This window comes from Pontibacter brevis (genome assembly GCF_054779655.1).
In genome coordinates this window covers 1-115343 of the sequence record NZ_BAAGXV010000031.1, presented here as the reverse complement: position 1 = coordinate 115343, position 115343 = coordinate 1, and the positions used below count along the sequence as shown (strand labels likewise).

General features: G+C 50.1%; 82 protein-coding genes and 1 pseudogene (1 of these 83 running past the window's edge). 52 read left to right on the top strand and 31 right to left on the bottom strand.

The features are described from left to right. Positions 1-878, bottom strand: partial view of a leucine-rich repeat domain-containing protein gene (locus ACYVB1_RS10460; protein WP_460923519.1) — the 5' portion only. The gene continues 55 nt to the left of window position 1, outside the view; only the first 878 of its 933 coding nucleotides appear in the window; it begins with the start codon at positions 876-878; the stop codon falls past the left edge of the window. Positions 879-1046: 168 nt separating this feature from the next. Continuing rightward, on the bottom strand, positions 1047-3782 hold the full coding sequence (locus tag ACYVB1_RS10455; protein ID WP_460923518.1) for an alkaline phosphatase PhoX: 2736 nt from the start codon (positions 3780-3782) through the stop codon (positions 1047-1049). 229 nt (positions 3783-4011) lie between these two features. Between ACYVB1_RS10455 and ACYVB1_RS10450 the strand changes: the two genes are divergently transcribed. The 15 genes and pseudogenes from ACYVB1_RS10450 (at position 4012) to ACYVB1_RS10380 (ending at position 22768) form a co-directional block, all read left to right on the top strand. Beyond that, the gene (locus ACYVB1_RS10450; protein ID WP_460923517.1) at positions 4012-6009 is read left to right on the top strand and encodes a cytochrome-c peroxidase; all 1998 of its coding nucleotides are present in this window, start codon (positions 4012-4014) and stop codon (positions 6007-6009) included. 300 nt (positions 6010-6309) lie between these two features. Beyond that, on the top strand, positions 6310-7383 hold the full coding sequence (paaE, locus tag ACYVB1_RS10445) for a 1,2-phenylacetyl-CoA epoxidase subunit PaaE (RefSeq protein WP_460923516.1): 1074 nt from the start codon (positions 6310-6312) through the stop codon (positions 7381-7383). Between the two features lie 47 nt (positions 7384-7430). Next, positions 7431-8393 carry a 1,2-phenylacetyl-CoA epoxidase subunit PaaA gene (gene paaA / locus ACYVB1_RS10440; protein WP_460923515.1) on the top strand — a complete coding sequence of 321 codons (963 nt, stop codon included), beginning with the start codon at positions 7431-7433 and terminating at the stop codon, positions 8391-8393. Positions 8394-8560: 167 nt separating this feature from the next. Continuing rightward, the gene (paaB, locus tag ACYVB1_RS10435; RefSeq protein WP_460923514.1) at positions 8561-8848 is read left to right on the top strand and encodes a 1,2-phenylacetyl-CoA epoxidase subunit PaaB; all 288 of its coding nucleotides are present in this window, start codon (positions 8561-8563) and stop codon (positions 8846-8848) included. 5 nt (positions 8849-8853) lie between these two features. Then, positions 8854-9684 (top strand): 1,2-phenylacetyl-CoA epoxidase subunit PaaC, encoded by an 831-nt coding sequence (gene paaC / locus ACYVB1_RS10430; protein ID WP_460923513.1) that lies wholly within the window; start codon positions 8854-8856, stop codon positions 9682-9684. A gap of 111 nt (positions 9685-9795) precedes the next feature. Continuing rightward, a complete protein-coding gene (gene paaD / locus ACYVB1_RS10425) occupies positions 9796-10284 on the top strand; it encodes a 1,2-phenylacetyl-CoA epoxidase subunit PaaD (protein ID WP_460923512.1) in 489 nt (162 codons plus the stop codon). Between the two features lie 3 nt (positions 10285-10287). Further along, entirely contained in the window at positions 10288-11073 is a 786-nt protein-coding gene (locus ACYVB1_RS10420) for an enoyl-CoA hydratase-related protein (RefSeq protein WP_460923511.1), read from the top strand. Between the two features lie 3 nt (positions 11074-11076). Next, positions 11077-11502: pseudogene (gene paaI / locus ACYVB1_RS10415) on the top strand (hydroxyphenylacetyl-CoA thioesterase PaaI). Between the two features lie 72 nt (positions 11503-11574). Then, positions 11575-12780: a 3-oxoadipyl-CoA thiolase gene (pcaF, locus tag ACYVB1_RS10410; RefSeq protein ID WP_460923510.1), complete on the top strand. Its 1206-nt coding sequence runs from the start codon at positions 11575-11577 to the stop codon at positions 12778-12780. A gap of 3 nt (positions 12781-12783) precedes the next feature. After that, complete coding sequence (locus ACYVB1_RS10405; protein WP_460923509.1) at positions 12784-13377, top strand: acyltransferase; 594 nt, start codon at positions 12784-12786, stop codon at positions 13375-13377. Between the two features lie 382 nt (positions 13378-13759). Then, positions 13760-15811, top strand: a complete 2052-nt coding sequence (paaZ, locus tag ACYVB1_RS10400) for a phenylacetic acid degradation bifunctional protein PaaZ (RefSeq protein WP_460923508.1) — start codon at positions 13760-13762, stop codon at positions 15809-15811. 141 nt (positions 15812-15952) lie between these two features. Next, the gene (locus ACYVB1_RS10395) at positions 15953-16732 is read left to right on the top strand and encodes an enoyl-CoA hydratase/isomerase family protein (protein WP_460923507.1); all 780 of its coding nucleotides are present in this window, start codon (positions 15953-15955) and stop codon (positions 16730-16732) included. Between the two features lie 929 nt (positions 16733-17661). Continuing rightward, positions 17662-19797 (top strand): glycoside hydrolase family 97 protein, encoded by a 2136-nt coding sequence (locus ACYVB1_RS10390; protein ID WP_460923546.1) that lies wholly within the window; start codon positions 17662-17664, stop codon positions 19795-19797. A gap of 149 nt (positions 19798-19946) precedes the next feature. Beyond that, a complete protein-coding gene (dacB, locus tag ACYVB1_RS10385; protein WP_460923506.1) occupies positions 19947-21329 on the top strand; it encodes a D-alanyl-D-alanine carboxypeptidase/D-alanyl-D-alanine endopeptidase in 1383 nt (460 codons plus the stop codon). Positions 21330-21943: 614 nt separating this feature from the next. Continuing rightward, entirely contained in the window at positions 21944-22768 is an 825-nt protein-coding gene (locus ACYVB1_RS10380) for a hypothetical protein (protein ID WP_460923505.1), read from the top strand. Positions 22769-22869: 101 nt separating this feature from the next. Here ACYVB1_RS10380 and ACYVB1_RS10375 read toward each other — a convergent pair whose 3' ends face one another. Continuing rightward, complete coding sequence (locus ACYVB1_RS10375; protein WP_460923504.1) at positions 22870-23631, bottom strand: NUDIX hydrolase; 762 nt, start codon at positions 23629-23631, stop codon at positions 22870-22872. Between the two features lie 121 nt (positions 23632-23752). On the opposite strand from ACYVB1_RS10375, the gene ACYVB1_RS10370 reads away from it, so the two are divergent. From ACYVB1_RS10370 to ACYVB1_RS10345, 6 genes are all read left to right on the top strand, one after another. Further along, entirely contained in the window at positions 23753-25402 is a 1650-nt protein-coding gene (locus ACYVB1_RS10370) for a carboxylesterase/lipase family protein (protein ID WP_460923503.1), read from the top strand. A gap of 24 nt (positions 25403-25426) precedes the next feature. Beyond that, the gene (locus ACYVB1_RS10365; protein WP_460923502.1) at positions 25427-26317 is read left to right on the top strand and encodes an alpha/beta hydrolase; all 891 of its coding nucleotides are present in this window, start codon (positions 25427-25429) and stop codon (positions 26315-26317) included. Between the two features lie 380 nt (positions 26318-26697). Continuing rightward, positions 26698-26994, top strand: a complete 297-nt coding sequence (locus tag ACYVB1_RS10360) for an antibiotic biosynthesis monooxygenase family protein (RefSeq protein WP_460923501.1) — start codon at positions 26698-26700, stop codon at positions 26992-26994. A 99-nt stretch (positions 26995-27093) separates the two neighbouring features. Continuing rightward, positions 27094-27471: a hypothetical protein gene (locus ACYVB1_RS10355; RefSeq protein ID WP_460923500.1), complete on the top strand. Its 378-nt coding sequence runs from the start codon at positions 27094-27096 to the stop codon at positions 27469-27471. Then, positions 27461-28657, top strand: a complete 1197-nt coding sequence (locus ACYVB1_RS10350) for a GAF domain-containing protein (RefSeq protein WP_460923499.1) — start codon at positions 27461-27463, stop codon at positions 28655-28657. The genes ACYVB1_RS10355 and ACYVB1_RS10350 overlap by 11 nt, the downstream gene beginning before the upstream one ends. A gap of 35 nt (positions 28658-28692) precedes the next feature. Next, positions 28693-32796 carry a chemotaxis protein CheB gene (locus ACYVB1_RS10345; RefSeq protein ID WP_460923498.1) on the top strand — a complete coding sequence of 1368 codons (4104 nt, stop codon included), beginning with the start codon at positions 28693-28695 and terminating at the stop codon, positions 32794-32796. Between the two features lie 106 nt (positions 32797-32902). Here ACYVB1_RS10345 and ACYVB1_RS10340 read toward each other — a convergent pair whose 3' ends face one another. Next, a complete protein-coding gene (locus tag ACYVB1_RS10340; protein ID WP_460923497.1) occupies positions 32903-34489 on the bottom strand; it encodes a hypothetical protein in 1587 nt (528 codons plus the stop codon). Positions 34490-34871: 382 nt separating this feature from the next. Here ACYVB1_RS10340 and ACYVB1_RS10335 point away from each other — a divergent pair, with 382 nt between their 5' ends. Beyond that, positions 34872-36164 carry a serine hydrolase gene (locus ACYVB1_RS10335; RefSeq protein ID WP_460923496.1) on the top strand — a complete coding sequence of 431 codons (1293 nt, stop codon included), beginning with the start codon at positions 34872-34874 and terminating at the stop codon, positions 36162-36164. A gap of 64 nt (positions 36165-36228) precedes the next feature. Here ACYVB1_RS10335 and ACYVB1_RS10330 read toward each other — a convergent pair whose 3' ends face one another. The 4 genes from ACYVB1_RS10330 to ACYVB1_RS10315 all read right to left on the bottom strand — a co-directional run bounded on the left by ACYVB1_RS10330 (position 36229) and on the right by ACYVB1_RS10315 (position 43738). Beyond that, positions 36229-37176, bottom strand: a complete 948-nt coding sequence (locus ACYVB1_RS10330; protein ID WP_460923495.1) for an alpha-E domain-containing protein — start codon at positions 37174-37176, stop codon at positions 36229-36231. Between the two features lie 31 nt (positions 37177-37207). Further along, entirely contained in the window at positions 37208-38710 is a 1503-nt protein-coding gene (locus ACYVB1_RS10325; RefSeq protein WP_460923494.1) for a circularly permuted type 2 ATP-grasp protein, read from the bottom strand. 484 nt (positions 38711-39194) lie between these two features. Next, the gene (locus ACYVB1_RS10320; protein WP_460923493.1) at positions 39195-40613 is read right to left on the bottom strand and encodes a SusD/RagB family nutrient-binding outer membrane lipoprotein; all 1419 of its coding nucleotides are present in this window, start codon (positions 40611-40613) and stop codon (positions 39195-39197) included. A gap of 11 nt (positions 40614-40624) precedes the next feature. After that, positions 40625-43738, bottom strand: coding sequence for a SusC/RagA family TonB-linked outer membrane protein (locus tag ACYVB1_RS10315; protein WP_460923492.1), 3114 nt, complete (start codon positions 43736-43738; stop codon positions 40625-40627). A gap of 603 nt (positions 43739-44341) precedes the next feature. Between ACYVB1_RS10315 and ACYVB1_RS10310 the strand changes: the two genes are divergently transcribed. The 6 genes from ACYVB1_RS10310 (at position 44342) to ACYVB1_RS10285 (ending at position 51507) form a co-directional block, all read left to right on the top strand. Continuing rightward, entirely contained in the window at positions 44342-45295 is a 954-nt protein-coding gene (locus tag ACYVB1_RS10310) for an N-acetylmuramoyl-L-alanine amidase (RefSeq protein ID WP_460923491.1), read from the top strand. Positions 45296-45315: 20 nt separating this feature from the next. After that, entirely contained in the window at positions 45316-46671 is a 1356-nt protein-coding gene (locus ACYVB1_RS10305) for a D-alanyl-D-alanine carboxypeptidase (RefSeq protein ID WP_460923490.1), read from the top strand. 146 nt (positions 46672-46817) lie between these two features. Further along, positions 46818-47831, top strand: coding sequence for a dipeptide epimerase (locus ACYVB1_RS10300; protein WP_460923545.1), 1014 nt, complete (start codon positions 46818-46820; stop codon positions 47829-47831). Further along, positions 47831-48910: an aminotransferase class I/II-fold pyridoxal phosphate-dependent enzyme gene (locus ACYVB1_RS10295; RefSeq protein WP_460923489.1), complete on the top strand. Its 1080-nt coding sequence runs from the start codon at positions 47831-47833 to the stop codon at positions 48908-48910. The genes ACYVB1_RS10300 and ACYVB1_RS10295 overlap by 1 nt, the downstream gene beginning before the upstream one ends. A gap of 89 nt (positions 48911-48999) precedes the next feature. Further along, entirely contained in the window at positions 49000-50259 is a 1260-nt protein-coding gene (locus ACYVB1_RS10290; protein ID WP_460923488.1) for a DUF819 family protein, read from the top strand. A gap of 63 nt (positions 50260-50322) precedes the next feature. After that, positions 50323-51507, top strand: coding sequence for a C40 family peptidase (locus ACYVB1_RS10285; protein WP_460923487.1), 1185 nt, complete (start codon positions 50323-50325; stop codon positions 51505-51507). 555 nt (positions 51508-52062) lie between these two features. On the opposite strand, the gene ACYVB1_RS10280 is transcribed toward ACYVB1_RS10285, so the two are convergent. The 3 genes from ACYVB1_RS10280 to ACYVB1_RS10270 all read right to left on the bottom strand — a co-directional run bounded on the left by ACYVB1_RS10280 (position 52063) and on the right by ACYVB1_RS10270 (position 55433). Continuing rightward, positions 52063-53295: a nucleoside recognition domain-containing protein gene (locus ACYVB1_RS10280; RefSeq protein WP_460923486.1), complete on the bottom strand. Its 1233-nt coding sequence runs from the start codon at positions 53293-53295 to the stop codon at positions 52063-52065. 159 nt (positions 53296-53454) lie between these two features. Then, on the bottom strand, positions 53455-54870 hold the full coding sequence (locus tag ACYVB1_RS10275; protein WP_460923485.1) for a M14 family metallopeptidase: 1416 nt from the start codon (positions 54868-54870) through the stop codon (positions 53455-53457). 311 nt (positions 54871-55181) lie between these two features. Beyond that, the gene (locus tag ACYVB1_RS10270) at positions 55182-55433 is read right to left on the bottom strand and encodes a hypothetical protein (protein WP_460923484.1); all 252 of its coding nucleotides are present in this window, start codon (positions 55431-55433) and stop codon (positions 55182-55184) included. 453 nt (positions 55434-55886) lie between these two features. Between ACYVB1_RS10270 and ACYVB1_RS10265 the strand changes: the two genes are divergently transcribed. Beyond that, on the top strand, positions 55887-56738 hold the full coding sequence (locus tag ACYVB1_RS10265; RefSeq protein WP_460923483.1) for a metallophosphoesterase: 852 nt from the start codon (positions 55887-55889) through the stop codon (positions 56736-56738). Positions 56739-56866: 128 nt separating this feature from the next. Continuing rightward, positions 56867-57703, top strand: coding sequence for an MBL fold metallo-hydrolase (locus ACYVB1_RS10260; protein ID WP_460923482.1), 837 nt, complete (start codon positions 56867-56869; stop codon positions 57701-57703). Between the two features lie 56 nt (positions 57704-57759). On the opposite strand, the gene ACYVB1_RS10255 is transcribed toward ACYVB1_RS10260, so the two are convergent. Then, the gene (locus tag ACYVB1_RS10255) at positions 57760-58554 is read right to left on the bottom strand and encodes a hypothetical protein (RefSeq protein WP_460923481.1); all 795 of its coding nucleotides are present in this window, start codon (positions 58552-58554) and stop codon (positions 57760-57762) included. A gap of 299 nt (positions 58555-58853) precedes the next feature. On the opposite strand from ACYVB1_RS10255, the gene ACYVB1_RS10250 reads away from it, so the two are divergent. Continuing rightward, entirely contained in the window at positions 58854-59528 is a 675-nt protein-coding gene (locus tag ACYVB1_RS10250) for an HAD family hydrolase (RefSeq protein WP_460923480.1), read from the top strand. 94 nt (positions 59529-59622) lie between these two features. Here the strand turns inward: ACYVB1_RS10250 and araA are convergent, their stop codons facing one another. The 5 genes from araA to ACYVB1_RS10225 form a co-directional block, all read right to left on the bottom strand. Next, on the bottom strand, positions 59623-61125 hold the full coding sequence (gene araA / locus ACYVB1_RS10245; RefSeq protein WP_460923479.1) for an L-arabinose isomerase: 1503 nt from the start codon (positions 61123-61125) through the stop codon (positions 59623-59625). A gap of 89 nt (positions 61126-61214) precedes the next feature. After that, a complete protein-coding gene (locus ACYVB1_RS10240) occupies positions 61215-63089 on the bottom strand; it encodes a sodium/sugar symporter (RefSeq protein ID WP_460923478.1) in 1875 nt (624 codons plus the stop codon). A gap of 87 nt (positions 63090-63176) precedes the next feature. Further along, positions 63177-63875 (bottom strand): L-ribulose-5-phosphate 4-epimerase, encoded by a 699-nt coding sequence (locus ACYVB1_RS10235; protein WP_460923477.1) that lies wholly within the window; start codon positions 63873-63875, stop codon positions 63177-63179. A 3-nt stretch (positions 63876-63878) separates the two neighbouring features. Next, positions 63879-65612: a ribulokinase gene (locus tag ACYVB1_RS10230; protein WP_460923476.1), complete on the bottom strand. Its 1734-nt coding sequence runs from the start codon at positions 65610-65612 to the stop codon at positions 63879-63881. A gap of 90 nt (positions 65613-65702) precedes the next feature. After that, the gene (locus ACYVB1_RS10225) at positions 65703-66413 is read right to left on the bottom strand and encodes an NUDIX hydrolase (protein ID WP_460923475.1); all 711 of its coding nucleotides are present in this window, start codon (positions 66411-66413) and stop codon (positions 65703-65705) included. A 480-nt stretch (positions 66414-66893) separates the two neighbouring features. On the opposite strand from ACYVB1_RS10225, the gene ACYVB1_RS10220 reads away from it, so the two are divergent. Both ACYVB1_RS10220 and ACYVB1_RS10215 read left to right on the top strand, forming a co-directional pair. Continuing rightward, positions 66894-67844, top strand: coding sequence for a UTP--glucose-1-phosphate uridylyltransferase (locus ACYVB1_RS10220; protein WP_460923474.1), 951 nt, complete (start codon positions 66894-66896; stop codon positions 67842-67844). A 209-nt stretch (positions 67845-68053) separates the two neighbouring features. Beyond that, entirely contained in the window at positions 68054-71392 is a 3339-nt protein-coding gene (locus ACYVB1_RS10215) for a UTP--glucose-1-phosphate uridylyltransferase (protein ID WP_460923473.1), read from the top strand. Positions 71393-72208: 816 nt separating this feature from the next. Here the strand turns inward: ACYVB1_RS10215 and ACYVB1_RS10210 are convergent. Genes ACYVB1_RS10210 through ACYVB1_RS10200 form a run of 3 tightly spaced genes read right to left on the bottom strand, consistent with a single transcriptional unit; the run spans position 72209 to position 75037 of the window. Continuing rightward, positions 72209-73612 (bottom strand): NAD(P)(+) transhydrogenase (Re/Si-specific) subunit beta, encoded by a 1404-nt coding sequence (locus ACYVB1_RS10210; protein WP_460923472.1) that lies wholly within the window; start codon positions 73610-73612, stop codon positions 72209-72211. Positions 73613-73616: 4 nt separating this feature from the next. Further along, complete coding sequence (locus ACYVB1_RS10205; RefSeq protein WP_460923470.1) at positions 73617-73907, bottom strand: NAD(P) transhydrogenase subunit alpha part 2; 291 nt, start codon at positions 73905-73907, stop codon at positions 73617-73619. After that, positions 73904-75037: a Re/Si-specific NAD(P)(+) transhydrogenase subunit alpha gene (locus ACYVB1_RS10200; protein WP_460923468.1), complete on the bottom strand. Its 1134-nt coding sequence runs from the start codon at positions 75035-75037 to the stop codon at positions 73904-73906. The genes ACYVB1_RS10205 and ACYVB1_RS10200 overlap by 4 nt, the downstream gene beginning before the upstream one ends. Positions 75038-75895: 858 nt before the next feature. Here ACYVB1_RS10200 and ACYVB1_RS10195 point away from each other — a divergent pair. Further along, complete coding sequence (locus ACYVB1_RS10195; protein WP_460923466.1) at positions 75896-76429, top strand: TetR/AcrR family transcriptional regulator; 534 nt, start codon at positions 75896-75898, stop codon at positions 76427-76429. Between the two features lie 231 nt (positions 76430-76660). Here ACYVB1_RS10195 and ACYVB1_RS10190 read toward each other — a convergent pair whose 3' ends face one another. From ACYVB1_RS10190 to kduI, 10 genes are all read right to left on the bottom strand, one after another. Then, positions 76661-77959, bottom strand: a complete 1299-nt coding sequence (locus ACYVB1_RS10190) for a TRAP transporter large permease (protein WP_460923464.1) — start codon at positions 77957-77959, stop codon at positions 76661-76663. A gap of 76 nt (positions 77960-78035) precedes the next feature. After that, positions 78036-78530 carry a TRAP transporter small permease gene (locus ACYVB1_RS10185; protein WP_460923462.1) on the bottom strand — a complete coding sequence of 165 codons (495 nt, stop codon included), beginning with the start codon at positions 78528-78530 and terminating at the stop codon, positions 78036-78038. Between the two features lie 18 nt (positions 78531-78548). After that, positions 78549-79583, bottom strand: coding sequence for a TRAP transporter substrate-binding protein (locus tag ACYVB1_RS10180; RefSeq protein ID WP_460923461.1), 1035 nt, complete (start codon positions 79581-79583; stop codon positions 78549-78551). Continuing rightward, complete coding sequence (locus ACYVB1_RS10175; protein ID WP_460923460.1) at positions 79583-80257, bottom strand: bifunctional 4-hydroxy-2-oxoglutarate aldolase/2-dehydro-3-deoxy-phosphogluconate aldolase; 675 nt, start codon at positions 80255-80257, stop codon at positions 79583-79585. The genes ACYVB1_RS10180 and ACYVB1_RS10175 overlap by 1 nt, the downstream gene beginning before the upstream one ends. A gap of 38 nt (positions 80258-80295) precedes the next feature. After that, positions 80296-81309: a PfkB family carbohydrate kinase gene (locus tag ACYVB1_RS10170; protein ID WP_460923459.1), complete on the bottom strand. Its 1014-nt coding sequence runs from the start codon at positions 81307-81309 to the stop codon at positions 80296-80298. Between the two features lies 1 nt (position 81310). Then, positions 81311-82711 carry a glucuronate isomerase gene (uxaC, locus tag ACYVB1_RS10165; RefSeq protein ID WP_460923544.1) on the bottom strand — a complete coding sequence of 467 codons (1401 nt, stop codon included), beginning with the start codon at positions 82709-82711 and terminating at the stop codon, positions 81311-81313. 48 nt (positions 82712-82759) lie between these two features. Continuing rightward, positions 82760-84193: a tagaturonate reductase gene (locus tag ACYVB1_RS10160; protein WP_460923458.1), complete on the bottom strand. Its 1434-nt coding sequence runs from the start codon at positions 84191-84193 to the stop codon at positions 82760-82762. A 130-nt stretch (positions 84194-84323) separates the two neighbouring features. Continuing rightward, positions 84324-85355 (bottom strand): LacI family DNA-binding transcriptional regulator, encoded by a 1032-nt coding sequence (locus ACYVB1_RS10155; RefSeq protein ID WP_460923457.1) that lies wholly within the window; start codon positions 85353-85355, stop codon positions 84324-84326. A gap of 44 nt (positions 85356-85399) precedes the next feature. Further along, on the bottom strand, positions 85400-86188 hold the full coding sequence (locus tag ACYVB1_RS10150) for a gluconate 5-dehydrogenase (RefSeq protein ID WP_460923456.1): 789 nt from the start codon (positions 86186-86188) through the stop codon (positions 85400-85402). Beyond that, entirely contained in the window at positions 86188-87027 is an 840-nt protein-coding gene (kduI, locus tag ACYVB1_RS10145; RefSeq protein ID WP_460923455.1) for a 5-dehydro-4-deoxy-D-glucuronate isomerase, read from the bottom strand. The genes ACYVB1_RS10150 and kduI overlap by 1 nt, the downstream gene beginning before the upstream one ends. A 530-nt stretch (positions 87028-87557) precedes the next feature. Between kduI and ACYVB1_RS10140 the strand changes: the two genes are divergently transcribed. The 18 genes from ACYVB1_RS10140 to ACYVB1_RS10055 all read left to right on the top strand — a co-directional run bounded on the left by ACYVB1_RS10140 (position 87558) and on the right by ACYVB1_RS10055 (position 114659). Further along, complete coding sequence (locus ACYVB1_RS10140) at positions 87558-90782, top strand: SusC/RagA family TonB-linked outer membrane protein (protein WP_460923454.1); 3225 nt, start codon at positions 87558-87560, stop codon at positions 90780-90782. Positions 90783-90800: 18 nt separating this feature from the next. Further along, positions 90801-92609: a RagB/SusD family nutrient uptake outer membrane protein gene (locus ACYVB1_RS10135; protein ID WP_460923453.1), complete on the top strand. Its 1809-nt coding sequence runs from the start codon at positions 90801-90803 to the stop codon at positions 92607-92609. A gap of 36 nt (positions 92610-92645) precedes the next feature. After that, positions 92646-94253 (top strand): DUF5123 domain-containing protein, encoded by a 1608-nt coding sequence (locus tag ACYVB1_RS10130; RefSeq protein ID WP_460923451.1) that lies wholly within the window; start codon positions 92646-92648, stop codon positions 94251-94253. A gap of 61 nt (positions 94254-94314) precedes the next feature. Next, positions 94315-95814 (top strand): pectate lyase, encoded by a 1500-nt coding sequence (locus ACYVB1_RS10125; RefSeq protein WP_460923449.1) that lies wholly within the window; start codon positions 94315-94317, stop codon positions 95812-95814. Positions 95815-95931: 117 nt separating this feature from the next. Continuing rightward, positions 95932-97215, top strand: a complete 1284-nt coding sequence (locus ACYVB1_RS10120; RefSeq protein WP_460923447.1) for a DUF4861 domain-containing protein — start codon at positions 95932-95934, stop codon at positions 97213-97215. 40 nt (positions 97216-97255) lie between these two features. After that, complete coding sequence (locus ACYVB1_RS10115; RefSeq protein WP_460923445.1) at positions 97256-98674, top strand: pectate lyase family protein; 1419 nt, start codon at positions 97256-97258, stop codon at positions 98672-98674. Then, positions 98671-99615 carry a pectinesterase family protein gene (locus ACYVB1_RS10110; protein WP_460923443.1) on the top strand — a complete coding sequence of 315 codons (945 nt, stop codon included), beginning with the start codon at positions 98671-98673 and terminating at the stop codon, positions 99613-99615. Before ACYVB1_RS10115 ends, ACYVB1_RS10110 begins: the two co-directional genes overlap by 4 nt. A gap of 77 nt (positions 99616-99692) precedes the next feature. Beyond that, complete coding sequence (locus tag ACYVB1_RS10105) at positions 99693-100934, top strand: glycoside hydrolase family 88/105 protein (protein ID WP_460923441.1); 1242 nt, start codon at positions 99693-99695, stop codon at positions 100932-100934. Between the two features lie 227 nt (positions 100935-101161). Continuing rightward, complete coding sequence (locus tag ACYVB1_RS10100) at positions 101162-102148, top strand: pectinesterase family protein (protein WP_460923439.1); 987 nt, start codon at positions 101162-101164, stop codon at positions 102146-102148. A gap of 39 nt (positions 102149-102187) precedes the next feature. After that, positions 102188-103930, top strand: coding sequence for a glycoside hydrolase family 43 protein (locus tag ACYVB1_RS10095; protein ID WP_460923437.1), 1743 nt, complete (start codon positions 102188-102190; stop codon positions 103928-103930). Positions 103931-103942: 12 nt separating this feature from the next. After that, positions 103943-105721: a glycoside hydrolase family 28 protein gene (locus ACYVB1_RS10090; protein WP_460923435.1), complete on the top strand. Its 1779-nt coding sequence runs from the start codon at positions 103943-103945 to the stop codon at positions 105719-105721. 181 nt (positions 105722-105902) lie between these two features. After that, entirely contained in the window at positions 105903-107069 is a 1167-nt protein-coding gene (gene pelA / locus ACYVB1_RS10085; protein WP_460923543.1) for a pectate lyase, read from the top strand. Positions 107070-107185: 116 nt separating this feature from the next. Further along, positions 107186-107959 (top strand): rhamnogalacturonan acetylesterase, encoded by a 774-nt coding sequence (locus tag ACYVB1_RS10080; RefSeq protein ID WP_460923433.1) that lies wholly within the window; start codon positions 107186-107188, stop codon positions 107957-107959. Positions 107960-107981: 22 nt separating this feature from the next. Next, on the top strand, positions 107982-108797 hold the full coding sequence (locus tag ACYVB1_RS10075) for a rhamnogalacturonan acetylesterase (protein WP_460923431.1): 816 nt from the start codon (positions 107982-107984) through the stop codon (positions 108795-108797). 138 nt (positions 108798-108935) lie between these two features. Then, positions 108936-111329, top strand: coding sequence for a glycoside hydrolase family 95 protein (locus ACYVB1_RS10070; RefSeq protein ID WP_460923429.1), 2394 nt, complete (start codon positions 108936-108938; stop codon positions 111327-111329). Between the two features lie 23 nt (positions 111330-111352). Then, complete coding sequence (locus ACYVB1_RS10065; RefSeq protein ID WP_460923427.1) at positions 111353-112570, top strand: dienelactone hydrolase family protein; 1218 nt, start codon at positions 111353-111355, stop codon at positions 112568-112570. A 209-nt stretch (positions 112571-112779) separates the two neighbouring features. Continuing rightward, complete coding sequence (locus ACYVB1_RS10060) at positions 112780-113181, top strand: VOC family protein (RefSeq protein WP_460923425.1); 402 nt, start codon at positions 112780-112782, stop codon at positions 113179-113181. 68 nt (positions 113182-113249) lie between these two features. After that, a complete protein-coding gene (locus ACYVB1_RS10055) occupies positions 113250-114659 on the top strand; it encodes a glycoside hydrolase family 28 protein (RefSeq protein ID WP_460923423.1) in 1410 nt (469 codons plus the stop codon). 191 nt (positions 114660-114850) lie between these two features. On the opposite strand, the gene ACYVB1_RS10050 is transcribed toward ACYVB1_RS10055, so the two are convergent. Beyond that, on the bottom strand, positions 114851-115231 hold the full coding sequence (locus ACYVB1_RS10050) for a helix-turn-helix domain-containing protein (protein WP_460923421.1): 381 nt from the start codon (positions 115229-115231) through the stop codon (positions 114851-114853). Positions 115232-115343: the final 112 nt, after the last annotated feature.

Sequence of the window (115343 nt, the reverse complement as noted above, 5' to 3'; positions counted from 1 at the left end):
TCTGAAAAAGAATTGCCCATGAGCAGCAGGGTGCTTAGCTTCTCCAGGTGCTGCAGGCCAGCGGGCATTGCCGTTAATTGGTTGTAGCTCAGGTCCAGCAGTTCCAGGTTTTCAAGTCCTGTCAGTTCTTCAGGTACCCTTTTTAACTGGTTGTATCCCAGCAGCAGCACCTTCAATGTTTTTAGCTTCCCCAGTTGCCCGGGAATTGAAGTAATCTGGTTGTGGTCCAGAGCCAGGCTTTCAAGCTTTTTTAATTTGGAGAGCGCTTCCGGTACGGTGTGCAACTGGTTCTGTGACAGCGACAGGTCTTTGAGCTGGCGCAGCTCCCCTAAAGGCGCCGGAACGGTTTCCAGTTGGTTATAAGAAAGGTTGAGCGTTTTCAGGGAGCGCATCGTTTTTACCTGCGACGAAATGGACCGGAGCCTGTTTTCGCTCAGTTGCAGCGTTTCAAGCTGCCGCAGCGCACCAAAACCCGCACTCAACTCAGCGAGTTGGTTGTGGTTCAGATTAAGGGCTTTCAGGTTGGATAGTTCAAAAAAGGAATCCGGTAAACCTTTGATGTTGTTTTCCTGGAAATTCGCATCCTGCAGCTGCTTCAGGGAGCCTACTTCCGGGGCGATGTCGGCTATCTTGTTTTTCATGGCGTTGAGGTACTGCAGGTTTTCCAGCTGGCATATGTCTGGTGTAAAGCTGTAGTAGTTCTGCTCCCTGATGTTCAGGTGAAATACCTTTTCTTTTTGCTGCAGCGCCTCCGCTACATGGTAGTAGACCGGGCTGCTCTCCAGTTCCTGTGCCGTCAGCAAATTGGCCTGCCCGTAAACTTCCTGGTGAAAGAACAGGAAGGTGGTTAACAGGCCGATTAGGTAAAGGTTCTTCATGTTCATGTACTCCTGGACATTTATAAAATCTGCTAAAGCTGCTTTTACAGGACTCCCGCCTTTGCTTGTGGGGGAGTCCTGTCAGAACAAAAGTGTCGACAAGCTTTTTGATTGATGAATAGTGGGAGCGGGAAAAGCCAGGGGCAGTTCCCGCTCCGCCAGATGAGATTAGTTACCTGTGTGCATTACTTTCTGGGTAGTTACCTGCTTGTTGCTGCTGATGCGCAGGATGTACATACCGTAGGCCAGTCCCTTGGCGTCTATGCGGAAGCTGTGGTTGCCGGCATCTAAGGTGCCGTTAACCAGCGTTTGCACCTTTTTGCCAGCCATCGAAAGCAGTTCCAGGGTTACCGGTGCTTTCTCAGGCATCGTCACGCTAACCTGTGTGCCTGCCTGGAAAGGGTTAGGGTATACCTGCACCTGTATGTTGTTTCCAGACAACTCCGGCATTGCCTGCGCAGCACCGGTTGAAGTGCTGCCTGCCAGCGTAGTTGCTGCCTGGCCAAGGTATTCCTTTCTGGCAAACACAATGGTGGTAGAGGCGTTGAACACCACCTGCTCGCCGGAGGCATCTGGCTGTGACTGCGTGTTTGTGGTGCTTGGGTTCTGAATGGAAAGAAAGCCATAACGGAAGTCAGGTGTAAACGTCAGGCCGGTTGCTTCTGAACCAATCGGAACTGAGGCAAAAATCTCTACTTTCGGACTGGCAGGCGTATGATCCTTACGGATCACCCATATATTATTGCGGCCACCATCCTGAATAGCCCACAAGTTGCCCTCTCCGTCAAATACAAGGTTGTCGATGCCTGTTCCGAAGTTTACAAGCTGTGTACCTCCTTCATGCGTGATAGGGTAATCCTGGTTCGTTACCCAGGCCTCAATGCCTGAAACCGTTGATCCGTTATCAGTAAAGCGCCAGACAGTGCCCGTCACTTTAGAGGAGAAGTACGTTCTGCCGTCAGGACCAAACTCAACGTCTTCTACATTGCTCCAGTTGGTGCCGCCCAGTGCGGATGCAAGGGTGCTGGTATTGTTCCGGTCTGATTGCGTGGTGTTCGGCACCTGAACCCAGTCGCCAAGCGAAGGGTTGCTGGCATTCCGCTTCAGCACATACAGGGTGCCGGCAGAGAGATCGCCTGCTTTATTTGCCACAAATTTATAGACGCAGCTGGTGCCGCCGTCTTCTCCCTGGTATACTGTAACGCCGTCTTTGCCTACTGCCACGTTTTCGTGCTTCATTCTGCCCATAGCCCAGAGTTTATCAGGTTTGCCGTCGCCGTCGTAGTCGCGCAATTTGTTAGTGGCCGGGTCGAACTCCACATTCCAGCCAATGTCCTGGTAGCCGTCAGCGTTCACATCGCCCGTCACATAGGTTTCCTCAGAGGTGATAACAGTGCCCCAGGGGGTAATGCCGCCCGAGCAGTTGCGTTCTGTTTTGACTACAGGAGAGAAGTCCATTTTATGAACTCCGTTCACGGTCCACAGCATGGTTTGCTCGTCTAAACCCACGTTCAACAGTGAAACTCCCCCAGGGCTGTTTTCATGGTTAACAGAGAGGAAGCCCGCCTTGCTGCTCCCGCTCTGTGCCACATAGGCCGTAAAGTCGTTGCCGTTCGGCATGGTACTGGTGCTGCCCGAAGTATAGCGCGTTGTTCCTGATTTAGCTATTTTCTGAAAAATGTGGGAGCTCGGGTAAATAAAAGTTTCTCCCTGGGCCATAGGTGTAATGGACGTGAAGTTTCCGATGTTGCCTGCTGTTTCGGGAGCAGGAGCAGACACTGTCTTCAATACGCCTGTTACCTCCATGTCAAACAAAAGATCGGAGCTGGTTGCGTTTGCCTGGTGCAGCGACACGGCCAGCACATTGTTCCCGCTCTTCAGCTGGGCTGCAGGCACTTTAAAGGTGTAATAGGTGGTTTCGGCGCTCCAGCCAATGGCCGTCACGGCAGCGGAATTGTAGGTAATGGTGCCCGTTGGCATATTGGTCCTGAACTGCTCTACGCCGTTCAGGTAAACTACTGCACCATCGTCGCGACGAATATTGAACACGAGCGTGTCGTAAACGGCTGCATCTTCCACGTTAAAGGTGTGGCGCAGGTAGTAAGCAGGGTATTTGTTGGTGCTGTCGCCAAAGCTTAAGGAGGTGTTCACCGGGTCACCGTAGCCTAACACCGCTGCACCGGAAGCCCAGGCCGCGTCATCGTAGCCGGTGCCTGTCCATGACGTGCCCAGGTCCACGCCTTTGTCATGGTACTTCCACACCGAGTTCTTTTTAACAGGAAAAGCGCCTGCCGTAGCAACCGGAGCTTCAACCGGCACAGTGTATTCTACAACAAGCTTTGGTGCACCAGTTGCCGAGCCTTCAAAGGCAGCGGCTGTTCTTTTTCCGCTACCCGTTATCAGAAGCGCCATGGCATTGCCGCTTTTCCAACCTGGGCGGCTTACAATCTCCTGCACCACAGCTTTCAGGTCTGGGGTAGCTTGGGCGGCAGCGGCTTCATTTACTGTATTCCAATTAGAAGGTGTCCAGTTTATTTTTGTACTTGTCCGGGAACGTGAGGAGACGTCGAAAGCAGTTTGGGAGAAAGGAAGGGCATGATCTGTTGCCTGTCCCTCAATGCGGAGGGTGCACGTTTTTTTAGTTACCTCATCTGTCGTGAACTGGACATAGGCTTTGGAGATAACAGCATTAGTCGGAATAGTAATATTTGTGAAGCGAATTCCAATAGTTTGATTTTTGGTCTTGTTATTATCATATACTAACTCCAGGTCAGTGCTATTGGTGTACACACTGCCAGACGCTGCTTCTTCCACATCGTCGGCACCTGAGGAGACGCTCCTAGTGAAAATATAAGGTTGTGATTGTGCAAAACTGCTGCCAGCCAGGAAAGGGTGTAGGGGCATGGTTGCTGCTAAGAGCAATGCTTTGTAGAGTGTATGCATGTAAGTGAAAATTTAATCTGATTTCAACTGATGCGAAATATATAAATAAAATTCAATATAAAAGCTGATTGTAATTTTCTGATTTATATAAAAATTCTAATTAAATTTGAATGCAATAATTATAGAGGCTGGTTAAGGCGTTTTGGGTACACGACCGCTCTGAACAAAATTTATTTTTCCTGTTTAGCTGATGGTTTTTAAAAGTCACTCCCTGAAAGGAAAGCTCCGTTCTGTGCTTTTCGTTTTATGTACTTTTCTTTTCCTGAGTGCTACGCTCAGTTCTTTTAAAACTGACCCGGCAGGTGTTGCAGCCACGCAGCGCATCAGGCAAAATTTTTTGCTGGATGTGGAGGGTTTAAAGAACGAGGCAGGTGCGTTTACCAGCACCCTTCGCTTGTTTGAGCAGCGGCAGGCCACTTTGCAGCAGGCGCAGGAAGCTTTTTGCCAGTTGAAGTATGCTTATAAGAAAACGGAATACCTGCTGGAGTACCTGGACCCGGAGCTTGCTAAGAGCCTGAATGGAGCGCCTTTGCCAAAAGTAGTTGTGGAGCAGCAGCCTTACCTCGCCCTCCACTTTAAAACCCCAACTTATGTCACTTTTCCTCCGGAGGGACTGCAGGTGCTGGAAGAAATGCTTTTTGCAGAAGAGATGAGTCCAGCGGCCGCGCAGGAAGCCCTGCCGCTGGCATTCCGGCTGGAGGAAAAGCTAAACCTGTTCGGTAACAACGTCCGCAATCAATCCTTTACAAATAAACAGCTGTTAGAGAGCCTGCGGGAGCAGCTCGTTCGGGCCATGACTTTGGGCGTTACTGGTTTTGATGCGCCTGCCGCCGGGCATAGCCTGGAATATACGGTAGCTTCCCTGAAGCCTGTGCTGGCTGCCCTGATGCTTTACCGCGAAGGAACATCCGGGACCGTGCAGCAGCAGTGTTCTGAGAGTATAGCACTTGTTCAGGGTGCTCTTGCCTATCTCGGGCAGCATAAGGATTTTGACAGCTTCAATCGCCTGTACTTCATCCGGGAGCTGGCCGATCCGGCTTATGGTGCGCTTACCCGGCTGCAGCATTTACTTTTGCAGCAGCGGCTATCAACAACTGATTTCTCAAAACCCGTAAACGACCTTGCCAGTAGCTTATTCGATGAACGCTTTCTGCAGCCAGCTTTTTACGCCAAGCAGGACCAGGCCAACGCTAACCCGGAGCTGGTTCAGTTAGGAAAGCTGCTCTTTTTTGACCCCGTGCTTTCTTCTAATAACCAGCGCTCCTGCGCCAGTTGCCATGCCCCTGCCAAAGCCTTTACAGACGGACAGGTGCGAAGCCTTGCTTTTGACGCGAAAGGAAAGACGCTTCGGAATTCTCCTACGCTGCTCAATGCAAGTCTGGGCGCAGCTTATTTCTGGGACAGTCGCGCGCAATATCTGCAGGACCAGATACCGGATGTAATCAATAAGGCAGATGAACTGCATGGGAACTATGAACAAGTAGTAGAAAAACTACAACAAAGCACCGAGTACAGGAAGTTGTTCAAAAAGGCATTCAAAGGGCAACCTGAAACAGAGGTAAGTTCCAACACAGTCAACAGGGCCATCGCCGCTTATGTGCAGAACCTGGTGGCGCTCGATTCTCCTTTCGACCGCTACATGCGCCGGCAAACAAGCGATTATAGCGAGGCCGCCATTCGGGGAGCAAACTTATTTATGGGAAAAGCAGGTTGCGGCACCTGCCATTTTGCACCGGCATTTAACGGCACCGTGCCGCCCCGCTTCCTCGAAAGCGAAACAGAAGTATTGGGTGTGCCCGCAACGGCTGATTTAACCAGAGCCACACTGGATGCAGACTCGGGCCGTGCCGGAGTAATTGGAGCTGCAGCTTTCTTACATTCTTTTAAAACGCCGACGGTGCGAAATACAGCCCTTACAGCGCCCTACATGCACAACGGGGTTTTCAGCACGCTCGAAGAGGTAGTTGCCTTCTATGATGCAGGGGGAGGTGCCGGCTTAGGCCTGGTTGTTCCCAGCCAGACGCTGCCTTCCAGCCCTCTCAACCTCACAACCGAAGAAAAGCAGGACCTGGTGGCGTTTATGCACTCCTTAACAGACACCACAGCGACCACCTCTGTGCCTAAACAATTACCGTCTTTTCCAAAAGGATCTGCGCTGAACAAACGCATCGTAGGCGGGCAGTATTAACCTGGAGAAGCGGTTAGGCGAGGAGAAGGGCACAGGAAGTAGAAGCTTCCTGTGCCCTTCTCTTTTTTATGTGTTGCCATGGTGGTGCAGGCAGCACGGATGGCATCAGGATCCGCTTTCTGATTTCTTTGCCAATTGCCCTATACTATTTAAAGTAGTGCGGCATCTAATTTGCCTACCTAACGTTTGTTAGTTGAATGAAAATCCGTATATTTGATTAGAACAGCATTGGCTATACTTTCTGAAACGGGAGCCAGTAAAAATGAGGCTGTCTGATGCAGGACCAAGAACTGAACATACATGAGCAAATTCCATAAGGTAAAAATTAAACGCATCAACCGGGAGACCCACGACTGTGTGACCGTGTCGCTGGATGTGCCGGAGGAACTGAAAGATACCTTCCGCTATACCCAGGGGCAGTACCTTACCTTCAGGCGGCAGTTTAACAACGAAGAGCTGCGGCGCTCCTATTCCATCTGCTCCAGCCCTCTGGAGAACGAGTGGAAAGTGGCCATTAAGAAAGTGCCGGAAGGTGTCTTTTCCAGTTATGCCAACGAGGCCCTGCACGAAGGGGAGGAGCTGGAGGTGATGCCGCCGATGGGGCGATTCTATACCGAACTGAATCCGGAGAACGAGAAGCTTTACGTGATGTTCGCAGCTGGCAGCGGTATTACGCCTGTGCTTTCCATCATGAAGACCATCCTGATGACAGAGCCAAAGAGCCAGGTATATCTGATTTATGGAAACAGGGGCCGCAACTCCATCATCTTTAAAGAAGAAATAGAAGGACTGAAGAACAAGTACATAGACCGGCTGAGCGTGTACCACATCCTGAGCAGGGAGCACGGCGACACGGAACTGTTCTTTGGCCGTATAGATAAAGAGAAGACCAAAGTTTTCCTGGACCATATCATTGAGCCTGATCAGATTGACGAGTGCTTTATCTGCGGACCGGAGGAGATGATCTTTGGTGTGAAGGATGCGCTGCAGGAAGCAGGCGTAGATAGCAAAAAGATTCATTTCGAGCTTTTCACCACAGGCGACAGTGGGAAGAAGGAAAGCCGGAAAGACCGACCTGCCGGTGAAGCAGATAAGCAGAGCAAGGTAACTATAAAAACGGATGGCGTGGTGATGAACCTCGACATGTCGTACTACGGCAACACCATTCTGGACGCTGCCATTGAAATGGGCGCCGACTTGCCTTATTCCTGCAAAGGCGGCGTTTGCAGCACCTGCCGCGCCATGGTGATAGAAGGGCAAGTGGAGATGGACGTAAACTACTCACTTGAACCCGAAGAGGTGCAGGCGGGCTATATATTAACATGCCAGGCTCGTCCGCTGACAGAGAAGGTAATTGTTGATTTTGACCAGTAATGATTTGAAAATAGAGCCTGATAAAGGTTTTTAAAGATATAGAAGCTATGCAAGAGGTAGAAGTAAACCTGGAAGAACAATTTGAAGCAAAGGTAGCCAAGGACATCCGGATAGAGCCGAAGGACTGGATGCCGGATGCCTATCGGAAAACGCTTATCCGGCAGATATCGCAGCACGCCCATTCCGAGATTGTAGGCATGCTGCCGGAAGGCAACTGGATTACGCGCGCGCCTTCGCTGAAGCGCAAAGCCATCCTCCTCGCCAAGGTACAGGATGAGGCAGGCCACGGCTTGTACCTCTACAGTGCCGCAGAAACGCTTGGTGCATCCCGCGACCAGATGATTGCCGACCTGCACTCCGGCAAAGCCAAGTACTCCAGCATCTTCAACTACCCAACCCTCTCCTGGGCAGATATTGGGGCCATTGGCTGGCTCGTGGATGGTGCTGCCATCATGAACCAGGTGCCGCTCTGCCGTACGTCCTACGGCCCTTATGCACGGGCTATGGTGCGGGTGTGTAAAGAAGAAAGCTTCCACCAGCGCCAGGGCTTCGAGATTATGATGACGCTGTGCAACGGCGCGCCGGAGCAGAAGAAGATGGCGCAGGAAGCCTTTAACCGCTGGTGGTGGCCTACGCTGATGATGTTCGGGCCAAAAGACGATGAGTCGCCGAACACGGCACAGTCGATGCGCTGGAGAATCAAGCGTTTCACCAACGACGAGCTGCGGCAGCGCTTTGTAGACATGATGGTGCCGCAGGCAGAGTTCCTTGGCCTGACCGTGCCAGACAAAGACCTGAAGTGGAACGAGGCCAAAAACGGCTACGACTATGGCGAAATCGACTGGGATGAGTTCTGGAACGTGGTGAAAGGTAACGGTCCCTGCAACAAACAGCGCATCCAGACCCGCGTGAAAGCTTACGAAGAAGGTGCCTGGGTACGTGAAGCCGCTCTCGCCCACGCCGAAAAAAGAGCACAGCGGGAGCGCCAAAAAGCAGAGCGGGCAGCATAGAGTGTTGCTGGTAAGGGAAATAATGTAAAGTTTGTCATTTCGAACGCAGTGAGAAATCTGGGTTGTTTCATGACCCCGCAATATGGCAGATTTCTCAATGCTTTCGAAATGACAAACTTTAGGGGAAAAGCTTCAGATTATTACGACATCACAAGAAGATAAAACATATGAACACAAAAGAATGGCCGCTTTGGGAAGTCTTCATCAGAAGCAAACAAGGCCTTGACCATAAACACGTAGGCAGCCTGCATGCTGCGGATGCCGAAATGGCCATCCAGAATGCCCGCGATGTATACACCCGCCGCATGGAAGGCATCAGCATATGGGTGGTGGAGTCGAAGCACATACATGCCTCCAACCCTGACGATGCCGCTGCTTTCTATGAGCCGGCCAACGATAAAGTGTACCGCCACCCGACCTTTTATGAGGTGCCTGCGGAAATTAAAAACATGTAATCGCTATGATGCACAACCACGAAAACGCCCCGCACCTGCACGAGCAGCACTTTAATACCCCGGTACAGGACTATGCTCCGGAGGTAAAGCAGTTGGTGCTGGATTATACTCTGCAACTGGCAGATACCACCTTTATCCTGGGGCACCGCCTTTCTGAGTGGTGCGGGCACGGGCCGGTGCTGGAGCAGGATATGGCTTTGTCGAACATCGCCTTGGATTTGATTGGCGAAACCCGCAGCCTGTACCAGTATGCGGCTGAACTGGAAGGCAAAGGCCGTACAGAAGATGACCTGGCTTACCTGCGCGATGCTGTGGAGTATAAGAACCCCCTGCTGGTAGAGCAGCCAAACGGCGACTTCGGCGATACCATCATGCGCCAGTTTATTTTCGATTCCTTCCATTACTTCTTCCTGAAAGAACTTCAAAACAGCACCGACCACCGCCTGGCCGCTATTGCTGAGAAGTCTTTAAAAGAATCCAGCTACCATATCAAGTGGAGTTCAGAATGGGTCATCCGGTTAGGCGACGGTACCGAAGAAAGCAGGCTGCGTATCGAAAAAGCTATCGAAAACCTCTGGCCTTTTTCCGGGGAGCTTTTCATGATGACAGCCACTGAGAAAGCCCTGCTGGAACTCGGTGTCATTCCGAACTACAACCTGATAAAGCAAAGTTCGGATGCGCATATAGCCAAAGTTTTTGAAGAGGCAACACTAGAAGTGCCACAGAGCGTGTGGATGCAGTCAGGAGGCAAGGAAGGAAGACATACAGAACACATAGGCTTTATCCTGACAGAGTTGCAATACCTGCAAAGAGCTTATCCGGGTTTGGAGTGGTAAAGATTAAGCACGCTCTTGTCATCTCGAACGTTAGTGAGAGATCTGCCTTCAATTAAACAGAACTCTTACTAATGTTCGATATGACAGTTATGAAAAACGTAATACCAAGATTTGAATACAGAAGAAAAAGTCTGGCAATACTTAGAAGATGTTTCCGATCCTGAGGTTCCGGTGCTGAGCGTCGTGGATTTGGGGGTGGTGCGCGACGTGCAGGTGCAGGACGAAGAGGTGCAGGTGACGATCACGCCTACCTATTCCGGCTGCCCCGCCATGAACACCATTGCCACGGACATCAGGCTGAAGCTGTTGGCAGAAGGGTTCCAATCTGTTCGTATCAACATACAACTGAGCCCCGCCTGGACCACCGACTGGCTGTCTGAAGAAGGGAAGGTAAAGCTGGAGGAATATGGGATTGCCCCTCCTGTAGAAGATGGCGGAGACATACACGCCCTGTTTGGCAGAGACACCACCGTGCGCTGCCCGCTCTGCAAATCAGAGAATACAAAACTTGTCAGCCAGTTCGGCTCCACAGCCTGCAAGGCGCTTTACCAGTGCAACGAGTGCCTGGAGCCTTTCGACTATTTTAAATGCCTGAAATAAAACATGAAAGAAAACAATTACATCAAATACACTTTTGAGGCTGGCGTTGCCACCATTACCCTGAACAGGCCAGACGTATTCAACAGCTTTAACCGCGCAATGGCTTTAGCACTACAGGAGCGACTGCGCGAGATTCAGCAAAATGAGGAAGTGCGGGCCGTGCTGCTAACGGGTGAGGGCAAAGCCTTCTGCGCCGGTCAGGATTTGGCGGAGGCCACTTCGGAAGATGCGATGGAAATATCAGAGATTGTAGATCAGCATTATAACCCGATTGTGCTGCTGCTCCGGCAACTGGAAAAGCCTGTGGTGGCTGCGGTGAATGGTGTGGCGGCGGGAGCCGGTGCCAACCTGGCCCTGGCCTGTGACATTGTGGTAGCCAAAGAGTCAGCCAGCTTCATTCAGGCATTCAGCAAAATCGGGCTTATACCGGATAGTGGCGGCACTTTTTTCCTGCCCCGCCTGGTAGGGCTGCAAAGAGCCTCTGCCCTAATGATGACAGGCGACAAAGTGCCTGCGAAAGAGGCGCAGGAAATGGGCATGATTTATAAGGCTTTCCCGGATGATGCTTTCGAAAGCGAAGTAAACAGCCTGGTGCAGCGATTGGCCCAGATGCCAACCAAAGGCCTTGCCTATACCAAAGCCCTGCTGAACTGCACTTTCGACCTGAGCCTGGACGGACAACTGCGCCACGAATCAACTTACCAGCACCGTGCAGGCGCTACCGCAGATTTTAAAGAAGGCGTGCAGGCCTTTATCGAAAAGAGAAAGCCGAACTTCAAAGGCCAATAGCGTATGCCAGACAAACGTGCGACAAGCCAAGCCGAAGAAGTCATGCAGCGCATGATGGAGAAAGATGCTTTCAGTAAAATGCTCGGGCTGCAGGTGGATGAGATGGGAGAGGGTTATTGCCGCCTGCACTTTCAGGTGCGGGAAGACATGCTGAACGGCTTTGGTATCCTGCACGGTGGCGTCACCTATTCTGCCGCCGACAGTGCTTTTGCTTTTGCCTGCAACAGCCACGGCCGCCTGAGTGTCGCGCTTAGCACCAACATGGATTAGCTCGAGGCAGGTAAATTAGGTGATGTCCTGACGGTAGAAGCCAAAGAAGAAAGCTTGAAAAACAAAGTAGGGGTGTACCAGATTCGGATTACGAATCAGGAGAATGTGTTGGTGGCGCTGTTCAAGGGTACTTCTTACCGCACCAGCAAAGACATATAAATTACTGTATTTCCCTCCTCGGAGGGGCAGGTTTAATAAATATTACCGACCTCCATCAAACAAAGTAAAACAATGAAACAAGCATACCTCATAGACGGCATCCGCACCCCGATTGGCAATTTCGGCGGTACCTTGGCAACCGTAAGGCCCGATGACATGGCTGCCCTTGTGATAAAGGAACTGATGAAGCGCAATCCTTCTGTAGACGGAGGGGAGATTGCCGATGTCATTCTGGGCTGCGCCAATCAGGCGGGGGAAGACAACCGCAATGTGGCGCGTATGTCCTTGCTACTGGCGGGGCTGCCTTTCTCTGTGCCCGGGGAAACAATAAACCGTTTGTGTGCCTCCGGCTTATCAGCAGCCATTGCGGCCAGCAGAGCCATACAGTGCGGCGACGGCGATTTCTTTATTGCCGGTGGCGTAGAGAACATGACGCGTGGTCCCTGGGTCATCTCAAAAGCCAGTACCCCTTTCGGCAGGGATTCGGAAATGCACGACTCCAGCTTTGGCTGGCGCTTTGTGAATCCAAAGATGAAGGAGCTATTCGGTACAGATGGCATGGGCGAAACGGCTGAGAATCTGGCGGAGCGCGAGAGCATCAACCGCGAAGACCAGGACCAGTTCGCCCTCCGGTCCCAGCAAAAGGCGGCGGAGGCGCAGAAGAAAGGACGCTTTGATGAAGAAATAGTGCCGGTAGAGATTCCGCAGCGCAAAGGCGATTCTAAAATATTCGACAAGGACGAGTTCATCAAGCCAAACACAACGCTGGAGGTACTGGGGAAACTGCGTCCTGCCTTCCGGAAAAACGGTACCGTAACCGCAGGCAATGCTTCCGGCCTGAATGATGGCGCTGCAGCACTTTTGCTCGCGTCAGAAGAAGGTATTAAGAAGCACAACCTCACGCCAAAGGCACGCATTGTGTCGATGGGGGTAGCGGGGGTGGAGCCGCGTGTGATGGGGATTGGCCCGGTACCAGCCAGCCAGATTGCAATGAAAAAAGCTGGTCTTACGCTGGATGACATTGACCTGATAGAACTGAACGAGGCGTTTGCCGCGCAAAGCCTGGCCTGTATCAGGGGCTTTGGTTTGGAAGATAACGACCCGCGCATCAATCCCAATGGTGGTGCTATTGCCTTAGGCCACCCGCTGGGCATGAGCGGTGCCAGAATTCTGAATTCCGCTGCCATCGAGCTGCACAGGCAAAACAAGCGCTATGCCTTAGTAACGATGTGTGTGGGCGTAGGACAGGGATATGCGGCTATCATAGAAAAAGTATAAGAGATGATTTACGAGTTCAACGGATACAAACCAGTCGTACACGAAAGCGCTTTTGTGCACCCACAGGCAGCTGTGACAGGCAATGTCATCATTGGCAAAAATGTCTACATTGGCCCGGGTGCTGCTATCCGCGGCGATTGGGGACAGATCGTGATAGAGGATAACTGCAACGTGAAGGAGAACTGTACCATCCACGTGTTTCCGGGGGTAACGGTGCTGCTGAAAGAGATGGCGCACATTGGCCATGGCGCAATTATCCACGGCGCCACCGTTGGTCGGAATGTACTTGTTGGAATGAATGCCGTGGTGATGGACCGGGTGGAATTAGGTGATGAAAGCATCGTAGGTGCTTTGAGTTTCATCAAAGCAGATGAGAAGATTCCGCCGCGCAGCTTAGTGGTAGGCAACCCGCACAAAATCATAAAGCAGGTAAGCGATGAAATGATTAGCTGGAAGACAAAAGGCACGCACGTCTACATGCAGCTTCCCGCCGATTGCCACGCCACCCTAAAGCCTTGCGAGCCCCTAAGAGAAGTACCCACCGACCGGAAAATGCAGGATAGTAGTTACAAGACCTGGAACGAGAGTAAAAGGTGACTTTTAGCTCATTATTGAACCTGAGTAAGGAGTGATTTTATACTTGGCTATTTAGTTGTTCCAGAGGAAGAACGTCTGCAATCGAAATGTTTCCAGTCCTCAGGTTGAGCGCCTTGTAAATGTTGCGGTGCCGAACGGAGTGAGGCAGCCGGAGCAGAGCGGAGGCAGCTTCAGTTACGCAGCGCGATGACTGAGGACGAGGCCTCGCGGCCGTGAGCGCACCAAAGCAAGAGCTGAAACAAAGGGTTTACAAGACTGAGGAATACAGGTACTATAGGATAAAAAGCTTGTCTGATTGACTAGAAGCTTTAGCTACAGGCTTGAAGCAGATTTCTCTCTATCGTTCGAAATGACAATTTTGAATCAAAAACTAAAAGAAACTATGAGCGCAACATTGCAAAACTACGCCATGGGAGAGTGGACTCCCGGATCAGGGCAGGAAAGCCAGCTACTGGATGCCGTGACCGGCGAGCATATTTATACCGCCTACAGCGGCGGACTTGATTTTGAAGGAATGATGCAGTATGCCCGCAGCAAAGGAAACAAGGCGCTTCGGAAAATGACGTTCCAGGAGCGCGGCCTGATGCTGAAAGCGCTGGCGCTGCACCTTATAGAGAGAAAGGAGGCCTTCTATAAACTCAGCTACCGTACAGGCGCCACCCGTGCCGACAGCTGGGTAGACATTGAAGGCGGTATCGGGAATCTGTTTGCCTACGCCTCCCTGCGCCGTAAATTCCCAGACAAACCGCACTATGTAGAAGATGAACCCATTGGTTTGTCGAAGGGCGGAACGTTTATGGGACACCATATCCTGGTGCCGAAAGAAGGGGTCGCCATTCACATTAATGCGTATAATTTCCCGGTGTGGGGCATGCTGGAGAAGATAGCCGTGAACCTGCTGGCAGGTATGCCTGCCATCGTGAAACCGGCACCCATCACGGCTTTCCTCACAGAAGCGGTTGTAAGAGAAATCATCAACTCTAAAATTTTACCAGAGGGTGCTTTGCAATTAGTAACAGGTACCGGAGAAGGCATCCTGGACCATGTCACATACCAGGACGTGGTGACCTTCACGGGTTCGGCCAGTACAGGCCGTAAACTGAAAGCACACCCACGGCTTATAGAGGAAGCGGTGCCTTTCACCATGGAAGCGGACTCTCTGAACAGTGCCGTACTGGGAGAGGATGCAGTTCCCGGAACGGCAGAATTTGACTTGTTCATCAAAGAAATACGCAAGGAAATCACATCTAAAGCAGGTCAGAAATGTACGGCCATTCGACGGGCCATTGTACCGGAGAAGCTGGTGGAAGATGTGCAGATAGCCCTGGGCAAGGAACTTTCTAAAACCGGCATCGGCGACCCGCAGGCAGAAGGCGTACGCATGGGTGCTATTGTGGGAAGAGAGCAGCTGGAGCGACTGCGAAACAATGTAAAGGAACTGGCCAAGCAGACGCCTATCGTGTATGGCGACTTGGAGAAGGTAGATGTGATTGGGGCAGATCCTGAAAAAGGCGCGTTCATCTCACCCATCGTGATGCTGAATGAGCAGCCGTTCCGCTATACTGACACCCATGAAGTAGAAGCCTTCGGACCGGTAGCGACCATCATGCCTTATAGAACTTTAGACGAGGCCATCGAAATATCGAAGATGGGTAAAGGCTCTCTGGTGTCTTCTATTGCCACTGCCGACCCTGCCATTGCGCAGGAATATGCTATTGGTGCCGCCACACATCACGGCCGTATTCTGGTCCTCAACCAGGAGTGTGCAAAAGAAAGCACCGGTCACGGTTCTCCGATGCCGATGCTGATTCATGGCGGGCCGGGCAGAGCCGGAGGCGGCGAAGAAATGGGCGGTATACGGGGTGTGAAGCACTTCATGCAGCGCGTCGCTATTCAAGGTTCTCCCACTATGGTAACGGCCATCACCGGTGTGTATCAGAAAGGAGCAAAGCAGGTTGAATACGACAAGCATCCTTTCCAGCGGTACTTTGAAGAGCTGGAAATAGGGGAAACCTACGTCACCCACAACCATACCGTGACGGAGGCGGACATTGCCAACTTTGCCAACGTGTCAGGCGACCATTTCTATGCACACGTAGATGCTACTTCCCTGGAAGGGACGCTGTTTGAAGGCAAGGTGGCGCACGGATACTATATCCTGTCGAAGGCGGCGGGTATGTTTGTGCATCCGAAGAAAGGGCCTGTACTGTTGAACTACGGATTGGAAGAGTGCCGCTTCACGAAACCAGTGTATCCAGGCATGACCATCGGCGTAAAGCTTACCTGCAAAGAAAAGGTGGGCCAGGAGAAGCGCAGCGAAGACGACGTGGCAAAAGGCATTGTGAAGTGGCTGGTGGATGTAACGGATGAAACGGGCGAGACCGTGGCCATTGCCACTATCCTCACAATGGTAAAAAAGTTAAATCAAGCATAAAAAGACATAAGACGCTAGTATCAGGACACAAGACTTTTAACTTAATCACTCTACAGCATTCAATCCTCTTTTAGAAGAAGTATTGTGTAAAGAAAAGTCTAACGTCTTGTGTCTTGATACTTGTATCTAATAAACAAAACGATGAGCAAAACAGATACAGCAGTAGGTACAGTAGAAGTAACAACAGATGAGCAGGGTGTTTCCACTATTACGTTTTTCCACCCCTCACATAATTCCTTGCCGGGCGCGCTACTGGATGAACTGGCGGATACAATTACCATAACAAGCCAGGAAGAGCAGACAAAGGTGATTGTGCTGAAGAGCGGGGGGGAGCGGACATTCTGCGCCGGAGCCAGCTTTGACGAGTTGATCGCCATAGAGAACAAAGAGCAGGGCCTGGCATTTTTCTCCGGCTTCGCGAAAGTCATTAACGCTTGCCGCACCTCCGGCAAAATCATCATCGGCCGGGTGCAGGGCAAAGCGATTGGCGGAGGCGTGGGCGTAGCAGCCTCCACAGACTATTGCTTTGCCACCCAACATGCGGCTGTTAAACTGAGTGAGCTGGCACTAGGCATCGGCCCTTTTGTAGTGGGACCTGCCGTAGAACGGAAGATTGGTCTAGCCGCTTTTTCCCAGCTTTCACTGGATGCCTCAGAGTTTCGTTCAGCAGAGTGGGCCAAAGAAAAAGGCTTGTATGCGGATGTGTATGAAACAACGGAAGAAATGGATGCCGCTGTACAGGCCTTTGCGGCTAAACTGGCAAGCTACAGCCCCGATGCACTGAAGGCCATGAAGCAAGTGTTCTGGCAGGGAACTGAGCACTGGGATAAGTTGCTGGTAGAACGGGCAGGCATCAGCGGGACCCTTGTTCTATCTGACTTTACCCGCAATTTCATCCGTTCCTTTAAAGAGAAAAAATAGAAAGCATGTTGTAGGTGGTTGCTTCTTCTGAGGTAAAGACAGCTAATTCAGCCACATCATTTTTAGAAACGCTATGGCCTGTTATGGGGTCATAGCGTTTCTGTTTTTCTGATTGAATACACCTGTTCAGCCTCTTTTCGTCACTCTTATAATACACCTGCTAAAGGTTCCTCCATAGTTGCCTTTGCTTTTTCTGTTGTACCGGGTCTAACCACCCCTACCCCTCCTGGGGGTGCAGGGGCCCCTTTAGAGTCTAAGGAGGGGAGTCTGCTTATCAGGTCACCGAAGGCTTTTTCCATTGCTGAGGCTTCACACATAAAAATCCAGCACGAAGTGAAAGTGTTTCCAGTCTTTGGGTTGAGCGCCTGGGGGAAGGGGCCCTCTATTGTAAATTTCCGGTGCCACGCCAGTGGCAGCCGTCTTAAAAAGGGCCCCTACCCCTGGCAGGAAATATACACAGCGCGATGCCCGAAGACGAGGCCACTCTTATATAGGGCCCCTACCCCAGCCTAGAGAGCACAGGAAGACAAGATGGAAAAGGCTGCTAATGAGTCACTGGATGAACAGTCACTACGGCAGCTTAGACAAGGTAGTTATCTCCGAAAAAATGAAATGTTGTATAAGAGAAGCGGTAGTAGTAACTGAAAATCAGCTACATTTCAGCTACTCATTTCAGGCTTCTTGTTTTATTTAAGTGTTTGATTAATAGATGTTTGATGTTTGTATAAAGCTATTTTTTTCTACATTATGTATAGGTGAATTGCTGTTAGCTGTAAAGTCCTGCTTCTTTGTAAGTGAGTACTTCTATAGCTCATTCTGTCACGAAGGGTTCTAGAGATAGAAATCCAGAGAAGTAAAACCAAACAAACCACAAGTAAGACATGAGTATAAAAACAGCAGCAAAACGTGTTAGCCTATCCCGCAGATTGATGCGCGGTTTGTGCACCTTACTCCTTATCTGTACATGCTTCATTCCGTTGCATGCACAGGTTATCACCTCTCCAGATAAAAACCTGACGCTAACTTTTGAGTTGGCTCAGAACGGAGCACCAACCTATCAGCTAAGCTATAAAAAGAAGCCGGTCATAAAGCCGAGTAGGTTAGGCTTGGAAACAAACGATGCTGGTTCGTTTATGGAAGGCTTTACCGTAACCAATACAGAACAAGCCTCAGTAAATGATACCTGGCAACCTGTTTGGGGCGAGCAGAGCACCATCCGCAATAACTACAATGAGCTGCTGGTTACCCTTACACAGCAAGAGCAGCAGAATCGTACCATTCGCATCCGCTTTCGCTTGTTCAACGACGGCCTGGGCTTCCGCTATGAATTCCCGAGGCAGCAGAACCTGAACTACTTTGTTATCAGGGAGGAAAACACAGAGTTTAACCTGACTGGTGACCACAAAACTTTCTGGATTCCGGGAGACTATGACACGAATGAGTATGCGATTACAACTTCTAAATTGTCAGAGGTACCGCAATTGATGGAGAAAGCTACCATTGAGGTGCACGCACAGCATCCTATTGATACCCTGGCGGTACAGACGCCTTTGATGATGAAGTCTGCTGATGGCCTGTACATCAACATCCACGAGGCGGCACTGGTAAATTACCCGGCCATGCACCTTAACCTGGATCCCAAGGGCTTCAGATTAAGCTCCCACCTCACACCTGACGCGGTGGGCAACAAGGGCTATATGCAGACGGACACCAAAACGCCCTGGCGCACGATTGTCGTGAGCGACAAGGCCACTGAGATTCTTGCCTCTAAACTTATCCTGAACCTGAACGAGCCTACGGCTTATGAAGACGTGTCGTGGATAAAGCCGGTTAAATACATTGGCGTATGGTGGGAGTATTTTGTGGCAGGTAAAAGCACCTGGGCCTATGGTACCGAAACCAACGTAAAACTGGGCGACGACTTCAGCAAACTGACGCCGAGCGGGCGCCATGGTGCCACCAACGAAAATGTAAAAAAGCACATCGACTTTGCCGCAGCGCATGGCTTTGATGCGGTGCTGGTAGAAGGCTGGAATGTTGGCTGGGAAGACTGGTTCGGCAACTGGAAAGAAGATGTCTTCGATTTCATCACGCCTTATCCTGACTTTGATGTAAGAGAGCTTTACAAGTACGCTTTGTCAAAAGGAGTACGGATTATGATGCACCATGAAACCTCCGGGGCTGCTACCAATTATGAGCGTCGCCTGCACCAGGCTTTTCAGTTTATGAAGGACAATGGGTATAACTCTGTGAAGACAGGGTATGTAGGCAAAATCATACCGCGTGGTGAGCACCACGACGGGCAGTGGATGGTGAATCACTACATTTATGTGGCGAAAACGGCAGCAGATTATAAAATCATGGTCAATAGCCATGAAGCGGTTCGTCCTACCGGTTTGCACCGTACGTTCCCGAACTGGCTGGCGCAGGAATCTGCCCGCGGTACCGAGTTCGAGGCCATGGGCGGCCTGGCACCCGAGCATGCCACCATTCTTCCTTTCACCCGCCTGATGGGTGGCCCAATGGACTATACGCCAGGCGTGCTGCAGACAGACCTTTCTTACTACGGAACGGGCAACCAGCGTGTGAACACGACCCTGGTAAAGCAGCTGGCCTATTATGTGACCATGTACAGCCCCCTGCAAATGGCTGCTGATTTGCCGGAGAACTACCTGCGCTTTCCGGATGCCTTCCAATTTATCAAAGATGTGGCGCTGGATTGGGATGATACTTATGTGCAGGAAGCGGAGCCAGGCGACTATGTAACCATCGCCCGCAAAGCCAAAGGCAAAAACGAATGGTATGTGGGCGGCATTACAGACGAGAACCCGCGCACCGCTGTTATTCCTTTCAACTATCTTCCGCAGGGCAAAACGTATGTGGCTACCATTTATGCAGATGGTAAAGATGCGAGCTGGAATAAAAATGCGCAGAGCTATACTGTTCGCAAAGTGCTTATTACTTCTAAAAGCAGGCTGAGACAAGCATTAGCTGCAGGAGGTGGTGTAGCCATCAGCATCAAAGAGGCAAGCAGCGAAGACAGGAGAAACCTGAAGAAGCTATAACAGCTTGAAGTATAACAACAGGAGAGGGTGAAGGACTGAGGTCTTTCACCCTCTTTTCGTTTAGAACTGAATCAGGAGTTTCTGTATACAGTCACCACTCTCATGCTACTAAGCGCGTTTTTTCTTAATTTAAGGGGATGTTACGAACCATGTTAAAAATCACCCTGCTCATATTATGCACCTTTGTGCATACGCTGGCACTGTCCCAATCTGTATCCGGAAAACTTGCTGCTGCCTTTAAAACTTTCCAGGAGGACCCGCAGCTACGCAATGGTATCGCCTCTCTTTATGTGCTGGATGCTAAAACCGGCAAAGTAGTTTATGAGCAAAACGGGTTGCTCGGTATGGCACCGGCCTCCACTCTGAAAGTGGTAACCAGTGCAAGTGCCTATGAACTGCTGGGCGATGGCTTCCAGTATAAAACAAGTTTTGCCCTTCACAAAACAGGGGAGGAGGCTTCTCTTTTGATTGCACCTTCCGGAGACCCGACTTTCGGAAGCTGGCGCTGGCGGACCACCCAAGAAGATGTTGTGCTGAAGGGAATAACACAAGCTATTCAGAAGCAGGGTATCAAATCCATCAGTTCAGTAATAGTAGACAACGAGGCGTGGGATGAAGAAACCATCCCGGATGGCTGGATGTGGCAGGACATCGGGAATTACTACGGGGCGGGACCTGCCAAATTAAACTGGCGCGAAAACCAGTATGATGTGCTCCTGAAGTCCGGAAGCAAAATAGGCGACCCAGTGACGATTGTGGCCATGGTACCCGAAATAAAAGGCTATACCCTGCGCTCGGAACTTACTTCTGCGGCGGCAGGAACCGGCGACAATGCCTACATCTATTTCCCGCTGAATGCCTCCGCCGGCGTTATCAGAGGAACGATACCCGTTAACGAAAACAGGTTTAAAATATCGGGGGCAATACCTGCTGCTTCCGAACATTTTGTGAGCATGTTGCAGCAAACCTTAGCCGGAACAGGAGTTAAAAGCCCAGGCAGGAGCCTGGCGAATAGCAGCATCGTGCCACAGGCAAAATATGCTACGTTTTACACTGTCACATCACCTCCCCTGGACAGCATCATCTACTGGTTTAACAGGAAGAGCGTGAACCTATATGGTGAGGCCCTGGTGAAAACGATTGCAGCTAAAAGTGGTGGCGCTGGTTCTACCGACAGAGGGGTTGACCTTATCCAGAGGTACTGGAAGCAACAGGGGATTCCCGATACGGAGCTGAACATTGTGGATGGCTCCGGGCTTTCGCCGCAAAACCGCGTGACCACGCATGCACAGGTGAGCATTCTGCAGCATGCCAGAAAGCAGCCTTGGTTCGATGGGTTCTATGCTTCGCTGCCACTATACAATGGCATGAAAATGAAAAGCGGTACCATACGGGGGGTAAAAGGATACTGTGGTTACCACAAAGCGAAAGACGGAAATGAATATGTCTTTGCCTTTCTTGTTAATAATTACAACGGCTCCTCAGGCGCGCTTGTAAAAAAGATGTACCAGGTGCTGGATGTGCTGAAATAAAACGATACTAGGATACTTCTTTGGTTTGATCTTTTAAAAGATAATATAATTATTTATAGATTAAAATAATATATTCAAATTATTTTTTTGCTCATATTATGTCATAAGTGAGGAGTTACACAATAGAACGACCTTATAAATTTCTTCTATGTAGTAATAAGAAATATTGATTTGGTGTACTGGTGAGATAGTCGTATGTTTGTACATTAAGTTTGTTTTCATAGCTTGGAAAGGCACTCTACTTTGTAGGGTGCTTTTTTATTTTCAGCCCTTCTGTATAGCAAAGCGGCCGGGACAATTTTTAAAGCACCGGCGCCAGTTTTAACCACAGCCACTCGTTAACCCCTTGTATTGTAACTGGCATTCCACTCTGAAGAGAGAAAGCAGGTGCCGCCTACCTCTGTGTCCATTTCAAAAATATTACAATAGTTTCTGCTGCTCTCTTTTTAACGCAGGCCTGCTTTACAGGATGCACTAAAACAGCCAGGGTTATAGCCAGGGGCATGGCAGGCGGTAAAGATTGTTGTATTAGGACAGAAAGGGTTATCTTCGCTCAACTGATGGGAAGGAATAAACGAAGAGAGAAACGTTTACTTAAACAGGGAAGGGATGCAATGTCAACGAAGTTTGGAGTACTGACAATTCACGGAATGGGCAATCAGCGGCCGGATTATGCAAATGCCCTGCAAAAGAATCTCTACAAACAGCTCAGGGAGGAAACCATCGCAGATATCAGCTTTAAGTCTATCTGGTACCATAGTGATTTCCAGGTGCACCAGGACAAGGTTTGGGAGCACATGGTGCAGAGCGGAAACCCGCTGGATCAGCAAAGGCTGCGGAAATTCTTTCTCAACTTCCTGAGCGATGCCGCCACCTCTGAGTTCAGGCCGGGGGAAGAAGACAGCTCCTATAAGAGGATACAGCGCATCATCCTGCGGCAGATAAACGCGCTGCGTGTAGAGCTTGAAGACCAGGATTGCCCGATCATCATCATCGCTCACTCCTTAGGTTGCCAGATCATCTCCAATTATATATGGGATGCCCAGCAAAGGAAGGGCATTTGGGAAAAAAATGAGCCGACAGAATTTCAGAAGCTGGGAACAACCAGGCTGCTGCTCACCTCGGGGTGTAACATTCCGCTTTTTGTCTCTGGTCTGGAGAAAATTGTTGCCATCGATAAACCAAACGACTTGTTTGAATGGCATAATTTCTATGACCGGGACGATATCTTAGGCTGGCCTTTGAAGCCACTGAGTAAAGGCTTCCCCAATGCCTATGACAGCATCGTGACGCAGGACCGGGAGATAAACACAGGCTGGACTCCCTTCAGCCATTCAGACTACTGGGAGGACAAGGATTTCATAAACCCGGTGGCACAACTTATACATGCCGTACATGATAGCCTGCGAAGTGGTACAAATACAGGAGGTTCTGTGTAACGTGTCAAGTAATAAGTCAAAGGTAAAACTGTATCATCAGGAGTAATAAGCAACATCTTACCTTCCGGTACTTCACCTTGCAGCATATCAAAAAAACAGCCTTAGCTAAACGATAAGTTACCTTCTGTGAGCAGCGCCTCATACTGGGCCCTGTTAAATTTGTAGAGGTATGGGGCTTTATGCGCACCACCCTTTCGCCGGGCTTCCAGGCGCTCTACTATTCCCAGTCCCATGATTTTCCTGTGGAAGTTACGCGGGTCCAGCGTCCTGCCCAATATTGTTTCATAAAGTCGCTGTAACTCAGGCATGGTAAATTGCTCTGGCAGCAGGTTATAGCCAATAGGCTGCCAGCTTAGCTGCATGCGTAGCGCCCGCAGGGCGGTATTGATTATATGGTTGTGGTCGAACAGCAGCTGGGGAATCTCCTTTATGTCCCACCACTGGCATTCTTCTGTAAAAATATCCGGTGTAGGATTTACTTTAGAATAATCTACCAACGCATAATAACCTACCGACACTGCCCGATCATACCATTTCTCAGGGTCCACCACGTGCTTCAGCTTATTTTTTATTTCTTCCCGGTCATAGCGAACCACCTCGCCAAAGACATGAAACTGCTGCAGGAACAATTGTTCTAAACCAGTCCTTTCCTTCAGGATACGATAAGCAGCCGCATCCACAGATTCGTTTTTTCGGACTGGTCCGCCAGGCAAGCTCCATTCTTGGGTGCCTTTCCAGCGTAGCAGGAGCACCCGCAACTGGTCTTCATGAAAACCCAGAATGATGCAGTCCAGCGTAAGCTGTGGTAGCAAGGGCGATTGGTTTCCATCTGTTTGCGTAACAGGAGTTTCTTTGTCAGGCATAAGGTAAAATGTTATATATGTTATTTTGACATAATGAAAACATTTTATATCATTATGTCAAAATAACATAAAGCTGAGTCATTTCACAAACTAATATATATTTATGATGCGTCCCCTCAGAATGCTTTTAATATGGATGTTGCTAGGTGTTCAGCTAGCTCCGGTGGCTTATGCCCAGGCAAAGAAGACAGCTGCAAGCCAGGGTAAGCAGTCTGCTCCCCAGGTAAGAACAGTGAATGGTATTGTGGAAGGAACCACAGAGCAGAGCGGAATACGTGTTTTCAAAGGCGTGCCTTTTGCTGCGCCGCCTGTAGGCGAACTGCGATGGCGGGAACCACAGCCGGTGCAGAACTGGAAGGGCGTGCGTCAGGCCAAGCAGTTCGGGCCACGGGCTATGCAACAGGCCGTATTCGGCGACATGGGCTTTCGTTCTAACGGCATGAGCGAGGATGCCCTTTACCTGAACGTCTGGACACCCGCCAAATCAGGGAAAGAGCGGCTGCCGGTGCTGGTGTACTTCTACGGCGGCGGCTTTGTGGCCGGTGATGGCTCAGAGGCCCGTTACGACGGCGAGAGCATGGCGAAGAAAGGCATTGTGGCTGTTACTGTGAATTACAGACTTGGCGTATTTGGCTTCTTCGCTCATCCGGAACTAACAAAAGAGTCGCAGCACAACTCATCCGGCAACTACGGTTATATGGACCAGAACGCAGCCCTGCGTTGGGTGCAGCAGAATATTGCTGCTTTCGGTGGCGACCCATCCAAAGTAACCATCGCGGGTGAGTCGGCGGGCTCCATCTCTGTGAGTGCACAGATGGCCTCTCCTTTATCGAAAGGGTTGATAGCAAGAGCAATTGGCGAGAGCGGTGCATTAGTCAACTCAAGCCTTGATCCTGTTCCGCTTGCTAAGGCAGAGGAAAACGGGATGAAGTTTGCCAGCAGCATTGGGGCAAACTCTTTGGCAGAACTTCGTGCCATGCCGGCAGAGCAGCTTTTGGAGGCTGCAGGTAAACTGGGAATGGGATACTTTGTCTCAACCATCGATGGGTATTTCTTCCCGAAATCACCTGCCGCCATTTATGCGGCCGGAGAGCAGGCGAAGGTACCACTGCTGGCTGGCTGGAACTCAGAAGAGATGAACTATATGTTCCTACTGGGGCAGGAACAGCCTACTGTCGCCAACTTTGAACAGGCCGCGCGCAGGCTTTATGGCGAAAAAGCTGACGAGGTGTTGCAAGCGTACAAAGCAACCACAGACGAAGAAGCCTTACAGGCTGCCACTGACCTGGCGGGCGACCGCTTTATTGCCTACAGCACCTGGAAGTGGATGGACCTGCACAGCCAGACATCCGGAAAGCCAGTGTACCGGTACCTGTTTTCCCGCCCTCGCCCACCTATGACAGCTGAAATGGGCAACGCTTCCTCTGGACTCGCCGGGGGAGTAGTGAAAGAGGAAGATCCAAACGCCTTTAAAATGCCTCCTGCCCGCGGCGCTGTGCATGCCGCAGAAATAGAGTATGCCATGGGTAACCTGGATTACAATAAAGTGTATGCCTGGACGCCGGAAGATTATCAGGTGTCGGAGGTGATGCAGAACTACTTTGCCAACTTTATTAAAACCGGAAATCCGAATGGGAAAGGCCTGCCAACCTGGCCAACTGCCAACAACCCTGAAAAGGTGCAGGTAATGCACATAGATGTGAAAACCGCAGCCAGACCGGAGCAGAACCGGAGCCGTTATATTATATTGGACAAGCTTCAGGCAAAATAGGTAAGCTTCTTAAAGACTGTTAATATGATCATTAACTCTTTTCGTTTCTGTCTGCTCGTTTGCCTTTCGTGCCTGAGCTTTGTGTCCTTCGGAGCCAAAGTAGATTCTCTGGATATACCGAGCGCTGCCATGCAAAAGACCTATCGGGCGGCGGTGGTATTGCCGGATAGTTATGCCAGGAGCAAAGCCGCTTACCCGGTGTTGTACCTGTTGCACGGCGGTGGCGGGCAGTTCAGCGACTGGCTTAAACAGACACCCGACAAGCAACTGCTGCACAAACTAGCCGACCAGTACAACCTGATTATTGTGACGCCGGAGGGGGAGCGACTCGGTGGCTACCTCGATAGCAAAGTGCAGAAAGACAACCTGTTTGAAACCTATATCACCAAAGAGGTAGTGGAGAAGATTGATAACTCCTACCGGACCATTCGCGACCGGAAAGGGCGCGTTATCACAGGTTTAAGCATGGGAGGGCATGGCGCTTTTTACCTGGCAACACGCCACCCGGAACTTTATTGTGCCGCCGGTAGTATGAGCGGGGCCTTGGATCTGAACATCGGCACCTGGCGTATACCTCCTGAGTTTGCAAAACAGATAACGCCGGGCTTTGAGCGCATCCTGGGCCCTGCCGGTGCCTCTCCTGACCCGTATGCCGCCAATTCGGTGGTGAACATGACGGACCAGATGAAGGCAAACGATGTGAAGTTGATTTTCGATTGTGGCGTAGACGACTTCCTCATAGAACCCAACCGGGAACTGCACCGGCGTTTGGTTTATAAAGGGGTACCGCATGATTACACTGAGCGCCCCGGTGGCCACACCTGGGACTACTGGGAAAACTCATTGGGCTACCACATGCTGTTCTTCGATAAAATTTTAAAGGCAAATGGTGCTGTTGCCATGAGCAGGAAATAAACATTTTTGCCGTTCCATATATAAAAAAGGCTGCCAAAATTGGCAGCCTTTTTTATATATGGCTGGTTTCGCACACGTTGCTATTCCGGCATAGTAGTGGCCTGACTGGCGAAGGAAATACAACTCAGAGTGTGTGGGTGCAAACGGCTAAGCTGTTCTACTGCCTTGGGTGTAGGCCTGGAGGTGGAACGCGGTTTGTGATAAAATGCTGGTAATAAGCGAGCAGAAGAAATCTGCCTTCATTCCTACTTGAAAAGTAAGGCAAATCTGGTGGCATTTTTTGTCCTACTCCGGAAGTACTGTTAAATTTACCTTGGGTATTGCCTTGCCGGAATAGCTGCTCGGAAGTACGTCCTTTCATCTGATTATAGTAGAACAGCATGTTTATAGCGTTAAGTGTATTTGAGGTTGCCAATGATATGGCTGAGGAGGTGAAGCAGGCTTTTGTAAAAAGGCCCCACCTGGTAGACAATGCAGCCGGCTTCTTGGAAATGAAAGTACTGTCGCCGCAGGACAATGGCAGCGAAATCTGGGTGATGACCTGCTGGGAGGATGACAGCAGCTACAAGGTTTGGTACAAGGAACACATGAAGGAGGCACACCAGGACATCCCCAAGGGGCTAAAACTCGTGCCCGGAAGCACCAAAGTACGGTTCTTCGACCAGGTAACGAAATAACAGCCTGTATCTGCGGCAGAACCAAACAAAAAGCCAGTTAGGCATATTACTCTCTAGCAAACGGCTTTGAAAGCCTGGCAGGAACCACCAAAATAAAACATGGAAAAAAAAGCGGCACCCATCAATGTTACCATCGACAAGAACTACGACTCAGAGTTCTGCGGAAGTATTCCCCTGCACCTGGTCAACCTGATACAGCCGCACGGCCTGCTGCTGGTCGTAGATAAACCGGATTTGCGTATTGTGCAGGCTAGCGCCAATGCTGCGTCTTTTCTGGGAATACCGGTTGATGAATTGCTGGAGCAGCCTATTTCTGCCTATCTGCCGGCCGGGCAGTATGCCGATATCCAGGCGAAAATTGCCAACCACGACAGCCAGACCAAGATTCCCTTAACGCTTATCCTTACGGTGCAGGACACTCCCCGGCCATTCATTCACTGCACTGGTGCACCCGCGGGAAGAATATGTGCTCATTGAGTTGGAAGAGAATATATCAGCATCAGGTGAGCAGTCTTTCCTGGGGCTTTACCAGCAGATTAAGTACATTACTTCTTTACTCAAACAGGCTGGCGACACTGCGGAAGTAGCACAGCTGGCGGCTGATGAAATAAAGAAGTTTACGCGCTTTGACCGTGTGCTGGTGTACCAGTTCGACGAACAGTGGAACGGCATTGTGATTGGACAGGCCAGAGAAGCAGACATGGCTGATTACATGGATCTCCGCTTTCCTGCTTCTGATGTTCCCAAGCAGGCCAGGGATTTATACTTTAGCAACCCTTACCGGCTTATTCCTACCCGTGATTATGTGCCGGTGCGCCTCATTCCGGTAATCAACCCGCTGACACAACGTTTTACCGATCTGAGCGACAGTAACCTGCGCAGCGTAGCAGGCGTGCACTTGGAGTACCTGGCAAACCTGAACATCATGGCCTCCATGTCGCTGCCCCTTATCATTGATAACAAGCTGTGGGGACTTGTCTCCTGCCACCACAAGTCACCGAAAAATCCCAGCTACGAACTCCGATCGGCCATGGAACTGCTTTCCGGTATTGTGTCTGCGCAGATTGCCTCAAAGGAAAGGGAGAAAACCATTATGCTGCAGGCGCAGCTACGGGGCGTACATGCTCGGCTGCTGGAGCAGCTGTATACCGTCCCTGACTTTGCGGATGGCCTGCTGACGGGTGCCACTAACCTGCAGGAGCTGCTAAACCTCACAGGTGTGGCGGTTCTGTTTGAAGGTAGCATCCGGACGAGCGGAAGCACCCCCGGCAACCAGGAGCTAAAAGAGCTGGCAGCCTGGCTCCGCCGGAATAAGAAAGACGGCGTGTTCGCTACAGACACCCTGCCTAAGCAATACGTGCAAAGTAAAAACTACAAGGACCAGGCCAGTGGACTGATCGCGCTGCCCATCAATGCCGAACAGGGCGAGTATATTTTAGGGTTCCGGCCAGAAGTGATACAAACTGTAAACTGGGGCGGAAACCCCAACAATGCTATCCAACTGGAGCCGGATGGCAAAACTTATCACCCCCGAAATTCTTTTGCCACGTATCAGGAAACGGTGAAGTATACCTCGCTGCCCTGGCTGGCTGAGGAAACTGACGCCGCGGAGGCACTGAGAAGCGCTGTGCTGGAAAAAATTATTAAAGAGAGATCAAATTAACATGCCCAGTTCTGGCTTTCCACAGCCAGTGTTTTATGATTGACATGAATACACAAGCGCCTGCCCGAGTTGAACCAGCCCGCCCCGCAGATCATTATCTGGTGGGTATTGGTGCTTCCGCGGGTGGTTTACAGGCCATTCATCAGCTGTTTGACCATTTCCCGAGCAACTCGAGTTTTTCTTTTGTTATTATTCAGCACCTGTCGCCGGACCACAAGAGCCTGATGGCAGAGCTGCTCTCGAAGCATACGCAGATGCAGGTGCAGGAGGCGGAGGATGGGATGCTCACCAGGCCGAACTGTGTTTATGTGTTGCCCAGTGGCAAGCAACTGACGCTGGAAAAAGGCCGTCTTCGGCTAACAGATAAAATGCGGGACCGGGAGCCAAACTTTGCCATTGATGTTTTCTTTGAGTCTATGGCGAAAGACTTGGGCCGCTATGCCATTGGGGTGGTTTTGTCGGGCACAGGATCTGATGGAACAAAAGGCGGCAAAGCCATCAAAGACGCAGGAGGCATGGTGGTGGTACAGGACCCCAAATCCGCCAAGTTTGATGGCATGCCCCGAAGCGCCATCGATGCCGGTTTTGCAGACTATGTACTGTCGCCGGAGCGTATGCCGGAAGAGATAATTGGTTATACCCGCAAAGTGCCACTAGCGCAGGCGCTTGCGAAGAGCCAGGAAGGGGGAGACGATAATGCGGTATTACAGGAAATACTGGACCTGATCTGTACCCACACACAAACTGATTTCTCTAATTATAAACAGCCGACAATCAGGCGGAGGCTCCAGAAGCGTATGGACGCACTGCAGGTGAAAAACCTGCGCGGTTACCTCAATTACCTGCATGAGAATCCCGCAGAGATCACCCATATCTGCCAGGACTTTTTTATCGGTGTTACCCGTTTTTTTCGCGACCCTGAGGCTTTCGAGATGCTGAAGCAGGACGTCATCCCGAAAATAATTGAAAGTAAGCCGGAGGGTGAGGTTGTTAAAGTATGGGTAACGGCCTGCAGCACAGGGGAGGAGGTGTATTCCATGGCCATACTCTTTAAAGAATGCTTTGAGGAGATAGGAAGAGAGCCCCTTGTAAAGTTCTTTGCCACAGACATCGACAAGCGCGCCATTACGCAGGCTTCCAAGGGCTCTTACCCGGCCTCTATAGAGAAAGATGTTTCTGCAGAGAGGCTGCAGCGCTTTTTCCACCAGCGTGGCGAGCGGTTTGTTGTAAATGAGGAGATTCGGAAACTGGTGGTGTTTGCCCAGCATGACCTGCAGAAAGACCCGCCTTTTGGCCGGATAGATCTGATTAGTTGCCGGAACATGCTCATTTACCTTAATCCGGACCTGCAGAAGAAAGTACTTTCCCTGTTCCCCTATGCCCTGAACCAGCATGGCTACCTGCTGTTGGGGCCCAGCGAGCACATTGGGGAGCTGAAGTCCTTTTTTTCAGAGGAAAACCGAAAGTGGAAACTCTACCAGAAGATAAAGGAAAGCCGGAGCATACAGCAAAACTACGGTATCACAGATTACGCTCCTGCCTTGTCCACTGAAAGCCAGTCCACGTTTAGGGTTGCTCAGCTAAACCGCTATAGCGACTCTTTTATGGATGCCGTAGCCGAGGACTTTAAAGTAACAGGGCTTTATGTGGATGAAAACTACCAGCTGCTGCACGGCATTGGGGACATCAGTCGCTTCCTGAAATTCCCTAACAAGCGGTTGCATTTCAACCTCCTGAAAATGGTGCCCGAAGAGCTGGCAGTAACCTTCAGTGTGGGAATACGGAAGGCCCTGAAGCAGAACAGGAAAGTACACGCACGGCAGGTGGCCGTAAAAAACGGCAAGAAAGAGTGGTTTGTGAATGTCTCGATCAAACTCATTGATGCCGATAAAAACCAACCCAGGGTCATTCTGATTCTGCTGCAGGAAATAGGGCAGGCCAGCCAGTTGCAGAAGACCACTGATTTGTCCATGGTATCGGACTCTGACTATTACCAGCAGCTCGCTGCTCTGGAGATGGAACTGAAGGAAGCACGGGAAGGGCTGCATTTAACAGTGCAGGATCTAAGTACCTCCAACGAAGAGCTGCAGTCCAGCAACGAGGAGCTGATGTCCTCTAACGAAGAACTGCAAAGCTCCAACGAGGAGATGCAGTCGCTGAACGAGGAGCTGCATACAGTCAACACAGAGCACCAGCTAAAGATAAAAGAGCTGCAGGAGCTGAACGAAGACTTGGATAACTATATCCGGAGCTCTAACATCGGGCAGCTCTTTCTCGATAATCACCTCGTGATCCGCAAGTTTACACCCTCTATAAAAGAGCTGATCAACATCATTGACAGTGACCTGGGGCGGCCTATCCATCACCTGTCGCATAACCTGAAGTCTGCCGGTTTACTTGAGAGCATACAGCAGGTGAATAACACCTCCACAGAGGTAGAGCAGGAGGTAGAAACCAACCAGGGCAAATGCTACCTCATGCGCATCATTCCGTACCTGAAGCACAATGGCAATAGAGATGGCGTAGTTCTCAGCTTTGTGGACGTAACGACACTGAAGGAACTCAGCAATGTGGTGCAGGGGGTACTTAACAGTTCCCTGAACAACATCATGGCTTTCCGGGCTGTGCGCAACGAGCAGCAAGTAATAACAGACTTTACCTGGAGCCTGCTGAACAGAAAGGCAGAAGAACTGGTAGGCAAGACCAATGTCCAGCTAGTAAACAGCAGTGTATCAACTGTGCTGCCGTTTCTGAAAAAGAGCGGCCTGTTTAAAAAGTATGTGAGCGTGGTGGAAACCGGCCAGCCGCTGCACATTGAACAGCAATTGGAGGTGAACCACAATCATAAAGCATGGTACGAGATAGCCGCTGTGAAAATGGGGGATGGGTTAACCATTACAATGGCCGACATCACGGAGAAGAAAACTATTGAAGAAAAGGTTTTACTTGCTTACGAAGAAATCAAAAAGGCAGAGGAAGACCTGATCAGGCTGAATAATGAGCTGGAGAAAAGGGTGGCGGAGCGCACGCAGGCCCTGGCGGATAGCGAGGAGCGCTTCCGGCTGGTATCGATGGCCACAAATGACGTGGTGTGGGACTGGAACCTGGTGACAAATGAGATTTGGTGGAGCGAGAACCTGCACACTATACTGGGGTATGCAACAACAGAGATGGACCCGGGTGTGCAGGGGTGGTTCGACCTGGTGCACCCCGAGGACAGGGCGCAGATGGTAAAGGGAATAAACCAGGCCGTAAATAACGGCAAGGACCAGTGGTCGGGGGAGTATCGTATTGCCAGAAAAGACGGCACTTATGCCTATGTAGCGAACCGGGCCTACATTCTGCAAAACGAGTACCAGATACCGTACCGTGTGCTGGGCTCCTTTATTGATTTATCGGACCTGAAGGCGACACAGGAAAGCCTGCAAAACACCAACGAGCACTTGCTCAAGGTAAATGCTGACCTGGATACCTTTGTGTATACGGCTTCACACGACCTGAAAGCACCGGTAGCCAACATAGAGGGGCTGCTGCTGCTGCTGGAGGAACAGATAGAGTCGTCGGACCCGCTGCCGGGCGAGCCAACCAAGCCCCTGTTCGATATGACCAAGGACTCCATCCGCAGGTTTAAGGATGTTATAAAAGACCTGACGGATATTGCCAAAGTGCAGCGCGATGTTGATGCCGAAGCAGAACTGGTGGAGCTGCAGGAGGTGTATAAAAATGTTGAAGCCAACATCCAGGAATTAGTTACACAGGCGCAGGGCCAGCTGGAGACCGATTTTGAAAAGGCAACTCATGTGAGCTTCTCCAGGAAGAACCTTTACAGTATTCTGTACAACCTCGTGACCAATGCCATCAAGTACAGTTCTCCGGACCGGCAACCCCGGGTGAGCATCAAATCAGAGCAGGGAGAGGGGCATGTAATGGTTACTGTGGCGGATAACGGTTTAGGTGTAAGCGAGGAGAATTTGGGGAAGATGTTTACGCTCTTTAAGCGCTTCCACTCGCATGTAGACGGTACGGGCATGGGGCTTTACATTGTAAAGCGCATGATGGATAACGCCGGCGGTAAAATAGAAGTGGAAAGTGAAGAAGGAAAGGGAACAACCTTCAGGCTGTATTTTAAGAATGAGTAAATATAAAAACCCCCTGTTTCCTGGCAGCATGCTGTAAGAAACAGGGGGCAGAATTCTGAATCAGGAAAAGGAGAATAGTCTATGGCTTGCTTAATCCTCCTGGCTTTTAATTCTCACCGCTGAAGTCCTTAAACGTTTTGGCTACGTTTTCATTTGTCGGTTTAGACTTGTTCTGCCAGCCAGCGTCCAGTTCCAGGGCCACCATTCCCTTCAGGCTCATAACGGTCACAAAATTATCCACATCCTTCATAAAGTCCGGGCTGCGGCGCGAAGATTTAAGGGCATATTTCCGGGCAAATATGTCGCCTTTCGTCTGCAGCTCATTTCGCTTTTCTATGATGTAGTTCAGGCGTTCTATCAGGTCTTTGGTAGAGCGGCCGATTACTTCCGTTGCTTCCAGTGTTCCGATCGTCATCACCATGGTGCCTCCTACGGCTGTTATTTTTTTGGAGGTAGTAGGCTCCTCCACTACCACAGGCGAAATACCTGTTACAGCTCCTAAAGAGGCGTTGGTAAGTGACCTGCCTTTTTTCCCTCTTTTAGCCCGGTTGTACTTCTTCTTAAGGTCCTTTTCAGCCTCCTTCAGCTGCTCCATCAGGTCCCACGCTTTTACCAGCGACGCCCGGTATTCACTGTACAGCTTTTGGTCCATTTCCTCCTCATTCACCGTGTTCCGGATAGAGAAAGTCACTGTTCGGGTATCCCGCTGGTTTGCTCTGTCCAATACAAAAAAGGTGACGTTGAACGTAAGGGAATCCTGCGGGTCCTTCACAAAGTCATAGCCCGGCTTCCAGATAAACTCATACTGGGAGGGGGTGTTCTTTACAAGCGCCGAAGCAGGGACATTGGTGTTGTCAGAAATGAAACTGAAGGAAGCGATATCGCTCTCCCCGTTCTCGTCGGTCAGCTGAAACATGATGTTGATGGTGGCATTCTCATCATACACAAACCTTTTCTGGGACGGAATCATCTGGATGCTGGGCGGCAGGTCCTGCTGGGTGGCGGCGATCTTGAAAGAACCTTTGGTGCGCGCTTTTCCCGGCTGGTCTTCTACGTAAAACTCCAGCATAAGCGGTTCCTTCTGTAGCTGCCTGAACTGGCTGGTGGAGGGCTTCCAGGTAAACTCTCCCTGTGCTGAAAGCTTGGCCCCCTGCGGCATGGCGTTGGTAACAGGCACAAACACGATAGGGTCATTGTCTTCGTCCTTTACTGCCGACGATTCGATGGTATAGGTGTTTTGGGTACTGTACCGGACATAGAACGGCTTCAGTTCGCCCACAACTGGCGGCCTGTTTACATGCTCCACTTTCAGTTCTACTACCTGGCTTACGCTTTCTCCTTTCTTGTTTTTTGCCTCAAAAAGAAGCTGCGTCGTGCGCTCATTACTCAGCCGGTCTACAAAATCGTAGCTGGGGGTCCAGGAGAAGCGGCCAAGTGAATCAAATACCATCCCTTCCTCGCGTCCCTGGTTAAGGGTGTAGGTAAAACTGCTGTCGGTACCACCTGAGGCTTTTGCTGTAAATTCAAGTTTTTGCCCTTCTTTCAGGATGTTCCAGTTCGGTTTTTCCGGAAAGTTAAGTTTCAGGGGAGAGGCTATAACGGTAGGAGCCGGTACTTCTGCCGGTTCATCCTGGGCAGATACTTTTGTGACGAAAGATAAAAATGCAGAAAAAAATAGAATGCTTTTTTTCATAAAGGAAAATAGACGTAAAATTCAGGCTTGGCGAAGACTTTAAAGTTAGTAAAGGATGATGTACTGCAAAAGAGCGCTGCCACTAATATATTCTGAACCAGCAGTAAATAAATAGCAACAGGCCAAATCAGGCTCTTCCTGAAGGAAACAGTGCCCTTACAACGAATATATTCTTTTAATATTTTTTCTTTTTGCCTTGGTTAAGGCAATGGTACAGGCAAAAACAAGCTTGAGGTGGAGAACCGGGTATTATGCCCTGGCCTCCAGCGTATGACCATTGTTGCACAGCTCGTGTGGCAGGGGAAAAGAGTGGGTTGACTTTCAGCAGCGTATATGGAAGATTCATAAAAGTCTGTATATTAAGCCTGGAACACCCGAGGCCATGATACATAAAATCTACCTGCGCAGCAGTTTTTGCCTGCTCATTCTGTCTGCCACTTTGTTTCTGTTTCAAATACCTGCCGCTGCACAGAAGATGTTGTCAAGAAAGCTGATCCAGAAAATACTGAAGCAACAACCGGACAAGTTTCAGGAGATACTGAATAATTCTGGAAAGTACCGGGTGCAGATCCTGTACACGCAGATAGACCGGGATGCTCAAAACCAGCCCCGGTTTACTTCCTACAACTATCGGCTCAACCCGCAGGAGTATTTTTACCCGGCTAGTACCGTAAAGCTGCCGGCGGCGCTGGTAGCACTGGAGAAGCTAAATGAGATGAATATACCAGGCCTGAACAAGCATACAGCTTTACAGATAGACAGTGCGTATTCCGGGCAGAGTGCCGTGAAAGCTGATAGCAGCTCAGAAAACGGGCTTCCGAGTATAGCGCATTATATCAAAAAGGTAATGCTGGTTAGTGACAATGATGCCTATAACCGCTTGTATGAGTTTATAGGGCAGCAGCAACTAAACCAGGCGTTGCACCAGAAAGGCTTTCACGATGTGCGGCTGGTGCACCGGCTGTCCATTTTCCTGCGTCCTGATGAAAATGCCCACACCAACCCTTTTACCTTTTATGCCGGAGACAAAGTACTGTACCGGCAGCCACTCCGGGAGAACCCTGAACCTGTGCCCGCCCGGTTAAAAACCGCACTGCTGGGGAAAGGCCACTACAAGGACGACAGGTTTATAAATGAGCCGATGGATTTTTCGGGCAAGAATTACATCTCCGTAGAAAATTTGCACGAAATTCTTAAAACAACACTGTTCCCGGAATCAGTGCCGGCGCAGCAGCGGTTTAATCTTACGCCTGATGACTACGCTTTTCTGTACAAGTACATGTCGATGCTGCCGCGCGAAAGCGATTATCCTGCCTACGACCCTCAGGAGTACCCTGACAGCTATGTTAAATTCCTGATGTTTGGGAATTCGAAGGAACGGATACCCGATAACATCCGGATATTTAATAAGATAGGCAATGCCTACGGTTTCATGATAGATAATGCCTACGTGGTGGACTTCGAAAATAAGGTGGAATTCCTCCTCACAGCGGTTATACTGGTAAATGAGAATGAAATCTTTAACGACGATAAGTCTGAGTACGAAGAAGTAGGTTTTCCTTTCATGAAAGACTTAGGGCAGGCTATTTACCAGCATGAGTTAAAGCGAAAAAAGAAGCACCTTCCCAACCTGGAGAAGTTCAGGATCCATGACGAGGAGGGCAAGAGCAGATAGCGTGCACCATCTCGCTGCGAGTGCTGCATGATGGCCAGTAGTTCAGCTATCCGGTACCCGTAAATCAGAACTTCAGGTAAGTCTGTTCTAGCTGCTGGGCAAACTCCTTCAGGTTATCTGCCGTCTTTTCCAGAAAATCTGCTATTTTCCCAGCCTCATCCCCAGGGGTAAACGCCTCACATTGCGTCTGTATTTTTTGTAAGGTAGCCTCAAGCTGTTGTTTTTCTTCATGCTGTAGGTCAAATAGGTTGTTTAGTTTCGCGTGTATGGAGGAAAGGTTAAATGCAATTGACTTTGGGAATGTTGTATTCAACACCAGGAAGTCAAGCGCAAGCGCTCGGGTAGCGTTCTTCTGGTACACCTGTTTAAACATGCCGTAGGCTCCCATGCTTTCCAGCAGGAGTACATACTGAAAGTTATTTTCGGGGTCGTCCTGCCCTGCATCTTCCTGTTTTGTGGTCGCACATACCTGATGCAAAAGCGTACGTGCGACCAGCAGGGTTCTTTCAAGGTAAATACCAAGTGAAAAGAGCACCCATGCTTCATTCCGGAGCATGCTGTCTAATAAGTAGCCTTTGATTTGGAAACTGTTTGATGCTATTTTCCCGGTAAAGCTATGGACACCTTCCCTGCTGATATCTTCAGCGCTATAGCTGTTCATTGCGTGATAGAAGCCGTTAATATGCTCCCACAATTCAGGAGAATAAGTATCGCGGGCGCCTCTTGCGAGTTCCCGTATCCGGTTTACATAAGCCAGGATGGAATCAGGGTTTGCTTTGTCCATGGTAATGAAAGAAAGCACCTCCTCCGCCTTTAGCTGTGCATGGGTAGAAAAGTAGTTTTCATGTTCGTCTGCCACCTGCAGTACAGCTTCCAGTACGGTTTCTTTCTGCTGCGTTACCGGTAAATCCATCAGGGACTCAAAGTGTACTTTTGTGTAAAGAGCTACATACTCTGCCCATTCCAGGTCACGTCCCATCCAGTAGACCTTTTTCCCACTTCTTGATAGCATATGTTTTTGTTTTATTGCCTGATTAAGTTGATTAAGCCTGCAGTGCCGTGTTTGCCTGCTGCTCCAGCACCCAGGTGTCTTTAGAGCCGCCACCCTGTGAGGAGTTGACAATCATGTTTCCTTCTGTCAGTGCCACTCTCGTCAGCCCCCCCTGTAGCACATGCTGCATGTCTTTACCAATCAGGGTGTAGGTGCGCAAATCCACATGGCGGGGCTCGAACCCGTTGTTTTCTTCTATGTAGGTGGCATGGTTTGAAAGGGCCATAATCGGTTGTGCTACGTACTTGCTGCGGTCTTTCGCAATCTTCTGCCTGTATTCGCTCAGTTCCTCTTTTGTGGCAGCATTGCCAATCAATATGCCTTTGCCTCCGTACGCATCCACCGGTTTGATGGCGAGTTTCTCCATATTTTCTATGACGTATTTGTAGTCGCTGTCCTCTGAACAACGGTAGGTTTTGACGTTGTTGAGGATAGGGTCTTCGCCTAAATAGTATTGTATCATGTCAGGCACATAGCTGTAGACTGCCTTGTCGTCAGCAACTCCGCAGCCCGGTGCGTTCAGCAGGGAGATAGTGCCTTTCCGGTAAGCGTTCATAATACCTGGTACCCCAAAAACTGAGTCAGCCTTAAACACCAGCGGGTCGAAGAACTCATCATCCACCCGTTTATACAGCACGTCTACACGCCGGGGCCCAGCAAGCGTTTTCATATAAACTGTATCCTGTTCCACGTACAGGTCCTTGCCCTCCACCAGCGGAACCCCCATGCTGCGGGCCATATAAGCATGCTCAAAATAAGCCGAGGCTTGCATGCCATCCGTTATCACGGCACAGCAGGGGTCGTCTACTCCGGTTGGCGCCACCGATCGCACCATGCTCAGGAAGTAGTCGGTAAAGCTGCTGACAGGTTTGATGGCGTACTTTCCGAACAGTTGCGGCAGAGTCTGCTTCATCACCTGTCGGTTCGAAAGCACGTAACTCATGCCCGAGGGGCTGCGAACGTTGTCTTCCAGGATATAGTATTTGCCGTCGCTGTGTTTAACGAGGTCTGTGCCGGAAATATGATTGTGTATACCTCCTGGCGGATTGAGGCTTTCCATTGCCCGGGTGTAGTGCACGGAGCCCATGATCAGGTCCTGTGGCACCACCCGATCTTTGAAAATATGCTTCTGATGATAAACATCATGAATAAACGCGTTGATGGCCATGTTCCGTTGGATGACTCCTTTCTCCAGCTTCTCCCACTCTTTGCCGGTGATGATCCTGGGTAAGAGATCGAAAGGAAAAACCCGTTCGCGCACTTTGCCTTCGTCAGAGGGGAGCTTAAAGGTTATCCCCTGGTGAAAGAATGAAAGGTGCGCGTGTTCATAGAGCCTGCCCAGGTCTGCTGCTGTGAATTGCCCAAAGTAATTTATCACTTCTTTGTAAGCGGGCTTAACCGTACCGTCGCCGGAACAAACCTCATCCAGGAAATCAGGGCTTACGCGGTAAGTTTCGAATAATCCGGCCTTTGTATCTGTATTGATGTGCTGCATTTCCTTTTCTTAACATCAGCACCAGGTGTCTCTAAGCAAATGATGTATACCTGGTTTTATTGCGAATTCGTTTTTGCCTTTTCAGCCGGAAACAATAAAGATGTACTTCATACAGTAGGCTTCCGGAGAAATGTATATGTGTTCAACGCATCAGCAGAGCGAGTGTTTTGCAGGATGGTTTTTGACAAGTTAGGAAGAGAGTTCTGCATCATTCCGTTGCCTTCATTCATCCGGTTAGCGCAACACATAGGAAATTGCAATAGCCTCCTGTTTAACTGGAAACAAGAAGCTGCTGGGTTAGAAATACAAATAATGCCAGGACAGTAAGAAGGTTGAGTTGCCCGTAAATGTGAAGCAGGCAAGGGAGAGTCATATCGCTGACAGGGAGGTAGCATCATCATAGAAAATACAGAAAACAAAAAGCCGCTGCAGAGGCAGCGGCTTTTTGTTTTCTTGCTAATATTTATTTGTAGCAGGGTGAGTTTTACTGGTCCCACCAAAGTGTCTCTGACAGCGCAGGGCTTTCAGGAGTGTTTGGGTTCTTGGATGCCTCTCCCTGCGGATAAGCTACCCGGCGAATAAATGTCGATAAGTCTGCATCAACAGGTAGCTCAAAGCCTTCATAAGCATAATCATACCGTCGGGCATCATTCCATGCTTCCGGGTTCAGGTAGGTGACCACGTATTTCTCCTCAAAGATACGATCGAGTGTGGGATTGGAGGCCCCTACAGCTACGGCCGGGTCAGACAGGTACTCTTCGGCGGCAGCCGGATCTACCTCCAGCAAATCCATGCTTGCCTCAATCGCTTCCAGGTAGGCCGCATAGGCTCTTTCTGTTTGTCCGGCGCGCAAAGCCGCCTCTGCTTCAATCAGCTTCACTTCAGGGTAGGAGATAAGGATCAAAGGAGACTCATCTCCTGTCAGAGGTGAGTTACGGGAAATGTAGGACTCATCTCTGACTGTGCTACTGGCTGATCCTACGTTGCCTGCACCGTTGGGGGTACCCACATATTCTCCATGAATGGTGGGGTCCGTTATCTGTTCAATACGCGGGTCAAAAACGCCGGTCGTTGTGCCTTTCAGGTGCTCCACAAACTGCTCTGACAGCCAACCGCCTAATACAAGGTTCTCGTTGTTCAGTGCAATGGCTGCCCAGGGGTTCCGTGTCTGGAATACACCCATGCCGGCATTGTCAGCATTGGAGGTATAGGCATTTTCAACAGCGCTTAGTACTGCTTCAGGGTCATAGGAAGCGGTTTCGCTCACCTTATTCAGAAACCTTGCCTTGAGTGCGTAAGCGGTTTTTATCCAATTCTCTTTGTCTCCACCGTGTATCAGGTCGCTTTCCGGATTTAACAGTACTCGTGAGTCTGTTTTGGATAACTCCGCTATAGCTTCATTGAGCAATTGTAAAGAGGTGTTGTACAGTTCCTGCTGCGAGTCGAAGCCTGGCGTAAGGGTGGTGCTAACAAAGGCTTCACTGTAGGGAGCATCTCCCCATAGGTCAGTTACCAGACTCAGGTTATAAGCCATCAGCACGTTGGCTACGCCAACATATTCACTGGCACCCTCTTCTATAGCCCTCTGCTTCATGTCATAAATGTCGGCCATGGCCAAGTACAAGGCGTCCCAGGTGCTGGTGTAATCTGTTACCTGATAGGTGTCTGTTGATCCTCCGGCGGTAGGGCCAGCCAGGTACTGTACAAAATAGGATGTTATATTCGCCACCCGCTGGCTGTTGAGGCCGGTTTTTTGCGTGGTGGTGGCCAGCATAGTGGCCAAAGGAGGATTGTTGACCAGGTTCGGATTCTCATCCAGGTCAAAATAGTCCTCGCAGCTCTGCAAGCTGAACAGTGCCCCCATCATCAGGAAGGCAAACGTATATCTGAATATTTTTTTCATATCGCTTCTGATTAGAATCCAAGGTTAAGGGTGAACAGGTAGCTTCTAACCGCCGGATAAGTAAAACCGGCAAAGCCGTCTACGTTGCTGCCGCTAGGCGTTGAACTGTTTTCCGGGTCATATCCGGAGTAGTTCGTGGACAGCCAAAGGTTATTGCCGGTCAGGGAAACATTTGCGTTTCGGATAAAGATGCTGTTAAACCACTGCTCAGGCAGGCGGTAGTTCAGCGTCAGGGAACGCAGGCGAACCCAGGAGGCATCTTCCACAAAGTTCTCAGACACGCCCCGGTGTACGTTGCGGTAGAAGCCGTTGCCGTAGTTTACACCGTCAGGTCCTACACCCTGGCCCAGCCACACGGGCTTGGTATTGGGCGTTCCATCTGCCAGCACACCATCAAACACAATTACATTATTGCGGTTTTCGGTGTACTCCGCAATACCAAAGGCGGAGAAGAAGTTGCCCATCTGGTTATATTTTTCGTGGCCTACACGGGCGTCAAACAAGCTTGTCAGGCTCAGGCTTTTGTAAGTGAAAGTGTTTGTAAAGCCTGCAATCCAATCGGGTTGTGAGTTGCCCAGTATTTTCTGGCTCGAAAGCGGTGCCCGTACCGGGAAGCCATTCTCCCCAATCACAATGGGCCTCGATTCATCCAGGAAAAGCGGGTCTGGTTCTTCGCCAGGGCCATAATAGCGCTGGTAGTGGGAACCGTAAATGTTGCCGTAGGCTTCTCCGGGTATCAGCTTCATCGTAACGGTGGAGCCAACATAGCCGAACTGCGACGCATAGGCTATCTCTTCCAGCCCTTCCCGGATACTCAGGATTTTGTTGCGGTTGGCAGAGAAGATAAGTCTTGAATCCCAGGTAAAGTTATTGGTGGCTACCGGAGTCGCGTTCAGAACCAGTTCTATACCAGTGTTGCGCATTTCACCTGAGTTAACGGCTGCTCTTATAAAACCTGTGGTATTGGCCACATCAATGTTCAGGATCTGGTCCCTGCTTAGCGAGTAGTAGTAGGTCAGATCAAAACCCAGGCGGTTGTTAAGGAAAGACATTTCGAGGCCTGCCTCATAGGTGTCGGTAAATTCCGGACGCAGACTCTCGTTACCCAGCAAGGAAGAGCGGGTGTAGCCAGTATAACCGGTCGGAAGGCCTGTATAGGTAGCATAGCCGGAGGAGGTGGCGTAAGGCAAGGCATCTTTACCTATCTGTGCATAAGAGACCCTAAACTTGCTTTGGTTGATGAACTCAGGAAGGTCCAGATGCTCACTAAACACATAGCTCAGGCTGGCAGAAGGGTAGAAGAAGGAGTTGTTAGGGCGCTCCAGTGAAGACGTAATGTCGTTTCGGCCTGTTAATGTCAGGAAAAGGAAGTCCTTATAATCCACGGAAGCCTCCCCAAAGATACCCATCAAGCGATACTCCTCAAACTGTTGCCTCGAGTTCAGGAATCGGGCATTTGTCAGGTTAAAGTAATCGTAAACCGCCAGTTCTCTGCCTTCTGCACCAAAACTCTTTACCCTCCTGTCATACAACTCATGGCCAAGCCGCAGGGTAGCGTTAAAGTTTTCGCCGAAGGAGGTGTTGAGGGATGCAATAAAAGTAGAATTGATGGCTCTGAATTTGGTGGTATACTCATTTATGAAACCCTGTCCATTGTCTTCATACACTCTTTCATCGGCAAATCCACGGGGACCTGGCGCTGTAGCGGTGCGGTCATCGTTATAAGTATCCAGACCAATACGGTAACTAAGGTCCAGCCAGTTAAGCGGCTTGTAGCCAAAGCTTAAGCCACCGATAAACCTGTTTACGTCGTCTTCCATCTGGTTTGTGGCAGCGCCATAGATAGGGTTATTGTTGAGGTATGTGTTCATGGTGCCGTCCGGCTTTCTGAAGTCTGTTACATCCCAACGCGGAGACCAATAACTGAGGCTTTCGTTAAAACGGTCTGCGTTGTAGCGGTTTCCTCCGGAGTTAATATAATTGAAATTGGCTCCTGTCCTAAATTTGTCACTTACCTTGATATCTGCGTTCAGGCGGGCAGAGACATTCTCATAATCAGTAAAGGGCAATACGCCTTCATGTCTGAAATGTGAGATAGAAGAAAGAAAAGTAACAGCCTCCGTTCCGCCGGAGAAAGAAAGTGTGTTCCTGAACTGGCTTCCCTTCTCGTAAGCGTCGCGAAAGTGGTTGTAAAGTTCAGCAGGATGGGTAGGGTCAATCTGACGGGCCTCTGCCACCGTCGGTCCCCAGGACGGCCAGAAGCTTTCCGGATCATATACTCCTAAATACCCCTGTGTGTACGTGTCCTGCACATCCGGGAATTTGTTTACTTCTTCGATACCAGCCGTACTGGTCAGGTTAACGCGCAAGGTGCCTTGTGAACCCATTTTTGTGGTGATAACCACCACGCCGTTAGCACCTCTGAGGCCATACAATGCAGTAGCAGCACCACCCCGTAGCACGTTAATGCTTTGAATGTCATCCGGGTTTAAATCCGCCAATCTGTTGCTCATGCCCCGAAGCTCTGCACCCTGTCCGAAGGTAGAGGTGGTGTTATCCATCAGGATGCCATCAATCACAAAGAGCGGCTGGTTAGGCCGGTTGGGATCAATAGAGTTGATTCCGCGGATTTGTATATTAGTACCCTGGCCGGGGGCACCTCCTGTGCTGGAAATAACGGCTCCCGCTACCTTGCCCTGCATGGCATTCAACACGTTAGGCTGGCGGTGCTGCGTCAGTTCTTCGGCATTCACTTCCTGGGAGGCGTAACCCAGTGCCTTCTTCTCACGCGTAATTCCCAGTGCTGTTACCACTACTTCAGTAAGTTGCTTCGTGTCAGTTCCCAGAGTGACGTTGACAACTGACTGGTTTCCAACTGGCACCTCTTTGGTTTCGTAGCCCAAAAACCGGAATACCAGTACCGCGTTGTTGTCCGGAACCCTGATCTGGTAATTACCCTCTGCATCGGTTGCGGTACCTGTCGTGGTTCCTTTCACAATAACACTCACGCCCGGCAGACCCGTGCCTTCCGCTGCACCCGTGACCCTGCCGGTGACAATGCTACCCTGTGCTAAGGCACAGGTGGTCCAGCACAGCAGCAGTAGAAAAGTATAAACTGTTCTCATAATTTATAGGGTTAAACTGTAAACAATATTAAAGAGTGGTAATATATAGCTTTATTATCTTGTTCTGTTCCAGGAGTTACCTCCTGTGAAGTAAGGGGGTGCCATAGGAATAAAGAGGCAGATAGCCTGCTGCTTTCAGCCTGTAGTGTACAGCTGCCTATAGTGTACTGCTGTAAGTGGAATGAATATATTTATAAAATATGGTATTTACCAGTGTAAGCTGAGATGTTTTACGGAATTAAGTGGATAACCGGTTTGAAATCAGGTACCTGTAGAATCTCTTTGGTTGATTTAGTGCGGCTAATAAATAAGAAGAAAGCCAGGCGAAACTGGTCGTTAAAGCTGCTTTATATGAAGCACTCAAAGCTTCTCCTGTATGCTGCGGCTTTGTCTTCTAAATAAAAATATTAGAAACGCCCTTGTGCTGGCAGACGACACACTCTATTGGATGGAACATTCTGATGTGCTGAAAGTGGGCAATGCCACACAGAATTTTTCCAGCGAAAGCTACTTAGGGAAGAGATTTGAAAATGATAGCAGGACCGGTTGATGGCGGCACATCAATATAATTCTTACATTCGAGTAACAACAACGCATTTTTACATGAAACAGAACTTACGCCATTCGCTTTTGCTGCTGCTGGCAGTTGTGGTGGCATCCTGCTCTGCTAACCCTTATGCCGCAACAAACCGTGCACATAAAAAGCAGGTGAAAGCATACACGCGGGCGCTTCGTGTGTTCCCGGCGTTAAACCCTGAAGAAGAAACACTGCAACAGGGCAATTACTGGGTAGGCACCACCAATTTCAGCATGCGCAGGCCAAACTATGTGGTTATTCACCACACCGCTCAAAACTCGACAGAGCAAACCCTGAAAACATTTACAGAGCCGGCAACGCAGGTAAGTGCCCATTACGTGATCGGAAAGAATGGCCAGGTATACCACATGCTGAACGATTATTTGCGGGCATGGCATGCTGGCGCAGGTAAATGGGGAAATAACACAGACCTGAATTCTTCCTCCATAGGCATTGAACTTGACAATAATGGAGAAGAACCTTTTACGGAGCCGCAGATCAACAGCCTGCTGAAAGTGCTGGCTATCCTGAAAAAGACGCACCACATCTCAACGGCCAACTTTATAGGCCATTCAGATATCGCGCCGGTCCGGAAAGTAGACCCGAACCCTACGTTTCCGTGGAAACTGCTGGCAGAGAACGGGTACGGGTTGTGGTATGATGAAGGTGTACTGGGCGATTACTTCCTGCACACCGCTGCTACACAAACTCCTGACTCTGCTGTTGTGACGCTGGCACTGGATAGCACTGCTACAGCAGGCAGTGTGGCTGTAGCGGATACTGTTCCTGTTGAAGTACCTGAATTTTACCCGGCGCATTTCAACCCGCAGGAGGCACTCCGGATAATTGGCTATGATACGCAGGACATGGAAGCGGCCATACGGTCCTTTAAGCTGCATTTTATACAGACCGATATCACGCCTGTGCTCACAGAACAGGATAAGATTGTGCTGTACAACCTCTATAAAAAGTACCTCTAAATTCTTCCTTCAAAAGAATCATGATATTACTTACATCCCTTGCTGCGCGCCTCCGGCCATACCTTCTCGCATGCCTGAGTGCTTTGTTGCTGCTATCCTGCAGCACTTCCAAAAACGCACCCGTTGCCTCTACTGCCTACGGCCCGGCTGAAATCAAACGGCAGGTGGCGGAGTCGGAGGTGCTGAAGCAGCGTTTCGTAGGTTTTGCGCTGTATGACCCGGAACTGGAACAGATGGTGGTGGAGCATAATGCAAATAAATATTTTGTACCTGCCTCCAACACCAAGTTGTTCACTTTCTATGCCTGCCTTAAAATGCTGGGCGACTCTATTCCGGCGCTGAAGTATGCGGTGCGGGAAGACTCGCTGCTGTTCTGGGGAACCGGCGACCCAACCTTCACCCACATGGACCTGAAGAATACTGTTGCTTATGATTTCCTGAAGAACCGGCCCGAGAAGCTATATTACATAGAAGCGCCTTTTGCCAGCACGCCTTTTGCCACCAACTGGGGATGGGATGACTACAACTACTATTATCAGCCGGAGCGGAGTGTTTTTCCCATACACGGCAACATCATCAAGTTTGCCCGCACAGAGGCAAACCCTTATACCACTGCTCCTGCATGGTTCAAGCCGCTTGTAAAAGCGGATACAGCAGGAACGTCACGGAGCGGTGCCTTTGTGCGGGAATGGCGCACCAACAACCTGACGTTTTACCCGAAGGGCACCAAGGATGACTTCTCGGTTGAAGTGCCTTTTATCACCTCGCCTGAAATGACGGTGCAACTGCTGGCCGATACGCTGAAGCGTCCCGTGGAGTGGCTCAGGCAGCCTGTGCCGCAGGATGCGCAGACGCTGTATGGCTTGCCAGCTGACACGGTTTACAAGCGTATGCTGCAGGTAAGCGATAACCTGCTGGCCGAGCAGCTGATGGTGCTTTGCTCCGGTACCATCTCCGATACCCTGTCAGTAGAGCGTGGCATCAAACATGCGCTGGAGAACTACCTGGCAGACCTGCCGGATAAGCCGGTGTGGGTAGATGGTTCAGGCCTTTCGACCATGAACATGTTTACTCCGCGCAGCATCATCGCCCTGCTGCAAAAGCTGCGGCAGGAGCGGCCAGATGCACGTTTGCTGCCCCTGCTGGCAACAGGAGGGAAACCAGGGACTTTCCGCAGCATCTACCAAGCAGATGTTCCGTTTGTGTTCGGTAAATCGGGCACCCTGTCGCATGTGCACAACCAGAGCGGCTATATCCTCACCAAGAGCGGCAAGCTACTGCTCTTCAGTTTTATGAACAACAACTACGCCGTGCCTACGTCCGAAATCCGCGAAGAGATGGTGCGTATCATGACGGAGGTGCATGAAAAGTACTGAGTTTTGATGTGGCATGTAGTGTCAGGTTGTTTGCAGTATCTGTAGCGGTACTGCATCCATTACCACCGTATCTCAAAGTAAATCTACCCGGGAAGTGGCAGATATTAATAAAAGTGCATATTTTCCCTATCCAAAACAAAACTATGATGAAACTCACCATTCGTAATTTCGACCTACCGCTCAAACACACCTTTACCATCTCCTACGACTCACGCGATGTACAGGAAACACTGATTGTGGAGTTGCAGCAGGGCCCATACAAAGGCTATGGCGAGGCCACCAGTAATCCCTATTACGGCTTCACTATCGAGAATATGACGAATGCGCTGGAGAATATCCGGGAGCAGATTGAGTCGGCGGAGCTTCGTAGTCCGGAGGAGTTCTGGGCGCAGATGCAGCCTTTGCTGGCCGATAACCCTTTTGCTCTTTGTGCCCTCGATATAGCTGCAAACGATCTGTACGGCAAAATGCACGGCAAACCACTGTACCAGTTGTGGGGCCTGGAGGCAAACCAGATGCCCCTCACCGACTATACCATCGGCATCGACACCATCGAAAACATGGTGAAAAAGCTGAAGGAGTGCCCGTGGCCGCTTTATAAAATCAAGCTGGGTACACCAAATGATGTGGCCATTGTGAAGGAACTGCGCAAGCATACGGATGCTGTGTTTCGGGTAGACGCTAATTGTGCCTGGGGTGTGGAAGAAACAATCCAAAACTCGCATCAGCTGAAGGAATTGGGTGTGGAGTTCATAGAGCAGCCGATGCGGGCCGACGATATGGAAGGCATGAAAGAAGTATACCAGCACTCCGCGCTGCCACTTATTGCCGATGAAAGTTGCATCACCGAAGACGATGTGAAAAAGTGCCAGGGTCACTTCCATGGGGTGAACGTGAAGCTGGTGAAATGCGGCGGTCTTACACCTGCCCGCCGGATGATTGCTGAAGCCAAGCAGCTGGGCATGAAGGTAATGGTTGGTTGCATGACGGAGTCCTCGGTGGGTATATCGGCCATTGCACAGCTGCTGCCACTGCTCGACTATGTGGACATGGATGGTGCGCTGCTCCTGCGCGAGGATATTGCCAGCGGTGTGACCATTGACTACGGCAAAGTAAGCTACAGCTCAGAAAACGGAACCGGAACCACCCTGCTAGCCTGATGTCGGAACCTGAACGTGTACATACTGACCAACTGCCGGGGCGCACACTCCTGGTAGAGGGGGAGGAGTACCTGTATTTCAGCGGCACCTCTTACCTCGGCATCTCCTGCAACGAGGAGTTTCGGGACTGTCTGGTGGAAGGCATGCGGCGGTACGGCACCAACTATTCCAGCTCCAGACGTTCGAACCTGCAGCTGCAGGTGTACGAAGAGACGGAAAGTTACTTGGCGGCGTACACCGGCGCGGAAGCAGCGCTGACCATGTCGTCCGGTTTCCTGGCAGGCCAGACACTGATACAGACACTGCAGGGCAGCGGACGTTTTCTGTATGCACCCGATACGCACCCAGCCGTGTGGCGCCACCCAACTGACGCACCGGATACAGCACTGGAGTTTGAAGAGTGGGCGGACTGGCTGATACAAGCGGTGCCGAATATGCCGGAGCAACACTTCGTGCTCGTGTGCAACTCCCTTGATCCGCTGCAGGCACGCAACTATTCCTTCAGCTGGATAAGCGCTTTACCCTGTGAGAAGCAGTTTACCCTCCTCATCGACGACTCCCACGGCTTTGGCGTAACCGGAGCGGATGGCGCGGGTATTTATAGCCAAGTGCCGCAAGTGCCGCATGTGCGCCTTGTCGTTATCAGCTCACTTGGGAAAGCTTTTGGCATTCCGGCGGGTGTTGTGCTGGGCAACAGGCAATTGATAACGCAACTGAAAGCGAGCCCGTATTTTGGTGGAGCTTCGCCTGCTGTGCCCGCCTATCTCTATGCTTTTAACCGCTGTAAGGGTGTTTTTGCGGAGGCCCGGCAAAAGCTACTTTCCAACATCGCCTTTTTCCGGAACCTGCTGGAGCGGCCTGAAATGTTTAACTTCTTTGACCATTACCCCGTCTTCAGCACGCACCGGGAAGATCTTTGCCCGTTCCTGCAGCAACACAAGGTGCTTATTTCCAGCTTCTGTTACCCAACGCCCGCACATGAACCCATTACGCGTGTTATCCTGAACAGCCTGCATACCCGTGAAGACCTGCAGCGCCTGACAGACCTCATTAACAAGTTCTGCGCTGCACCAACATAATCCGAGGGTTGCCTCTTCCCAAATTACATCCCTCGCAAAACGCCGGGGAAATTTATTTCTTCTTCTGACTCTATTTTAAACCAACCTATATGGAGCAAGTCTCTGAACAGACACCTCTTATCACCAACGATGCCGTTGTACTGGGCATTTTAGTATTGATACTGGCTTTCGTTTTTAAAACATCTTCCAGCAAGCATCCTTTTTTCAGAAAGTTTTACTCCGTGGTACCCTCTGTGCTGATGTGCTACCTGATTCCGAGTTTGTTAAATTCATTCGGGGTTATATCCGGGGAGCAGTCGGGGCTGTACCACGTTGCGTCGCGCTACCTGCTGCCAGCCAGTTTGGTGTTATTTACTGTCAGCCTTGATTTAAAAGAAATCTGGAAGCTGCGGCACAAGGCCGGCGCCATGTTTATTACCGGCACAATGGGTATTCTGATCGGCGGTCCGCTGGCGATTCTGATTGGATCTTCCTTTGCGCCTGATATTGTGGGAGGCGCAGGACCCAATGCCGTATGGCGCGGCTTAACTACCATTGCCGGCAGCTGGATTGGAGGTGGTGCAAACCAGTTAGCCATGTACGAAGTGTTTCAGCCTGATCCGAACCTCTTTTCTGCCATGATTGCCGTAGACGTAATCGTGGGGAATATCTGGCTGGCGGTGCTGCTGTTCGGCGCCGGTAAAGCAGAAAAGCTGGACAGGTTTTTCAGAGCAGACAGTACCGCTGTGAACGAGCTACAGGAAAAAGTGGAGAAATATAGGCTCAGCATCATGCGCATCCCTACTATGCCCGATACCATGATGGTGGTAGGAGTGGGCCTGGGCATTACGGGTATCTCCCATTTCTTTGCTGATATCATTGCCCCCTGGATTGAAACGAATGCGCCGTACCTGGAGCAGTTCAGCCTTACCTCCGGCTTTTTCTGGCTGGTGGTGATCGCCACCCTATTTGGTGTGCTGCTGTCATTTACCAAAGCCCGTGAACTGGAAGGAGTAGGGGCTTCCCGTATCGGCTCTGTTTTCCTTTACCTGCTGGTGGCCACTATTGGCATGCAGATGGACATCACCGCCATTGTGAGCCAGCCTGGCCTCTTCCTGGTTGGTTTTATCTGGGTTATCATTCATCTGCTGCTCCTGGTGATAGTGGGCAGGCTGATAAGAGCACCTTTCTTTTTCCTGGCAGTAGGAAGCGAGGCGAACATTGGCGGAGCGGCATCTGCGCCTATCATTGCCAGTGCTTTTCACCCTGCGCTGGCCCCGGTTGGGGTGTTGCTGGCTATTTTCGGCTACGCCATCGGCACCTACGCCGCCTACATTTGTGGCCTTTTGATGCAAATGGTGGCCCCATAAAGGAAGAATGAACTGCACAGCCTTTGTAATGCGTTAACATACTATACCAAACTCCTGTTCCTCATGCAAAAAAGCCCCTTCTTCCTTCTGTTCTGCTTCCTTGTGTCGTGTACGGCTGGCAATACTACGTTGCCATCATCCTCTGCTTCAGAAGTTGCTACTTTACAGCCTCATGTTGATGCTGTACGCCAACAGTATGCCCCGGACAAACGTGTGGCACTGTTTCAGGTGGAGCAGAACGGAGCAGTGCTAAGAGGCGAAACGAATATGCCCGAGGCGAAAGCAGCTTTGCTGGAGCGGTTACAGGCAGCCAATGTTGCTTACGTAGACAGCATACAGGTGCTGCCGGAGGCAGAACTGGGAGAAGAGCAGCAGGCCATTGTCACCATATCAGTAGCAAACCTGCGCTCACAGCCAAAGCATTCAGCAGAGTTGGCTACGCAGGCTACCATGGGTACGCCACTGCAGGTATGGAAAAAGGACGACAGCTGGTACCTGGTGCAGACGCCGGATAAGTACCTGGCCTGGGTAGACGGAGGCGGTATTACGCTCATGAACAGCAGCAATTTTAATAACTGGCAACAGGGCCAGAAGTTATTATATACCAGCCCCTATGGCTTTGCCTATGCAGGGCCTGATGCTTCCGGTGCTACCGTATCGGACTTAGTGTATGGGGATGTTATGCTGTTGCAGGAAAAGGCAGCGGGCTTTTACAAGGTTGCTTTTCCGGATAACCGCACAGGGTATGTTCCTGAAAGCAGTGCAGTTATGTATAAAGATTGGGTAGCCAGCCGACAGCCAACAGAAGAAAACCTGGTGCAGACCAGCAAAGGATTACTCGGCGTACCTTACCTATGGGGCGGCACTTCTTTTAAAGGCGTTGACTGCAGTGGCTTTACAAAGACGGTTTATTTCATGAACGGGCTGGTATTGCCGCGTGATGCTTCGCAGCAGGTGCATTTAGGCGAACTGGTGGATACCTCAGCAGGATGGCAGCACTTGCGCCCGGGCGATTTACTTTTCTTTGGTGTGCCTGCCAAAGACGGCAAGCCAGAGCGCGTGGTGCATGTAGGCATGTGGATTGGCGGTGATCAGGAATTTATCCACTCTTCCGGAAAAGTGCGCGTCAGCAGTATGAATCCGAACGCACCTAACTTCGAAGAGAGCGAGTTAAAGCGCTTCCTGCGGGCAAAACGGATCTCCCCACAAGAGACACTGGACTTACGCACCGCCTCGCTTTATGAGTAGGCTTTTATTTTAAGCAGTTCGCCTCTGTCATCCTGTAAAGGATCTTGTGGGTTGCTTATAGTTAATGCACACGTTCCTTTATAAGATGGCAGAAATGAGTAATACCAAATCATATCATAGCTGTAACACCATAAGGTATTAGTATTTTGCTTTCAAAATTTGTCAGCACGAAGTGAATGTGTTTCCAGTCTTTGGGTTGAGCGCCTTGTATTTGATGCGGTGCCGAACGCAGTGAGGCAGCCTACAGCGGAGCGATGGCAGCTTCGAATGCACAGCGCGATGCCCAAAGACGAGGCCTCTCGGCCTAGGGAGCACAGGAAGACAAAATGGAAAGGGCTGCTAATGAGTCACTGGATGAGCTGTTGCTACGGCAACTTAGGCAAAACTTCAAAAAGTATATGCGATGAAAGTAGCTTTAGGAAAGTGGTATAACAGTCCCAATGTCTACCTCTCTTCCTGCTAAAAACATACAACATTCAGCTATCACCAGGCGGGTCTGGAGGCTCGCGTTCACTAAGCAGCAAGGTTCCCGCGCCAAGGCGACAAATTCCGCTCTTAATGGAAGAAAAGGTAAGCGATGAAGATGGCGGCGATAACGCCCGCTAAATCCGCTATAAGACCGCAGGTCAGGGCATATCGGGTTTTACGGATACCGACAGAGCCGAAGTAGACGGCCAGCACATAGAAAGTGGTTTCCGTAGAACCCTGGATAGAGGAAGCCAGGCGGCCCACAAAGGAGTCTACGCCATAGGTGTTCATGGCTTCCACCATCATCCCCCGCGCGCCACTACCACTCAAAGGCTTCATAAACGCAACCGGCAATGCCGGAACAAAATCAGTATCCAGTCCTGCTGCGGCAATGAGGTAGCCTAAACCATCCACCAGCATATCCAGTGCGCCGGAAGCCCTGAACACGCCGATAGCCACTAGTATAGCTACTAAATAAGGAATGATGGTGATGGCTACGGAGAAGCCTTCTTTAGCACCCTCAATAAAGGCCTCGTACACGTTCACCTTCCGGATTAGAGCCAATGTAATAAAGGAGATGATGATGGAAAACAGGATAACATTGCTGGCAACCATCGAAATGACACTAATCTGCTCCTGCGGAATCGTACTGAAATAGTAGATAAGCCCGCCAATCAGCAGCCCCAGCGTGCCCAGGTAAGCCAGGATAACCGGGTTAAACAGGTTGATGCGCTGGTAAAGCGCCACGGCTATGAGGCCTGTCATGGTAGAGAAGAAGGTGGCCAGCAGAATAGGGATGAAAATATCAGAAGGGTCGGCGGCTCCCAACTGGGCCCGGAACACCATGATGCTGATAGGGATGATGGTCAGGCCGGAGGTGTTGAGCACCAGGAACATAATCTGCGGGTTGGAAGCGGTATCCTCGCTGGGATTCAGTTCCTGCATCTCCTTCATGGCCTTCAGGCCCAGTGGCGTGGCGGCGTTGTCCAGGCCCAGCATGTTGGCAGAGAAGTTCATCAGGATGGAGCCAAACACCGGGTGGTTTTTCGGGATGTCAGGGAACAGGCGGTTGAAGAACGGACCTACTACTTTGGCGAAAACAGCGATGATGCCGCCGCGCTCACCCACCTTCATCAGCCCCAGCCAGAGCGTCATCACCCCCGTCAGGCCCAGCGAAATTTCAAAGCCAAGCTTGGCATTGTCAAAAGTGCTGGTGACAAGCTCCTGGAAAATGCCGGTGTTCTGGAAAAAGATAAGCTGAAACAATGCGATGCAGAAGGCAATCAGGAAGAAGCCTGCCCAGAGGTAATTAAGAACCATGCAAATTTAAATCGGTATGGAATGAGCCTGTAAGATACAAAGCCCTCCATCATAAAAAAACCACTGGCTTTAGAAGTATTGCCAGTGGTTCATTTACTTTTATCAGTTCTATTCTGCTCTGTGGGTTCAGGTGATAAAGTATGCTGTATATTTTACTCCTTAGAGCACCAAGCCGTGGAACAGGGCTGGCCTGGCGCCTTGCATATCATACACAAAGCCATTCACAATAGCATACCGCACTTTCCCGGCTGCGTCTTTCAGCACAAAGTTTACGCCGCCCTCCATGCGAAGTGTATGGCTGATCGTGCTGTTCAGGCTGGTCACATTTAATGGCAAAGCTGATGGAACAACTTTAGCGGAAGAAAGCTGCTCCACCCGAACGGTGGTGTAACCTTCAGCAAGCAATTCCCGCGTTCGCGCAGGCGTCAGAGCCGACAGGTTCTTAAATGGCTTGCTGTATACTTTGCCTGACACCAATGTCAGGCCTTCGCCGTTTAGGTCTTCGTAGCCGTGGAAAACGCTCATGTCCCCGATTTCCTGCACACTGCTGCGGTGATAAAACCCTTTGTCGCTCGGCGCAGGCACTTCATCGCGGATAATACCTATATCCAGCAGAATGTTCCTGTCGTTGTCTTCGTATCGCACATTCCGAACCACCAGGTCATAGAGGTAGCGCTCGTTTTCCGGTATCTTATAATAGTCCTCCAGTTGATAATTGGTGTAGCCGTTGCTGCCAATCAGGTGCAGCGCGGAAACGATGGAGGCAAAATTAAGCTGACGGATTACCTGCTTTTCCGGGTCGTCCTGGTACCCGCCGGACTCAATAAGGATAACACTGGTGCCCCATTTCTGGATGTTATCCCCAAAAGCCCGTGGCTCGTGCTCGTCTGAGTACTTGGCCACCTGCCCCGGAATCAGCGGCTGCAGTGCCTCATTCATGCCGACAATGGTGCGCATAGCCCTGTCGCGAACGGTGTTCACAGTTTGGGCATGGTCAAAAGCGGGAGCCAGAAAGGAAATGGTAGCCGGTTTTGAGGTGATGCCAACGGTATAGTGGCGGCTCTGGTCGTGCAGGTTAAAACCGAATTCCGGGTTCAGGCTGTCGCGCAGGCTTTTGAGTAACTGCGCTTCCGGACTTTGGAGCCGCAGGGCGTCCCGGTTCAGGTCAATTTCGAAGGCGTTCCGGCGCTTGAACTGCTCTGCACCGTCCGGGTTCAGCATGGGCACAATGTAAAGCGTAGTGTTTTGCAGGATTTGCTGCCGTACCGGGTCCAGCTGGTCAGACTGCTGCAGAAAATTGAACAGGTCAAACAGCGCCATGGTAGCGGTGGACTCGTCGCCGTGCATCTGCGACCAAAGCATCACCTTCGTCTTTCCCGTACCGGCTTTTACCAGGTAAATGTCCCTGCCTTCCACTGACTTTCCGGTTACCTGCACCTCGAACTGTGGGGCCCGCTTCAGTTTTTCCAGAAGCGGGACAATGTCCTGGTGCTTAAACCGCCGGTGTTGGAGCTTGGGTTCTTTATAAGCGGAATGTTGTTTATAGGCTTGCTGTGCAACTTCGGTATGGGGCATGGTTTGGCACTGCGCTTCGGAAAGTGTCATGAACAGGAGTAAGAGAATATGGAATTTCTGCATCGGGCCACATGGTTAGGTGGCTTTATTTTACGACAAATTAACAAAGATGCTGTAGAAATGCAGCAGCCAGGCCATTCTTTTACAGGAGGGGGTTCTCTGCAAGTTTCATGCAAGCTTACCTGGGGGCTGCAGCTATTACCTGCTGTAGGTGGTTGCTTGCAGAACATAGAGAATCCACTAGCCAGTGTTGCCAGGCCAATAAGAAGCAGAGGGTGTTGCGGAACAAAACTGCACGCATACGGGAGAAGTCAGGCTACTGCAGCCTCTGAGATGTCTATCATCTGCAGATAAGGTTCCAGATGTTCATGTCTTCTAAAGCCAACAGTGTTCACTATTTTACCAGCTTCAGGGCAATACCATACTTCAACAAAGAAATTCCCCATGTGGTAGAGGGCAACATACCGACCTGCCTCTGATCGGATAGCCAGAAAGGTTCCGTACACCCAGACTGCTTCTGCTCTTACGTCTGAGGTCATGAAATGGAAGTCATATAGGTCCATGACAGCGAATTACTTATAGTTCCAATACATTAAAGGTTAAAAAGCTACCTGAAAATCAAAAGCTTAAGCTATTATGTAAGTGTTAAATTGTATTTCGTAAGGGTAAGCTGCTGTATTCCTGCTACTCATGTTGAGGAGAACCTGGGGCCAGGCGCACGTCTCACTGCCCTGAGGATTCAGAGTGATAGTATACGTTTGCTTTATATAAAAAGTTGAATATTGTTTCTCTTCAAGAAAGAGCGACCCGCTGTGTAGCAGACATTTGTGAGAGCTGGCTTAACAAAACAATACATATCACTTTACCTGAAAGCTTCTCAATAAGCGCTATGCCCGTAACTTTCCCCTGATTTAATACTGCCACACAGGCAGATTTCTTTCAAGGCTTTATTTGAATACAAAAACATGTTACTCCGTGGAGGTGTATAAGCTTACGGTAATTATGAGGAGACACAAATGAAGCGAAAGAAAATAAACTGGGTGCTGGGAGCGCTGGCTGTGGCGGCAGCAGGGGTGCTGCTGGACGCACTGATTCTGGAAAAGTACTTTTTCAAAGTGAAAGTTTATGATATCGGGAATAAGGGCAGCAGCAAGAAGCTAAAGCTGGTCCTGCTGGCGGATTTGCACATCCGGCAGCTTTTGTTTCCTCAGTACCGCAAGCTGGCTGCAAAAATAAACCGGCTTCAGCCAGACCTGCTTTTGATTACAGGCGACACCCTTGATTCTACTGGGAAAGCGAAGCCTATGGATAAGTTTTTCGGGCTCCTGGACCGGCACATAAAAAAGGTAGCCATACCAGGAAATAACGATTACAAATCGGACGTAAACCTGAACAGCATGAAGAAGATTTATGAGGCGCATAACTGCGATTTCCTGATAAATCAGTCAAAAGCCTATACGCTCCGGGGTACCCGCATCATGGTGACGGGTTTAGACGATTTTATCGAGAGTGAGAGCCATTTTAAAGCTGCTGTGCAGGATGTAGGAAGAGAAGAAAATCACCTGCTGCTCATTCACAGTCCGCTCCAGCTGGAAACTGTTAAAAAGAAGATGGCAGCGCTTAATAAGGAGCGAAGTACTGAATCGCAATTAAATATCCGGTATGCCTTTGCAGGGCACACCCACGGTGGCCAGATAAGGCTGCCCGGTTATGTTCCAAAGTTACCCGGGAAGTCAGGCGGTTATGTGAACGGCTGGTATAACCACAGCGCCCCCTACCTCTATGTGTCGAAGGGCTTTGGTACCTCTACCATTCCTTTGCGCTTTGACGCCAGATCGGAAGTAACGGTGTTTCACTATGCTGTCTAAGCTTATGATAACATCTGCTGTAGGAGTTTTCCCGTGGAACGGCTGCAGCACGTTAAATGATATCCGGTTAACATAAAGCATTACAGCAGGTTGTTTAACAGGAGAGAATGGGGTACCTTTGTAGCCTTATGCATTTGTCCATCACATCATTAAACTCCGGGAGCAACGGGAACTGCTATTACATCGGGAACGGTAGAGAGGCGGTCTTAGTAGATGCAGGCATCTCCTGCCGCGAAACAGAAAAGCGCATGAAGCGCCTGGGGGTGTCTATGAGTAAAGTGAAGGCAATTTTTGTATCCCATGAGCACTCCGATCACATCAAGGGCATACCTGTGCTGGCGAAAAAATACCAGCTGCCGGTTTACATGACGCCCGGCACGCTGCAAGGAGCCAGGCTTGATTTCAATGGTGTTTTAATTCATCCTTTTCAGGCCCATGAGCCGGTGCAGGTTGGCGACCTTACTGTTACAGCTTTCCGTAAACTACATGATGCCGCAGACCCGCATAGTTTTGTGGTGGAGTGTCAGGGTATCAAAGTAGGGGTGTTTACAGACATTGGCGCACCATGTGATCAACTCATTTCACACTTCGGGCAGTGCCATGCGGCTTTCCTGGAGGCCAACTATGACGAGGAGATGCTGGACAGGGGGCATTACCCATACTACCTGAAGAACCGCATCAGGGGAGGCAGGGGGCACCTTTCCAACAGGCAGGCCCTGTCGCTTTTCGCGGCCTATAAACCTTCCTTTATGAGCCATGTGCTGCTCGCTCACCTGTCGAAGGATAACAACTGCCCTGACCTGGTGAAAGAGCTCTTCACCACGCACGCCGATGAAACGGAGGTTATTGTGGCGTCCCGGTTTGAGGAAACACCGGTTTATAACATTGTGTACTCTGAAGGTGCTCCTGCAAAAGTGACAGAGCAGTACGGAAAGCAAACCAGTTTATTTGATTTGCTGGCTTAGTCCTAAAGGGGGAGTGGTGACGTTTAAGAAGGGCAGTGTCAGGAATTTTACTTAGTTTAAAAATCCTGCATTAGCTCTTCTTTCTGTGCTAGCTTGCTGTTTACACTGCTGCCCGGTAACTCATTAGCCACCCCTGGCGCTTCCGCTTTAAACAGGGGAGATGCGTTCAATAAGTTTTCCTGTATATAGTATAGCAAGGATCTAATAAAGAGAAGAATGCCCGCCATTTCCAGAGACTCTTCGATGATGACACTTATATTATAAGCTACCTTTTCGTACCCATCAGATACAAAATAACCTCCTATAGCCTCCATTCCTGCTGCTCCAAGCACAAATACGACACCTGAACTTATCATGCGGACTTTTGTTCTTGCAGGCAGGTGTAGAATGAACTTAAGAAAAAGCATACTGCTGAGGGCTGCACAAAGTAGTATCAGAACGCCAGCGCCAAAATGATTTGGCCCTGAAATAGCTGACAACTGCATCATAAAGTTGGCTACCACAACTTCATGCAGACTGATGCTTTCATCAACGGACAACAGCAGAAACCCCAAGGCCAACGCACCCCAATGCTTCCGGTACCTGTCTTCCATACCCCATTTAGACTTAGCTATCAGTGCTAAAAAAGCAGATGCTATAAATAAATTGATGGCAGAAACATAAGTTGGCAGTGTCTGCTCTAAATCCATGTTGAACTTTGTCAATAAACTGTCTTCCGCATTGTTGCCTGTTAAGTAAATATAAAGTCCTCTTACAAAAGCCATGAAAACACACAGCAGGATAACAGCACCTAAAAAACGAATTATCAAAGGAATGTTAACTCTAAGGTTAATTTTGAAGCTTTTCTCCATAAAGAATTCTTAAACTAAAATTTCTTCAAGCTTTAGATGCTATCAGAAACTAAAGTGTGCAATTTTCGAATAAGGTCGTGTTGACGTTATACAAACAGGCTGTTCGGCTGCTGAAACAGTTAGCGTATTTTTATAATATTGTTGTTTTCGCTGCTGATTCTGATTAATATTAGAACATAGTAATATTTGTATAATATCGTGTTGTAGTATGGTATTTCCTTTACTGGGTATGTTAAACTATTGTTGTGCTTTTGTAAAGGAAATGTTACCTGCTGCCATTACAGTTAAAAAATTACATAATGAAAGAAACTACGAAAGCATTTTTGTTTGATTTGAACGGGACTATTATTGATGATATGCATTACCATGCCAAAGCCTGGCATCAGATTCTGACAAAAGACTTAGGTGCCGACCTGACCTGGGATGAAGTGAAGGTGCAGATGTATGGCAAAAACGAAGAGGTGCTGGCCCGCATCTTTGGGGAGAACCACTTCTCAGACGAGAAAGTCGATAAACTGTCTGTAGCGAAGGAAAAGTATTACCAGGAGGCTTACAAGCCGCACATGGAACTAATCAACGGCTTAGAGAAATTTTTAGCTGAAGCTGCTGCGCATAACATCAAAATGGCCATTGCATCGGCTGCCATCACCGGTAACATTGACTTTATTGTGGATAACACCGGTATACGTCAGTATTTTAACGCTTTCGTTAGCGCAGACGACGTGGACAACAGCAAGCCTGACCCGGAGACCTTTCTGAAGGCTGCCGAAAAGCTGGAGATTGCGCCGGAAAACTGCATTGTGTTTGAAGATGCGCCCAAAGGGGTAGAGGCTGCGCAGAACGCCGGCATGAGGTGCATCGTCATAACAACGGCACATCCCAAAGAAGACTTCGAGCAATACGATAACGTGGTAGGCTTTATCAAGGACTATGAGGATGCTTTGACAAAAGACTTTTTCAAAGATGAGGCCTGATATGCAGCGCCTATTGTTAAAATAAGCTCAGATACGCTTATAAAAGAAGAAAGCAGGCTGTGGGGCCTGCTTTCTTCTTTTATAGGAGTTTGTATTAGCTCTTGTTAAGCTGGTAGTATACTTCGCTCCAGCGCAGTTCGTTCTGTAACTGGCGCAGGCGTGTCTCCTTATCAATCGTCACACACTCTATACCGGCTATGTCAGCAAAGTCCTGCAGCTGCTCTGTGCTCAGGTTTTGGCTGTAGCAGGTGTGGTGTGCACCTCCGGCCAGAATCCAGGCAGCGCAGCCTGTTTTCATGTCCGGGTAAGGCTTCCAGAGCACACGTGCTACCGGCAGGTTTGGCAAGTCGTGCTGCGGCTCTACGGCTTCTACCTCGTTTACAAGTAAGCGGAAGCGGTTGCCCATATCCACAATAGAGGCATTCAGTGCAGGGCCACCTGCTACGTTAAACACCAGGCGCACCGGATCAGCTTTGCCGCCAATGCCCAGCGGGTGTACTTCGCAGGAAGGCTTTCCGTTAGCGATAGACTCATCTATCTCTAGCATGTGCGAGCCCAGTACCAGTTGGTTGTTAGGGTCGAAATGGTAGGTATAGTCTTCCATAAACGCGTTGCCGCCTTTCAGGCCGCTTCCCATTACTTTCATAGCGCGTACCAAGGAAGCCGTTTTCCAGTCGCCTTCGCCGGCGAAACCATAGCCCTGGCCCATCAGGCGCTGAGCAGCTATACCAGGCAACTGCACCATGCCGTGCAGGTCTTCGAATGTATCAGAGAAGCCTTTGAAGTTACCTTCTTCCAGGAACGTACGCAGGCCAATCTCTATTTTAGCTGCCTCACGAAGCGACTGGTACTGCTCTCCGCCTTTGCGCAGCGACTCCATTACCGCATAACGCTCCTCATACTCCTGTGTCAGGGCATCAACAGACTGGTCGCTGATTTCATTGATGATTTTTACAAGGTCGCCAACACCGTAGGTGTTCACAGAGAAACCGAACTTCATTTCAGCCTCTACTTTGTCGCCTTCGGTTACAGCCACATAACGCATGTTGTCGCCGATACGAGCGAACTTAGCGCCTTGCCAGTCGTGCCAGCCACAGGCTACACGGCTCCAGGCACCAATCTGCTCCTGCACTGCGGCTTCTTCCCAGTGCCCTACTACCACCTTGCGGTTGATACGCATTCTGGATACCATAAAACCAAATTCGCGGTCGCCGTGCGCGCTCTGGTTAAGATTCATGAAGTCCATGTCGATAGAGTTCCACGGAATATCGCGGTTAAACTGTGTATGCAGGTGCAGCAGTGGCTTCTTCAATATTTTCAGACCGCCAATCCACATTTTGGCAGGGGAGAAGGTGTGCATCCAGGCTACAACACCCACGCAATTTTCCGCTACGTTGGCATCCTGGCAGATGCTGTAAATTTCTTCCGTTGATTTTACCACCGGCTTAAACACAACCCTTACCGGAACCTGGCCTGCCTGATCCAGACCATTGGCAATCTGCTGCGAGTGCTCTGCCACCTGGCGCAGCGTTTCTTCCCCATATAGATGCTGGCTGCCTGTTACAAACCAGATTTCAAATTTTTTAAGATCTACCATATAATTAAGTGTGTTTTTAACAATAATCAAAAAAAAGAAAAAGAAGGCGTTGCTACAGAAACGTGCAACGCCTTCAGAAGTTTATTTACTTAATACCAGAAGAAGTAGTAAAGCAAGCCGATAATAAGTAAGATGCCGGCTGCGCCTAAGTTGAATGGTGTTCCGGTATTAAACAGTACAGGGTCTGAAACAATGGCCTTTTTGTCGGCTACTGTCATTTTCGCGTTTGTGTACAGGATAATGCCCAGCATGATGAAGAGAACACCTAGGAAGTAGGCGGACTCTATTCCCAGGTAAGCGTACTCACCTGAAAGTATTGCAGTTCCTATTAAGGTGATGACGCCAAGTGCTAAGAAGAAGTAACCGTAGCCGGCAATCTTACGCTGCCTCGCAGGCTCAGGAAGTGCTACGCTTACTTTATGGCCTTTCTCCATAAAGGAGATAACAGAGGCAATTACACACAGAACGATGAATACATAACCCATACGCATCAGGAACGGCATATCAGGAGCTGTAATCTTGAAGATGATACCAGCCGGGATGGTGGCAATAGCTGTCCAGAGAGCAGCGTTCGGTGTAATCTGCGTCCAGAACAGACCCATGGCAAACACCACCAGCACACCCGGGTAAATATAACCTGTGTATTCCTGAATGTACTGGAACACCTGGTCGAGGGAGCTTAGCTGCGGCGCCACAACCATGGCAATCAGAAGGGCAACAATCGCTACAATCCGTCCTGCACCTACCAGCTGACGGCCTGTTGCATCCGGCTTAAAGTAAGGGCGGTAAATATCCATGGTGAAAATGGTAGAGGTACTGTTCACCATAGAAGCCAGCGAGGAAACAATAGCTGCTGCCAGTGCGGCAAAAGCCAGTCCTCTGATACCGGATGGCACAAAGTTCTTCAACAACCAAGGGTAAGCCTGGTCTGATTTCTGGATACTGCCCACTTCCTCTACAGTCGAGCCAAGTATGGCAGCGAGTTGTTCCGCAGGATATTCATTGATCAACACGTAAGCAGCGATACCCGGAATAACCACGATAAAAGGCATCAGAATCTTCAGGTAACCGGCAAAGAGAAGGCCTCTTTTTGCCTCGTTGATGCTTTTGGCAGCAAGACCTTTCTGGATGATATACTGGTTAAAGCCCCAGTAACCGAGGTTGGTTGCCCACATGGCTCCCACGATAACAGCTACACCCGGAAGGTCCTTGAAAGCATCTCTTGTTCCTCCCTGTCCATCTGGCACCATAATGTGTCCCTCAGGAACAACAAGGGTAAAGTGCTCACGGGCGCTTGCATAAAGGTTGCTCAGTCCGGCAAAAACACCCTCACCGTCTCCCACGGCATCCAGTGCCAGGAAAGTGGTGAAAAGTCCACCTCCTATCAGCACCACCACCTGTACTACGTCTGTCCAGGCTACTGCCTCCAGACCGCCGTAAATAGAGTAAATACCAGAGAAAAGCAGCACCCCGATAATACCGTAAATAAGCGGGATACCCATAATCTGCTCGAGTGCCAGTGCACCCAGGTAACTCACGGAAGTAAGGTTCACGAATACGTATACCAGCAGCCAGAAAACAGCGAATGCCGTACTTACGCCACGGTTAAAGCGCTCGTTCAGGAACTGCGGCATGGTGTAAATGCCTTTGTCGATGAAAACAGGCAGGAAGTATTTGGCCACGATAATCAGCGCAACGGCTGCCAGCCACTCGTAAGCAGAGATGGCCAGACCGATGGCATAACCGGAGCCAGAGGTTCCAATAAAGTGCTCAGCAGAAATGTTGGCGGCAATAAGAGAGGCACCCACAGCCCACCAGGTGAGGGACTTATCTGCCAGGAAGTACTCCTGGGCTGTTTTTTCAGTACCTTCTTTTGTCCTCGATACCCATAGTCCCATAAAGAGTATGACGATGGCGTACGCGACGAAAATTACATAATCAAGTGTAGAGAATCCGGCGGTCATTTAATAATGATTTAGTTTAGAACCCTTAATATAATGGAATTATATTTTCAGGAATATAATTGTGCTATATATTATAGAAGAAACCCACTATTGGCCGTAGTAGGAGTCAGGGCCGTGTTTGCGCTCGTAGTGCTTCTTAATAAGCGAATCCTGTAAGCGCGGCACATCTCTCCTGATTTGTTCCGTCAGGTAAGCCATGCGGGCTATTTCTTCGACTACCGCACTATTGTAAACCGCCTTCTTTGCCGTTTTGCCCCAGGTAAAAGGTGCGTGGTTGCCTACCAGCACCATCTCCACCTCCTCATAACTCATGCCTTTTTCCTGCAGGTAGTTCATTATCTGGAAGCCCGTCTCATACTCATAGTTGCCCTGTATCATCTCGTCGCTCATCGGCGGGGCACAGGGAATATCTACGGTGTTGTGGTCGGCGTGCGTGGTGCCGTAAATCGGGATGTCGCGCTGCGCCTGTGCCCAGGCAGTGGCATAAGTGGAGTGGGTGTGCACAATGCCGCCAATGTTCTCCCAGTGCTTGTAAAGCACGGCATGGGTTTTGGTGTCGGAGGAAGGGCGCAGGTTCCCCTGCACCGTATTTCCGTCAAAATCGACAATCACCATGCTGTCTACGGTAAGGTCCTCGTAAGGCACGCCGCTCGGTTTGATGGCGAACACGCCCAGGTCTCTGTCGGCGGCGCTCACGTTTCCGAATGTGAAGAGCACGAGCCCCAGCTTTGGGAGCTGCATGTTTGCCTCGTATGCTTCCTCTTGTATATGTGTGTATTTGCTCATTCTCTATGAAGGATTTTGTCTGACTACTTTTTCCTGGACATCAGTTGGCGCTGGCTTCTCTGATTTGGTCTCCTGCTCTACCAGGGCACCGTGCGTTTTGTACTGGCGGTAGCGCTTGGCATATACCTTTGTGCGCTCCGGATTTGGAGTATACTCTGCATCAAAGCCCTGACCCATAGCCGTCATGGCATCCTCTACGCGCGGATGAATACCAGCTGCAGTAGCGGCGAACATGGCTGCACCAATCGCGCAGGTTTGCTCGGAGCGGTGGATGCGAATTGGCATGTCCATCACGTCTGCCATCATCTGCATAATAAACGGTGACTTACGGGCTACACCGCCCAGACCAATCAATCCTTTTACAGGTACTCCCTGCTCCTGGAAGCGCTCTACTATGCTTTTTGCACCAAAGCAGGTAGCCTCTACCAACGCTCTGAATACCCGCGGTGCATCGCTGCCCAGGCCTAAGCCGAAGATGGCGCCTTTCAATACCTGGTTGGCATCCGGTGTGCGGCGCCCGTTGAACCAGTCGATGGCAAATTCACCTTCTTCTGAAAATGGCAGTTGCTCTGCCTGTTTCGTTAGCTCAGGTATGATTTTATCGGAGAGCTCCTGTACCAATGCTTCGGCTGTTTCAGGAGAAATAGTCTGTGACTGGGAAAGAAGGTTCTGAACCGGCCAAAGCAGTAGTTTCCTGAACCAGGCATAGGTATCACCAAATGCGGACTGGCCTGCCTCAAGGCCCATCATACCCGGGATAACCGAACCTGGAACCTGTCCGCAGATGCCACGTACCAGCGTGTCTTCCATTTCTTCTGTCGGGGCTACGAGCATGTCGCAGGTAGAGGTACCCATTACCTTGCTGAGGTAGTAAGGCTCTATCTGTCCGCCCACAGCGCCCATATGCGCATCAAACGCACCTACGCCTACCACTACATCTGTGGTAAGGCCAAGTCGGTCTGCCCATTCCTGGCTCAGTTTGCCGGCAGCCTGGTCAGAGGGGTAAGCATCAGTGAAAAGCCTGTCGGTGAATCCATCCAGCAGCGGGTCCAGGGAAGAGAAGAACTCCTGCGGTGGCAGCCCCCCAAATTCTTTTGCCCAAAGGGCTTTATGGCCGGCAGCACACACGCTGCGCTTCATTTGTGTTACATCGTTGCCGCCTGTCAGCAGGAACGTCATCCAATCGCAGTGCTCTACCCAGGAGTAGCAGGCGTTACGTACCTGCTCATCCACACGCAGAATGTGCAGCAGTTTTGCCCAGAACCACTCAGAAGAGTAAATTCCTCCTACGTACTGCAAATAATTGGTGTCGAATTTAGTGGCGTGCTCGTTTATCTGCTCTGCCTCTTTCACAGAGGTATGGTCTTTCCAGAGGATAAACATGGCGTTAGGGTTGCTTTCGAACTCCGGCAGCAAAGCAAGCGGCGTACCTGTCTTATCCACCGCAACAGGAGTGGAGCCTGTTGTGTCGACGGAAATACCTTTTACCGCGGAAGCCGGTACTTTGTCTCCTGCTTTGGCAAGACACTCTTTAACAGTGTGCTCCAGGCCCTCCACGTAGTCGAGCGGGTGCTGGCGGAACTGCTGGTTCTCAGCTACACAGAAGCGCCCTTCTTTCCAGCGTGGATAATAGTAAACAGAAGAGGAAATTTCCTGCCCGTTGAGGGCGTTTACGAGAACGGAGCGTACAGAATCTGAGCCGTAGTCTACCCCAATAACATATAAGTCTTTATTCACGATGCAAGGTGTTATTTATATCTGTGTCAAATTAACACTTATTATAGCAAAATAAAAAATTTCTCCACCTTTCTGTTTACTTCAGGCCTGTTAATTAGCCAGGAACTTCTCCGGGTTGGGAATGAACTTCAGGAAAGCCTGGAAATCATCCAAGTATTTGTTCTGGTCTAGCTTGTAATAGAAAGCTCCTTTTTTAGAGTTCTCCTTGTCTTTCTCCTGTTGCTTCACAAACAAACCGGTAGACAGAAGCTTGCGGTTGAAGTTGCGTTTGTCAAAGTTGGTGTCGTACAGCCCTTCGTACAGGGCCTGCAGTTGGGGGAACGTGAATTTTTCGGGTAGTAACTCAAACAGGATGGGGTGCAGGGCTGCTTTGTAGCGGAGCCTGTTTTTGGCCATTTCCACCATCTCGTTGTGGTCAAATATAAGTTCAGGCATCTCCTTTAAAGGAAACCATTCTGCATGATACTCCTTGCTTAGTTGTTTCTCGTACTTTTGGATGTCAACTAAAGCAAAGTATGTGACAGCTATTGTCCTTTCAACCGGGTCGCGATTGGGCTCCCCAAAGGTATGCAGCTGTTCCATGTACACGTTTTCCAGTCCTGTCAGCTGTTTCAGGATTCGGTCGGCGGCAGCATTAAGGCTCTCATTGGGCTGAACAAAGCCACCCATCAGGCTCCAGTGCTTTTTTTCTGGCGCAAAGCCCCTTTGTATAAGTAAAAGTTTGTAGTTCTCGCCGTCGAACCCGAAAATGATGCAATCGACGGCGACCAGTACTCTTGTCTGGCCTAAATATTTAATCATGTATAAAGTTTTTGCAAAGAATAATATTCAGGTTTAGAATGATGTGTGCTCTGCTTGCAGAGCAATTCATTTATAGTAAAGAAAGTACAAGATAGTTATAAAGTTTGCAAATGAAAATGTGTGCCACTGCAACTCATAATTTCAGGCCGGGCAACAAAGACGACAAATTCAAACAAACACCACAATAGCTATACATCGGGCAAAAGTCTTTAAGGGCAATAGAAGAAGCCGATCCACTCCTTATATATACGTTCGAAACATTAATGGAAGCTGTTCGTTCATTGGCTTTGTCTGGCAAAAATCATTGTCGGGGGAAAGCGGCAAACCGCACATTCACGGCTTGTGTCGGTTTTGGCAGGCAGCGCGCTGCAGTGGTACCAACTGTTTAACAAATGTAATTTTTAAGAGAACACTGCTGCCACGTACGCTTCTTCTCTAAATTAAGAATATATTTAAGTTCTGGAACATCACCTATAAACAATGAGAATCAAAAAAGCTGTCATCACCGCGGCTGCCCGTGGCGAGAGGTTATACCCTGTTGCCGATACCATTCAAAAAGCCATGCTTCCGATCATAGACATCGACGGGCTGCATAAACCAGTTATTCAGATTATTGCAGAAGAGGCCTTCGCCAGCGGTATTGAAGAACTATGTGTGATTTGTGCTCCGGGAGACGGAGAACGCTACATCAGTGCATTTGCTTCTTTGCGGGATAACCTGGTGAAGTCGTTTAAAGGGGTGGACTGGGCGAAGGAAGAGGCTGAGAAAGTTGATCAGCTTCTGAGCCGTGTTCAGTTTGCAGAGCAGGAGGAGCCGCTGGGCTATGGCCATGCCGTGTACTGCGCCCGCGAATTTGTTAACAACGAGCCTTTCCTGCTGCTGCTAGGCGATTACCTTTACGTATCGAACCTGCTGCAGAAGCGCTGCGCTGCGCAGTTGATAGAGCTTGCCTCGCAGGAGAATTGCTCGGTGTCTGCAGTGAATCCTACCATTGAGCACCAGATTGGCCGCTACGGTACACTAACCGGTAAGCAGTTGCCCGGTAATGCTGGCGTATACCAGATAGACAAAATCATGGAAAAACCTTCGCTGAGCGTGGCAGAACTGGAGTTGCAGACACCGGGGCTGCGGGTAGGCTACTACCTGTGCTTTTTTGGGATGCACGTTTTCACGCCTGCTATCTTCGATATACTGGAGAAGCATGTGGCCCGCGACGGCAGCAACATCCTGCTGACACCTGCCCTGCAGGAGCTTGCCGAGACAGATAAATACCTGGCACTGGAAGTAAAGGGAAACCGCTATGACCTGAGCAAAAAACTGGGCTGGCTGCAGGCGCAGATTGCCCTGGGCCTGGCAGGCCAGGCGCATGACGAGACGCTGACTTCCATGGTGGATCTGCTTGCCGAAGCCAACAGCCGGAAGTCTAGTTAAGCTACATAAGAAGTAACTGCGGGTAAAAGAACCTACCCCCTCCGGGGAGGGGAGTACTCTAGAGCTATTTCAGTTTCCCTCCCCGGAGGGGGTAGGGGTGGGTTGAAGTTTACTAGCAACAACCAATGAGAGCCGCAGTAAGTCAAGAAAATAATCGCCTGCTGCTATCTTCACCAGCGGGCTCTATAGTGCTGCGAGAAAAAAGCAACATGAACATCTTTATTCAAACCATTACTTCTTCGGATGCTGCAGAGCGCAACCGTTCCTTTTTCGAGATAAGTCGGAAGCTGTCGGCAAAGGAACTGCTGGCGGCGCTGCGTGAGCTGGATACTTTCCGGAAAACAACTCCTAACCTGTATGAAAAGGTAAGAGCCATTCTCTTTCTGTATGCTGGCTACCGGTTTTTTCTGATGGAGGCGAAAGAAACACCTGCCGTTGGTAAAATCTCCTATGCCGGCTTCGAGGACCTGCTTTCCCGCCGTTTTGAGCATGCTATTAGCACTTTCCTGCAGGAACTGGACAGGCACGGGCCAAATGCTGCTCTGTTCAGCGCCCTGGCAGATGCCTACCACCAGCTGTCGTTCCAGATCCTGGCAGACCAGGTGCGGAAAAGCGTGCGTTCCAGCAAAGGAAACCAGTGGATGTTCCGGGTGGGGCACCAGGAGGAGCACCCGATTCGCATTCATCCAAAGCTGCTGGAGCGGCAGGATAATTCGCTCTTTTACCCTATCCTGCACGAGCACACCTCCGTGCGCATGGACCTGACCCACAGCGGCTGGTCAGATATCTTTTTCCTGGGGATGGATTACCCGGAAGGGGCACGCGTCATCAACGTATCCATCGACTTAGGTGTATTTGGGCGTGACAAAGAGATCCGGCCGCCGCTGCACAGTTATGTGCGCGTGATTCCGGAGCCGGTGCTGCGCCTCACCAGCATTGACCTGAACACGTCCAAGGATGTACACGACCTGGCAGACCTGTTCAACTTCGGAAACGACTACCTGAGCCTGGTAAAAGCGGGTGTTATTGCGTCCGGATTGATTCCGCCTTCGTTTGAGGGAACAAATCAGTCGCTGCCCGAGATCCTGTCGCGGATAGTGGCCCCGGGGATGGGCATTGAGCTGGTGACGAAAGTAAACGATATACCGAAGGGCTCCCGCTTTGCCGTTTCAACGAACCTGCTCGGTTCCATTATCAGCCTGCTGATGCGCGCTACCTGCCAGACACAGAAGCTGGAGGGTGGCCTGGAGGAGAGTGAAAGACGCCTGGTCGCTTCGCGTGCGATTCTAGGCGAATGGATTGGCGGGTCCGGTGGCGGCTGGCAGGATTCCGGCGGGGTCTGGCCGGGTATAAAAGCCATTCAGGGCACGTTTGCACAGGAAGGCGATCCGGAGTACGGCATCAGCCGCGGGACGCTGCTGCCGCGTCACCGGGTGCTGCAGGGCGAAGAGGTGCACCCGGAGATTGCGGAGAAAATCATCAACTCGCTGGTGCTGATGCACGGCGGTATGGCCTCCAACGTAGGACCTATCCTGGAAATGGTGACGGAAAAATACCTGCTGAGAGGAGAGAAGGAGTGGGCGGCACGGCAGCAGACGAACCAGATCTTCGACAACATCCTGGGAGCCATCCGGGAGGGAGACATACGAAAGTTAGGTGCCAACACGGCCCGCAACTGGGAGCAGCCCATCAAAACCATCATTCCGTGGGCTTCCACTTACTTCACAGAACAGATCATCGCCAAAGCCAAGAAGGCTTTTGGGGAGGACTATTACGGGTTCCTGATGCTGGGAGGTATGTCCGGCGGCGGCATGGGAATGTTTGTAAACCCGGAACGGCACGAGGAATATAAAACAGGTGTGCTGGACATTCTTCGGCAAACCAAGAATGAGTTATCTGACTCCCTGCCGTTTGCCATGGAGCCGGTGGTGTATAACTGGAGCATCAATCCAAAGGGGACCTGGGCGACGTTGCACGAAGGAAACGAGGCACTGATGCCGGAGCAGTATTATGCCATACACGTATCAGAGCTGGTGCGGAAAGACCCGACTAGCGTCTCGTACATCCGCCGTGCCGAGATAGACTTCTTTACAACCTACTGCGAAAAGAACAACCTGGCGTACCCGCTGCTGCGCACCATCGTGAGCAACCTGTTCAAGGTGTCCGACCCCTCCTCGCAGGGCAACCGCAGCGTGGAAAACGAGAAAGCGGAACGGATTAAAAAAGAAAACGGCTTCGATTACATTCAGCACGAAGACATCCGGGAAGAGCTGCAGAAAGGTCGCATTGGCTTGTCGCGTAACCGGTTGGCCGCTGAAACTACCATAGAAGATGTACTGGCAGAGGATATTCTTCAACTGGAGGAACTGGCTGCTACGGAGAAAACGGGTGAAGAAGCCATCACAGCAGGCAAAGTAGCTGTGATGAGCCTGGCAGCTGGTGTGGGCAGCCGCTGGACAAAAGGGGCCGGTGTGATAAAAGCGCTGAACCCTTTCGTGGAAATAGAAGGAAAACACCGCAGCTTCCTTGAAATTCACATGGCCAAAACCCGTAAGGTTTCAGAGAAATATGGTGTAAAGATGCCACATATCGTGGCTACCTCTTACCTGACACAGGCCCCTATCCGCAAGCAGCTTGAGAAGACGCAGAACTTCGGTTATGACGGATCTATCTACTTGTCTGAAGGCCGTTCTATCGGGCAGCGCTTTGTGCCGATGGAGCGCGACCTGCGCTTTATGTGGGAAGAGATGCCGCAGGAAACGCTGGATGAGAACAAGCAGAAGGTGCGGGATGCCGTACGGCAGAGCATGATCAACTGGGCCAAATCAAAAGGCGAAGGAACAGATTATGTGGATAATATTGCCGCGCAACGCTTTTCGCCACTCGGCCACTGGTACGAAGTTTCGAACCTGCTGCGCAACGGAACCCTGGCGCAGCTCCTGCAGGAGCAACCGCAGGTAGAAACCATTATGCTGCACAACATCGACACGTTGGGGGCCGATGTGAACCCGGCAGCCCTGGGATACCACCTGGAGTCGGGGAATGCGCTGACTTTTGAAGTGGTGCCCCGCCGCATCGAGGACAGGGGAGGAGGGCTCGCGCTTGTGAACGGGCATGTACGCTTGTTGGAAGGCCTGGCGCAACCACGCGAGGAAGACGAGCTGAACCTGAGTTACTACAACTCCATGACCACCTGGATACAGGTGGACCCGCTGCTGAAACTCTTCGGCCTGACGCGTGCTGATTTACAGAAAGGGGATGAGGCGCAGCTGGCAAAAGCGGTTAGAAGCGTGGCACAGCGAATACCAACTTACGTGACCATCAAAGATGTGAAATACCGCTGGGGCCATGGGCAGGAGGATATTTACCCAGTAGCACAAATCGAAAAGCTGTGGAGTGATATGTCGGCGCTGGCCGATGTAAAGTGCGGCTACATTGCTGTGCCACGATACAGGGGCCAGCAAATGAAAGACCCTGCGCAGCTGGATTCATGGGTAACAGATGGCAGCAAGGACTATGTAGCCTCACTGGGTACCTTTGCTTCCTAATCGGTAAACCTTCTTTCTTAAGTTTATCGTTTTAAAATTATCTAAAAGTAAAGGCGGGAGTTTAACTACTCCCGCCTTTACTTTTATTAGCTATTTGACTCTTTTATTAGAAGTACAACCCGATAACCTAGTACAACAACGGCCGCCGGAATTGCCAAAAGCTTCATTATCTTAAAAGGATCCATAATATATAAAGTTTGTTTCTCTGATACGGAACAGCACGTTGGTTGGATTGTTTTTTCTGACTGCACATTAGGTAACTGCCATGTGTTTTAACACTTGGAACCTTATTTATGCCATTATTGCTCAAGCTCTTTCTGTTTTGTCTAAGCTGCCGTAGCTAGGGCTTATCCAGTGACATCAGACCTAATATTTTAATTCTTTTGCTCTGTGCTCTCAAGGCCGAGAGGCCTCGTCTTCGGGCATCGCACTGTGCATTTGAAGTTGCCCTCGCTCCGCTACGGGCTGCCTCACTACGTTCAGCACCACATCAAATACAAGGCGCTCAACCCAAAGACTGGAAACACATTCACTTCGTGCTAGCAAATTCCTAAAAAAAGTACAGTCTTGACTATGGAAAAAGCCCTCGCCAAATGAATTAGCAGGCTCCCCTCCTTGAATTAGCCAAAACGAGAGTTTTGAGCTAACGAGCGTAGCTCTGAGGGGTAGGGGTGGTTTGACCCGGTACTCTGTGGAATTGACTTCGTGTGATGTAATATTAGCACATACTGTTTTACAAATAGCCACAAAAAGAGAACAGCCTCACGACTGCAGGTAGTCATGAGGCTGTTCTTATTAAAGTCTTTTGTTCAACTGCTATGCAGGTACCATTTCCTTTAGTTCGCTTACTACTTTGGTCATAGAAGCTTTGGCGTCGCCAAACAGCATCAGGCAGTTCGGATAGCCAAACAACTCGTTCTCAATACCGGCATAACCTGCACTCATACCGCGCTTGCATACAATCACGGTGCGGGCTTTATCTGCATTCAGCACCGGCATACCATAAATCGGGCTGCCAGGGTTAGTGCGGGCGGCAGGGTTCACCACGTCGTTAGCACCAATAATGAGGGCGATATCCGTGTTAGCGAACTCATCGTTGATCTGGTCCATCTCAATCAGCTTGTCGTAAGGGACATTGGCTTCTGCCAGCAGCACGTTCATGTGCCCTGGCATACGGCCCGCTACCGGGTGTATGGCAAACTTCACTGAGGTGCCTCTGCGTTCCAGCATGTCAGATAGCTCGCGCACGATGTGCTGCGCCTGTGCTACGGCCATACCGTAACCCGGCACAATGATCACAGACGAAGCAGAGTCGAACAGCATGGCTGTTTCTTCCACACCCACCTCTTTTACAACAATTTCCTCGCCGCCTTCAGCACTTGCCGAAGAGCTAGTCTGGCCGAAACCACCGAGTAGTACATTCACCAGCGAGCGGTTCATGGCCTTGCACATAATCTGGGTGAGGATAATACCCGAAGCACCTACCAGGGCACCTGCAATAATCAGCACCTGGTTGTTCAGTACAAAGCCCGTGGCACAGGCGGCAATACCGGAATAGGAGTTCAGCAGGGAAATCACCACCGGCATATCAGCCCCGCCAATCGGGATAACGGTAAGAACACCCAGTAACAGGGCTATGAATAAAACTCCCATCATCCAGAGTTCCACATTTGGCTCCAGCACCACCAGCACCGACAAGGCCAGTGCACCCAGGAACAGAATGGCATTCAAGGCATGCTGCCCCGTAAACATAATCGCTCTGCCGTTAATCAGGCCTTTCAGCTTACCAAATGCCACCAGGGAGCCCGTCAGGGTTACGCAACCAATAATAACGCTGATAACGATGGTGACACCCACCACCACTTCCATACTGTAACCTGCATCATGGGCCATGCGCCAATATTCGGACGTAGCCACCAGCACAGAGGCAGCACCACCAAACCCATTGAAGATGGCCACCATTTCCGGCATCGACGTCATCTCTACGCGCTGCGCAATCACAGTACCTATCACGGAGCCAACCAAGATAGTTACAAAAATCTCTGTAAAGCTCAGCACCTGGTTGTCGAGCAGGGTCACGAGTATGGCAATAAGCATGGCTACCGCAGAGATAAAGTTACCGCGGCGTGCCGTAGACGTCTTGCCCAGCATTTTAATGCCTACAATAAAGAGCACAGAGGCAATTAAGTAAGCTACTCTGATAATTAAATCTTTCTCCATTTGCTTACTTCTTTTTCTTCTTGAACATCTGCAACATTCTGTCTGTCACCACATAGCCTCCCACCACATTGAGCGTGGCCAGCAGCAGCGCGGCAATTCCCAGCCACTTGCTCACCGACATTGTTTCAGGGCCGGCTGCTACAATGGCACCCACAATGGTGATACCGGATATGGCGTTAGACCCGGACATCAGCGGGGTGTGTAGGGTAGGGGGCACTTTCGAGATAAGCTCGAAGCCTATAAAGCTGGCCAGTACCAGCACATAAAGAAGTACAATTAAATTTTCTGCATTCATACCGTTTTTGCTAATATTTCTTTTGTAAACTGATGTACCAACTCTCCCTGGTGCGTGATGAGGGAACCCCTAGTGATTTCTTCTTCCATCTCCCATTTCAAGCCATCTTTGGTAGCCAGGTGGAGGAGGAGGGTGCTGATGTTTTTGGCGTAAAGCTCACTCGCGTTAACCGGCACCATGGCAGGTAAATTAGATTCACCGATAATGGTGACGCCGTGCTTCACCACCGTTTTATTGAACTCGCTCAGCGCACAGTTACCACCAGATTCTACTGCCATGTCCACAATCACAGAGCCTGGCTTCATGCTCTCTACCATTTCTTCTGTTACCAGGAGCGGGGCCTTCTTGCCAATAACAAGTGCCGTGGTGATGACAATGTCTGCATCGGCCACATGCCTCGACACAAGTTCTTTCTGCTTTTGCAGGTACTCAGCCGATACTTCGCTGGCATAGCCGCCTTCTGTTTTCACGCCTTCTGCCTGCACCTCTAAAAAACGCCCTCCCAAAGACTCTACCTGTTCTTTTGTTTCGGGGCGCACATCGGTTACCTCTACTACAGCGCCCAGGCGTTTGGCAGTGGCAACAGCCTGCAGGCCTGCCACACCTGCGCCAAAAATGAGCACGCGGGCAGGGGTAATGGTGCCGGCCGCTGTCATCATGAGCGGGAAGATTTTTCCCAAGGCGTTGGCTCCCAAAAGCACTGCTTTGTAGCCGCCCAGGTTTGCCTGTGAACTGAGGGCATCCATCTTCTGCGCCCGGGAAATACGGGGAACAGCATCCATGGCGAAAGCGCTTATTTTCTTGCTAAGGCACAGGTCTACCAGTTCCGGCACTGTGTAGGCATACAGGAAGGATATCAGGACACTGCCGTCGCGCAGGAGTTGAATCTCTTCAGCCGTCGGCGCATTCACCTTCAGGAGCACATCGGCATCTCCTAGCAGGGCGGCTCTGTCAGGAAAGATAATTCCGCCCGCGTCTTCATAAACTTTGTCATAAAAGCCTGATGCCACGCCAGCTCCGCTTTCTATGCCACATTTAAAACCAGCTTTGGTCAGTGTCTTTACTACATCTGGTGTAAGAGCTACTCTTCTTTCAGATGGTTTGCTCTCTTTGAGTACTGCTAAGTTCAATTTTAACTTTATTAAGTGTGACCTAAAATATTCTTGATTGAGGTTGACAGGATAGAAGCTACCAGGGCAACAGATGGAGTGGAAAATGCCTCTTAAAGCTGGCAGGAGCTTGATTAATCACTTCCTTGCATGCATGAGCAGGAGGGCTGCCCTGAAGTTATTTTCCACTTTCAGGCCTCACCGCTTCCTTATATATTTAATTATTTGTTGTAACTTTGAATCCCAAAGGTTTGGCGTGATTTTGGCAAACCTCTGGAAGCAGACCCACCATAGAAACAGTGGGTTAATCTGGGATCAGGTAAAAGCCACACTTCTTATGTAGTGCGGTAATACTGATGATCTAATATAATGATTTTTTTAATAGCCAAAGGAAAATACTGGGTATTCTTTACTTTTTGGCTCATTATTTTAAAATTATTTGAATTTACATCGGGTAAACCCGTTGATTTTACTTTTGTATAGGTTCGGCATCATTCACTTTACAAAAGTTCAACGTTTTCAAAGCAATAAGAAAATCCTGCTTTTTAATGTAATCGTTGAAAAGAACAGGGGTTGTTTTGATACTGGATGCCAATAAAAGCCACAAATCCCTTCCATATTATTAAGGTTATTTGTGCAATTGTTACGCTCTTAGTGTGTAATTTTGAGCGATTGTTTGTATATACAAAACATAGACTTGTTCTCTGTTCGATATACCAGATAAAGGGCTATTCCCTGGAGTTGCAGAAGGGAGACAGCGCATCATTTTCTCTGCAATCTTTTTTGCAGGAATCTGGTGTTAAGTTTTCAAACCTGGGCCAGGTGCAGCAGTGTCTGATCTGATCATAAGGGGAGAGGCAGCTAAATATTTTTATTAAAATGCTTAAAACAAAGAAAGAAATCATTTTGGACACAGCCTTAACCCTTTTCGCTGATAAAGGGTATGATGCTACGCCCACTAGCTTAATTGCAAGAGAGGCAGGAGTATCAGAAGGACTGATTTTTAAACATTACGTCAGCAAGGAGAACTTACTGGAGGCGGTTGTTAAAGCCGGTTACAGACGTATTACTGACAGAAGCAAAGGCTTGGTGGTAGAGGACGACCCGATTAAGTTGATTGGGAACGTGCTGGACATGCCTCTGAAGCTTGTGGAAGAGGAACGCAATTTCTGGCGCATGCAGTTTCGCCTGGTAGACGAAGAGATTTCTCAGAAGCACCACATGCGTTACTCTCACTCCGTGATGCAGAAATTAGTAGGAGCTTTTAAAAAGCTAGGCTACGAGGAACCTGAGTTAGAGACTGAAATCCTGATGCTCTTAGTTGAAGGCCTCTGGAGGCTTTACCTTACAAATGAGGATAAAGGGCATTTTATCAAGATGCTTGACCTGATTAAGGCAAAGTATAAGCGGTAGAATATGCTGTGGCGGCCCGTCCACTTTACGTTGCATGTGTATCATCCTGCTAAGAAGGTAACTTTGCAATCACAAACAGTAAACATGGTTTGCTGATTTCCGGGCGTGCAACATAAAATATTGGAAAGCCTCCTGATGTAAACCGGGAGGCTTTCTTCTGTTATTGTCTCTTCTTCTATGATTCTAGAGCCTGGAAGTATAGAAGAAGAGATGCCTGGAGCCGTGTGCCAGTTATAAGCCGAACGCTCTTGGCAGCCAAAGGCTGAGTTCCGGCACATACGTTATCAGGAGGAGGGCTGCTATCATGGCCAGGAACAACGGCACTAAAGGCTTAATCACTTTGCTGATACTGATATCAGCCACGCCACATCCCACAAACAGAACAGCACCAACAGGCGGTGTACATAAACCGATGCACAGGTTCAGCACCATGATGATGCCGAAGTGAACCGGGTCCACGCCAAGCGCTGTGACAACCGGCAGAAATATTGGCGTGAAAATCAGAACGGCCGGCGTCATGTCCATGAATATTCCCACAAACAGGAGTATCAGGTTAATGATGATGAGTATTATGATTTTGTTGTCGCTGATACCCAGGAGGGCATCACTGAAAGCCTGCGGGATATTGGCATAAGACATTACCCAGGACATTCCCATGGAAGTGCCAATCAGCAGCATCACAATGGCCGTGGTCATCACAGTCTGAATCAGGATGTCGGGGAGGTCGCTTACTCTTACCTGGCGGTAAACCACCATGGAGAGGATAATAGTATAGAGCACTGCTACGGCTGAGGCCTCGGTGGCTGTAAAAATACCCGCTATAATACCGCCGATAACCACAATCAGGAGCAATAAGCTTGGAACAGCATTCAGGAACTTTATAATTACTTCCTTCAGAGAAGTTCTGTCACCTACCGGATATTTGTTTTTATAGGCAATAACGCCCGCCACAATCATTAGAGCCAAGCCTAGCATGAGCCCCGGAACGTACCCCGCCACAAACAGTGCCGCGATGGAAACCCCCCCGCTGGCCAGCGAGTACACAATCAGGATGTTGCTGGGAGGAATAATCATACCCGTTGTGGCAGACGTAATATTCACGGCCGCACTAAAAGGCCTCGAATAGCCTTCCTTTACCATCCGGGGATTCATGATGCCGCCAATAGCAGAGGCTGCAGCTACGGCAGAGCCTGAAATGGCACCGAACAGCATACAGGCTACAATGTTCACATAAGCCAATCCGCCGGGTAAAGTACCCACCAGGCTTTTGGCAAGGTCAATCAGGCGGGAGGCAATCCCGCCCCGGTTCATCATTTGCCCCGCCAGTATGAAAAACGGAATAGCGAGCAGGCCAAAGCTGTCGAGACCAGTTGCCATGCGCTGGGAAAGTGTGGTGAAGGCAGGCTCCGGGGAGATGCTTACCAGCATGGTCAGGAGGGCAGAGATACCGATGGAAAAGGCAATCGGCACCCCAAGGGAAAGTAAAACAATAAAGCTGATAACCAGTACGAGTATCTCAATGATTTCCATGTATGCCTGTATGTGTTGGGAAGCCTGCCGGCCGGATGTTTGAAAGTATGATGTATGGTAAAGCCGTAAAGAGAGGCTACGCTATCTCTTTGCCAAGTTCGACCGGGTCTTCTGGTTTTTCAAAGAGGTTCATGATGCTGTAGTAAATGATAATAATCCCACTCAGTGGCACCACCAGGTACACATAGCCGAGCGGAACATTCAGGGCCGCGGATGTTTGGTTGAGTGTGAGCGTGATGTATACCAGGTTTATGCCGCCCCAAACCATCCCAAAAAAAGCAAAAAGAGCCACCAGCACATTTATCAGTACATTCAGGTTGCGTTGCTTTTTGCCCTCCAGTTTTGCAGGAAGGATGTCGATGGCCAGGTGCATTTTTTTGCCTGTTACATAGCTGGCTCCCAACAAACTCACCCATATGAGGAGGAACCTGGCCAGTTCATCGGTAAACGAACTCGGCGACCGCAGGATAAACCTTGAGCCTACCTGCCAGAGTACGTTCAGCACCATAAATGCCATCAATCCAACCAATAACCAATACAGGGTGCTGTCAAGCCTTTCTCTAAACTTCATGTATTTTTATTTGTCAGTCTAATTCTTTACTTGCTCTGCTGTTTGCTCTCCGGCAGCACGTATTCTCTGGATGAGGGTGTATACCTCCGGCTCGCTTTTGTAGGTTTCAAACATAGGCTCTACCATTTTCGCGAAGGGCTCTTTGTCAGGATAAGTAACTGTTACACCTGCTTTTTTTACTTCTGCAAGCGCTTCTTCCTCTGCTTCCTGCCATAGCTTCCGCTGCACCACCGCCGACTCATCTGCTGCCTCCTGCAGCCATTGCTGCTCCTGTGGCGTCAAATCTTCCCACACTCTCGTGCTGATGAGCAGGATGTCAGGCACCATGGTGTGCTCGTTTATAGAGTAGTTTTTAGCTACTTCGTAGTGGCGCGAGAGGTAAAAGGTAGGGTGGTTGTTTTCGGCGCCGTCCACAACACCTTGCTGCAGTGCCGTGTAAATCTCGCCGGTGGAGATAGGGGTAGCGGCACCACCAAAAGCATTGATCATGGCAATGGCCGTGTTACTGGCCTGCACCCGTATCTTCATGCCTTTCAGGTCGCTGGGCGTGTTGATAGGTTTGTTGGCATAAAAGCTGCGGCTTCCGGCATCATAATAGGTGAGGCCACGGAGCCAGTATTGCTCTCCCTCTGTGAGAAGGTCTTCCCCGATCTTGCCGTCCAGGACATTGTAGTAATGTGCTTTGTCCTCGAAAATATAAGGGAGGCTCAGCACCTTGAAGTTAGGAGAGAAGCTTTCCATGGTAGCGGCAGACACTTTCGTCATGCCCAGGCTGCCTATCTGCAGCAGTTCCACCGACTCCCGCTCGCTGCCAAGCTGCGAGTTCGGGTAAATGTCAATCGTCATTTTGCCACCGGATTTTTCCTTTACCTTTTCGGCCATGTACAGCATGGCTATGTGCACCGGGTGCGTCACCTCCAGGCTGTGCGCCAGTTTAATCTCCTTGGTCTGGGATACTTTCTGGCAGGCGGGGGCTGTGCACAGCAGCAGAAGCGCTGCAACGCTCAAAAACAGCTGTCTTTTTAATAGGGGGTAAAGGTGGTGGTACTGCATTATTTCTTCCTTACTTTTCTGATGGTTTCCAGGGCGTCACGTGTCAGTTCTTCCAGTTTCGCATAGTTCCCGGAGGCGATAAGGTCTTTGCTGATAAGCTGCGAGCCCATGCCCACGCAATGCACACCGGCAGCAAACCAGGCTCTCAGGTTCTCTTCTTTCGGCTCTACGCCGCCTGTCGGCATAATGCTGGACCATGGGCAGGGGCCTTTAATAGCCGCCACGTAGTCCGGGCCACCTACCTGCTGGGCAGGGAATATCTTCACTACCTCTGCACCCAGTTCCTCTGCTTTCGAAATTTCGGATAGCGTAGCACATCCGGGAGCCCACATAATTTTGCGCCTGTTGCAGACAATGGCCACATCCGGGTTCAGCACCGGCGACACGATAAAGTCAGCACCGGACTGGATATATAAACCGGCTGTAGGTCCGTCTACCACGGAACCGGCTCCCAGCATCATTTCAGGGAAAGAAGCACGGGCATACTTTACCATCTGTGCAAATATTTCATGGGCAAAGTCGCCCCGATTGGTGAACTCGAATACCCGGACACCAGCTTTATAGCAGGCTTCCATCACCTGCTTGCACACTTCTATATCAGGATGGTAAAACACAGGCACCATGCCGGTTTCTGCCATTTTTAATGCTACTTCTATTCTGCTAAATTTAGCCATGATGGATTGTTCAATTAGGTTATAAGTCAAATAACAGGCTAGCGTACCAGCCTGCCGGAGGTGTCGCCACCCAGCAGCGCCTCTACCTCCTCTACAGTGGCGAGGTTTGCATCTTCTTTGATGGTATGCTTCAGCACCGATGCCGCCACGCCAAACTCCAGGGCTTTCTGGTCATCCTGGTAAGCCAGCTGACCGTAAATGAATCCAGCCATAAAAGCATCTCCGCCACCGATTCTGTCAATGATTGGATTGATGTCGTAGGTCTGTGTCTCCAGCATCTGTGCGCCATCCCAGAGCATGCCTGAAAGCGTGTTGTGAGACGCGCTCAGAGAGCCGCGGGTGGTGTTCACAATCTTCTTTATTTTCGGGAAGCGCTCCATGATTTGTGTGAACACAGAGGCCAGCTCGTTGCCACCTGTCTCTTCTGGCTTGATGTTCAGAATGTCTTTGGCATCGCCCTTGCCGGATACAATGATGTCGCAGCCCGCAATTAATTCAGGCATGACGTCAGACGCTGTTTTGCCGTACTGCCACAGGTTCTTCCTGTAGTTGATGTCTGCTGAAACAGTGAGGCCTTTCTGGTTAGCAACTTCAATGGCTTTTTTGCAGCAGACTGCGGCACCGGCAGAGATGGCAGGCGTAATGCCCGTCCAATGGAACCAGCCTGCATCGGCAAACACTTCGTCCCAGTCAATCATATCCGGCTCCAGCCTGGCAAAGGAGGAGTAACCGCGATCGTATACTACCTTACTGGGGCGCACACTGGCGCCTGTTTCCAGGAAATAAATACCGATTCTATCGCCGCCATAGATGATGTGCTGCGTGTCCACGCCGTACTTCCGGAGTAGGTTGGTGGCAGCCTTGCCCAGTTCATTGTCCGGGAAGCGGGTAATGTGACCGGCGCTGATGCCTAACTGCGCCAGCGATACCGCCACATTTGCCTCGCCGCCGCCATAGGTGGCATCAAAATGGGTGGATTGTATGATGCGTGCGTAATCCGGTGTGCTCAGCCTGAGCATGATTTCTCCGAAGGTGATGACCTTTTTATTCATATCAGAAACCGAAGTATGATTTAGCGTTGTGGTAGGAAATGTTTTCTACTAGCTGGCCAAGCCAATCCATCTCGCTGGCAGGCAGCTCGCCGTTTTCCACGTCGTTGCCAATCAGGTTACACAATATCCTTCTGAAGTACTCGTGCCGAGGGTAAGATAAAAAGCTTCTGGAGTCGGTGAGCATACCCACAAAGCGACTCAGCAAGCCCATGTTAGAAAGGGCATTCATCTGCTTCTCCATGCCATCTTTCTGATCCAGGAACCACCAGGCAGACCCGAACTGTATCTTACCCGGTGTGCTGCCGTCGTTGAAGTTCCCGATCATGGTGGCGAAAAGCTCGTTCTGGCTGGGGTTCAGGTTATACAGGATAGTCTTGGCCAGTTGGTCTGAATTGTCCAGTTTATCTAAAAACCTGGAGAGTGGTTCGGCCACACCAAAATCACCGATAGAGTCGAAGCCTGTGTCGGGGCCTAGTTCGCGCATCATGCGGGTATTGTTGTTGCGGAGCGCGCCCAGGTGAAACTGCTGTGTCCAGTTTTTGGAGTGGTCGAGCAGGGTTAGGTGCACCAGCATCGCTGACTTGAACTTCAGCGCTTCGGCCTCCGTCAGTTCCTGCTTCTGCAGGGCCTTCTGGAAGATGTTCTTTATTTCTTCCTCCGTATAATCTTCTGCATACATGGTATTCAGACCATGGTCGGAGAGGCGGCAGCCTTGTGCATGGAAATAGTCATGCCGCTGTTTCAGTGCATCCAGCAGGTCTTGGAAACTGCTGATAGAAACACCGGATGCCGCTTCCAGTTGCTGCAGGTAAGGCAGGAAAACCTCTTGGTTTTCGATAGCCAGTACCTTGTCAGCTCTGAACGTTGGAAGCACTTGGATACCGAAGTCATCGGCTTTTATTTTCTGATGATGCTCCAGTGAATCAATTGGGTCGTCGGTGGTGCAGATAACCTCCACGTTCATCTGGCGCAGAATGCCCCGCACACTATACTCGTCTGACTGCAGCATGTCGGTGCAGGTATTGTAGATTTCCCGCGCCGTTTGGGGCTTCAGGATTTTCTCTACCCCAAACGGCCTTTTCAGTTCCATATGGGTCCAGTGGTACAGCGGGTTGCGCACCGTGTAAGGAACGGTCTCGGCCCACTTCTCAAATTTGGCGTAGTCGTTGGCATCGCCGGTGCAGTAACGCTCTGGAATACCGTTGGTGCGCATGGCGCGCCATTTATAATGGTCGCCTTCGAGCCAGATCTGGGTCAGGTTATCGAATTTCCTGTCGGAGGCAATGGCCTCCGGTGAGAGGTGGCAATGGTAGTCAATGATGGGCATGTTTTTAGCATGCTCATGGTATAATCGTTGTGCTGTTTTTGTCTGTAGAAGAAAATTCTCGTCTAAAAAAGACATCATGATGGTTTATTGTGAATTGACAATATAAATTCTATTTCTGACAAATCAATTAGAAGACACCGTGTGTTCTGATTGCTGCAGTTGTTTTACCTGTTCTGTAACCATGGCCGTTAAGCCGTCAATCTTTGTTAAGTCAGTATCCCAGAGACTGGTGTTTGAAAGCACAGCCTGTACCACATCCGGCGCTTTGTGCTGTAGCCAGGTATTTCTGAAAAAGCTCAGCACTTCCGGGGCATCGTTCAGCAGGATGTTTTTCCCGTTCCACTCGCCCTTGTAAAACAGGATCAGGGCAGCCAGCGAGTGCAGCAGCCTCTCCGGAAGCTTTCCGGTGCGCTTGTGGTATTCCAGCACCGAAGGCAGCACGCGTACTTTATACTTGGAGACAGCATTCAGCGCAATAGAGAGCAGTTCGTGCCGGATAAACGGGTTCTGGAAACGCTCTATTACATCGTTGGCAAACTGCTGCAGTTCTTCCTCCGGTAAATCTAGCGTGGGGATAATTTCTTCCGCAATGGCCTCCCTGATAAAGGTGCCGGTATGTTCGTTTTCTACCGCTTCGCGCACTGTTCGCAGACCGTGCAGGTAAGCAACAGGTACTAAAGCAGTATGCGCGCCATTGAGTATGCGCACTTTGGTGGTGCGGTAGGGGGTGAGGTCCGGGACAAACTTTACCTGTAAGCCCGCTTCCTCTGTAGGAAATGCTTTCTTCACGGATTCAGGGGCCTCTATCACCAGGAGGTGGTAAGGTTCTGCCGTTACGACCAGTTGGTCTTCGTAGCCCAGTTCTTGCTGTATTTCTTTAATGGTTTCGTGTGGGAAGCCGGGCACGATGCGGTCTACCAGCGTATTGCAAAAGGTATTGCTGTCGTTTACCCAGTTGCTAAACTCTTCTGAAAGTTGCCACTCCTGAGCATACCGCAGCACGATATGCTTGAGGGCTTCCCCGTTTTTCTCGATTAATTCGGTGGGTATCACAATCAGGCCTTTGTCCGGTGCTCCTTTAAAGTGCTGGAACCGGTGATGCAACAGTGCAGTCAGTTTGCCCGGAAAGCTGGTAGAAATGGTGCTGGCACTTTTATCGTTTTCATCGTAGGCAATGCCTGCCTCCGTGGTATTGGAAAAGACAAACTGCAGGTCCGGGTTTTCGCCGCGCTTCAGGTAGGCGGCGTAGTCGTCGTATGGGTTTAAGGCGCTGGCAATGCAGCTGATCAGTCTTTTTTCCTGGGTAGGTTTGCCGCCCTGTATACCATTCAGCAGCACGTGGAACAGTCCATCCTGCTGTTTCAGGGCTTTGATGGTCGTCCGGTGCCGGTCTCTTGGCTGTACCACGTCAACGTTACCGTTGAAATCTGTTTTTTCGTTCAGTACATCAATCATCCAGTCTATATAGCCACGAAGAAAGTTGCCTTCGCCATACTGTAGCACCTTTACCGGCCGCTGTGTTGTGATACTGGCTGTTTGTCTGTTTAGAGGCTTCATAAGTATAAGTTTCTGCAGGCTGGGTGCGCTTGTTATAATGCTGGCAAACCACTGCTATCATAGATCCAATTTTACCTTCCTTTAGACAGGAAGCAGCTGATTTATTTCTTTAGCTATGCTCAGATTGAGCTCAGGCTCCCTTTTTCAGAGAAGATTCCCGGACAACTAACTCAGGTTTTAGCACTATTTTTTGTGGCACAGCCGTCTTGTTACCGGATTTTAGTTGCTCAAAGAAAATCTCAGCTGTTTTTTTTCCCATCGTCATGCTGAACTGGTCAACGGTGGTGAGTGCCGGATCGGTGAAAGAGGTGAATGGGTCATTACTGAACCCCGCCAAAGCAACCTCCTGCGGAATCCTGAATTTGTTTTCTTTCAGCACCTGCATGGCGCCCATGGCACCATAGTCGCTGGCGGAGAAAACGGCATCAGGCCGCTCTTTCAGCTTCAGGAGCTGCTCCATGCTTTCGCGCCCGTCAACGAGTTGCAAGTTGCTTTTCACGACAAGTTCCTCGTCATAAGGAATACCGTAATCGCTGAGCGCATCCATGTATCCCCGCAGGCGCTCTTTAAAAATGCTGACTTTCTTGGGGCTTGTAAAGTGGGCAATCCGGCGGCACCCCTGCTGTATTAAATGCTCCACCACTTTGTAGGCACCTAGGTAATCGTCTATCATAACCTGGCTCACTTCCAGGGCATCGGTCGTGCGGTCGAACAGCACCAGCGGTATTCCTTCCGCCTGTATGCGCTTAAAGTGATCGAAGTTCTCCGTATTCTTACCTATGGAAGCAATGATGCCATCCACACGGGCGCTAAGCAGCGCATCGATGGTCTGTATTTCCTTTTCGTAATTGTCGTAAGACTGGCAGATGATGACCTTGTAGTTCAGGTTATTGGCCATGTCTTCAATGCCTCTAACCACAGAAGAAAAGAAGGCTCTGTCGGCGGTAGGCACGATAATGCCAATGATATGGCTCTTGCCGTGGCGCAGGGCGGCGGCAATGTTGTTTGGCTGGTAATTTAGCTGCTTAGCTGTCTTCAGTACTGCCTTTCTCGTCAGTTCACTGATTCTCGGGTTATTGTTCAAGGCACGCGATACGGTAGAAGCCGTGATGTTAAGCTTCTCTGCGATGTCATGAATCGTTACTTTCGACTTTGTTTCCATTTCCCTTCTTTTCTATAATATAAAGCAGCCACGCTGTTTTGCTTTTATTCATTGGCAGGCTTCCCAATGGTGGCCAGTATGCCGCCATCCACATAAATGATTTGCCCGTTGATGAAGTTACTTGCTTTACTTGCTAAAAAGATAGCCGTTCCTTCCAGATCGTCCGGATCCCCCCAGCGGCCTGCCGGCGTGCGGTTAATGATAAACTCATTAAAAGGGTGCCCGTCTACCCGAATGGGAGCAGTCTGGTCTGTTGCAAAATATCCCGGCCCGATGCCGTTTACCTGTATGTTGTACTTCGCCCATTCTGTAGCGAGGTTGCGCGTCAGCATTTTCAAGCCTCCTTTTGCCGCAGCATAAGCCGAAACGGTGTCGCGGCCCAGTTCGCTCATCATGGAGCAGATGTTGATGATTTTGCCTCTTCTCCTCTCTACCATGTGGCGGGCCACATGCTTGCTCATAATAAAAGGGCCTGTTACATCCACATCCAGCACTTTTCGGAATTCTGCAACCTCCATTTCCAGTGCGGGTACACGTTTTATCATGCCGGCATTGTTCACCAGGATGTCTATAGGACCTACCTGCTGCTCTATTTGCATAATATTCTCTCTGACCTGTGCCTCGTCTGTCACGTCGAACAGGAAGCCGTGGACTTTGTAGCCTTCCTGCCTGTAGTTTTCGAGCGCCTTTTCCATTTTTGCAGGCGTATTCCCGTCTACCACCAGCGTGGCGCCAGCCTTGCCCAAGCCTTTGGCCATCGCCATGCCCAGACCGTGCGTGGCACCTGTTATCAGCGCTACCTGTCCTGTTAAATCAAATAAGCCTTGTGCCATTACTTCATATCTACAGGTTGCACTTTGTCCATGTCGTTGTAGTCCAGGTTTTCTCCGGCCATACCCCAGATAAAGGAGTAATTATAGGTGCCGGCACCGCTATGGATGGACCAGGGTGGTGAAATAACTGCCTGGTTGTTCTTCACAAACAGATGACGCGTTTCCTGTGGCTCACCTATAAAATGCGATACCACCTGATCCTCCGGCAGGTCGAAATACAGGTAAGCCTCCATTCTCCTGTCGTGGGTATGGGCTGGCATGGTGTTCCACACGCTGCCTTTCTGCAGCTCAGTGAGACCCATCTGCAACTGGCAGGTTTCCACAACAGAGTTGATGAGTAATTTTCTGATAAGGCGGTGGTTGGAGTTTTCCAGCGAACCCAGTTCCACTGTCTCGGCCTCGTCCAGCGAAACTTTCTTGGTAGGGTAGGCGTGGTGCGCCGGTGCCGAGTTAAAATAAAAGAGTGTCTTGCCGGATGCTGCCGGGTGAAAGATCACATCCTTTACACCTTTGCCAACATAAAGCGCTTCCTTGTTGGCCAGCGTGATCATGTCACCGTCAACAGATACTTTGCTTTCCGCTCCTATGTTAATAATGCCAAGTTCCCTTCTGTCCAGGAAGTGCTCTGACCGCAGTGTCGGGAACGTCTCCAGTTTCAGGGGGTGCTCTGCTGGTTGTGCGCCTCCTACTATCAGGCGGTCATGCATCGAGTACACTGCCTGTATTGAATTCTCCTGAAAGAGGTTCTCTATAAGGAATGTTTTACGAAGCCTCGCCGTGTCATACGTCTTGCTGTCTGCAGGGTGAGTGGCGTGCCTGATAGTATAAGATATGCTCATAGTTTGGTGTGTCGGTTTGTGTAAACGTTTGCGCAAATTACTATTTTTTTTCATTTATACTAGTCTCACCAAGCTTTTTTGACTTGCAAGATGGATTTTTATAGAAAAGTGAGTAAGTGCTGACATTTGAAAATAAACTTAATTAAGCCCTCAATAAGCTGTTTTGGTGGTTTTTATGAATATTTAGGAGTGTAAGCTTGCTTAAATCTTAAATAATTAATAATATGCAATCGGTTGCGCAACTTACTGCGCTGATAATAGTAAGTGATTAATCATTATTTGTTGGTGGGTGTAGTTGAAAAAGTGGTTAATTGACTTAAGTAGCAGGTAAAGAGTAATTGCTTACCTGCTGACGGAAAAGACGGTGGCAGGATTAAGCCCGCTGCAGCAGGGCAGGCTTCCAGGCATGGCGACGGGGTTGCTTAAAGAAGGGTTGTCGCTAATCAAAGTGGTTATATACTATTTAAACTATAATTTTCATACTTAATAAGTTACCTATGCGACATGCTTTACTTAAAAGGACAAAGTACTTGCTGACTTTTGCTCTTGTCTTTACCGCAATTGTAGGGGCGCTTGCTCAAAGCCCTACTGTAACAGGAAGAGTGGTGGATGAGAATGGTGCCGGCCTGCCAGGTGTAACTGTGCTGCTTAAAGGAACATCAACAGCTGCTCCAACAGGTGCTGATGGCAGTTACCAGATTTCAGTGCCTGGCGGAGAAGGTACTTTAAGCTTTACTTTTATCGGTTATCAGCCGCAGGATGTGCCCATCAATGGCCGCTCAACTATCAATGTGTCTATGGCCCCTGACCAGAAGGCGCTGGAAGAAGTAGTTGTTGTCGGTTACCAGGAGGTATCCAGAAGCGAGTTGACAAGCTCTGTTTCTTCGGTAGGAGCCAAGCAACTGAAAGATATTCCTGTGAGTACCGCAGCAGAGGCGCTTGCGGGCCGCCTGGCCGGTGTGCAGGTTACAACCTCTGAAGGCCAACCGGGTGCCGAAATCCAAATCAGGGTGCGCGGCGGCGGTTCCATCACGCAGGACAACTCTCCTTTATATATAGTGGACGGTATCCAGATGGAAAATGCGCTGTCTGTCCTTTCTCCGCAGGAAATCCAGTCGATAGACGTGCTGAAAGACGCTGCGTCTACGGCTATTTATGGAGCACGTGGTGCAAACGGCGTGGTGGTGATTACGACCAAGGGTGGCGTGGCGATGCCGACGCAGGTTACTTACAACGGCTTTGCAGGAGTGAGAAGTATCGTGAACAAGCTGGATGTGATGAACCCGTACGAATTTGTGAATTACCAGCATGAAATCTATAACTATAACACAGACGAAGATACCAGAAGGTCGTTCACAAACCGTTATGGCCTGTACGAGGACCTGGATATCTATCAAAATATGCCTTTCACAGATTGGCAGGAGGAAGTTTTTGGCCGTGATGCTACCAGCCAGACACACATATTAGGTGTGACAGGAGGCAGTGATAAAACATCCTTTAACTTTACCCTGAACCACACCGATGAGGAAGGTATCATGTTGAACTCCGGTTTCCAGCGAACACTGGCTTCCTTTAAGTTTGACCACAGGGCCACCGATAGGTTAAGAGTAGGATTAAGCACCCGCTACAGCCGCCAGCGGGTAGATGGCGTAGGTACTTCCAATACTGGTTCACAGGGTAATAACAGGTTGAGAAACGCCGTGCGCTTCAGGCCATTTGTTGCGCCGGGCATGGAAAGCACAATTGATGAATTCGACCCTGAGTTTGCTAACCTGACAAACCTGACCAGCCCGGTGCTGCTGGCTAACCAGGAATTGAGAGAAGATTACAGAAATGATGTGCTGGTGAATGGCTGGTTCAGCTACGAACTGCTTAAGAACCTTGCGTACAAGACAGTGCTGGGTATCACCAGCACCAACAGAGACCGTTACGATTTTGACGGTCCTTTTACAAGCCTTGCAAGGCAGAATGCAGGCATGCCTGTGTCTGATATCCGTTCCGGGGAGTCCCTGGCCCTCACAAACTCAAACACCCTCAACTATAAGCTGAACCTTGGTGACGACCACAAAATGAATGTACTGGTTGGTCACGAGATTTGGCAGAGAAATGACAAGTCCAGCACTGTCATCACAAAGTACCTTCCGGTAGATATTACCGCACGGCAGGCATGGGCAGGTATAGACAAAGCTACGCCTCCTTCAGGCCTTATTCAGGATGCACCAAGCACGAGTGAGTCTATGCAAAGACTGCTGTCGTTCTTTGGTAGTGCCTCTTACAGCTACAAAGGGAAGTACCGTGCTGTGGTGAACTTGCGCCGCGATGCTTCCTCTCTGTTCTCCCCCCAAAGCCGTGTAGGTTATTTCCCTTCGGCTTCCCTTGCCTGGCATATTGCTGATGAGAACTTCCTGAGCGGCACAGACAGCTGGCTTTCTGACCTGAAGCTGCGCGTGAGCGTGGGCGAGGTGGGTAACAACAGAATTCCGCTGGATCGCTGGACAACCACCCTCACCAACTCGTCAGACTATGGTTATGCATTTTCAGAGTCTATTACACCGGGCTTTGTGGCAGATTACCTGGCAAACCCGAACCTGAAGTGGGAAACAACTGTCTCCCGTAACCTGGGCCTCGACTTCTCGCTGCTTAATAACAGGATAAGCGGTTCGGTGGATGTTTACAGGAACAGCACCCGCGACCTGCTGCTGCTGGCACAGGTTCCGCAGACCAGTGGTTATTCAAACCAGTTGCAGAACATAGGTGAAACAGAAAACAAAGGATTGGAAGTGCAGTTGAACGGGGTGATTTTCGACACCGATGATTTTAGCTGGAATGCAAACTTTAACATTGCCTTTAACAGAAACAAAATCGTGAGCCTTGGGGTGGATTCTGAAGGAAACCCGCTCAAGTCCTACCTGGTAGAGTCTGGCTGGGTGAATAACCTGCAGGACTTCCTGGTGGAGGTTGGCCAGCCAATGGGCCAGTTCTATGGCTACGTAACCGACGGCTTCTATACAGTAGATGATTTTAACGCTACCTTCAATGAAGCAAACGGTACCTGGACCTACACGCTGAAAGAAGGTGTGCCTAACACCAAAGACGTTGCTCTCGGAAACAGAGACCCGCAGCCGGGTGACCTAAAACTGAAGAAGCTTTCTGACGAAGACGGTGACATGATTACTCCCGCAGACAGAACAGTGCTCGGTACGCCGCAGCCTAAATTCATCGGCGGTTTCAACCAGCAGTTTACTTACAAAAACTTCGACCTGAGCGTGTTCATGAACTTCTCTTATGGCAACAAAGTGTACAACGCCAACAAGATAGAGTTCACTACACAGTACCTGTACCGCGACAACAACATGCTGTCGCTGATGAACGACAGATGGAGAAGGTTTGATGACAATGGCCAGCAGGTAACAAACCCCGAGGAACTGGCAGCGCTGAACGCTAACGCGCAGTACTGGACACCACCACTGGGACAGTACTTCCTGCACTCTTTCGCCATCGAAGATGGTTCTTTCCTGCGCATCAGCAACGTGACGCTTGGTTATTCGCTGCCGAAAAGACTGGTAGAGCGAACAAAAGTGTTCTCCAATTTCAGAATCTACGCAACAGTGAACAACCTGCACACTTTCACAAACTACACCGGTTACGACCCGGAGGCCAGCACCAGAAGAAGCAACCCGTTAACCCCGGGTGTTGATTATGCGGCTTATCCGCGCAGCCGCTTTGTACTTGGTGGTGTTAATGTTACTTTCTAATTATTTAAGGTGATGAAGATGAATAAGAAATATATTAAATCGCTCTTTTTACCATTGGCGCTAGGTGGCCTTGTGACTTTCTCTTCATGCGAAGGATTCCTTGATGTAGAGAACCCGTCAACCATATCGCAGAATGCTGTATTTACCAGTGTAGGGTATGCCAACTCCGCCGTAACAGGTGTTTATAACAGCCTGATGGGCGACAACGCCTACGGTAGCCGCATCTCCACGTTGTACCCGAACGCCGCCGACGATTTCAGAATCGGTGGTACTTACAACCCCCTCGACAGAAGAGGCATCAGCGGCTTCGGTGTAAGCCCCGACAACACCGAATTGAACAGGCCTTTCCTGCAGCTGTATGAAGGAATAGAGCGTGCCAACATCGTTATTAAAAACATGCCGGCCTCTGATCTGTACAACAACGGCTCGGCTGCTGAAAAGGCTACCATGCGCAAGCTGCATGGCGAGGCCCTGACACTGCGGGCTATTTTCTATCACGAACTCATCCGCAACTGGGGCGATGTGCCCGCACCGTTCGAGCCATCTTCTGATCAGGAAGATCTTTACATGAGTAAGACAAACCAGGATGAGATTTATGACCGCCTGCTGGAAGACCTGGCGCTTGCTTCGGAACTGGTGCCCTGGAAGGCGGAGTCAGGTGACCCAAGCACCCGCATCACAAAGTCAGCTGTGAAAGGGCTTAGAGCCAGAATAGCCCTGGCGCGTGGGGGATATGCCCTCCGAAGAGACTCCCGCCAGATGGAGCGTCGTGCAGACTATCAGCAGTACTACCAGATAGCCCGTCAGGAAACTTTGGATATCATCCAGAGTGGCAGACACAGTCTGCACCCGAGTTATGAGCAGGTATTCAAAGACCTGCACGTAGGTACAAGTGGCGGCGCTACAAACGAGATGATATTTGAGATAGGTGCCTTCGGGGGTAACTCTAAGACTGATAGTAAGCTGGGCTATAGTAATGGCCTCCGCATAGACAGAAGCTCCTCCTTTGGCCAGGCAAACGGCCAGTTAGAGGCAATACCAACTTACTTCTATGAGTTCGACTCTATTGCCGACGTGAGAAGGGATGTTACCCTTGCTTACTTCCAGATTAACAAAGACGATCAGAAGGACCTCACCCGTCTGACACTGATGCGGGATGGCAAGTTCAGAAAGTACTGGACCAGCATTGACGGCACGGCACAAAACTTAAGCATCAACTGGCCCGTGCTGCGCTATGCTGATGTGCTGCTGATGTTTGCCGAAGCAGAAAATGAACTGAACGGACCAACAGCACAGGCGATAGAAGCTTATGAGCAGGTTCGGAAGAGAGCCTATACCGGCAACGAAGACAGAATGGGGACTACTCCAACAGACAAAGAAGGCTTTTTTGATGCGATTGTGCACGAACGGCTCCTGGAGTTCGGAGGGGAAGGAATACGAAGATATGACCTGTACCGCTGGAACCTGCTGACGCCAACCATTGCCGAAACCAGGGAAAAACTGACAGCTTTAATGAACCGCGAAGGACGCTATAGCAACGTGCCCCGGTACGTGTACTACAACCCGAGCCCGGTGGTAAACGCCACAGTGCCGGCAGAGATGGAGAACTTTGATTTATTTGGAGGCTCCGTGGCGAATGCCATGTACACGCCTGCTCCCGCAACAACCCCTACTGGTTACACCAGGGTAAACTGGGCAGCAGCTGTAGATGCTAATTATGTATCCAGCTTTGCGGTGGCCTTCGAGCCAAACAAGTCGGAGCTGTTCCCTATTTACAGCGGTGTGCTGAATCAGAACTACAGGCTGACGCAAGACTACGGGTACTAACAGAGACAACTGGATTCACAGAAAAAACTTGAAGATATGAAAGTAGCTATAAACAAAATTCTTAAACTGGTTCCCGTTCTCCTGCTCGGTGCATTGGCGTTTGCCTGCGAAGATGACGTGGAAAAGCTGGAGCCAATGCGTATGTTCACTCCTGCCGGAGATGTAAGGGCTGTGAGCGGGGAAACCCAGGTAAAATTAACCTGGCCTGCCTCTCTTTACACAACCAACAACAGCGGGGTGACCTATACAGTAGAGGTGGCTGCCGATACGCTGTTCCAGACCCCGATTGTTTTATCTGTTCAGACAGATACAGCGGGTGTTGTGTTTACGGATGAGCAGCTGGAAGTAAGGCAGAAGTATTTCGCCCGCATCAAGGCGAATGCTTTAGGGGAAAGGCCGGAGTCTAAGAACTGGGTGGTAAGCTCAGGCTTCACGATCAGGGGTGAGCAGATATTCCAGGCGCTCCTGAACAGCGACATCACCGACAGAGGCGTGCTGCTGAAGTGGAGGGAACGGCAGGGGCTAACCAGAATCGTGCTTACGCCGCAAAATGCAGCAGGAGAGCCAGCAGGGGAGCCGATTGAAGTGGAACTTGCCGAAGAGGACCTGGCATCCAGAACGAAACTGGTGACAGGGCTGTCTGCCAGCACCACCTACAGAGCCGAGATTTTCCGCGGAAACCGTCTTGTAGGTTACCAGACCTTCACAACTAATGCGCCGGTAGTGGGCAATGTGATTGATTTAACAAGCTTCACAGACAGACCTTCAGTGTTGGAAGACACGCTGCTGCAGGTAGAGTCAGGTAGTATCGTTGTTTTGAAAAAAGGCGTTACATACACCATCTCCAGCACGCTTGACCTGGATAGGTCTGTCACGATCATGAGTGAAAATACAGTGAACCCTGATAAGGCAACTATCTTCTTTACCAGCAACTTTAACATTGCAGAAGGAAGTCAGATAGACTCAGTTGTTTTCAAAGATGTAGTGATGAGAAGCAACGACTATGGCGGAACGTATGTGTTCAACATCGACAACCCATCTACAATCGGTAAAATTAAGTTTGAGTCAAGCCGCGCCGAAATATTCAGGGGTATCGCCCGTATCAAAACAGGTGGCGTAACTGTAGACCAGTTCATCGTAACCAACAGTATCATCGACAGCTTATCAAACTATGGAGTGCTGACGGTGGACAATTCTGGTGCCACAGTAAACAATATTATCTTCAGCAACAGCACTTTCTACAAGATTGAAAGGCCAATTGTCAGCAAGAGCGGGGCGAACTCCATCATCATAGAGAATTCTACCTTCAACGAGGCACCGGAAGCCGGCCGTTACCTGATTGACTATAGCTCTAATAATGTTTCAGGAGGAATCACGTTCCGAAACAACATTGTGGGCAGAGGCAAGAAAGTAGGGGAAGACGATGCGGTGAAAGGCATCAGGGCAGGATCCTCTACGCTGATAACATCCAGCGGCAGCTATGCTACCTCCGACTATAATGCAACCGGAAATCAGATACCGAACCTGACAGTGTACAGTGGCACAGCTGCTGACCTTTTCCAGGATCCCAAAAACGGGAACTTCACTATCAAGGATCCAAACTTTGCAGGAAAGAGCAGTGCCGGCGATCCACGCTGGAGATAACATTTAGCCACATAAACATGGTGCAGCCTGAACTACTGCACCATGTTCCTTTAACCCGAATATGAAAACATCCCCACTGAAATTGAGGTGCAGTCTCCTTGTAATTGGAACAGCTTTGTCTTTGAGCCTGCTCAGTTGTAAGAGCAAGCAGGACGAGCCGGCGCCGGTAACGGATGAGCCTGCTCTGGAGGATGGTCCTACACCTGTAAATGAACAGGCGCTGGCCTTTCCGGGCGCTGAAGGCTTTGGCAAGGATGCGACAGGAGGCCGTGGAGGGAAGGTGATAAAGGTAACCAACCTGAACGATGCCGGAGCCGGTAGCCTTCGGGCAGCTGTTTCTACTCCTGGTGCGCGCATCATTGTGTTTGAGGTGTCAGGCACCATTGCCTTAAAGTCGAACCTGAACATAAACAACGGCAACATTACGATTGCCGGACAGACAGCCCCAGGCGATGGCATTACCCTGAAAGATTATCCTGTTACTGTAAATGCTGATAATGTCATCATCCGCTTTATGCGCTTCCGGATGGGCGACGAAACACAGCAGGAGGCGGATGCGCTTGGAGGTCGTTTTCAAAGGAACATCATCGTGGACCATTGCTCTATGAGCTGGTCTACAGACGAGTGTGTGTCGTTCTACGGAAACGAGAATTTCACGCTGCAGTGGAGCATTATTTCGGAAAGTCTCCGGAATTCCGCGCACGCCAAAGGAGCGCATGGCTACGGCGGTATATGGGGTGGGAAAAAAGCCTCGTTCCATCATAACCTGCTGACGCACCACGACAGCCGCAACCCACGATTAGGCGAGGAGGCCGGTAAAGCCTACGCTTTAACAGACCTGGTAGACCTGCGGAACAATGTGGTGTACAACTGGGGAAACAACAGTGCCTACGGTGGAGAAGCCATGAACGTGAACATCGTGAACTGCTACTACAAACCTGGTCCGGTTACCACAAAAAAGGAGCGTATTTTGTCGATAGACAAAAATAAAACAAGCGGCACCGAGGTCTACGACATGTGGGGCAAGTTCTACATCAGCGGAAACTATGTGGAAGGCAGCACCAGGGCCACAGCCGACAACTGGACTTACGGCGTCTTCAACCAGTTTCATGGCAGTTACGGAGCAGTGTCGGAAGCCGATAAAGCTGCCATGAAACTTTCTGAGCCGAACCCCATTCAGAACAATGTTACCACGCATACAGCGGAAGAGGCGTACGAGCGGGTGCTGGCATACGGTGGCGCATCGCTGACACGGGATGCCGTAGACAGCCGCGTGCTAGAGAACGTGCGGAACGGTTCTTTCACCGCGCAAGGCTCAAATGGCAGCAGCAATGGCATCATTGACAGCCAGAGTGATGTGGGAGGCTGGCCCGAATTGGCAACACTTCCTGCACCGGCGGATACTGACAACGACGGTATGCCGGATGACTGGGAGAAAGCACAGAAGCTGGACCCGGCGAAACCCAATGCCAACGGCAGAAGCCTGAGTACGGCCTACGACAACATTGAAGTGTACATTAACAGCCTGGTAAAAGACATTGTAGAAGTGCAGGTAAAATAGTGCAGAAAGCGTAGCGGCTGGATGAGGCGGCAAAAGACCTCGCAGCGTGCGCAGCTCCTGCGAGCGTCTGAACAGGTACCGCTGCTAAAAGAAAGAGAATATCAGACAATAAGAAACATGAAAGTAAGGGTAACATTAGGTTTGTTAGTGCTTTCGCTGCTAAGCGCAGGAAGCGCATTAGCGCAAAACCTGAAAAAGGAGTTTCCAAAGTCCTTCACCATCACAGTCACTAATCCACTGGATCAGCAGCGGGACGATGTGATGGTGTTGGTAAAAGGCGACGAAATAAAAAAGCATGCCGCTGCTTTCAACCCCCAGGCATTTGTGGTGCTGGATGGCACTAAGGAAGTACCCAGCCAGTACAACATGAAAGACAGCGAGAACAAAGGCATTGTGGTGGTGCTCGACCAGCTTGCTCCCAAAGCCTCCCGCAACCTGACCATTCGCTTCAAGGAAAACGGAACAGCAGTCCGCAATTACCCCAAGCGCACACAGGCCGAGCTCTCTCACAAAGTAGGCGGCGAATTCCAGAACCGCAAATACATTGGAGGGACCTTTCAAAATGTAGATTCGCTCCGGGTGCCGAACGAACACACCGATCATTCTTACTTTATCCGCTACGAAGGCCCGGGTTGGGAATCAGACAAGGTAGGCTACCGGTTTTACCTCGACTGGCGCAACGGCACCGACGTGTTCGGTAAGAAAACAAAGGACATGGTGCTGCAGCAGGTAGGTCAGGACGGTTTCGACTCTTACCACGAGGAACAGCCCTGGGGCATGGATGTGCTGAAGGTAGGCAAAACCCTGGGCGTAGGCACGCTGGCCATGTTCCACGAGGGACAGGCAAAGCGCATGGCCGAAACAGACAGCATGATCAGTGTGATTACCGAAAACGGAAACGTGTACTCTTCCATCCGCACGAACTATTATGGCTGGAAAATAGCAGGCATGAAGCTGGATGTAAACTCCCAACTGAGCATACCTGCTGGCAGCCGCCTGACGCATCACCAGGTAGAAGTAAAAGGAGGCACGCCTCAGAACCTGAGCACAGGTCTGATCAAAGACAAACGGGCTAACTTCACGACCAGAACAGGCACCGACCAGCATTGGGGCTATATAGCCACCTATGGCAAACAAAGCCTGAACGGCGAAGGGGATAACCTGGGTATAGCCGTGTTGTTTCGCATGAAAGACCTGCTGGAGATTACAGAAGACGAGCTCAGCCATGTGGTAAAGCTAAAGCCTTCCGGAAACAAGGTGGAGTATTATTTTCTGGCAGCCTGGGAACTGGAGCCGGGAGGAATAAAAACAAAGACAGACTTTATTAAATACCTGAATAAAACAGCACAGGAGCTCGAAAACCCGGTACAGGTGCAGTTTGCTTCAAAGCCAAAGTTGTAAACATACACTGCGTGTGTGAAATCGAATCAGATAAAACAGAATGTATAAAAAGAACACCATTACACGGATTGCCACATTTTGCCTGGGGCTGCAACTGGCAGGCACAGCCGCCTGCTCACAGCAACCAGCGACTACAACTACAGCGGAATCAACCACTGTGGCTGCTAAACAGGAACCTGAAGCAACCCAGGCGCTGGCATTTCCGGGAGCCGAAGGCTTCGGTAAGTATACCACAGGCGGGCGCGGCGGACAGGTGGTGGTGGTGACGAACCTGAACGATGAAGGCCCCGGGAGTTTGCGGGAAGCTATCCGGAAAAAAGGTCCGCGCATCGTGGTATTTGCCGTTTCGGGTTACATTGATTTAAAGTCACCGCTGGACATTAACAACAGCGATATTACCCTTGCAGGCCAGTCGGCACCCGGAGACGGCATTACATTGCGCTATTACCCGATGAACATAAAGGCAGATAACGTGATTGTGCGTTACATGCGTTTCCGGATGGGCGATGTAGCGGGCGTACAGGCCGATGCGCTGGGAGCAAACAAGGGGAAAAGCAACATCATCGTAGACCACTGCTCCATGGGCTGGGCCACAGATGAAAGCGGTTCTTTTTATGAAAATAAAAACTTCACACTGCAGTGGTGCATTATCGCAGAGAGCCTGAACCAATCGGTGCACGCGAAAGGCGACCATGGTTACGGTGGTATATGGGGCGGCGTAGGCGCTTCTTTCCATCATAACCTCATAGCGAACCACATGAGCAGGATGCCCCGTTTCAGCGGGTCTAAAACCACAGCCAACTCCCCGGACGAACTGGTGGATTTCCGAAACAACGTGATTTACAACTGGGGTGGCAACAATGTGTATGGCGGCGAAAAAGGGCGCTACAACATGGTGAACAACTACTACAAGCCGGGTCCTGCCACACCAAAATCAAAGAAAGACAGGCTGCTGGAGCCATATGCGCCTTACGGGCAGTTTTATATGAATGGCAACGTAATGGAAGGCAATCCGGAGGTGACGCAGTACAATGCCCTTGGAGTAAGCTTGGACCATCCGGACTCGGCGCTGGTGGCCAAGCCGTTTGAGGCAGCTGCTGTACGCGATCAGGCTGCAAAAGAAGCTTATGAACTGGTGCTGGCAAACGCGGGCGCAAGCTACAAGCGCGATAAGGTGGACGAGCGTGTAGTGCAGGAAGTGCGGGCGAACAACCCGGCAAACGGTAAAAATAAAAACGGCATCATCGACTCGCAGCAGGATGTGGGCGGCTGGCCGGAACTGCATGCAGGAACTGCCCCGGCCGACAAAGACCAGGACGGAATGCCGGATGAGTGGGAAAAGAAGCAAGAGCTGAATCCAGCGGACGCTGCCGATGCAGTGGCCTATACACTTGACAAGCAGTACACCAACATCGAAGTATACCTGAACAGCCTGGTCAGTAAAAAAGAGAAAATATGAAGAAGTTACTCACCGCTTTGCTTTTTTTTCTGAGCGTTCTTGCTGTGCAGGCGCAACAGCAGCGGCTGGTGGTAGCCCAGGACGGCAGCGGTGATTATGCCACCATACAGGCAGCCGTGGATGCGGTGCGGGCTTTCCCCCTGGAGCGGGTCGAGATATTTATCCGGAATGGCGTGTACCGCGAGAAAATTGTGGTGCCCTCCTGGAAAACAAGCATCTCCTTTATCGGCGAGAGCAAAGACAATACGATTATACAGTGGGATGATTATTCCGGCAAAGGTGACATCAACACCTTTACCTCTTATACTGTATTGGTGCAGGGAAACGACTTCAGGGCAAAGAACATTACCTTCGAGAACAATGCCGGCAGAGTAGGGCAGGCCGTTGCGCTGCACGTGGAGGCCGACCGCTGTGTGTTTGAGAACTGCCGCATTATCGGTGACCAGGATACGCTGTATGCGGGAGTGGACAACAGCCGCCAGTACTACAAAAACTGTTACATAGAAGGTACCACAGACTTTATTTTCGGGCCTGCCACAGCTGTATTTGAGAACTGCACCATTCACTGCAAAAAGAACTCTTACATCACGGCGGCCTCTACCCCTCAGGGGCAGGATTATGGTTTTGTTTTCCTGAACTGCACCATCACTGCTTCTGACGAAGCGCCTAAAGTCTACCTGGGCCGCCCCTGGAGGCCCTATGCCAAAACAGTATTCATCAACACCACCTTAGGCGAGCATATCAGGCCCGAAGGCTGGCATAACTGGAGAAAACCGGAAGCAGAGAAAACAGCTTTTTATGCAGAATACAAATCCAAAGGACCGGGTGCTGCGCCGAAGGAAAGAGTGGCCTGGTCAAAGCAGTTAAAAGCGGGCGATGTGAAAAAGTACAAGTCCAGTACCATACTCGCAGGAGATGATAACTGGTCGCCAGCGAAGTAGGCGACAGTGAATATGAGCAGGAGTAGTAAGGCAATGCCACTACTCCTGCAGACAGAATAAAAGAAACAGAAAGCACCATGAAAAATACCAGATTCGCTTTACCCATCGTCCTGTTGCTACTGGCCTCAGCCTGTGGTTCGGGGAAGTCTTCCACAGAAACAGTTGGCCATGAAACAGCAGCTGTTGCAACTTCTGATAAACCTTACTCCGTCTGGATGGCTGATTCCGACATGAAGCGCAATCCGGAAGGCTGGATGATTGACTTCAAAGAGAAGCCGAAGTGGGATTACACCCAGGGTCTTTTCGCCAGTGCCATTGAAAGGGTTTATGAGAAAACAGGGGATGAAAAATACCTGAACTACATCCAGGCTTTTGCTGACACCATGATCAGCGAAGACGGGACCATCATGACTTATAAAAAAACAGACTATAACATCGACCGCGTGAACCCGGGCAAGTTCCTGATGGAACTGTACAAGGAGACCGGCGACGAGAAATACAGGCTGGCTGTAGAGGAACTGCGCGATCAGATGCGAACGCACCCGCGCACATCTGAAGGTGGTTTCTGGCACAAGAAGATTTACCCGCACCAGATGTGGCTCGACGGCCTGTATATGGCTTCTCCCTTCCTGGCACAATATGGAATGGAGTTTAACGAGCCTGCATTGTTTGACGAGGTGGGGAAGCAGATCGTGCTGGTGGACAAGTACACCTGGAACAGTGAAAAAGGGCTCTGGCACCACGGCTGGGACGAGAGCCGTGAGCAGAAGTGGGCCGATCCGGAAACAGGTAAATCCCCGAACGTATGGGGCCGCGCCATGGGCTGGTATGCCATGGCGTTAGTCGATGTGCTGGACTTTATGCCGAAAAACCACCCTCAGCGTGACGAAGTGCTGCAGATAACACAGAAAATGGCCAAAGCCATCACCCAATACCAGGACAAGGATACAGGCCTTTGGTGGCAGGTGGTGGACATGGGTGGCAGAGAAGGCAACTATTTGGAGGCTTCCGCTTCCAGTATGTTCACCTACTTCCTGGTAAAAGCTGCTAAAAAAGGATACATCGATCAGCAGTACATGCAAAACGCACAGAAAGCTTATAACGGCATTCTGAATAACTTCATCGAGGAGAATGCGGACGGCACCATCAGTATCACGCAAGTATGTGCCGTGGCGGGTTTGGGAGGTGACCCTTACCGTGACGGAACCTATGAGTACTACATCAACGAAGAACGCCGTGACAACGATCCGAAGGCGGTGGCACCCTTCATCATGGCCTCACTGGAATTTGAAGAACTGAACAAGACAGCATCAAAGTAATCGAATTTACAGCATGCTTTTTTAGTCCTCCTTTGAAGGTAGGGACGTTGTAATCTAAGCATATGAAGTTAAAGTAACTGTCATTCTGTTAAGAAATTTGGTAGCTGGGAGGTTAAGCTTTCGCTACTGGCCTACAAGATCCTTTACAGGATGACAAAAATGTAGAATGAAACAACCCTACCTTCAAAGGAGAACAAAGGAGACAATAACATCAGAAACTCACTACCATGACTGTACAAAAACATACTTCTCTTCTTGTCTTATTGCTCATCCTGGTGCTGACAAATGTGCAGGCACAAAAGCATGATTTTGTGGTGGCCAGAGACGGAAGCGGTGATTTTAGGACGGTGCAGGAGGCTATAAACGCGGTGCCTGATTTCAGAAAGAACCCGACAACCATCTTCATCAAGAACGGAGTTTATAAAGAGAAACTGGTGCTGCCATCTTCTAAAACCGCTGTAAAATTTGTTGGGGAAGATGTTCAGAAAACTATCCTGACGCACGACGATTATGCTTCCAAGAAGAACCGTTTTGGAGAGGAGATGGGCACTACCGGATCCACCAGCTTTTATGTGTTCGGAGATGATTTCTCAGCGGAGAACATCACCTTTGAGAATTCAGCCGGACCGGTAGGGCAGGCTGTGGCCGTACGCATAGACGGTGACAAAGTGATGTTCACCAACTGCCGCTTTTTAGGAAACCAGGACACGCTCTACCCTCATGGTGAAAAGAGCAGGCAATATTATAAGAACTGCTACATAGAGGGCACTACTGACTTTATTTTCGGCTGGTCGACTGCTGTATTCGAAGATTGCGAAATCTACTGCAAAGAAGGCGGGAGTTACATCACGGCAGCCTCTACTTTGGAAGAGACTCCTTACGGGTTTGTTTTCCTGAACTGCCGCATTACGGGCAATGCACCTGCCAACTCCTATTACCTGGGCAGACCCTGGAGGCCTTATGCGAAAACGGTGTTCATCAACACCTACATGGGAAACCTCATCAAGCCGGAAGGCTGGCATAACTGGAACAAGCCGGATGCGGAGAAAACCACTTTCTATGCCGAGTATAACTCCAAAGGTCCGGGTGCAGCGCCTGCGAAGCGCGTGAAATGGGCGCATATTCTTACAAGAGAACAAGCTAACGATTATACACTGGAGAAGATATTTGGTGACTGGGAACCGGGTAAGTTAACCGCTTCCGCCAGCAAGTAGAAAGCACCTGCTGTAGGCACAGGAGCCACTATAGTATAAATGACCATTGCAAATCCATTTATCATGACGCACAACCGCCTTTTTCTATACACCAGTTTGGCGCTTTCCTGCTGGAGCTACTCCTGCTCGTCGGGTTTAACCCAAAGCAAAAAAAGCACCAGCACCACAACAGCTACCTCCACACAAACTGCTACGGAGGTGTCGAAAGTGTGGGTGGCAGACCAGGGGGACGGTACCTATAAAAACCCCATCATTCACGCCGATTACTCTGACCCGGATGTATGCCGCGTGGGCGATGACTATTATATGACTTCTTCCAGTTTCAACGCGGCTCCCGGTCTGCAGATACTGCATTCAAAAGACATGGTGAACTGGAAAATCATCGGCTATGCTCTGGACCGTAACACGCCTCTAGAGCATTTCGCGAAGCCGCAGCATGGCAATGGGGTATGGGCTCCCGCCATCCGGCACCACAACGGTGAGTTCTACATCTACTGGGGCGATCCGGACTACGGCATCTACATGGTGAAGACCAAGAACCCGGCAGGCAAGTGGGAAGAACCCGTGCTGGTGCAGGCAGGCAAAGGCCTGATTGATTCCTGTCCGCTGTGGGATGAGGACGGCAACGCTTACCTTGTGCACGCTTACGCCGGCAGCCGGGCAGGCATCAAAAGTATACTGGTGGTAAACAGGATGAGTCCGGATGGCACCAAGCTGCTGGATGATGGCGTGATGGTGTTCGACGGCCACGATAAGCACCCAACAGTAGAAGGCCCCAAGTTTTACAAGCGCAACGGGTACTACTATATTTTTGCTCCGGCAGGTGGTGTATCCACTGGCTGGCAACTGGTGCTGCGCTCTAAAAACGTGTATGGCCCTTACGAGGAGAAAGTCGTGATGGACCAGGGCAACACCAGCATCAATGGGCCGCACCAGGGCGCCTGGGTAACAACACCTTCAGGCGAAGACTGGTTTTTCCATTTCCAGGATGTAGAAGCCTATGGGCGTATTGTGCACCTGCAGCCGATGAGGTGGGTGAACGACTGGCCGGTGATTGGCGAGGACAAAGACGGCGATGGCAAAGGTGAGCCGGTAATCAGTTACAAAAAGCCCAATGTGGGCAAAACATATCCGGTGGTAACGCCCCAGGAGTCTGATGAGTTTGACGGGAACGGGCTTGGCCTGCAGTGGCAGTGGCATGCGAACCCGAAAGCAACCTGGGCTTTTGCCACAGGAAGCAAAGGCGCGCTGCGTCTGTTCACAGACCAGTTGCCGGAAGACTATAAGAACTTTTGGGATGTGCCGAACCTGCTGCTGCAGAAATTCCCTGCTGAGACCTTCACCGCCACCACGAAGCTAAAATTCACTCCTAATCCAAAGCTGCAGAACGAACGCACCGGCCTGCTAGTGATGGGCGAAGATTACGCACACCTCTCTCTTGTAAGCAAGAAGGATGGTATTTATTTAGCCTATACTACTGTAGACGATGCGCACAAAGGCACACCCGAAAACGAGCAACTGCTGGGCAAGCTGAACGGCAACGAAGTATACCTTCGGGTAAACGTGGACAAAGGCGCAAAATGCCAGTTCAGTTACAGCGAAAACGGGAATGATTTTAAAACAGTAGGAAACACCTTCACTGCTGTTCCTGGTCGCTGGATTGGGGCCAAGGTTGGCATCTTTGCCACCAGAGAAGACAAGATTAACGATTCCGGCTACGCCGATTATGACTGGTTCAGAATTACGCCAAATACATCCTCCACCTTTCAAAGCAAGAAATAAAGAACAAAGCATATGAATACAAAGAAGATATCCGTAAACCGACTGTTCCTGCTGATAGGCCTTACCGGCGCGCTCCAGTTCTCCTGCCAGCGCCAGCCTTCCGCACAACCTGAAGCCTCCGTTGCAACAGCAAGCGCTTCGACGGCAGCCACAGGTGCCAGTGCGAATAGCAATGTGGAAGCCACTCTTTATGATGGGCTCGAGTTTGACATGCCACGCGTGCAGGAGCCAAGCTTCCCGAACTACAGTGTCAGCATCGTGGATTTCGGTGCCGTAGGAGACGGCCTTACCAAGAACACACAGGCTTTTGAGAAAGCCATAGCAGCCGCCGCTGCTAAGGGCGGAGGGAAGGTAGTGATACCACGCGGTATGTGGCTGACAGGCCCTATTGTGTTGCAGAACAACATCAACCTGCATGCAGAGGCCGGTGCCATGGTTATTTTCAGTGAAGACTTTGACGACTACCCGCTCGTGAAAACCAGCTTTGAGGGCCTGGAGACCTACCGTTGCCAGTCGCCGATATCGGGAAGAGGTTTAACAAACATTGCCATTACGGGCAAAGGCACTTTCGACGGCTCCGGCGATGCCTGGCGTCCTGTGAAAAAAAGCAAGATGACCGATGCACAGTGGAAGAACCTGGTGAAATCAGGTGGCGTGGTGACCGAAGATGGCAAGATGTGGTACCCTTCTGCAAATGCCATGAAAGGCGATACACCAGGAAGTAACTTCAACGTGCCCACGCACCTAAAAACAAAAGAGCAGTATGAGGCTGTAAGGGATTTCCTGCGCCCGGTGATGGTGAGCCTGATAGACTGCAAAAAAGTGATGCTGGACGGCCCGACTTTCCAGAACTCCCCTGCCTGGAACCTGCACCCCCTCATGAGCGAAGACGTAACCATTCGGAACCTGAACGTGCGCAACCCCTGGTATTCACAAAACGGCGACGGACTGGATCTGGAGTCGTGTAAAAACGCTGTCATTTACAACAATACCTTCGACGTGGGGGACGATGCTATCTGCATCAAATCCGGTAAGGATGAAGACGGCCGTAAGAGAGGCATGGCCACTGAAAACGTGATTGTGAAGAATAACACAGTGTACCATGGCCACGGTGGCTTTGTGGTAGGCAGCGAGATGTCTGGAGGTGTGAAAAACGTGCATGTGTCTGACTGCATTTTCATGGGTACGGATATTGGCCTTCGCTTTAAAAGTACACGCGGCAGAGGAGGGGTAGTGGAGAACATCTATATCTCCAACATCGACATGATTGACATCCCTACGCAAGCCATCAGCTTTAACCTGTTTTATGGTGGTAACTCGCCGGTGCTGGAAGAAGACCAGAGAGCCAGCGATGAAGCCAGAGACGAGAAGCCTGTTCCCGTAACTGTTGAAACTCCTTCCTTCAAAGACATTTACATGAAAAACATCCGGGTTGCCGGAGCAGATGAGGCAGTAGCTTTACAAGGCCTGCCAGAGATGAACCTGAAAAACGTGAACATCGAGAATGCAGTGCTGAAGGCGAAGAAAGGCATTACGGCGGTAGATGCAGACGGCATTACGCTGAAGAACGTGAAGGTGATAACGGATAAAGGACCTGCCCTGACGATCTATAACAGCAAAAACATTGATGTAAAAGGTTTGTCTTATGACGAGACACAAGGGCCGGTAGTAAAAGTACTGGGGCCACTCACACACAATGTAAAGCTTGAAAGCAAAGACTTCAAAAACGCTTCACAGCAGGTATCCAAAGGCAAAGACCTGAACAACACTGCACTCACAATGGAGCAGTAGTATAAGCAGAAAGCATCCTGTGGCTAGCATAGGATGCTTTCTGCTTAGTATAAACCCTCTGCCGGCTATTTACAGCTGATTTAAAGTATGTGAAAATATTATGAACAGGACTCGCGGTAGGAGAAATCGGAATTATTTGGAGGCAGTAAGGCAGAAACAACTTTTTGTGTCTATCAAATCAATCAATTCCTTTAAATGTAAGCTCCACGCTCTGACACACAACTTTATTCCACTGGTATTTTACCTGCTATGCTGCATCTGCTCTACCAGTTGTGCCGGGCAAACACAAACTGCGCGCGCTACGGAGCCCATCAGGTGGGGCAGGGAAATACTAGAGCAGAATCAAAGCTGGTATTCCGGTTCTGAAGCTGTCCGCATCGCCGGTAATCTCCTCTTATATCAGCGCGATAACGGAGGCTGGCATAAGAACACGGATATGGCAAAGGTCTTGTCTGATGAAGAGAAAAAGGTGCTCATGTCCAAAGCAGAGAAGGAGGATGTAGCAACAATTGACAATGGTGCCACCTTCACGCAGTTGGAATACATGGCGAGGGTTTATGAGGCAACGGGGCAGGAGAAGTATAAAAAAAGCTTTCTGCGGGGGATAGACTACCTGTTGGAAGCCCAATATGAGAATGGGGGGTGGCCCCAATTCTATCCTCTCCGGGAAGGGTATTATGAACACATCACTTTTAACGATAGGGCCATGATCGGAGTGATGCAACTGTTACGTGATGTAGCCCAGAGAAAGCACCCCTACACCTTTGTAGACCCTGCACGAACTAATCTGGCAGCTAAAGCCATTGAAAAAGGCCTGCATGTTATTCTGCAAATACAGATAAAAATAGATGGCAGATTAACTGCATGGTGTGCACAGCACGACCGCTACGACTTTCGCCCCCAAAAAGCACGTGCTTATGAGTTACCATCTATCAGCGGGAGTGAAAGTGTGGGCATTGTAAAGTACCTGATGGAAATGGAGAACCCGGGGCCTGGTGTGATACGTGCCGTGGAAGGTGCGGTATCGTGGCTGGAACGTGTGAAGATCACCGGAATCCGGGTGGATAGGGTAAAGGATCCTTCCACGAAGAAAGGCTATAATGCCGTGGTGGTCAAAGACCCCTCGGCACCTCCTTTGTGGGCTCGTTTTTATGAGATAGGAACAAACCAGCCGATGTTTGTAGGCCGTGATGGAATCGTGCGGGACAGGCTCTCCGAGATAGAGGAGGAGCGAAGAAATGGCTATAGCTGGTATGTCAATGCCTCGCAGGAACTGCTGGAGAAAGATTGTCCTGAATGGAAGCAGAAGTGGGAATCACACCGTAATAAGTTGCCTGATAAAATTTAGACAGGTTGCTTTTGCTCCGGAGTAAACGGCAGCGGCCGATTCTAAAAACGCTAAAGCCGCTGGCTGCACAGATTTAAAGTGCAGCGCTTGAGCGAATGATAAAAGCTATGCATGATATGATAACGAAGAACGCAGTATTTTTTAAAAACGCTATACGATGGGGACTGCTAGTGCTCCTGATGCTCCCCCTGCTTAGCTACATCCAGAAGAAAGAAACCACCATCTTTCTGATAGGTGACTCTACTGTAGCCGACAAACCCTATAGCAAGGGAAATCCCGAGAAAGGATGGGGCCAGGTGTTTCCGCTCTACCTGCAGGAAGGCGTGAAGGTAGAGAACCATGCGGTAAACGGACGCAGTACCAAAAGCTTCCGCGACGAAGGGCGCTGGGACAAAGTGCTGCAAAAGCTGAAGAAGGGCGACTACGTCATCATCGAATTTGGCCACAATGATCAGAAAGACCAGGACCACACCCGTTACGCTGCACCGGAAACAGATTACCGCAAAAACCTCGAACGCTACATCTCTGAAACAAGAGCCAAAGGAGCTATACCTGTGCTGGCCACACCCATTGTGCGCAGGAAGTTCGAGAATGGAAGCTTAATAGATACACACGGAAAGTATCCGGAGGTGGTAAGAGAGGTAGCTAAGAAACAAAACGTGCCGCTGCTGGACCTGGAGAAAAGAACAAGAGAACTGGTATCTCGCTATGGCGAAGAAAAGTCGAAGGCGCTGTTCCTGCACCTGGAGCCGACCGAGTACGAGTCGCTGCCGGAAGGGCGCACAGATGATACGCACCTGTCGGCTTACGGCGCTTTTCGGGTAAGCGATTTGGTGGCGGAGGAAATGCAGACAGCTTTACCTGAAATAGCAAAGCTGTTGAAAAAGTAAACGTAAATCAGAAACCACTTCTATGAAAAAGTGCATCGGAATCCTGATCTTGCTGGTAAGTATTGCCTTCGTTGCTTTCGCGCCGTCCAAAAAGAAGCCGGTAAAAGTATACCTCATCGGCGATTCGACTGTCGCGGATTATACCGGAAATTATGACGAAAAAGATTACATGACCACACGTTATCCGATAGCGGGGTGGGGGCAGGTGTTTCAGCCGTTTATGCGTTCCGACAGCCTAATGAAAATTCGAAATATTATCAAAAGCGACAGTGTAGTGGTGGTGGACAAGGCAAGAGGCGGAAGAAGCACCCGTACTTTTTTTGAAGAAGGCCGTTGGGCAGAGGTACATAATGCGCTGCAGAAAAACGATGTGGTCATGATGCAGTTCGGGCACAACGATGCCGCTGAGAACAAGCCGGAGCGTTATACCAGCGTGCCCGCCTACAAAGAGTACCTGCGGCTGTATGTAAAACAGACGCGGGAGAAAGGTGCCCTGCCTATCCTGCTAACCCCTGTCAACCGCAACTACCCCTGGAAAGACGGCAAACTCAGCAATGTGCACGGTGAATATCCGCAGGCGGTGAAGGACGTCGCAAAAGAACTGCAGGTGCCGCTCATTGACCTGACTCAACTCTCTATTGATGCCTTCACGGCCAAAGGCCAGGACTATGTCACCAAAAGTTGCTTTATGAATCTGCCTGCCGGCAAGTACGAAGCCTATCCCGACGGGCAAAAGGACAACACACACTTCCAGCCAGAGGGTGCAAGAGCAGTGGCGCAGCTGGTGTTTGACGGTATGAAAAAACTTAAGTCGGCAGAGCCGTCGGCGAAGAAGTAAGATTAAAACAAGAGGGGGATATCAGCAGCAAACTTGAACTTAGTATGCATGTATAAATTCAATCGCCTTTACTTGGTAGCATTTATGTGGTGGCTTCTGTGTAGCAATGCTTTTGCACAGTCTGCACAGGCTCCAGCCTTGAAACCGTGGTATACAAAACCTGCGGCCAATTGGAACGAAGCTTTGCCGCTCGGTAACGGGCGCATCGGTGCGATGGTCTTCGGAAATCCTGAGCGTGAGCAGCTGCAACTAAACGAAGAAACAGTTTGGGCGGGTGAGCCAGGCAACAACGTCAACATAGCATTGAACAGTGCCCTCCCCGAGATACGCAGGCTGATTTTTGAAGGGAGGCATAAAGAGGCACAAGCGCTGGCACTGGAGAAAGTCCCAAGGCAGGCTGCCGCCGACAACAATTATGGGATGCCCTACCAACCCGTGGGAGATTTATACCTGACTTTTCCCCACCATGACACCGCACAAAATTATTACCGCGACCTGGATATTGAGCAGGCGATAGCCTCTGTGACTTATAAAGTGGATGGCGTTACTTTTAATAGGGAGATGTTTACTTCTTTTCCTGATGAGGTGCTTATCATCAGGTTAACCGCCGACAGGCCGAAAAGCATCACCTGTATGCTAAGTATGGATAGTCCGCATAAGCAATACACAGTGGCAGCAGCGCAAAACAAACTGGTATTGGCAGGCGTTTCAGGCGATGTAGACAACAAAAAAGGTAAGGTCAAATTCCAGGCGCAGGTACAACCTGTTGTGGAAGGAGGAACCGTTTCTGCTACGGACACTTCGTTGCAGATTACAGGTGCCGATGCTGCAACCCTTTATATCTCGATGGGTACCAACTTCAGAAGCTATAAAGATATAAGTGGCAATGAAGCCGAAAAGGCAGCGAAGTACTTAAGTGAGGCTAGCAGGAAGAAGTACGAACAGGCGAAGGAGGACCACATTAAAAGCTACCGAAAGTACTTCGACAGAGTGTCTTTAGACTTGGGTGTAACCGAGGCGGCGCAGCAACCTGCTGATGTACGCCTGGCTGCTTTTGCCAACGGAAACGATCCGCATCTGGCAGCGCTATACTTCCAGTTTGGCAGGTATCTGCTTATCTCCAGCTCACAGCCTGGTACCCAGCCTGCCAACCTGCAGGGTATCTGGAACGATAAAGTCTCGCCGCCCTGGGACAGCAAGTATACGGTCAACATCAACACCGAGATGAATTATTGGCCAGCGGAAGTAACAAACCTGCCGGAGATGCACGAGCCGCTCTTTGCCATGCTCAAAGACTTAGCGGAGACAGGCAAAGAAAGTGCCCAAACCATGTACAAGGCCAGAGGCTGGAACATGCACCACAACACCGACATCTGGCGCATGACGGGTCCTATAGACGGCGCCTTTTATGGGCTTTGGCCGATGGGGGGAGCCTGGCTTACGCAGCATATCTGGCAGCATTACCTTTTTACAGGCGATAAAAAATTCCTGAAGAAGATGTATCCTGTGCTGAAAGGTGCAGCCCTGTTTTATGTAGATGTACTGCAGGAGGAACCCACGAACAAATGGCTGGTGGTAACACCCTCCATGTCGCCTGAAAACGCGCACCAAAGCGGTGTTTCTATTGCGGCAGGCACTACCATGGATAACCAGCTGGTATTTGATGTTTTTTCCAATATAATTAGCGCAGCGGAGGTATTGGGCACAGACAAAGCTTTTGCAGATACGGTAAAAGCAAAAAGAGACAGACTGCCGCCCATGCAAATAGGGCAGCATAACCAGTTGCAGGAGTGGATGCATGACTGGGACAGAACAGGTGACAAACACCGACACGTGTCGCATTTGTATGGTTTATACCCAAGTAACCAGGTGTCTCCGTTCAGTAATCCTGCCTTGTTTACTGCCGCCAGAAATTCGCTGGTGTACCGTGGCGATCGGTCTACAGGCTGGTCTATGGGTTGGAAAGTGAATCTGTGGGCAAGACTGCTGGATGGTAACCGCGCCTACAAACTTATTCAGGATCAGTTAACACCTGCAGGTAGTGAGGCCTCTGGAGAAGGAGGAGGCACTTACCCGAACTTATTCGATGCGCACCCGCCTTTCCAGATAGACGGAAACTTCGGGTGTACGTCTGGTATAACCGAAATGCTGGTGCAAAGCCACGACGGAGCTATTCATTTGCTTCCTGCGCTGCCAGATGCCTGGCAATCTGGTGAGGTAAAGGGCCTGGTGGCAAGAGGAGGTTTTGTGCTGGACATGAGCTGGGAGAACGGAAAAGTAAAAACACTGACGGTGCATTCAAACCTGGGAGGCAATTGCAGAATCCGTACTTCAAGCCCTTTAAGTTTAGCTGGAAAAGGTGCGTTGAGAAAGGCCGGGGGAGAGAATAAAAACCCTTTTTACCAAACAGCTGCGGTGAAAGAACCCTTGGTTTCAGCAAAAGCAGATCTGCAAATAGCAGACATGCCTGAAGTAATTGAAGTAGATTTAACAACTAAAAAAGGCAAGGTATACCAGCTTCATTCAAAGTAAGAAGCGCCTTTTTGCCATACTTTATGATAAGAAAAATCTTTAACATTTGGTTTGCTTGCATCTTCGCCTCGTTGTGCTGTGTGAGCAGCACCTTACAGGCTCAGGAGCAACTTAAATCCGATGTAGGAAATTTCTACCCGCTGCTGAATGCCTACTCCAACAAAAACAACAGCAGTTTATCTTACCTGTCAAGAAACTGGCGGAGTGTGGAGAAGTGGCGGAAAACGGCCAAAGCGCAGCTCAACGAATTGCTTGCTTTCAACCCGGAGCCTGCGCCGCTGAATTCAGAAGTTTTAAGTACCACCAAGCGGGACGGCTATACGCAGTACCTGGTGCGGTATAACGTAAATGCCTTGCAGAAAACAGAAGCCTTCCTGCTGGTGCCAGATAACCTGACCAAACCAGCACCTGCTGTGATAGCGCTACACGACCACGGCGGATTTTACTTCTTTGGAAAAGAGAAACATACCCTGACTGACAATCAGCCAGACATACTGGTGGAGTATGTGCAGAACCTGTATGAGGGGCGGTATTATGCGGATGAACTGGCGAAGCGGGGGTTTGTAGTGCTTTGCCCCGATGCTGTATATTTCGGTTCTCAGAAGCTGGACCCGGAACAGTTAATAGCTCCGAAAGGATACTTTGAGGCTATTGAGGAAGCCGATAGAAGTGAGCGCATAAAACTCTTTAATAAACTGGCCGGGCCGAATGAGGTGGCCATGAACAAAACCATACTGACCTCCGGCACCACCTGGCTCGGCATCATCGCTCAAAACGACAGAGTGGCCGTAGATTTTCTGCTTTCCCGGCCAGAGGTAGATCCGGAGCGGATTGGTTGTATCGGTTTGTCTTTGGGCGGCTTGCGCAGCACTTATTTGTTTGGCTTGGATTCACGGATAAAGACAGGCGTGGTAGCTGCTTTTTCTACTACTTACCAGCAGATGCTGCAGCAGCATGCGCACCATACCTGGATGATGTATGTGCCGCGCCAGTACCAGTTCCTCGATTTACCTGATGTGGCTTCGTTGAATGCACCGCGTCCCCTGATGGTGATGAACTGCAAGCAGGACAAGCTTTTCAGTATAGCTGGCATGCAGGCGGCAGAACAAAAGCTCGCTACAGTTTATTCTAAAATGAAAGCTTCTGATAAGTTTGCGTGCAGGTATTATGATGTTCCGCATTCAATGACGATTGCCATGCAGGAAGACGCTTTTGCCTGGCTGGAGAAGTGGTTGAAGTAATGCCTCGTCTGTCATTTCGACCTAAGGGAGAAATCTGAATTATTTCATGACCCCGCAATATCACAGATTTCTCACTGCTACGCAGGTCCCTTTCGACTCTCGTCTCAGGCATGGCCGAAATGACATTAAAATATTGCTTATGTTGAGAAAATGAAGTCTGGCTTTAGAAGTAGAAAGTGAAGGCAACTTAATCAAGTATATAATTAACTATGAAGTTAGAACATTTTGCGTTGAATGTGGAAGAACCGCTGGCTATGGCGGCGTGGTATGTGGAGCATCTGGGCCTGAAGGTCGTGAAGCAGTTACAGGAACCACCTTATATGACGTTCCTGGCGGATGACAGCGACCGGATTATGATTGAAATTTACTTAAATCCTGCAGATGAGGTGCCGCCTTACCGCGATATGAACCCGCTGCTGGTGCACCTGGCCTTTGTTTCTGAAGACCCTGCCCACGACAAAGTGCGTCTGGAAAAGGCTGGAGCCAGTGTCGTGTCTGATCAGCAGTATGAGGATGGTTCACACCTGGTGATGCTCCGCGACCCATGGGGGTTTGCCCTGCAGTTGTGCAAACGTGGCCGGCCTATGCTGGCAGCAACTGAGAGACAGTAAAAAACATGCCCTGACTTAATTATCTGAAAATGAGATTCCTCGCCTTTCCTTTCTGTGCCCTTTTGCTTATGGCTACCTTCTCTTCCTGCAGTAAAAGTAATTCAACAGCGAATCAGTCAGAAGAGGCAGCGTCTGCAGATGCCTGGGCACAAGCCGCCGAAATTCTGACGCAGATTGTGCCACCGACGTTTCCTGAAAGAGATTTCAACATAACAGACTATGGGGCAAGGGGAGATGGCAAGGCAGATAATTCAACAGCCATTAAGGAGGCGATAGAAGCTTGTAGCAAGGCAGGAGGCGGACGTGTGGTGGTGCCGGCAGGAAAGTATTTGTCAGGACCTATTTACCTCGAAAGCAACGTGAACCTGCACCTGGAGAAAGGCGCCACCATCCTGTTTTCAACGAATCCAAAAGATTACCTGCCGTTGGTGTTTACCCGCTGGGAAGGAGTAGAACTGATGAACTACTCGCCCCTGGTTTACGCCTTCGAAGAGAAGAATATTGCCATTACGGGTGAAGGTACATTAGACGGCCAGGCAAATGAAACCAACTGGTGGCCCTGGAAAGGAAACAAGAAGTGTGGCTGGAAAGAAGGTACACCTAACCAGACGGATGACGACAAAAGAGCCGCCTTGTTCGACATGACAGAAAACAACGTGCCGGTAAGTGAGCGTAAGTTTGGCGAAGGCTTCTACCTGCGTCCGCAGTTCGTGCAGCCTTATCGTTGCGAGAATGTGCTGATAGAGGGTGTTACCATCATCAACTCACCTATGTGGATACTCAACCCGGTGCTGTGCAATAACGTCACCATACAAAAAGTAACCGTAGAGAGCCAGGGGCCAAACTCCGACGGCTGTGATCCGGAATCCTGCAAAAACGTGCTCATCAAAGACTGCTACTTTAACACGGGAGACGATTGCATCGCGATCAAGTCTGGCCGGAATGCTGATGGCCGCCGTATTAATGTGCCAAGCGAAAACATTATTATACAAGGCTGCTCCATGGCAAACGGGCATGGTGGCGTGGTAATAGGAAGCGAAATTTCAGGTGGTGTGCGGAACGTATTTGCAGAGAACTGCACCATGAACAGCCCTTTGCTTGACAGAGCCCTGCGCATTAAAACAAGCTCGATGCGAGGCGGCGTAGTAGAGAATGTGTACCTGCGCAACATCGAAGTGGGGCAGGTGGCAGAGCAGGTAATACGCGTGAATATGTTCTACGAAGACGAAGGCCCTTACCTACCTACTGTCCGCAACATAGAGGTAAAGAATATGACGGTGCAGAATGGCGGAAAAGTAGGGGTGCTGCTGGAGGGTTACGAGCAGTCGCCGGTACAGAATATCCGTCTGATCGACGTGAAGATAGACAAGGTGGAGGTGCCTTATAAGTTCTCTAATGTAAAAGACGTGCTGTTCAACGACGTCATCATCAACGGCGAAGAAATCAAGCCTGAAGATACGCCTGAAGTACAGAATTAAGTCATGTGTAGGAGGGGGCGCTGCACTTTAACTATAAAACTGCTCACCTGAGCACACAGTTGTTGGTGACAACACCGACAATGGCAAAAGTCATTTGTGCTTTGTTAGAAGTAGTTACCCAAAAGAAGCAACAACTCATGCCCTTACTGCATGTTTTCACCAGCAAGCAAATAAGCCCTTTTTATAGCCGCTTATTTTGCTTTTTCACCAGCATGACCGGCTTTAAAAGCACCCGGCGCAACACCATTATACTTCCTGAAAAGCTTGTTCAGGTGGCTCCCATCCGTAAAGCCAAATTCATAAGCGATTTCAGAGATACTCCTGTCACCAGATTGCAGGCGACTTTCTATCATCTTCAGCTTGTACTTCAGAATGTACTGCTGCAGCGACTCACCGGTTTGCTTTTTAAAGAACACGCTGAGGTAGCTGTGTGAGAAGTTGAATTTTTTGACCAGCCGCTCCATTCGCAACGCGTCAGGCTCATAAATGTTCTGGCTGATGTACAGCATAATATCCTCTATCAGCCTCGAGCTTTTCGTCTTTTTCTTGTTTAATAGTTTCTGCCGCACCATGTTCCGCGCTAGAGGCTATCTCAAAAATGGGAATCCCAGCTTGAGTTAATATGTTGGTTTCTCATGGAGTTGACAAACGAGCAATGGGAAAGGGTAAAAGACCTTGTGCCAG

Excerpts from the sequence above, each read along its gene's own strand:
- ACYVB1_RS10240 (WP_460923478.1), bottom strand. The coding sequence starts at position 63,089 with ATGACCGCCGGATTCTCTACACTTGATTATGTAATTTTCGTCGCGTAC.
- ACYVB1_RS10275 (WP_460923485.1), bottom strand. The coding sequence starts at position 54,870 with ATGCCCCATACCGAAGTTGCACAGCAAGCCTATAAACAACATTCCGCT.
- ACYVB1_RS10215 (WP_460923473.1), top strand. The coding sequence starts at position 68,054 with ATGAACATCTTTATTCAAACCATTACTTCTTCGGATGCTGCAGAGCGC.
- ACYVB1_RS10130 (WP_460923451.1), top strand. The coding sequence starts at position 92,646 with ATGAAAGTAGCTATAAACAAAATTCTTAAACTGGTTCCCGTTCTCCTG.
- ACYVB1_RS10310 (WP_460923491.1), top strand. The coding sequence starts at position 44,342 with ATGAAACAGAACTTACGCCATTCGCTTTTGCTGCTGCTGGCAGTTGTG.
- ACYVB1_RS10120 (WP_460923447.1), top strand. The coding sequence starts at position 95,932 with ATGAAAGTAAGGGTAACATTAGGTTTGTTAGTGCTTTCGCTGCTAAGC.
- ACYVB1_RS10205 (WP_460923470.1), bottom strand. The coding sequence starts at position 73,907 with ATGAATGCAGAAAATTTAATTGTACTTCTTTATGTGCTGGTACTGGCC.
- paaC (WP_460923513.1), top strand. The coding sequence starts at position 8,854 with ATGATGCACAACCACGAAAACGCCCCGCACCTGCACGAGCAGCACTTT.
- ACYVB1_RS10360 (WP_460923501.1), top strand. The coding sequence starts at position 26,698 with ATGTTTATAGCGTTAAGTGTATTTGAGGTTGCCAATGATATGGCTGAG.
- ACYVB1_RS10110 (WP_460923443.1), top strand. The coding sequence starts at position 98,671 with ATGAAGAAGTTACTCACCGCTTTGCTTTTTTTTCTGAGCGTTCTTGCT.
- ACYVB1_RS10370 (WP_460923503.1), top strand. The coding sequence starts at position 23,753 with ATGCTTTTAATATGGATGTTGCTAGGTGTTCAGCTAGCTCCGGTGGCT.
- ACYVB1_RS10295 (WP_460923489.1), top strand. The coding sequence starts at position 47,831 with ATGTCGGAACCTGAACGTGTACATACTGACCAACTGCCGGGGCGCACA.
- ACYVB1_RS10055 (WP_460923423.1), top strand. The coding sequence starts at position 113,250 with ATGGCTACCTTCTCTTCCTGCAGTAAAAGTAATTCAACAGCGAATCAG.
- ACYVB1_RS10210 (WP_460923472.1), bottom strand. The coding sequence starts at position 73,612 with ATGGAGAAAGATTTAATTATCAGAGTAGCTTACTTAATTGCCTCTGTG.
- ACYVB1_RS10095 (WP_460923437.1), top strand. The coding sequence starts at position 102,188 with ATGACCATTGCAAATCCATTTATCATGACGCACAACCGCCTTTTTCTA.
- kduI (WP_460923455.1), bottom strand. The coding sequence starts at position 87,027 with ATGAGCATATCTTATACTATCAGGCACGCCACTCACCCTGCAGACAGC.
- dacB (WP_460923506.1), top strand. The coding sequence starts at position 19,947 with ATGTTAAAAATCACCCTGCTCATATTATGCACCTTTGTGCATACGCTG.
- ACYVB1_RS10355 (WP_460923500.1), top strand. The coding sequence starts at position 27,094 with ATGGAAAAAAAAGCGGCACCCATCAATGTTACCATCGACAAGAACTAC.
- ACYVB1_RS10380 (WP_460923505.1), top strand. The coding sequence starts at position 21,944 with ATGTCAACGAAGTTTGGAGTACTGACAATTCACGGAATGGGCAATCAG.
- ACYVB1_RS10335 (WP_460923496.1), top strand. The coding sequence starts at position 34,872 with ATGATACATAAAATCTACCTGCGCAGCAGTTTTTGCCTGCTCATTCTG.
- ACYVB1_RS10320 (WP_460923493.1), bottom strand. The coding sequence starts at position 40,613 with ATGAAAAAAATATTCAGATATACGTTTGCCTTCCTGATGATGGGGGCA.
- ACYVB1_RS10135 (WP_460923453.1), top strand. The coding sequence starts at position 90,801 with ATGAATAAGAAATATATTAAATCGCTCTTTTTACCATTGGCGCTAGGT.
- ACYVB1_RS10290 (WP_460923488.1), top strand. The coding sequence starts at position 49,000 with ATGGAGCAAGTCTCTGAACAGACACCTCTTATCACCAACGATGCCGTT.
- ACYVB1_RS10450 (WP_460923517.1), top strand. The coding sequence starts at position 4,012 with ATGGTTTTTAAAAGTCACTCCCTGAAAGGAAAGCTCCGTTCTGTGCTT.
- ACYVB1_RS10395 (WP_460923507.1), top strand. The coding sequence starts at position 15,953 with ATGAGCAAAACAGATACAGCAGTAGGTACAGTAGAAGTAACAACAGAT.
- ACYVB1_RS10390 (WP_460923546.1), top strand. The coding sequence starts at position 17,662 with ATGCGCGGTTTGTGCACCTTACTCCTTATCTGTACATGCTTCATTCCG.
- paaA (WP_460923515.1), top strand. The coding sequence starts at position 7,431 with ATGCAAGAGGTAGAAGTAAACCTGGAAGAACAATTTGAAGCAAAGGTA.
- ACYVB1_RS10060 (WP_460923425.1), top strand. The coding sequence starts at position 112,780 with ATGAAGTTAGAACATTTTGCGTTGAATGTGGAAGAACCGCTGGCTATG.
- ACYVB1_RS10180 (WP_460923461.1), bottom strand. The coding sequence starts at position 79,583 with ATGCAGTACCACCACCTTTACCCCCTATTAAAAAGACAGCTGTTTTTG.
- ACYVB1_RS10125 (WP_460923449.1), top strand. The coding sequence starts at position 94,315 with ATGAAAACATCCCCACTGAAATTGAGGTGCAGTCTCCTTGTAATTGGA.
- ACYVB1_RS10080 (WP_460923433.1), top strand. The coding sequence starts at position 107,186 with ATGATAACGAAGAACGCAGTATTTTTTAAAAACGCTATACGATGGGGA.
- ACYVB1_RS10280 (WP_460923486.1), bottom strand. The coding sequence starts at position 53,295 with ATGGTTCTTAATTACCTCTGGGCAGGCTTCTTCCTGATTGCCTTCTGC.
- ACYVB1_RS10305 (WP_460923490.1), top strand. The coding sequence starts at position 45,316 with ATGATATTACTTACATCCCTTGCTGCGCGCCTCCGGCCATACCTTCTC.
- ACYVB1_RS10340 (WP_460923497.1), bottom strand. The coding sequence starts at position 34,489 with ATGAAAAAAAGCATTCTATTTTTTTCTGCATTTTTATCTTTCGTCACA.
- ACYVB1_RS10455 (WP_460923518.1), bottom strand. The coding sequence starts at position 3,782 with ATGCCCCTACACCCTTTCCTGGCTGGCAGCAGTTTTGCACAATCACAA.
- ACYVB1_RS10160 (WP_460923458.1), bottom strand. The coding sequence starts at position 84,193 with ATGAAGCCTCTAAACAGACAAACAGCCAGTATCACAACACAGCGGCCG.
- ACYVB1_RS10050 (WP_460923421.1), bottom strand. The coding sequence starts at position 115,231 with ATGGTGCGGCAGAAACTATTAAACAAGAAAAAGACGAAAAGCTCGAGG.
- pcaF (WP_460923510.1), top strand. The coding sequence starts at position 11,575 with ATGAAACAAGCATACCTCATAGACGGCATCCGCACCCCGATTGGCAAT.
- ACYVB1_RS10185 (WP_460923462.1), bottom strand. The coding sequence starts at position 78,530 with ATGAAGTTTAGAGAAAGGCTTGACAGCACCCTGTATTGGTTATTGGTT.
- ACYVB1_RS10300 (WP_460923545.1), top strand. The coding sequence starts at position 46,818 with ATGAAACTCACCATTCGTAATTTCGACCTACCGCTCAAACACACCTTT.
- ACYVB1_RS10250 (WP_460923480.1), top strand. The coding sequence starts at position 58,854 with ATGAAAGAAACTACGAAAGCATTTTTGTTTGATTTGAACGGGACTATT.
- ACYVB1_RS10190 (WP_460923464.1), bottom strand. The coding sequence starts at position 77,959 with ATGGAAATCATTGAGATACTCGTACTGGTTATCAGCTTTATTGTTTTA.
- ACYVB1_RS10065 (WP_460923427.1), top strand. The coding sequence starts at position 111,353 with ATGATAAGAAAAATCTTTAACATTTGGTTTGCTTGCATCTTCGCCTCG.
- ACYVB1_RS10220 (WP_460923474.1), top strand. The coding sequence starts at position 66,894 with ATGAGAATCAAAAAAGCTGTCATCACCGCGGCTGCCCGTGGCGAGAGG.
- paaZ (WP_460923508.1), top strand. The coding sequence starts at position 13,760 with ATGAGCGCAACATTGCAAAACTACGCCATGGGAGAGTGGACTCCCGGA.
- ACYVB1_RS10270 (WP_460923484.1), bottom strand. The coding sequence starts at position 55,433 with ATGGACCTATATGACTTCCATTTCATGACCTCAGACGTAAGAGCAGAA.
- ACYVB1_RS10420 (WP_460923511.1), top strand. The coding sequence starts at position 10,288 with ATGAAAGAAAACAATTACATCAAATACACTTTTGAGGCTGGCGTTGCC.
- araA (WP_460923479.1), bottom strand. The coding sequence starts at position 61,125 with ATGGTAGATCTTAAAAAATTTGAAATCTGGTTTGTAACAGGCAGCCAG.
- ACYVB1_RS10170 (WP_460923459.1), bottom strand. The coding sequence starts at position 81,309 with ATGAATAAAAAGGTCATCACCTTCGGAGAAATCATGCTCAGGCTGAGC.
- ACYVB1_RS10345 (WP_460923498.1), top strand. The coding sequence starts at position 28,693 with ATGATTGACATGAATACACAAGCGCCTGCCCGAGTTGAACCAGCCCGC.
- uxaC (WP_460923544.1), bottom strand. The coding sequence starts at position 82,711 with ATGTCTTTTTTAGACGAGAATTTTCTTCTACAGACAAAAACAGCACAA.
- ACYVB1_RS10195 (WP_460923466.1), top strand. The coding sequence starts at position 75,896 with ATGCTTAAAACAAAGAAAGAAATCATTTTGGACACAGCCTTAACCCTT.
- ACYVB1_RS10315 (WP_460923492.1), bottom strand. The coding sequence starts at position 43,738 with ATGAGAACAGTTTATACTTTTCTACTGCTGCTGTGCTGGACCACCTGT.
- paaE (WP_460923516.1), top strand. The coding sequence starts at position 6,310 with ATGAGCAAATTCCATAAGGTAAAAATTAAACGCATCAACCGGGAGACC.
- ACYVB1_RS10115 (WP_460923445.1), top strand. The coding sequence starts at position 97,256 with ATGTATAAAAAGAACACCATTACACGGATTGCCACATTTTGCCTGGGG.
- ACYVB1_RS10075 (WP_460923431.1), top strand. The coding sequence starts at position 107,982 with ATGAAAAAGTGCATCGGAATCCTGATCTTGCTGGTAAGTATTGCCTTC.
- ACYVB1_RS10235 (WP_460923477.1), bottom strand. The coding sequence starts at position 63,875 with ATGAGCAAATACACACATATACAAGAGGAAGCATACGAGGCAAACATG.
- ACYVB1_RS10150 (WP_460923456.1), bottom strand. The coding sequence starts at position 86,188 with ATGGCACAAGGCTTATTTGATTTAACAGGACAGGTAGCGCTGATAACA.
- ACYVB1_RS10225 (WP_460923475.1), bottom strand. The coding sequence starts at position 66,413 with ATGATTAAATATTTAGGCCAGACAAGAGTACTGGTCGCCGTCGATTGC.
- ACYVB1_RS10265 (WP_460923483.1), top strand. The coding sequence starts at position 55,887 with ATGAAGCGAAAGAAAATAAACTGGGTGCTGGGAGCGCTGGCTGTGGCG.
- ACYVB1_RS10405 (WP_460923509.1), top strand. The coding sequence starts at position 12,784 with ATGATTTACGAGTTCAACGGATACAAACCAGTCGTACACGAAAGCGCT.
- ACYVB1_RS10325 (WP_460923494.1), bottom strand. The coding sequence starts at position 38,710 with ATGCAGCACATCAATACAGATACAAAGGCCGGATTATTCGAAACTTAC.
- ACYVB1_RS10285 (WP_460923487.1), top strand. The coding sequence starts at position 50,323 with ATGCAAAAAAGCCCCTTCTTCCTTCTGTTCTGCTTCCTTGTGTCGTGT.
- ACYVB1_RS10100 (WP_460923439.1), top strand. The coding sequence starts at position 101,162 with ATGACTGTACAAAAACATACTTCTCTTCTTGTCTTATTGCTCATCCTG.
- ACYVB1_RS10155 (WP_460923457.1), bottom strand. The coding sequence starts at position 85,355 with ATGGAAACAAAGTCGAAAGTAACGATTCATGACATCGCAGAGAAGCTT.
- ACYVB1_RS10365 (WP_460923502.1), top strand. The coding sequence starts at position 25,427 with ATGATCATTAACTCTTTTCGTTTCTGTCTGCTCGTTTGCCTTTCGTGC.
- paaB (WP_460923514.1), top strand. The coding sequence starts at position 8,561 with ATGAACACAAAAGAATGGCCGCTTTGGGAAGTCTTCATCAGAAGCAAA.
- ACYVB1_RS10090 (WP_460923435.1), top strand. The coding sequence starts at position 103,943 with ATGAATACAAAGAAGATATCCGTAAACCGACTGTTCCTGCTGATAGGC.
- ACYVB1_RS10175 (WP_460923460.1), bottom strand. The coding sequence starts at position 80,257 with ATGGCTAAATTTAGCAGAATAGAAGTAGCATTAAAAATGGCAGAAACC.
- ACYVB1_RS10255 (WP_460923481.1), bottom strand. The coding sequence starts at position 58,554 with ATGGAGAAAAGCTTCAAAATTAACCTTAGAGTTAACATTCCTTTGATA.
- ACYVB1_RS10330 (WP_460923495.1), bottom strand. The coding sequence starts at position 37,176 with ATGCTATCAAGAAGTGGGAAAAAGGTCTACTGGATGGGACGTGACCTG.
- ACYVB1_RS10260 (WP_460923482.1), top strand. The coding sequence starts at position 56,867 with ATGCATTTGTCCATCACATCATTAAACTCCGGGAGCAACGGGAACTGC.
- ACYVB1_RS10375 (WP_460923504.1), bottom strand. The coding sequence starts at position 23,631 with ATGCCTGACAAAGAAACTCCTGTTACGCAAACAGATGGAAACCAATCG.
- ACYVB1_RS10105 (WP_460923441.1), top strand. The coding sequence starts at position 99,693 with ATGAAAAATACCAGATTCGCTTTACCCATCGTCCTGTTGCTACTGGCC.